Genomic DNA, 115,343 nt, shown 5'->3' with positions numbered 1-115,343 from the left:
GGCCAATATGGTTGATCGGCCGGATCTTATCCGTATCCGTGTAGATGCCAGTCTCTTTATTGAAGACAAGCGCCTCGTCCTCCCAGCTGTCCCACAGCTTCGTCGCCACATCGATAAATTCCAGTGCCCGCTCGTATCCTTCCGCATGATGGATAGGATCTCCGCTGCTGTAGTTGGCAGTCGCCCGGGCATTCTCCGATGTCGTCACAATATTCCAGCCTGCCCGTCCATTGCTGAAATGGTCCAGGGTCGCGAACGACCGCGCCACATTGTACGGTTCGTGAAAGGTGGTGGAGAGCGTGCCGATCAATCCGATATGCTCGGTCACGGCTGCAAGCGCCGACAGCATCGTCAGCGGTTCGAAACGGACCGCAATCGACTGTGTCCCGATATGCGGATGAATCGCAACGTCGTCGGGCAGGAAAACGGCATGGAACTTCGCAGCCTCGGCGATCTTGGCCATGTTCGCATAATACGCAAAATCCGTCAGCTTTTCCGGATGCGCGACCGGATGCCGCCAGGACATTTCATGCACGCCGGTCGGACTTAGAAATAAGTTCAATATGATTTGTCGATTGTCACTCAACCGAATCTCCCCCTGTCTTGCTTATGTTAATTCCGATTGTTTTAATGGGATATATCATTATGATAACGCATCCTCTACAGGAAGTATAATTGTAAAATTTAATAATTGAATTTACGAAAAGTAAATTAATATAAGCTGTTACATTTCAAAAGTCTATATTTGGATAGAGAATTTATGAATTATAAATCAATATTCCGTTATCTATTGGAATCCGTTATAATTAATCCTATTAAAACAATATGAAAATAACCCTTATTAAGGAGAGTTCGATATGGAAATCAGAATGATCAAAACCTTTTTGGCAATCATGCAGCATGGCAGCTTTCTTAAAGCGGCCGAGGTGCTTCAATATTCGCAGCCTACAGTTACGATGCATATCAAGAAGCTGGAACAGGAAGTCGGCGTGGAGCTGCTGATCCGGGGCAAAACAATAAAGCTGACCGAGGCTGGCTATTTGTTTATGCCTAAAGCGAAGAAGCTGCTGCTTGAATATGAAAATCTTAATGACACCATCTCCGATTATTTGCATGGCGATGGTGGATACGTCCGTATCGGCGCATCCGAGCCGTCAGCCAGTCATTTGATTCCGGAAATCCTATCCCAGTACAAGCTGAAATTTCCTAACGTGCATGTAAGCATTTATATCGACAGCGCATCCAGATTGAAAGAGAAGCTCCGGGAGGATCAGATCGATTTTGCCGTTTGCAGCGAGACAGACCGGGAGAACGGCATTCAGTACGAGGCGCTGCTGCGGGAGCCGATGGCGGTGCTCATCCCTGACACCCATCCGCTTGCCAAGGAACCGTCCTTGACGGTCATGCAGCTTAAAGATGCGCATTTCCTCATGACGATGGGCACCTGCCCCATTCGGTTGAAAGTAGAATCCATAATTGCCAGCAACTTCGGTGATCAATTCATGGGACTTGAGATTGGCAGCATCACTTCTCTCAAATATTATGTACAGGCAGGTCTAGGGGTTGCACTCGCACCGATCGTCGCCATATCTCCGCCAATAAATGGCACTTTGGTCAAAAGAATCAACGATTTGAATACGGATCTGACAATCGGCATATTGAGCAAGCTGGATGAGCAGACTAATCGTATAACAACCACCCGGCTCATTAATGAAGCGCGGCGGGTGCTGCTATCCAAGAACGGCGGCTTGAGCGGACAAGAGGCGATCTAATCGCTTGATAAGTATAAATCGCCTGCGGACGTGGGTTTGATTCGCAGGAACGTCACAGAGGTAATACATCAGCAGATGCCGCTTTTAAAGAAAGTGTCTGTTTTATGATCAAAATTTGAACATTTTTTGAACGCAAACGCTTTATTGGTGTTATAATAAGAAGAAAGCATACTTGCAAACTAACTAAATTGGGGAAGTGAATTAATATGTCGACAAAAACGGCAGTTGCTGAACGGCAGACAGCACGGGAAGGAAAATCTTTGTTCTTCGCGATGCATGTCGCCTCTTGGGTAGCCCTTTGCGTAGGTGTTGTCTTATGTCTGATTGATATCGGTCATTTCAGCGACAATAACATGCTGCTGATGATGGGTATCGGGTTTCTGGTGGGCAGCGTGTTCACGTACACGATCGGTACGGCCATGAACCTTGTTCACAAACGGAAATCCGAGGCGGAGAATGATTTGTAGACAGAACGCCCCCTTACAGGCTGCTTCCATCAATGGAAGCAGCCTTTTTCCATTTCTTTTGGGTCCTGTCAGGATGAGATGACTATTATGCAGCCGTGTGCAGCGGTCCTTTTCGTACAGTTGGATTGAGGGTAAATTTTACATAAGTCTGAATTGCGTCGAAATGTTGAACGATTTATTACGGAAATTCGACGGTCTGATGACGCCTTTGTTAACAAGCGATACGCAGGAAAGAGAACATGTTATTATTTTCACAAGGGTTCAATTTTGTGATAATTATCCTGCCTGGGGGGAATCCTCGCTGATAGGATGGGTAAGATGGGAATGTAGGGAGATGAGAAAAAGATGAACGTAGCGAAAGGTATTCGGCATCTTGCCGTGGTCGGCCTGTTGACCGTAAGCACGGTCATGGCTTCCGGCTGTACCAACATGGTCGTATTCGACCCGAAAGGCCCGATTGGCGAACAGCAGCGGGATTTGATCTACTTCGCAATGCTGCTCTGCCTCGTCATCGCGGTTCCGGTAATCGCAATTACAGCGTGGATCGTATGGCGTTACAGGGATAGGCCCGAGAGCAAAGCGTCCTATCAGCCAAAATGGGAGCACAGTACGAAGCTGGAGATTATCTGGTGGGGAATTCCCATTCTCGCAATCGCCCTGCTGGCGGTAGTGACCAGCATCTATACGCACAGGCTGGATCCCGCCAAGCCGCTAAAGTCGGATGCTGCGCCCATAACGGTGCAGGTTACCTCGCTGGACTGGAAATGGCTGTTCCAGTATCCGGAGCAGGGAATCGCGACTGTTAATACATTGGTCATTCCCGAAGATACGCCCGTCAAGTTCGAGCTGACGTCCGATGGACCGATGAACTCATTCTGGGTGCCGCAGCTTGGCGGGATGATCTATACCATGTCCGGCATGCAGACGACGCTGCATTTGCAGGCGGATGAGCCAGGCGAATATCTTGGGACAGGCGCGAATTTCACCGGACGCGAGTTTGCCAAGATGGCCTTCACGACCAAGGCCGTCAAGCGCAGCGATTTCGATGTCTGGGTGACGGACGTCAAGGCAAAAGGCGGCGCGCTGACGGACGATTCGTACCAGCAGCTGGTTAAGCCGGGGACCTCCCCTATTCTTACGTATGCCTCCGTATCCGACGGTCTGTTCCAGCGCATCGTACATAACTACTCGATGTCGCGCGGCGCAGAGGGCGGCCTTGGCCGCAAGGCGACGACGCTCAGCGAGCTGCATGCGGAAGAGGACGAAGGCGGGCAGCTGGCGCCCGATCTGAACCCGCAGCCTGGAGCGAACGAAGGCATGGAGGACATGGATATGGATATGGGTATGAATATGGAGCACGAAGACGCCGATGCCGCAGGTACGGGTCATAACCACTAGAAAAGGGAGGCATCCACGCATATGTTCGAACAAATCAAAGACTTTCTGTCCTGGTTTTTCGTGACGGGCGATCCGCTTATATACGGAGCGGACGTCGCGATCGCCATGACGACCATCGCCATCGTGTTCGCATTAACGGTCTTTAAGAAATGGGGCTGGCTGTGGACTGAATGGCTCACTACCGTCGACCACAAGAAGGTCGGCATCATGTATATCATCGCCTCCCTGCTGATGCTGTTCCGCGGCGGCGTCGACGCGCTGATGATGCGGACGCAGCTCGCCTTTCCGGACATGAAATTCCTGACGCCGGAGCATTATAATCAGGTATTTACAACGCATGGCGTCATCATGATTCTTTTCATGGCAATGCCCCTTATGTTCGGTTTGTTCAACATTGCAGTGCCGCTGCAGATCGGAGCGCGCGACGTCGCCTTCCCGTTCCTGAACTCGCTCAGCTTCTGGCTGTTCTTCATCGGCGCAATGCTGTTCAATATGTCGTTTATCATCGGAGGCTCGCCGGACGCAGGCTGGCTGTCGTATCCACCGCTGTCGGAGATAACGGGAAGCCCCGGCGTCGGCCAGGACTTCTATATCTGGGGTATCCAGATTTCCGGTATCGGGTCGCTGATGACAGGCATAAACTTTGTCGTCACGATTATCAAAATGCGCGCTCCCGGCATGACCTGGTCAAAGGTGCCGATGTTTACGTGGTCCGTGCTAACGAGCAGCATCACGATCATCTTCGCCTTCCCGATTCTGACCATTACGCTGGCGCTGCTGTTTCTTGACCGCTTCCTCGGCGCCCACTTCTTCACCATGGACGGCGGCGGCAACGCCATGATGTATGTCAATCTGATTTGGATGTGGGGACATCCGGAGGTTTATATCGTTGTCCTCCCGGCCTTCGGCATATTCTCGGAGATTGTCTCGACATTCTCCAAAAAGCGGCTGTTCGGCTATAAATCCATGGTATTCGCCATGATGAGCATCAGCCTGCTGTCATTCTTCACATGGCTTCATCATTTCTTCACGATGGGCTCCGGCGCGAACGTCAATACGTTCTTCGCCATCTCGACTATGATTATCGCGATTCCTACAGGTGTAAAAATCTTCAACTGGCTGTTTACGATGTACCGCGGCCGTCTCAGCTTCTCGACGCCGATGCTATGGACAATCGCCTTCATACCGTGCTTCGTCATCGGCGGAATGACCGGGGTGCTCTTGTCAGTCGCTCCGGCGGACTTTCAATTCCATAACAGCTACTTCCTGATCGCCCATTTCCATCAGGTGCTGATCGGCGGCGTCGCCTTCGGTTACTTCGCGGGCCTGTATTACTGGTGGCCAAAAATGTTCGGCTTCAAGCTGAACGAGAAGCTTGGCAAATGGGCCTTCTGGATCTGGAATATCGGCTTCTACGTCTGCTTCATCCCGCAGTACTTCGTCGGTCTGGACGGCATGACGCGGCGCGTCAGCTCCTATGGCTGGGATACCGGCTGGTGGGGACTCAACTTCACATCGACAATCGGAGGCTTCCTGATGGGACTTGGCTTCCTGTTCCAGGTGTGGCAGATTGCCCACAGCATCAAGTTCATGGAGAAGGATACGACGGGCGATCCGTGGAACGGCCGCACGCTGGAATGGTCGATTCCTTCACCGGCGCCGCTGTACAACTTCGCGGTGATCCCGGTCGTCACGGACCGCGAGCCCTGGTGGGAAGAGAAGGAGCGTCTGGCTGCCGGTCATGCGCCTCTTCCCAAACCGCCGCTCGAGCCGATCCATTATCCCAAGAACTCGGCGATTCCGTTCATCCAGGCCGCCTGTTGGTTTCTTGTCGGCTTCGGCCTCGTGTTTCATTGGCTGTGGATCGCTATCCCTGGCTTCATCGGCGTCGTAGCTACGATGCTGGCACACTCGTTCAACTACAACACCGAGTATAATATTCCGGTAGACGAAATCAAACGCACAGAAGCTGCGGCTAGGAGGTCTTCCTGATGGCACACGCCGGCAATCATACTCAAGCACAGGTCCACTCGCATGCGGACGGCCATGACGGACACGTCAATCAGGAGGAGCTTCGCCAGTTCGGCTTCTGGATCTTCCTGATCACCGACTGCGTTCTGTTCGCTACGCTGTTTGCAACATATGTGGTGCTGCACGGCAATCACGCGGGTGGTCCCGGTCCGAAGGAAATATTCGAAATGCCAGGCATTATCGCCGAAACCTTTATCCTGCTGACCAGCAGCTTCACCAGCGGTCTGGCGGTGCTCGCAATGAACGCCGGCAGCCGCAAAGGTCTGATCGGCTGGCTGATCGTCACCGTGCTGCTGGGCGCAACTTTTATCGGACTTGAAGTGACCGAGTTTCTGAAGCTCATTCATGAAGGCCATACGATCAGCTCCAGCGCATTCTTCTCCAGCTTCTTCGTACTGGTCGGCACGCACGGCATTCACGTTACAGTCGGCATCGTCTGGATTACAGGCATCATGATTCAGCTCGCCCGCTACGGCATCACACCTGTAACGCGGCGCAAGGTGAACATTACGAGCCTGTACTGGCATTTTCTCGATGTCGTCTGGATATTCGTCTTCACGATCGTTTATCTGATGGGGGTGATGTGACATGGCACAGCACAGCGGAGGCGCACACGACGCGCATGGCAGTCACGGACACGAAGGCGGTCATGGCTCGCTGAAGTCCTATACGATCGGCTTCCTCCTCTCCATCGTTCTGACGATCATCCCGCTTATGGTCGTGCTGAACGGATGGCTTGAAGGCACATCGGCACGGGTTCTGCTGATCGGAACAGCCATCCTGCAGTTTGCGGTCCAGCTCCTCTTCTTCATGCATCTGCGCGATGAGAAAGGGCCGCGCTACAACCTGATGACCCTGATCTTCGGCCTCGTCATTGTCATTACGATCGTTGCCGGTTCGGTCTGGATCATGACTAACAATAAAATGTATTGATCTATGGCATGCAAATCCTCCCTGGACACGTTCCGCTTCGCGGCGTGTGTCCGGGGCTTTTTTTTGGCGGAACGTTTGATTCTAAATAGGTTGTCCCAATTTGCCCCTCCCGAAATCCTCCAAAACACTCCGGTCAAAGGGCACGGCCTCTCCCCTTTCGTTTATTAAATGTAAGTTCAAATCTGCAGCGAACTATGGTACATTTGAAAAACAGCTTCAGAAAATGAACCGGGAGGAAGTACTCATGATTAATCCGGCATGCTCCGGCTCCATAGAACCCATCCTGAAGATCCTGGAAGGCAAATGGACGCTTCTCATTCTGCACGATTTATTTAACGGCATTAAACGATTCGGGGAATTGCGGCGTTCGCTGCAGCCGATTAGTCCGAAAACGCTGACCGATCGATTGCGTCTGCTGGAGGAACAAGGAATCGTTACGCGCACCCTCTACCCTGGTGTGCCTTTGCATGTCGAATATGAGCTTACTGAACGCGGGCGGCGTCTCCAACCTATTTTCGCTGCCATGTGGGAGTGGTCGCAGTTGGAAAATTCGTGCCCTGCAGAAGAGTTAAGCGGCAGCAGCATAACATAATCCCCGTCTGCGGTCAGACGGGGAGGACTGGTCAGATAACTTCTTCTACTTGCCTGATATGGTGCTTATCATGCCCATGCATATCAGCAAGAAACGGATTCAAAATAAAAGGAGCTCCATCGGCATCCGCAACTTGCAAATTCAATATCCGCATACTTCCATCTCATTAAAAAAAAGCCGCGATGTAGTACGCGACTTTTAATCAGCTTCTGATTTTTCGGCAGCTTCTTACTTATAACTTTGCGCGATGGTCTCCAGGTATTCCTCGATCGGCACTGAGTTTCGAAGCGCCATCAGCCCGCTGCCCGCGTCACCGATCAGGGTGCGGAATTTCTTGCTCTCCCCCGTTGCCTGGGCAGCAATGGCGTCAACGATAACCTGAGGGTTGTCCAGCTGGCTGCTGTCCGCATTCTCCATTAAATTCTCGACCTTGGTCATCAAATCATCGTAAGCCGTAATGCTGGCATCTTTATTCCAGGTTATATTTTCTTTGAAATTATTTCCTTCTGAGCCGCCCTGCTCAATCAGTCTAAGCTCGATATTCAGCGGCTTCAGCTCGTAATACAGACCTTCCGTTAAGCCTTCCAGGGCAAACTTGGACATATTGTAAAGCGATCCGAGCGGTACGGCTGTCGTCACTCCCATGAAGGAGCTGATGTTGATAAACATGCCGCCGCCATTAGCCCTGAAATGAGGTAAAAATTTACGGATTACATTAATCGTTCCGCGCGTATTAACGGCAAATTGCCAGTCGATTGCATCCTCTTTGGCCAATTCCAGCGGGCCATAAGTACCCATGCCGGCGTTATTTACAACGACATCAATTTTTCCGAAGGCGGCAACCGCCTGTTCGACGGAAGCTGCAACCTGTTCAAGGTTTGTAACATCAAGCTTGAAGATTTTTATGTTGTCATATTGGGTAAGTTCCGTTTCTTTCTCCGGTGTTCTCATTGTAGCTGCGACGTTCCAGCCCAGCTTGGCAAAATGAATGGCTGTTAATTTACCCAGGCCTGAACTTGTTCCCGTAATAAAGATTGTTTTATTCATTATTATTCCTCCAAATTGTTTTTTTGATCCGACCTTAAATCGAACATTCATTCTAATCATGCTTCAAAATGTCCCTTGATGCATAACCAGCTGCCCGCCAACAACTGAACGTTCGTTCTAATCATATAGCATCACAAATAAAACGTCAATCCATTACGCTCAACTCACAATGGTTACCAATGGAGTATAGGAATTACCTTGTAAAAAAAGCCAAACCCCGTTTGATTCCAAGGCTTGGCTGTAAGCATGACATTTAAACAAGAAGTGCGTCATGGCCGATGATGGCCTTCGGCTCCAAATATTCTTCGATGCCGAAAATGCCATGCTCCCTGCCGATTCCGGATTGCTTGAACCCGCCGAAGGGCGCTTTGGGCTCGTCATGCAGGCCATTGACAGATATTCGTCCCGCGACGATCTGTTCGGCCACACGGTTTGCCCGCTCCAGACTGCCCGAGCTGACAAAGGCTTGCAGGCCGTATGAGGTGTCATTCGCGATCTCAACCGCCTCCTCTTCGGTCTTGTAGGTCAGGATGACCAGAACCGGCCCGAACACTTCTTCCCGGGCAATGGCCATGTCGTTCGTTACATTGGCGAACACCGTCGGCTTGACGAAATATCCCCCTTCAAGCCCTTCCGGGCTTCCTTCCCCACCGGCTACCAATTCGGCTCCGGCTTCGATGGCCTGCCGGATATAACGCTGCACCGTGTCAAACTGCTTCTGATTTACCATTGGACCAATCAGAGACGTCTTGTCCGACAGATTGCCTACTTTTACGGCGTCGATCGCCGTTTTGATCAGCCGCTTCACTTCTTCCAGACGGGATTCCGGGACGATCAGGCGAGTGCCGGCCAGACAGGCCTGGCCGCTGTTGATGAATCCGGCGCTTACCGCGAGCGGAATCGCTTTGGTAAAATCGGCATCGTCTAAAATGACGTTAGGCGATTTGCCGCCCAGCTCCAGCGTCACTCTTTTCAATTGTTCCGCCGCACCCATGGCGATCATTTTCCCGACCCGTGTAGAGCCTGTAAAGGCCATGACCGCTATATCCGGATTATGCGTCATTTCTTCGCCCACGACTTCTCCCCTGCCGTTCACAATGTTGATGACACCGGCCGGAATGCCGGCTTCATGAATGCATTCTGCGAATAATTGCGTCTGAATGGCGCTGAGCTCGCTTGGCTTCAAAACCACTGTACAGCCTGCCGCAAGGGCAGGGGCGAGCTTATTGGCAATATGAGTCGAATTCGCATTCCAGGGCGTAATCGCACCTACGACTCCAAGCGGCTCCATGTGTACCTTGGCTTTGCCCGCGATTCTTGTAAATTCATATTCCTCGGCAACCTCTTTCGTGTGCAGAAAGGCATCAGCCGCGAGCTTGGTCAACATCGTGGCAACGGAAACCGGTGCGCCATATTCCTCGATAGTTGCCTGCGTCAGCTGGTCGAATTTGTTCATCAATGCATCATGCAGCCGCTGCAGCATGTCGGTACGCTGTTTTACGGTTGTTTTGGAATAGGTTTTAAACGCCGCTTTGGCTGCCGCAATCGCGAGCCGGGTATCCTGGGCATTTCCCAAAACGACCCTGCCTATCACCTGCTTGTTAGCGGGATTAATGAGCTCCAGCTCCTCCGTACCCAGCGGTTTCACAAATTGGCCGTTGATATAGATCTGATCGATGATTTTCACGTCAAGATTCCTCCCGGGAATATTATTTTGAAATATGCCGCCGATAACTTATCGATTATCTTCGGCACAAGCACAGCATAAACCTTAAAGTTAACTTTAAGTCAAGCAGTTAATTATTACCCTGTGCAATCAGTCGGGTAGGAGGATCTTGACAAACCACCGGATAATGCAGCAAATCAATCTATATAGCTTGCTCGTTCATGATTCATCTCATGCGGAAGCAGCCCCGCCTGCCGCCTGCAGAAGGCGCGCTTTTTTCCAGCCCCCGTATCTGTAGTACAGGGCGGTCAACACCGTGGCGATGGCGAAGCTGATCGGGAAGCTCCACCACATCGCATCGAATCCATAGTGGCTGCCGAGGAAGGAAGCAAGCGGAATACGGACGATCAAGAGGGCGATGAAGGACACGATCAACGGCACGACTACCGAACCCGATGACCGGATAACCCCGGCCATGACGTTGAATACGCCGAATATTATAAAGGACCATAGTGTAATATTGTTGATGTGCACACCAAGATCGATGGCCTTGCCCTCCTGCGGCAAGAACAGGCCGAGCGCTTCGCGGTTGAACAAATGCAGGCATAGGACGAGCACTCCTGTCAGCAGAACGTTGAAGCCGACGCCTGACCACGTAATGCGTGAAACGCGGTCCCACCGTCCGGCCCCGATATTTTGCGAAGCCATCGAGGTGACCGCGCCTCCCACAGCCAGTGCAGGCATCTGGACATAGCTTGAGATCTGGTTGGCGATGCCGAAGGCCGCCGTCGCCTCGGAGCCGTAAGCGTTGACATAATGAATAAGAATCAGGTTGCTGAGCGACACCACCACCATGTTCAGTCCCATCGGCAGCCCCTTCTGGATAAGGGTTTTGATGACCAGCCAGTCCATGCGGAGCAGATGCAGATCATTCCGGGTCAGCCGCAGGAAGTATTTCTTCCCATACAGATAGAGGACAAGCAGGACGAAGCTGATCGATTGGGCGATCAGCGTAGCCAGAGCCGAGCCCGCAATTCCGAGCTTGGGAAACGGGCCGAAGCCCTGGATCAGCAGCGGGTTAAGCGCGACATCAAGCACGGCGGACAGCAGCAGGAAATAAAAAGGCGTCTTGGAGTCGCCCGAGCCCCGCAGCACGGCCATGATGAGATTGAATCCGAACATGAACGGGACGCCGGCAAAAATAATGCGCGTATAGGATACCGCAAGCGTTTTGGCGTCCGCCGGAGTATTAAGCAGATCAAGAATGGCTGGCGAGAAAATCACGCCGATGGCTCCGATAATAATGGATAAGATCACAAAAAATACCGTGCTGGTGCCGACTACCTTCTTGGCGTCCTGAACCCGCTGGGCCCCCAGATTTTGTCCGACCAGGATGACTGCCGCCATGGAAATTCCGAATATGGCGCTGATCAGAAAAAACATGATGAGGTTGGCGTTGGACGTCGCGGCCAGTGCGGTTTCACCGAGAAACTTGCCGACCCAAATCGAATTGATGGAGCCGTTCAGCGCCTGAAGCACGTTGCCAAGTAAAATCGGCAGCGAAAAGACAAATAATGTTTTGGCGATTGGCCCTTCCGTCAGGCTGGGCCGGGCTGCTTTTTGCTGAGAGGATGTCATTGTGCGTTCGTCTCCTTATCCGTTCTTCTTGCGGCGCCAGGCGCCCTATTGGTTTATTGTACAACATTGGGCTGGACAAGTGGACATTAAGGTAAACAAAAAAAGCCGCAAATCTGCGACTTCTTAAGGATTCATGCCCCAGGACTTAGGAAAATTGGAGCGGGATATCTAAACACCCGCAAGCTTTTTCCGGTCTGGCGCGTGCGGAGGCTCCTCCATCCATCCCCGCTCAATCAGCAAATCCATGCCATCCTTGCCATATTTCAACACTTCCAACAGAAGCTTGGAATACTCTACGGTCAAATCCGTTCTCGTTGCGGTCGACAGCGAACGCCCCAGGAAGGAAACGGCCGCTGAATTGGTCAATGTGATGATCCCCAATATCAACCGCTCGGAAAATGGCGAAACGGTCGATGTTGTGACATCCGTATTAACCATATTGTTTCCCAGCAGATCATCCTGGATCAAGATTTCATTTAAAAATTCAATATGCTTGTTGGCCAGCTTTTTCCCGCGCAATAAGTATTGCTTGATCTGGTCGTCTCGAATGATTTGCGAAAATCCCGTCAGCAGTATTACGGCATAATTATTTCGCTCGAGATTGAAGAAGATGTCGGAAATCTCCAACACATTTAACGGCCGTTTCGGCTTGAACCATTCTGTGAGCATACCTGGTTTATCATTCATGAAGCTCACATGTTCGGGATACGGAATGAAGGCTGGGCGATCGTAAATGCCTTTGGAGAGCATCAGATCCGTCGCTTTATTGAACATCTCCAATGAAAATTGCATCCAGTCCGAGAATAACGCGCGGACATCTTCGCGTGCAGCGCTGGTCGTATAGGCAGAATACGAAATTAAATCCATCCGGCTGACCGAATAAACATAACTAAGCGGGAAAAGGCCGAAGAACAAGGAAGGCGCGGACAAGTCCACATCATCATCGTTGTACCCTCTGGGGACCGGGAATTTTTCTTCTGTAAATATATGCGTGATGTTCTTCAGATGGGCCTGGTATCTTTTTAACGATTCTTCAAGTAATGAGCGAGCCTCTTTATCCTCCAGATATTTCGAAAAATATTGGGACAGGCAGATCGCCATGCTGCAGCTGATATAAGCTGACCACAGGGCGGCAATTTCGGAAGCAGTTAATCCGACCTTCTGTTTCGTGCGCATAGAACACGCTCCTCGGCAAGTTTTTCTTAATATGTGCCTCCTGCCGCTGCAATATGTGATCATCCCCTGATCAAGCTCTTCCAGTTGCTGCAATCCCTGTCATTTAGGCCGCCATGTCTTCACGCGGCTTTGCGGTATTTATTTATGATTATAACGATTATCATGAAGTAAACGGGCAGGCTAACAACAAAAGTCGTTAATGGCCAATAAGCAAAGACCGGATTTAACTGCGGCTCCCTCGTTGCAAGCAGCTGTGATAGTTGAAATATAGCTAATGCGAGCGGAATGATGAGCAATTTTTCCTCTTTCAGCTTTAACAGCTGGGTCAATACCAAATTTAGCGAATAAATCGTTACTGTCGCTTTCATTATAGAACCGATCAGAAGAGCAATTCCAATAAACGCTTCGATTCTGGTGATGAAATCCTGGAAATTTACCAAACGGGCTAAAATATACAGGGGGTATTTAAATTCTTCAGACATCGGCCCGAGTGCCATGATTACACAGATGTTGACCAGGAATATGATCATCCAGCTTGCCGCAAAGGCAATGAATAGCGGTTTGGTGCGGATGTTCCTCTTTCTTTTATCTATATGAATAAAACAAAATAGCATGGCGACGGTCAATAAGTCTCCATAAGCTACTCCCGATCCGTAATAAGCACTATGCAGAATCGGCTTGAAGCCGTATGGCATAAAGGGCAGCAAATAATCGGGATGATATTGCGGGAAATTAAACAATAATACGAGAACGATAGAGCCTACCAGGATAGCGAGCAGCAATGTAAATAAACGGGAGATTACTTCAATTCCGGCATAAGCGGTCAGAGCGGAAACCAGAACATTGAGTCCGTTAAATACATAGGTGGGAGTTTCTCTCATCATGGTCGTGGAAAAGAAGCCGGAGACTGGAGAATAAATATAGGCTGCCAGCAGCAGAGCCTGTACTATAAAAGGGATGGCAAATATAATGGCAACTCCACGGCCCAGAAGCATTTCTGAACATTGATACAAGGTTTTGCCTGGAAACTGCACGGTAATGTAAAGAATGCAGCACAGATACAGGAAACCGAACAGCCCCGTGATCATCCAGGATAACCCTACACCGGACCTCGCCTCGGACAGAAGCGGTGCGGGAATAACCAAAGTAATGGCACCTGTCAGAAATACAAATAATAACCCCGCCATCTGCCAAGAGCTAATCTCTCTGTTCATCCATTCTTCACTCCAACTTCGGGCTAACCCGAATTATGTTTGACTTTCAGCAGGGTATCGATACGATTGCCCAGTTCGCCAAATACGGCTGTGGGGATGTCCTGAGCATTCGGCATGTGCCAGCCTGTAATAAATGCCACTGAAGTGTACGATGCGTAAAGCCATATAAAAGCAAAGGCGCCCCTCCCTTTGGGAGAAGCCTTGCGAAACGCATTCAAGCTTAATGCCAGGACCAGTAAATTCGCCAGAACGACCACGACAATTTTATCCATCCTCTTTATCTCCTATTATGGGCTTCGGCAGTAATTTTTGTCCTAGAGCATTGCTGAACTCGATGTTTACTTTCAAATCGACCTCAGCGGTCTGAAATCGTTGATCCCAGGTACCTTTCCATCCACGCCATTTAACGGGATCCTTTCGGTACACCTGATCACCGATATTCAATAAATCCAGCTTCTTGCGCTGCATATCCTTGACTGTAGCCGTCAGAGCTTCCTCGATGTGTCGATGAACCCGTTCCACTGCCTGTTTCTCTTGTAGCTCTGAATCGATAGGACTGCAGAAAAATTTGCCCAATGCGCCAACCAGCTGTACCCGGATTTTAAGCTTGACGGTTTGATGATTTGGAACAACTTCAATGGTTGTCTTCGTTTTCTGAATTTGAATACTTTCAACAGACGGAGAGCTCCCGCAATTTATTTCTTTCACTCCTGTATGATACTGATTTCGAAGTATAAAAATATTTTGCACCTCTCCCGGATTGAACTGTTCGGAGACCAGATATCCGTCTTTAAAGATGGCTAATCCAGAGATCGATTCCTGTTCCAATTTATCCTCCTGCTTATACAGCACGGGTAAAAGGGAAATGCCCGATTCATTTTTTAATTGAATGGCAAATTGAAGCAGCGTAGCCGTATGGGTTTTACCGGTTTTTTTCTCTGTCAACAATGCCATGCTCCGGAATTGCTGTCCGAGCGTGTTATTCATAAATGGCTTTGCCTTGACAAGATAATCCTGGGCCTTTCCTTTCGTGAGGGCAACAAGTGAGGTTTCCCTGGACTCCGGATCGCGCAGGAAATACTCTACGATTTCTTTGACTGATTTTTCTTTTATGTTCTGATCACTAATAAGAATGATGCTCATGTGACTCCATTGTGCCCGTTTTCCAAGATGTATAGAAATATCCTGGGCGGCTTCATCAAGCGATTTGGCCTTGGAGGTAATCGTTAAAGAGCCTGCTTCCTGTACATCCGAAGACATATCCCCGGTCCCCGGTTTATATAATTGCGTTGTCAAAATAAAATTTCCGCCTGCATCCTTATCAATCGCGACAGCATTAACAAACCCCCATTCATTCAATTCGTTTTTACTCCAGCAACCGGTCAATATAAGGAGCAGAAGCATCGGAATGACTAACCCTTTCATTAGTGGTCCTCTTTCCTTCTTGAGTTGAGTGCCCCCTTTGAGGTGTTATAGGCTCTTTTCCGGGGAGTCGTCAGCTGTTGAAGCGGAGCTCGGAGAATAACATTTTTTAGCAGTGTTTTGAAATGCAAAGGCGCGAGATCGGACAAGTAGGATTGGCTCAGTACCTTCAGACTGGTCAGGTGGAGCAGGATCAGATAGTATCCGATCATTAAGCCGTATCCGCCCAATGTACCAGCCAAAATCATTAACGGAAACCGCAGTGTCCGAAGAGCAGCGCCAAAATTAAACTGGGGCAATGAGAAAGATGCGATACCGGTTAACGAAACGACAATAAGCATAATAGGCGATGCAATCTTGGCTTGAATAGCTGCTTGTCCAATGATGATCGCCCCCACGATACTCACAGATGGAGCGATCGAGCGGGGAAGGCGGTTCAGCGCTTCGCGCATCATTTCGAAAAAAAATTCCATCAACAGGGCCTCAACCATAGAAGGAAAGGGAATACCTTCCCTGGCGTTCACAATAGGACCTAACATTGCAGTGGGAATAAGCTCCGGATGAAAAGTAGTGTAAGCAATATATAAGCTTGGGAGCGTGAGCGCGATGATGAACGCCGTTAATCGCATAAGCCTGATCAAAGAAGAATAGATGGTCCGTTGATAATAATCCTCACTGGTCGATAGCAGGTCAACAAAAAAACCGGGAGTAATCATAATTTGCGGAGAGCCTTCAAGGAGAGTAATGATTTTCCCTTCAAGCAATGCCGCGACGGTCATATCGGGCCGTTCTGTATAACGGACTTGCGGAAAAGGACTGTACTTCGATTCTGAGATCCACTCTTCCAGAAAGGTTACATCCAGAATTTCAGCATCGCGGGCTTCTTCGATTCGTGACTTGTATAATGCCAGATTTTCAGGGGTGACAGCGCCTTCCAGATATCCGTATATGATTTCTTTCCGAGTGTCGTTTCCCGCCGTAATCGATTCGAACTTTAATTTCGGGGTTTTGAGGAGACCCCGCACGAGAGCGAGATTGGTTTGAAGATCCTCTATTGTACCGTTATGCGGTCCGTAAGCTGCCGATTCCAATGAAGGATTGGTGATGGCTCTGGAGGGCGGCTTGGGAGCGGAATAAATCACGGCATGATCCCATCGATCGAAGAAGAGAACGACTTTGCCGTTTAATATTTCAGAAACCGTCGATGCAAATGAGCCGGTAACATCTGCGGTATGCTTTGAAATTCCATGATTTTCAAAATGATATTTAATTTTTTCCGGATCAAGCTCTTTGTCCTTGCCTTCCAACAGAGGCGAAATATCCTCCATGGTCGCGTTTATATAGGTTTCGCGGCTTTGGTTCAATGTTTCCAGGTAGACCGACAAGGCATTAAATTGCAAATTCGAACCATATGCCCACTGCTTGACCTTCAAATCGTGGCAATGACTGAACAGCAGTTCGATTCTTTCCTTGTTCTCGGACAGTTGACATGAGATTAGATCCTCTTCCTTCGCAGCTGATTCCGTATCCGTCATGTCATCTCTCCTCTCCGCCAATGGTCAATTAAACATTCAGCTATGAATAAGATTGGCGTTTTCGTTATAATGATTGATACCTGACGCTTTATTTCTCCAGAAAATCTCTTTTATTTTTTCATCATGCTCCTCACTGCACCGGACCATCATGATTACTTCCGTCGTTTTCGTTCTGCCGAATACATCAATTGCCGGTGTTCTCTTCATAACCATTAGCTTAATGCCAAAACCCAACACACCTCCGATAACAAGACCGTAAAGCGCCCATAAAATAGGGCCTTGCTCCAGAACAAATCCGTAGATTCCCCCTAATAGCATGAAAATGGACCCCAGAATGGTTGCCAAATCAACAAAGCTCACTCCGTCTGAATAGTGGGCGTTATCGAATATTTTTGTCTGTTCGTTTCGGACATTAAGGGGCAACGCCAGAATATCCGATTTTTTTACGCCGATTTCTTCTAAATCGGATAATGCGATTTCAACAGAAACCGAATGTTCAAACGAAGCTACGATATACATATTTTCTCCCTTTCCTTCCGGATTCAACGGTGTCCTGAACGATGGGCTTTGATATTGGGAACCCAGATACTGAGATTGGGACAGCTTATAATGTTTATTTATTTTGACTGCCTCGGAATAAGCATAATAGATATAGCCGCCGTATATGGAGGGGATGAAAAGATACCACTGAGGATCGACTACAGCCTTTGCTCTCATAAAATCACCCACAAATGAATAATACAATCCGACATAGAATCGGGAGTAATAAATGGTTATTCCCCATGTCACGATACTGAAGAAGAAAGAAAACAGATGATTTAAATATAAAGAACCCAGCCCCGGCATCGTCATTTCCCAAAATACAGCGGTGAGCGGGCTTACTTTATCCAATGTATTCACACTGAAAGAAGAAACGGAGCCCGTTTCCGTGGTTTTTGTTGTTCGGTAGGATAAAATGTAATTGTTATTCAAGTCTACGCATCTACGGTAGGCATCAAACATACAAAAAACATAGACGCCGATATACAGGAAGAAAAAGCGCAAATCCAATACTTTTACCGCGTTTGTTATGTCGCCGATCATGGAGAAATAAATGGCATGGTTCACCTTGGCCAGATTATTTACAGTGAACTCAAAAATAATGAGAGAATATCCAATTAGGGGGCTGTTCACCATGCAATGTCCGTATCCGGGAAAAGCTGCTGACCACCAGAGCGGGATCCATGGATTTAACGGTCGTATAATACTGGTGTTATAAGGGGCTTTAATCATCAAATGCGGATATCTTCTGTTATTTTGTTTGATCAATTTTCATACCCCATTGTTATTTTCTAATCAAGACTTCTAAATTATGGGCTTAATATTCCACTTTCATACACCTTGTGCACACTAACCGGAACCCGCAACAGCAGTAATTGACGCAACGAAATAAAGCCGTGATTTACACGGCTTCTAGTGTGTTCATGTTTATTGTCCATGTCTATTCTGCCTTCATAACGTCAACTCTTCCCCGTTCTCCCCATATACATTTTTGGAGCGCACGAACTTGCGTTTCTCCACGAAATTTCCGAGCCTTGCCATCAGCATCGTTACGATGACGGTGAAGATGACCATTCCGTAGAAGCCGGCGCCGATTCCGATTCCGACACCGCCGACGAACAATATCATGGCCGCAGAGGTCAGCCCCTTCACCTGCAGGCCATTTTTGAGAATGACGCCCGCGCCCAGGAATCCGAGACCGGACACAATCTGCGCGGCCAGACGCATGGGATCCATCATGGTCCGCAGATTGCCGGTGCTGTATTTCTCCACGCTGTATATGGATGTGAGCGTAATGAGCGTACTGGCGACGCAGACGTACATATAGGTTTTCAAGCCTGCCGGCTTGCTCTTCGACTCGCGGTCCCAGCCGATCAGAAATCCGAGCAGCGCGCTGAGCGACACCCGCACATACATCTCATAATGCTGAAACAGATGCATTTTGACGCTCACGAGCAAACTGTCCAACTAAAGCCCACTCCCTTCGTTTGCCGCATTATGTCGAAGCAGCCCTGCGCCGGCGTGTTCACCCCGAATTGCGGACAATATTCAGCGCAGGCACCGGATTGTTGCAGGTCATCAGCGTAGCGCCGCATTCCAGTGCATAACGGACCTGCTCCTCATCATCCGGGCAATAGCACCAGGCCAGCAGCCCCATTCCGCGGAATTGGCGCACAATATCCGGCGTCAACTGTTTCATGCTGATCCCTACCGCCCACATCTTGGAATAGGTTCCGCCGGGTCCGGCAACGAAATTGCTCATATTCTCACCCGGGAATCCCTGCGTTCTCAGTCCGTGACGATCATGGATATGAGCAATGACGTCCGCATCGAAGCTGGTGAATACGCAGCGTTCCAGGTATCCGTGCTTCCCGAGCTCAACAATCGCAGCATCGGCAACCTCCCGGCTGTCCGCGGCAGGCTTGATCTCCACGTTCAGCAAAACATCCGGGTACCGCATCAATAGCTCGCACAACGCGGTTAAAGTCGGAATCCGCAGTCCCGCGAATTCGCCGCCGAACCACCCTCCCGCATCCAGCCGGCCCAGCTCCGCCATCGTAAAGTCACGCACACTTCCGGAGCCGTCGGTCGTGCGGTCTACGGTCTCATCGTGGACGATGACGATTTCCCTGTCCCGGGAGAACCGCAAATCGAACTCCAGCATATCGGCGCCAAGCTCCAGCGCTTTCGTGAATGCCAGAAGCGTATTCTCCGGATAAGCGGATTTATAGCCGCGGTGTCCGGCAACGATAACCCTGGAATCATCCTGCAGACGTTCTATCATCCCGCATTCCTCCCTTATCTGCCAATTTTAAAAGTGATGCGGCGCGGCAAGCGTTATGCCGCCGCATCGGTTCCATTCCATCCGTTACTGGGCGAGAATCCGCTCTGTTTCTTTCTTGAAGGTGTCAAGCGTTGAAGGAATATCTTTGCTGTCGTACATAATGGCTTCGATTGCGGAGAAAAATTCATGCATGATTTCCGGCCAGGCGACATCCTTGTTCGTATCGACGGCATATTGAAGCTGATCGTATGCCACCTTGCGGTTCGGCTCCTTGGACCATAGATCCTGGATCTCCTGGGATTCCGCCATCTTCTTCGTGAAAGGCAGATATCCGGAATCGAGAATAAACTGCAGACCGCCGTCCGGGTCATCCATCAGGTAACGGATAAATTCCCATGCCGCATCCTTATGCTTGGAGCCGGACAGCATGGAGACGTTGGCGCCTCCCGTCGGGCTGGCATACTTTTGATCCTGCGGCAGGAAAGCGGTCACATAATCAAAGTCGACTGTTTCCTTGAGGCTTCCAATCGTCCCTGTGGACTGGAACATCATGCCGACCTTGCCCTCCAGAAACATCTGGTTTACGATATTTCCGGAATCCTGCGCAGGCGGATAATACAGGGCGCCGGTATTCTGGAGATCCTTTAAATATTGGAACACCTTGACGCCCACGCCATTGTCCATGAAACCAAGGGATGTGTTGTCATCATTGAAAAATTGGCCTTCCGCCTGAGAAATAAGGGCGATCGGGTACCAGGTGTCGTAGGGCATCGTCAGACCGTAGCGCTTATACTCGCCGTTCTCTTTGACGACCAGCGCATTGGCCGTCTTCTTCATTTCCTCCCATGTCGTGGGAATGGGCAGCCCCAGCTCGTCGAGCAGCGTTTTGTTGACATGCAGAATAGGGGTTGAACGGTTAAAGGGCAGCGACACAAGCTTGTCGTTGAACACGGAATGTCCCATTAAGCCCGGCGTGAAGTCGTCGGCGCTCATATTCGACTTATCCAGGTAAGGAGTCAGATCCTCCAGCACGTCCGAATCCGCGAACAGCTCCACATAGGCACGCTCAAGCATGCTTACATCCGGAGCGGTATCGGCCGAAACCGCCTGCTGCAGTTTGGTAACGGTTTCATCATAACCCCCCTGAAAGGTGCCGACCACTTCGATATCGTCATGGCTTGCGTTGAAGCGCTGGATCAATGCATCCAAATACTCGCCGTTCTTGCCGCCTACCGAATGCCAGAACTGTACGGTGGTCTTCTCACCTGAAGCGGCATCATCGGGAACAGTCGCGTTTGCCGCTGGCGCATTGGAATTCCCCGTGTCCGAGCCTGCTGCTTGATTCTCCGGATTTCCGCCGCTGCAAGCTGCCAGCAGGCTGGCAAATAAGGCAATGATGAGTGCAAGGCTTGCTGCTCTATTGCGCATTGCTAATCTCCTCCGTCATAAATGTTTTGGAAAAACGGACAACGAAGCCGGCTATTTGATCCCCGAATAAACAAACGCTTTCACAATCTGTCTCGAGCAGACCAGATAAACAAGCAGGATGGGGACAACCAGCACGACGTTGCCGGCCATAATGATATGCCAGTTGCTGATGCCTTCGGTTTCCCGGAGCATTGAAATACCGATCGTCAGCGGCCTGACAGCGGACGAATCCGTCATGACCAGCGGCCAGAAATAATCGTTCCAATGGCTGACGAAGCTGAACAGCGCAACCGTCGCAAGCGCCGGCAATGACATCGGTGTCATTATGTTCCACATGATTCTATACTCACTGGCATTATCCAGTCTTGCCGCTTCGATGATTTCCTCGGGAATCTGCATGAAGTATTGGCGCAGCAGGAAAATGCCAAAGGCGTTGGACATGAACGGTATGATTTGCGGCAGCAGTGTCTTGATGATCCCCCAATCCGCCAGCATCAGATAGACGGGAATGAAGGTCACCTGGCCCGGGATCATGAAGGCCAGCAGCACCATGCCGAACAGGACATTTTTTCCTCTGAATCTGTATTTGGCGAAAGCGTATGCAGCCGGAATCATCACAAGCAGCTGGAGCACGATGACCGACGCCGTAATCACGAGCGAATTCCGCGCATAGGTCAGGAACGGCCCGGCTTGCATCGCCTCGACGAAATTGCCCCACTGCGGCGACGACGGAATCCAGGTAGGCGGAAACGACAGCGTCTCCCGGAATGTCTGGAGCGAGGTCGAAATCATCCACAGGAACGGGAAAATAAATACCGCCAGCACGGCCGCCTTCAGCAGCGCGTTCAATGACATCCGCAAATGTCTGAATTCAAGCCTCAAGGCTTTGGACCCCCTTTCCCGAACTTGTCGGCCGTTTCATTGGTAATGGATCTTCCTGGACAACAGCCGGAAATACAGCAGCGTCAGCAGGGCGATTATAGCCATCAGCACGACTCCCGTGGCGGACGCATAACCGATATTCGTGGTCCTGAAGCCGTAAATATAGTAGACCAGCGTATTGGTGGCATCATTGGGGCCCCCGCCGGTCATGATCTTGACGGTGTCGAATACTTTGAAGGAACCGATCGTCATAATAATCAGTACGAAAAAGAGCTGAGGCGAAATAAGCGGCAATGTAATTCTGAAGAATACCTGGAGCTTGCTGGCGTTATCAAGCCTGGCCGCTTCGAAGAGCGGGGTTGGAATGCTTTGCAGCGCCGCCACCATGATCAGCGTGTAGTAGCCGATACCCTGCCATACCGACACGATGATGACGGACAGCATCGCTGTCCGGGAGCTCTGCAGCCACGGGGAGGCCGGCAGCCCGACCCCCTTCAGCACGTAATTGAGAAAGCCCAGATTCGGCTCCATCAGCCAGAGCCACACGAGCGATACCGATACAATGGAAATAATATGCGGAGTGAAGATGCCGGCCTGCACGACGGCATTCAGCCGGCCTTTCTTGCCGATCCATACGGCGATGAGCAGCGAAATCGCCATCGTCAGAACAACGACTCCTGCCGTGTACACCGCCGTATTGCCCAGCGCTTTGTAGAAATCTCCACGTGTGAAAATCTGGTCATAATTGTCGAAACCGATAAATTTGCTCTTCGCTTTGTTCATCAGATTGTATTTGAAAAAGCTCAAATATATCAGATAAATGACGGGGTACATGACGAACAGGCAGATGCCCGCCATGGCCGGACCGATCATGACATAGGGACGCAGCCCTTCCCATAGCCGTCTTCGACTCATTCCGATACCTTCTCCTCTTGCCTGCCGCTGTTTCATTCTATCGGCAATCCCGATGGGCGCCATTCACTTACCTCCTTCAATAAATAGCTGCCTGCCTTATCCCATAATGTGCCTGCCGTTAAACCGAATACACCGTCATGCCGAAATCCCGAAAAGGCTTGAGCTCCTCCTCCGAGGCTTCCGTCCCGGTAATGAGCGTATGAATGGCGCTGTTCGGAGCTACGGTATGAAGGGACAGCTTGCCGATTTTGCTGTCGTCCGTGACGACGATAATTTCCCGGGCCGCCTTGATCATCCCCTGCTTGGCGGGCACAAGCTGCGCTTCCGGATGCATAAGCCCATGAACGGGATGAATGGCGGGAATTCCGATGAAAGCCTTCTCGACATGAAGCGTTTCGAGCACATGATCGGTAAACATGCCGTTGAGCATGTAGCTTGACGGATACAGCTCTCCTCCGGTCAATATTACCTTGACACCGGAGGCATCACGCAGCTCGGCGGCGATATTGATATCATTCGTCACGACAATAATATTGGAGCGGTGAATCAGATTGCGGGCAATATGAAGCGTTGTCGTACCCGAATCGATAATAATATGTTCTCCATCCTCAACAAGCCCTGCCGCCATCTGGCCAATCCGCATCTTCTGCTCCAGCTGCTTGGACGAGCGTTCGCTGAACGGCGGCTCGTCATGCGTCCACTGCTCGGCGATCACGCCGCCATGCGTCCGTTTCAGCAGACCTTCCTGTTCGATCTCCATCAGGTCGCGCCTGATTGTCGCCTCATGGACATTGAACTGCTGCGCCAGTCCGGCAACCGTCGCAATCCGGCATTGTCTCACATGTTCCACAATTCGCATTTTTCGCTCTGCTGCTAACATATACATCCTCCACACCTGTTCATATTTACTCATATCTATTGTATGATTTTTGTATTTGTTTGCAAGTGCGCGCGTTTTGCTGATGCAAGCCGGGAACGATCGTGCAGCATGGAGATACATAGTAAGGCGGATATCGTTAAGGAAACTGCGGGCGTATCACACAGAAGACCTTCCTTGTGAGCAAACTGACCGGCTCGCACCGAGAAAGGTCGGGCAGTTATCTCCACCAGCCTCATGCTCGAAAATGTTCATTTACCAGCGGAAGTCGAGCATAACCTTTGTCCAGCTCCGATGAGCCTCCGCCTCTTTCATGGCACTATCGAAATCGCCGGCGGAAGCAATAACAGTGCGCTTCTCCGGCAGCAGTCTGCCGAGCGTGCGTTGACAATCCTGATTCTTCATCGCCGCCAGCACAGGATGGAAATCAGCTCTCGAGCTTCTGCTGCTTCCTCTCATCGTAATTCCTTTCTCCAGCACATCCCTTGTGTTGATCGGCACCCGGTCTTCCGTCACGCCCATCAGGATCAGCTGCCCGCCCGGCCTCAAAATATCGATGGCCTGATTGATTGCGCTTTCGGAAAACCGGCCGCCGGTGCATTCGACTGCAATATCGAAGGAGGGACCGGAAGAGAAATCATAATCCTGAACCAGACTTACCGTTGCAAAATCGAACTGGGCGAGCTTCTCGGGAATCGCCCCGAATACGAGCAGGCGGTCGCGGCCGACGCCATATACATGCCGCAGCACGGCTGCAGCCAGATAGCCGACCGGCCCGTCTCCGAAGACGGCGATCCTTGCGTTTGCCAGTCTATCCGCCACAGGGGAAAGCGCCTGATAGGAAACCGAACACAACTCAGCGAGGACGGCGATTTCGTCCGGCACCTCGTCCGGCACGGGAATCACGCATGGGGCGGGCATCACCAGCCGGTTTTGGGCCATTCCGTCCATGCCGCTTCCCAGAAACCGGCCGCGATGGCAATAGTTCTCGCCGCTGCCAGTGCGGCATGCCGGGCAGCATTGCTCCGGCGGAATGCCGTCCGACAGATATCCGGGAATATTCGGAACCACCACCACTCTCTGACCGGGCTTCAGCTCGGGCGCCCCGCTGGCAACGATCGTGCCAATACCTTCATGAATGAGCGCCATCGGCAGCTTACGCTCCAAAGCCTCCGGTCTTCTGTTCCCGCTGTAATAGCGCAAATCGGCGTGGCAAATGCTGCCCATCGACGGCTCGACCACGACCTGCCGGTCCGAAACCTCGTGCTCAATCGTCGCTTCGATGATTTGATGCGGCTTGATCAGCCTGTAAGCCTTGGATTTAACCTTCGTTATGCTGTCACTTGGTTGAATCAATCTCTAACCCTCCGCTCGTTATTGCGTTTTTATGATCATAAATGTTCATTTGTGCACATGGAGATAATACCGCCAAAATGGGCTATCGTCAACACTTTTTTGAGTGAATATGTTTATTTATATTTATATTCGCTCATATAAGACGGGTTTTTAATTCTAAAATGTTCATATATGCTCGTTTATGTCAATCGATTAAGCCATAGGAGTACTTATAAATGCTGTAAGGGTCCAAAAAAACCGGACTGGCAGCAGGACTCTTTCGGGGCGGTCCATTCCGCCTCCGGTCCAGTCCTACTGCCTATCCGGCTCTGCTGCCCTCCCCATTCAGAGGCGGGCGAATATTTCATGCCCCGATCTCTACAGCGCTTCCTCGTTCTTCTCCTCTGCCGTATTTTTGGCGCGGTTAAATACTCGTATCTCCAGATAACTTCCGAATTTTGCGATCAGCGCCGAAATAAAGACCGTAAAAATAACCATGCCGTAAAATCCGGCGCCGATCCCGATCCCCACACCCCCGACAAACAGTATCATCGACGCCGAGGTCAGCCCGCTAATCTTGAGGCCATTCTTCAGTATGACGCCTGCGCCGAGAAAACCGAGTCCCGATACGATCTGCGCGGTCAGACGCATCGGGTCCATCATTGTTCCGTCGCTGCCGGTGCTGAATTTTTCGACGCTGTATATGGAAATCAAGGTAATGAGCGTACTCGCCACGCAGACGTACATATAGGTTTTCAATCCGGCGGGCTTGCTCTTCGATTCGCGGTCCCAACCGATCAGGAATCCGAGAATAGCGCTCAGAGATACCCTCACATACATTTCATAATAGTCTTTCATATGCATCTTGGCGTCCATCAAAAGGCCATCCAGCATATGACCACCTCCTTTTTTACTATTTGGACAAAAAAGGTCGTCCGCCAAACAGCGGAACGGCCCATATATCCAAAAACCAGAAAGTATAAAAATTTGGCCTTGCCTTTTCTGATATTCCTGAGGGTAGAAACTTGCCGCGCAGCCAAAGGACGGCGGCAGCCGTTTCTTCTTGGCCGCGGGGGTATGCGGCCGGAGCTGGTGAAATAATCTTGAAGGCATTTCATGGATGAGTGCCGCACATCAAATGCTTGCCGGAACTGAAATCAAAAAATTCGTTTTATTATTTCTTCGATCGGCCCAGTCCCAATAATGAGCTCCAGTACGGCCAATAGCGCCAAATGGGCGGGATAGAAGCTTCTCCACAGCCATTTTGGCATGCGCCGCCGCTCCATCTGCCTGAATATCTCGGGCCAATAGGCGATAAACACAGTCGAGAAGATGCTGAAGAGCTCCAGCACCCAGCTCTTGAGAATAATAAACAGGATGTTCAGGCCAAAATGGCCGAGCACCATAAAATGGCTTGTCGTATAGGTGTAAATGAGCACCAGCAGCAGCCCGTAAGCGCCATAATCGAAGTCGAGCGCCTCCATGACGACGGCCGCTGCGATTGCGGCGGGAATCCAGATGCTTTTCCTCCAGTTCTCGATTCCGTACAGCACGACGAGGCAGACAAGCAGCGTTCCTGCCGCATTCACCCCAACGGTACCGAGAGCAAATGTGAAGGGCAGCTGGGAAATTAACGCAATCCAGAACAGACGCCGCATGTACAGCTTCATATTGCTCGTCCGCTTGTATCCCAGTACAATGCAGTAGGCGTAAATAGGGAACGCGATCCGGCCAATCACCCGCAGAATTGTCAGATCCTTGAAGAAGGTTACGCCAAGATGGTCGATGAGCATCGTCACCATGGCAATCAGCTGCATATGCTTTCCTCTTTTCCTTGTAATTGTGCCGATCGGCTCCATTCCTCTATATAATGCCATAAAGCTGCATATGTCCGCTACTTTCAAGGATACGCTGGGCTGGCCCGCTTCCTGCACCTCTGCCTCGTCCCGCCGGCGAGAGTAACATAAAAAATCCCGCCATCGCTTATTATTTATAAGCGAAAGACGGGATTGCCGTGCGGCCGGCTGTCAGGATTGCTGCGATTTCGCTTCCATCCTGCCGGACAGCAGAACGCTGCCCTCGTAAAGTACGATCATCGGCACGTAAACGAGCAGCATCGATACGGCATCGGGCGGTGTGATAACGCCTGCGACGATAACAAGCACGAAATATGCGTAACGGCGAAACTTGCGGAGCATGCGCGGCTTTAACAGCCGCAGCTTCGTCAGAAACAGCACAACGATGGGCAGCTCGAACATGAGCGCTATCGGAATCGTAATGTTGAACAGGAAGGAGAAATACTGCATAATGCCGTAAGTTTCGGTCAACTCGAGCCGATGCGCGACACTCGAAGTGAACATAATGGCCATTCTGAAGACGATAAAGTAACCGAAGGCGAGACCCGCCAGAAACAGAAGCAGCGCGGCGGGAATAAACATGAACGAGACCTTCCGCTCCTCCTCCATGAGCCCCGGCTTCAGAAACAGCCACAGCTGGTACATGGAGAACGGAAGCGATACGACGGCTCCGCTGATGAATCCAACATTCAAGTACAAGCGCAGCGCATCACCCGGCGAAAAAATGTTCCAGGCCAGCCGGTCTGCAGGCGGCATGCTCTTCATCCATTCGATCAGCGTCTGCGCCGCAATCAGCCCAGCCGCCACGCTGACAAGAAGCGCGGCCAGCGCGAATACGATTCTTCTGCGCAAGTCGGTCAAATGCCCGACAAGCGTCATCTCACCTTTACGCTCCCGGGTTCCCTGCCTGCCCGGAGAAATTCCGATCATGAATTGCGCGGCTCAGCCGCCTTGCTCCCCGCCTCATCCAAAGGCAGCTCCTTATCCGGTTCTCTGGAAGCCGACAGCGCTCCCGTTGTAGCGTCTTTGAATTCGCGGAACATTTTTCCGAAGCCCCGTCCAAGCTCAGGCAGTTTATTCGGCCCGAACAACAGAAGAGCCACCAAAGCGATTAAAATAATATGCCACGGCGACAGCATACCCATGATTTATCCCTCCCGCTATGTTTTTTGCGAAGTCATTATCATAGAGAATCATAGAAACGAATTCTTGTAGAAGATAGTCGCTTTCCGGCTGCCGGCCGCTCCCGACGCGAAGCCGAAGCTTAGACGGCCTGTGCTCTCGTCGTTCGGATTCGTCAAGCTAATGGCCATGCCTTCCGGCTCCCGATAGGCCAGCGACACACCGGCCTGGGTATGGAAGCGGTCCACCTGTGTGCCCGTATTGAGATCGACGGTGGTCAAATACGTATTGCCCGGCGACGGGTTCGAGGTGCTATAGGCGGTTCCATCCAGGAGGTACAAATATTTGCCGTATACGCAATAGCCTTGAAATACACCCAATGTCGCGGGCTGATAAACGCTCGCGATTGCGGTACGGCCGCCGGCTTTGAAAGCCTGCAAATTGTATACGTCAAAGCGGGGGTTGGTTGTCGCGTCCCGGTAGCGGACAATCAGATTGCCATGGTAATTATCGATATTGCAGGTGTAGCTGTAGTTGCCCGTGCCCGGCACCGTGTATTTGGTCAGAGACGGATTGGTATTATACAGCGTCGTGCCATTGGCAAACGGGAACCGGCATATTTTCGAGCCCCAGCTGTCCGCTCCATCGATGACGCCATCCGTCTCTGTCCACAGATAGGCCGAAGTGCCGGACGGCTCCACGCCGATCGATACGCCGTGGCCGAATCCCTTCAGTGCCATCTGGCCGAGAATCGTGCCTGTCATGCTCAGCTTCGTCACGGTCAGATCGCCAGAGGACGAGGGCGAGCCGTACGTAATCTGCACCGTATAAAGGGCATTGTTGACGCTGTCGAAGCCGAAGGACTGCATAACCGTTGCGCTGCCGAGCGACACGTCGCGGAACATTTCGCCGCCCGAGCCGCTCAGCGAGAAGCGCGGACTGTCCGGAAGAACCGCGGCAGCCGCTCTGCTTCTGCCGCCGCCAAGCGCGATGCCCGGGAACATTGCCGCTGCGGCGATCCCTCCGCTCAGCATCAGAAATTTCCGCCTGCTGAAGCTTTTGTCCGATAGTGAAGCCGACTCCTGCTCCGCCGAAATGTTTGCGTTTGCATCACTGGCTCTTTCTTCCTTCTCCTTGCCGGTCTCCATCATGATTACACCTCCGATATGAATGTTTGTTCGCCTTACATCGTCAGTTTATTGAAAATCACGGCAGCGGAATAGAGTAAAAAAACCGATATCGGCGGTAAAATATCAACTTTTTCGCTTAACTGCCAAATTATGATAGAGCCTTGCGAATGAGCGTTTGCCGGGACAGACGCAAGCAGCGCGCCGCGAATATCAGGGTATTATCTTGACAATACCAGCCAATCGTCAACTTGTTGCGATATATCCGTTGCGCCTGCCGGCAGGACATTTATAATGGACGGATAACGGGAAGCCGGAGCACGCGACGCGGAGCTTGCAGGAATTGCCTGGCCTGCAGCTAAATCCTGCCCGTATTGGGGCGGACGCTGCCTCATCATCGATATAATCAAACGGAGAAAGGAGCGGTACAATGTACAATCTGTTGATAGTCGACGACGAGCCGAGAATCGTAAGCGGCCTCTACGAACAATTTCTGGATTGGAAACCGGAAGAGCTGAACGTATACCGCGCGTATTCGCCCCTCGAAGCGCTGGCGATCCTGACAGGCTCCAAGATGGATATCGTCCTGACCGACATTCATATGCCCGGGATGAGCGGGATCGAGCTCCAGCAGAAAATTCATGAGCGCTGGCCGCGCTGCAAAGTCATTTTTCTGACGGGCTACAGCGATTTCGATTATATCCAGTCGGCCATGCGAAACGGCGGAATGGACTATATTCTGAAGGTTGAGGGCGACGAGCCGATACTTGCCGCCGTCGGCAGGGCGATCGAACGGCTGAGGGATGAGCGGGTGTCCGACAATCTGCTGCAGAGGGCAAGAGAGCAAATGCAGGCGGCAGGACCGATGCTGCGCAAGGAATATATATCCGGGCTGCTGCAGGGGGAGCTGAGTGCCAAGGCCGTCGACCGCGACCGCTTCGAGGAGCTGCAGATTCCGCTGTCGGCAGCGGAAAATGTATTGCTGGCGGTAGGCCGGGTCGACCAATGGCCGGACGATCTGCGTCCTTCGGACAAATCGCTGCTCATGTATGCCATACAAAATGTTTCCGGAGAATACATGAATACGCTTCGGGTGCTTTCGATCCCGGCCAATCCCTCCCGCCTCGTATGGCTCATTCAGCCTGCAGCGGGAGACGCCGGACCAGGGAGTGTTGCGGAAACCACGGGATGGGAGGCTTGCGCCGCCTTTGTTCACGGTACGATGTCCGATATTCAGGATGCGTGCCGGACGACGCTGAAGCTGCCGCTATCGATTGCCATCAGCTCGGTCTGCTGCCCGTGGCCCACCGCGGCTGCCCAATATATGCGGCTGGAGCAGCTGCTTCAGCGGGGGTTCGGTCAGGATATGGAGATGCTGCTGTCCGACGCGGTGCCGGCTCCCTCTTCCCTGTCCCCCGAGCCGGCCTGTCTCACGAAGCAGGATATCGCCCTTCGGCTGAAGGCGGTCAAACAGCTGGAAGCCCTGCTGCTGGGCGGCCAGAAGGATGAATTTTTCGTTTTGTACGAGGACATTGCGGAAACCGCCCGGACTCTGCAGATATTCCCCGCGTTCCAGCCGTTCCTTGTTGAGCTTGAGTACGCCTTCGCCTCCCTTTTTCTGTCTTACATGAACCAGTGGGGGCTGCTGGAGGCGGTAACGGTGTCCAGGGAGGCGGGAACGCTGCTTCACAGGGGAGCATTCGTATCGTGGGCGGAGACCGAGGAATATTACCGGGAACTCTCCTGCCGGTTGTTTGCGCTGAGGACGGGCGAGCAGCAGGACCGGACGCAGAAGATTTTGACGATGGTGAATCAATATATCGAGCAGCATCTCGCCGAGGACCTGTCGCTCGACAAGCTGGCCAACCATGTCTACCTGCATCCGACCTACCTGTCGCGCCTGTACAGGCAAATGACGGGTACCCGGCTGTCCGACCGGATCAAAGATCTGAGACTGAAAAAAGCCAAGGAGCTGCTGGCCGCTCCCCGGCTAAAAATTCATGAAGTATCGGCCAGCGTCGGATTCGAGTCAGCCCATTATTTCACCAAGGTGTTCAAGAAGGAGCTGCATATGACACCGCAGGAATACAGGGACCACTGCTGCACGGAACAGAGTTAGCTGTGCCGTGTACGGACCATTTTCTCAAGCGTGAAAGGACTTCCAGAACTCCCCTTCCGTGTCGATGATATCCCTGATCTGCGCGAAAGGAATCGTAAAGGTCGGGAACCCCGCGACGTATGGAGCGATCTCATAGGGCTCGAAATATAAATGGAGTGCATCATCAGTCACATAAAACGGCTGGTCCGGCCGTATGCCCGTATAGCTGCCCGGGAATACGTACGAATATTGCGGGTCCTCCCTGATTTGTTTGCCGACTATATCGCTTAGTACCTTCACATAGTCGCTGCCTGGCTTAAACAGGTCCTTTAGCGCATACATACGGCCATTGGTCAGATTCAGGATCGCATATGTTTTCGTTGGCATGCCGTGGGCGGCGCCAAATGGGAAATTATAGCCATTCAGTACTAGCTCCAGCAGCTTCTGTTTGTAAAACGCGACCTCGAAATCGCCGGAATATGAATAATCGAGTTTTTTGCTGGCGGGAACCGGCTTGACCTGGGACATTTCCTTCAGCCTGGCGTTAACGGTCCGCTGAGCGGCTTGATTCTCCATCCCTTCAACTTGCGGGTAATAGACGAGATAATCGGCATTTGGCTTATATTTCTCCTCTTTCACAAGATAAGGAGGCTGGAGCGGGATAACCTTATTTTGCTGCCAGACGACGCGTCCGGCACGGGTCAAATAAGACAGCCGCTGATCGACGAATGCCTTGATCAGGCCGTTCTCCTCCAGTGTAAGCGTACCGCTGCCCTCCACGCGCGGATAACCCGGCGCAGGCTTGCCGCTGCGATCGATAAAATACGTTTGCTTCGCGTCGTAGACCGAGGCCAGACCGTCCTTGAAATTGGAGACGTCATTATACAGGAAGTCCGACAGCCGTTGGCCGTTCCAGTCGGCGATGGCGAAGACCGAGCCGACGAAGGGCTGCTCGGGGTCGACCGCCCGGCCGAGCGCCAGCCGCTCATCTCCCAGATCCCGAATGTCGTTGTACTCAGGCTTGACAATGAAGGCTCCCTGCTTGTCGATGACACCATAGCTCGATTTGTAATCCTCTGCCGTATTGACAATGGCCCGGCCGTCATGGAATGCAAATGCCGACGAATAGGACGGCTGGATCACGACAGTCCCGCGCTCGTCGATATAGCCGTATTTGCCGGCGGATTCCTGTTGGAAGGCGAGCAGTCCGTCGCCGAGCGGTCCCACGTAAGCATACGGATAGGTGGCGAGTCTGCGTCCGTCCGGCCCAATGAGCGCATATTCATTATCCTTGATTTTTACAACTGCCTTGCCAGCGGCAAAATCATTCGCTTCCTCGAACTGCGCCGGAATCGCTTCGTTCCCCCGGGAATCCAGATAGCCGTAAAGACTGATGCTGCCATCGGCATCGCCGCTGCCGCCTTCTGTGACATAGAAGACCGCTCTCCCGTCCTGCATGTCCGCGATAAACGGGTACGCCCGCTTTGTCAGCACCGTTCCTGTCTCGTCGATCAGCCTGAACCCCTGGCTGTCGATTACCGCCGCCCGGTCTTCCGAGAACGGGCTGATCGAATCATAAACAGGCTTCACAACGTAATTCGCTGATGTGTCGATAACGCCGTAGCTCCCATTCTCGCTGACGATTGCGAGGCCATTCTGCTGAAAATCCCGCGCATCGTCGTATAGGGGGAGAATCGCCATCCTGCCGCTGCTGTCAATATAGCCCCATTTCATCCCGCCCACCGTTTTGAGCGATGCCGGGAACAATCCTGCCGCCCGCGGCATGTTCATCAGCTCCAGCATCTGCCTGATGTTCCACTCAAGCGCAAGCAGCGTCTCGCGGGAAGGATAGGGCTGGGCGAAGCCGAGCGCCCTTCGGACAGACACCAGCGCATCCTGCGGCATGCCGGCGCGGTACTGCGCATCGGCAAGGTAATACCAGTAAAACGGGTAATCCAGATGCTGCCGAATCATTCGCTCGTAGTAGCGGACGACCCCCGGGAAATAATAAAAATATACATCCGGCGCGGGCACGAGCTTCCCGATGTCCCACCTCAGCACCTCGATGCGGTATGCCTCCCCCGTGTCGTGGACCCAGAGCGCGATTTCCGCTTTGCCGTCACGCCCGTCAAGGCCCGGCATATCCATCACTTCCAGATAGCTGTAGGTCATATCGGCGGGAGCCGCATCCTTCAGCCCTTCCCGCGTCCACTCGTAGACCGACAGCTTCGACCAGATCGAGCCGATCTGCCAGCCGACGATCAGATTGTTCAGGCCTGGTCTCATGACGGGCGCCGCCGTCAGCAGCGTTACGCCGTACCCCTGCCCTTTCACATTCGCGGCAATCTCCCACTTGCGGTCCCGGTATTTCAGCACAAGCAGGTAAAGCTCCCCATTCAGACGGTAAACAGCTGCGATTTCCGGTACCCGATCCCCGGTTAAATCGGCAGCGTATACCGCCGCATGCGCAGCAGGCCCGTTGATCATCATCAGTTCCGCACCCGCCGGCAAATGGGCCATGGCGATCTGCGTCAGCTGCGGTTCGTTAACGGCCATGTCAGCATCCTCCCCTATTCCCGCATTCTTCGCCTAATGGTATGCAGTCTGCCGGCAGATATGCTTGCTTGCTGAGGAAACAGGATCAAATCCTTTTCGTTTCTGCGGCTGCTTGTAATCCTCTCTTCTAATGAAGCTGAAAAAACGTATCCCCGCACCGGATTCGGATCCGGTGCGGGGATATGTGAAATCTCTTTCTACATTAAAAAATGGAATCGTTTGTCACTGCTTCTGAAACAAACGATTGATGATCACAGCTGCCTGCGCTCTTGTGGAAGGCTCCTTCGGAGCGAATCTGCCGCCGCCCATCCCTTCAATAATCCCGGATTGCTGCATGGCGTCTACAGCCTCTGCCGCATAAGCCGATATCTTGGACCGGTCGGCAAATGCAGCGGCCACCGCTGAGGCTTGTAATTCTATTTGCTGCAATTCGGCTATTTTATAAACCATTACCGCCATATCCTGCCGCGAAACAGGGTCATTCACGCCAAAGCTGCCGTCTGTCCTGCCCTTGACGATTCCGAGCTTCTGCGCCGACGTGATGGAATCGGAGTACCAAAGCTTCTCCTTCACGTCCCGGAATGTGGATAGCTCGCCTGGCGCAGCAAGATCGAATGCGCTCATCAGCATGGTGATGAATTCCGCTCTTGTAACTGCCGCCCCCGGGTTGAAGTTTCCATTCCCGTCTCCGTTAATAATTCCTCTTGCCGCCAAAGTCTCAATAGCGTCAATTGCCCATTCGCTTTTCTTGAGGTCTCCGAATGAGATATCCGCATATCCGAGGGCGTATTTACTGAAATGCTCCGCTTTAAATTCAACACTGCCGGCTGCCGGATTATATTTGCCGGTTTTGATGATGGTCAAATCACCCTCATCATCGAGTAATACACGATGATCTTGTTGGGATTTTCCCCGGTCATCAGCTTGTAGGCAATAGCAATCTGCATCTCGTTCCCGTTAAATCCGGTTATAGGCTGCCCGTCCAGGGTCAAGCTGAAATCGTAGACCGCATGGTCGCCAATCCGCTCTTGTACCGCTGCAGGAAGACTGTCTTTGCCGACCTTGGCAACCGTGAGCTGCAGGCTCGAACCCGCCGTCCCTTCTTTGCCGGCAAACAGGCTGGTCAAGAAGGATAGAGTGGTGAACCCCATATCGACTTTGATCGTATCGATGGCATCATCTCCAGCCGCCAGTATGGGCTGATACGGGATATCCACCTTCACTTCCCTGGCATTATCCAAATTGGCGATCTCGATGGTGAGCGTCTGGACAGAGGAGTCGAGCATTGCAGCCTCCATGTCTGCCGCTCTCAATTGTATGACCGCATCACCGTTCGCATCGATGACAGGCTGCACCTTGATCATTCCTTTACCGACCGAATAGGCCGGCGCTGCTGCCCATGGTGAGGGGAAACCAGATGGCTCCTGTCCCTCGCTGCCATCGTCGTGATTATTGTTATTGTTATTGTCATCGTCACCGTCATCGTCATCATTGCCGTTGTTATCGTCACTGGCCTTTGCCGGTGTGCCGGTTATTGGAATACCGGCAGACCTGTTTCCAGTCAGATCGACCGTACTGAGCTTAAATGTGTAGCTGGTGCCGTTCGTCAGACCGGAAATAACGGCGTGTTCCGCTCCTTTGGCGGCATACACGGCATCGGCGACGGTCCCGTCCATCTGTTCAATGATAATCTTCTCCAAATCGCTGTCGCCCGGATCTGTCCAGGATAGCGCGAGCTGCCCGTCGCCCTCGGCGACAGCGGTACCCGTTACCTCTCCCGGAGGCGTCGTATCCGGCAGATCTCCGGTTTTGACAAGGGTAATGTTATCCAGATAACCCCAATAATCCGCGCTGGCCGATGCCGTAAAAGCAACGGTCACCGTCCCGTCCGTCACGCGGATTCCCGGAATGCTGAAGCCGCCCCAGATATTATGCCAATCGGCTCCGGTCTGGCCCTGATTGATAATGTTCGCTGAAGCCCCGCCGGATGGCGTTTCGACCCTGAGCTTCAATTCGGCAACGCCGGGATCGTTCGCCGCTCTGCCGGCATCGTCGATCACCATATTGCTTTTTCCTGCAGAATGCGCCGTCAAGGTATAAAACCCGTTCGGCAGTCCATTTACCTTCTGCGACAGCGTAAAAGCATACGCGTCCTTCGACCAGTAATCGAAGTAGCCGGTTCCGGCATAAACCTTGCCGTCCCCTATCTCGCGGATCGCGTCAAAAACGCTGGAGTCTTGGATGGAGCCTGCAGCAGCTCCCGTTAACGTCCACGCGCCGAGCTGGCCTTCCCGTTCAAATCCGCCATCCGGTATCAAGCCTTCCGCGCTGCCGTCCGTCTTCAAACTGAACGTGCTTGCCGGACTGTTCGTATAACCTGGCTTGGATGCCATCGCTTTCAATACCGTGTTGGCGGCAATCGCAACCGGCCCCGTATAAACAAGCGTCGTGCTGGTGTTGCTGGCATAACCCGGTTCGCTTCCGTCCGTCGTATAGTAGATCACGGCACCTTCCGTCCCGCTGGACAGCGTAACCTTCGAAGGAACAGGCAATGCTGCCTCCGCCGGGAGAGCCGCATCCCCGATAGAAGCTGTTACCGGCTGTGCCTGTGTCTGTGCATCTGTACTGGTCGGCAGGCCGAAATAAAAATCGTCGACATCTCCCCATGCTCCCGCAGCTCCATTGAGATTCACGCCGACCGTGACATGTCCGGAGGTAACCGGAACCTGCAGACTGTATGGTTTGAAATTGTTCCAGCCAGCCGGCACAGCGTCGATCTTCATCATCGCCGAAGGATCGCTTGCATCATACCCCACAGCGTACAGATAGGGAACCGCCGCGTCGCTCAGAGCATCCCCGTCCACCCATGCGGAGAAGGTATAGGTAGCATTAGCGACATTAAGGGTTTGCGACACCGTGGCGTCGTTAAAAGCCGAATCGCTCCAGTAATGGATCGCACTCGTGCCGGAACGCGGCGTCGAGCCTGCTCCTTGAGGCGCTCCGATGGAAGGACTGGATACCGTCCAACCGGCGGAGCCGCTCTCAAGTCCCGGATTCGTCAGCAGATTCGGCGGCTGCGCAGAATGCACCGTAATCACGGCCGAGGCTGCCCGCGTCTCGGAGCCGACCGTTCCATAAGCCGTGTAGACACCAGGTTCCGCCGTATTGACTGCTGATGTGTCCCATGCCGATACCGCAGCGGGTTTGTAATGACCATCGCTGTACTGCCCCTGTACGGAAGAAGGCAAACTCAGAACCCCGCCTGCCTCCATGGTTCCGTAATACGGGTCCGCAGCGACAAATACCGGCGCGGGAGCGGCAGCTGTCCCCCGAACGAGATTGAATACATCGATGGATGGCAGCGCTTTCCCCGTGTAATCGAACAATGCCTGATTTTCCCATCCGCTGCCCTGTCCGGCAATCCAGCCCGTGTCATTGCCTGGAAGCCAGTCTGCTCCCCAGTAGAACAGACCCAGCCCCTGATTGCCTGGCACATTTGCCAAATTGTTGATGACATCGCGGATGGCTGCCGCCTGGCCCTGCGGCGTAGGGGTGTAGCCTGCCGTATAAGCGCTGCTTTGATCAAAGTTATTGATCGTCTCGTCTCCCGGCTCAAGCGTCCAGGCATAAGCAGTCTCCGCCACGATGACCGGTTTGCCGTACCGGCTTGCCAACGTATTCATAATAACAGCATTCTGCTCCGTCGTTCCGTGCCAGAATGGATAATCGGAGATGCCGATCAGGTCAAAATCGACCGCTGTACCGCCGGTCGTCCAGGTGTCCAGATTCCACGTAAACGTGCCTGTGCTGCCGCTGGAATTCCCCGCGATGTGGATCATGATTTGAATGTCCGGATCAACCGCTCTCACCGCTGCGGATGCTTTCTGGAGAAAAGGCGCCGCTTTCTCTGCGGAATCGCCATCCGGCCAGAGCAGCCCTCCGTTGATCTCGTTGCCGATCTGCACCATTTCCGGGAGAACGCCTTCCGCTTCCATCGCAGTCAGTACATCGTATGTGTAGCGGTATACATCCTCCTGCAGCACGGTCCCGCTGTGATTGGCCCAGGCCTTCGGCTTATTTTGCTTGCCGGGATCAACCCAGAAGTCGCTGTAATGAAAATCCAGCAAAAGCTTGATACCGAGCGCCTTTGCCTGTTTGGCCATGGCGATATCCCGGGCCAGATCATTGTTCCCGCCGCCGATCGGCTGACCGAACGCATCAGTCGGATCGTTCCAGATCCGCAGTCGGATATAGTTGACGCCGTGCTTCTTCAGCACCTGCATGGCGCTCATTTCCGTACCATCGGTATCGTAAAACTTCCGGCCTGCTTTTTCGAGCTCATAGAGCTCGGAGACATCTGCTCCCATGATAAAATCGCTTCGCTGTCCGTTCTGCAGTCCCGGGACCGGGTCCACCGAGACGGTGCCTGAAGCCGGCTGTGCCGCGAAGCCCGTCATCGTTCCCACTGGATAACAAGAAAGAATAATGAAGAAAACGAGCCATTTTGCTGCCAGGGAACGATAAGATATTCTGCTTTTCATATACATTTTTCAGCTCCCGTCAGATTATTATTTAGTCACTTTTCACTCATTCGCTAAGTGCGTTCATGGAGGAGAGCCTCCGCCCCTCGTAATCGAACAACGTCAGATTGGACCAATTATTCGCATGTCCCACCGACCATTCTTCCTTCGACGGAATCCATGCCGGTTCCCACCAATAAAAACCGGCTCCCCGGCGGTTTGGCGTTTCTTTGATGAGGGCGATGATGTCCTTCAGATATTGGGCTTGACCCTCCACCGCCGCAGGATAACCATTGTGAAGCTGGTCTTCCTTGTCAACGATAAACGCCCGCCCTTCGGACGTATCGATCGTCCACGGATAGGCTGTTTCCACCACGTTAATATCCTTGTCGAAGCGGACCGCCAGTTCTGCCAGATTGCGCCGCAGCGATTCCAGCGTGCCGTGCCACCAGGGGTAGAAAGATAATCCGATCGTGTCGAATGTCACTTCATACTGCTCGAATTTCTCGAAGAACCTGAGACTCGCGTCCACATCGCCTCCCCGGTCGATATGAATCATGACGTTGATTGACGGGCTGACTGATTTGGCCGCCGCAATCCCGGATTTGACCAGCTCCGTAAATTTCCTCCACTGTTCATCCGTGTTGAAGTCCCCGTCAACCTTCCCGTCTGGCCAGAGCATGCCGGGTGTGATTTCATTGCCGATTTGCACCATATCCGGAAGCGTGTTCTGATTGTCCAGTTCAGTCAATACATGTTTCGTATACGCATAAATCGCTTCAGTCAGCTCCTCAAAGCTTGCATTCTCCCATGCCTGCGGCTTCCACTGCTGTGCCGGATCCGCCCACTTGTCCGAGTAGTGAAAGTCGAGCAGAAAATGCATATCCAGCGCTTTAATGCGCCTGGCCATAACAAGCGTACGCTCCAGATTGCAGAAGCCGCCTGCGGGATCGTTCCATATGCGCAGACGGACCGCGTTAACGCCGCTATTTTTCATAATGACCAGCACATCCTCTTGCATCCCGTTTACTTCGTAAGTTCCGCCCGCGCATTCGATTTCGTCTACAAAAGAGATGTCCATACCTTGAATAAATGGCATAGTCTTGCTGCTCCCTTCCTGATCAATCATGCTATTGCAAAGTCATACAGCAGACACCGTGATTCCGCCTACCTGCCGCTGCTTCGTTTCAATACCCGGGAAGCATACACAGGAAGCGTAAGCTTCATTAAGACGGGCTCTCCCGTCTCGGCATCGGTGTAGGCCTGATCCAATTCCAGCGTCCGCTCCTCTCCCGAGAAATTAAGCAGAAACACAAAATCATGCTCCCCGTCGGAACGGAGCTGTGCCGATACGCCTCCAGGCAGCTCGATATCCATCGCGCGTCTTACGCCCGCATCCGATACCAGCTTTCCATATAACCCGTCATAGAACGCCGGATCATTAACTCGCGCCGCCAGATAGTAAGCCTTGCCTTTGCCCAGCGCATTAACCGTTAATGCTGGCCGTCCGGCATAGAAATCTTCCTTATACTGACCAAGAATATCTGCGCCTTCGGAATGGATCAGCTCGCAGATTTCATGAACTTCGAAGGAACCGGCCAATCCGAGTGCGTTCCCGGGCGTCATGACGATGCCATTGCGGTCGTGATCATGCAGTCCTTCAACCTCCTCCGCCCAGATGCCGAGCGTCTTGCGCAGCGGACCGGGAAAACCGTTCAGGTGGCACAGGTCGTTCTCGTTCACAATGCCGGACCAGTAGGTGACGAGCAGCGTGCCGCCATCCAGAACGAAACGCTCCAGCAGCTCCCCCGTCTCCTCGCGGAGCAGATAGGCCATAGGCAGGACAAGCAGTTTATAAGCGGAGAAATTATCACCAGAGCCGATAATGTCCACCGGAATGCCTTGTCTCCACAACGCCCGATACTGCTGCATCACCGTCTCTTCATAATGGATGCCCTGATTTCGCGGCCCCTGGGCATCGTTGACCGCCCAGCGGTTATCCCAGTCGAACAGGATGGCCGCTTCCGCCGGAACATCCGTGCCGATCAATTCCGATAAATGCGACAGCGATTCTCCCAGCGAGGCAACGTCCTGGAACACGCGGGTATGCTCATGCCCGACATGATCCACGACCGCGCCGTGAAATTTTTCACTGGAGCCCCGGCTTTTGCGCCATTGAAAGTATTGAACCGTGTCCGCGCCGTGCGCAACGGCCTGCAGCGAAGACAGTCTGTGCATCCCGGGCCGCTTCAGCTTGCTGACAGGCTGCCAGTTCGTCTGGCTCGGCGTGCTTTCCATCAGCATGAACGGTTTTTGCTTCAAGGAACGGAATAAATCGTGATTGAAGGCAAACCATGAAGCAACATTGTCCTCTGCGGGCGACTCATGCCATGTCGGATATGCATCCCACGATATGACGTCCACCGCTTTCGCAAACTCGCGGTAATCCAGCCCGTCGAACAAATCCATCATGTTTGCCGTACAGGGCAGATCGGGATTGACCGCTTTCAGCGGATTGATTTCATGCAGGTAGAAATCGATCGTCTGATCGCTGACGAACCTTCGCCAATCGAGATTCTGCCCGTGCACCATGGTCTCGCCATGCGGTGCGGGCGATTCGATCTGCTGCCAGGATGTATACGTATGGCTCCAGAAGGTCGTCCACCACGCCTGATTCAGCGCTTCGAGAGAGCCATATTTCCGCTTCAGCCATTTCCGGAAAGCATCCTGGCAATAATCGCAGTGGCATTCGCCGCCGTACTCATTGGAGATATGCCAGCCAATAACCGCCGGATGTGCCGAATACCGCTCCGCCAGCCTGGCATTCATGATGCTCACCTTCTCGCGGAAGACCGGTGACGTGTAGCAATGGTTGTGCCGGCGCCCATGCAGATTTCTCCGGCGGTCCGCTCCGACGCGAAGCACCTCCGGATACTTCTCCGACATCCAGGCCGGCCTGGCGCCGCTTGGCGTCGCCAGCCAGGCGAATATGCCGTTATCGGCGAAAGCATCCAGCACGTTATCCAGCCAATCGAACAGGAATGTCCCCTCCTCCGGCTCCAGCATAGACCAGGAGAAAATGCCTACCGCCATGACATTGCATTGGGCCAGCTTCATTAGACGAATATCCTGCTCCAAAACATTCGGATCGTGCAGCCATTGGTCCGGGTTATAATCCGCACCGTGCATGAAGACCGGCAGCTTGCTGCTGATCGGTGGAAATTTCTTGTTCATCCTGTTTCATCTCCCAAGTCCTGTAGTCGTCAAAAAGAAGGAGAGGTCGGTTCCCACCTGCCTCTCCGTCTGCTTGCAAATATGATTACTGCTGCCCGGCAAGGAACGCGTCAATTTGACTTTGCAGCTCCTGCCGGATCTTGTCGATACCGGCTGCTTGCAGCTGCTTGATCAGGTCGGCCTGGCCTTTATCCAGATCCTTGATCAATCCGTATTCCAGCGGAATCGAGTAACGGAGCATAACGTTGCCTACGTTGGCCACTTCATTCTTCACCTTGGCATTATCGAATACGAAGGTCTCCAGCGGAAAGTGATACACCTTATCCTTCCAGCCGTTGGCGATATCCGTTGCTTCCTGAGGGAAGGTTGCACTCGTGCGGTTTAACGGCGAATTCCAGCCCCAGTTGGAGAAATTAGTATAATTGGCCGCATTCGGACCGGGCTGGAACTTGTCGTCGCCTACCGGATCGTAATGCTTGCCGGTAATGCCGTACATCGTCAGATCATGAATCTCCTTATCGTTCTGAAGGAGGTCGATCAGCATCAGTGCGCGCTCCGCATTCTTGGATGTGGCATGGACAGCCATCCCGTTCTGAGTCGAGATCGAGCCGATTTTCTTCTTATCCGGCGTCAAATCGGCAATAGCTACCTTAACTCCCTGCTCGTCCTGGCTTGCTTCCTCCACGTTGGCAGCCACTGTGCCCAGATTCTGCGCATAGGACGCCGTCTTGCCTGCTTTCATATCCTGCCATACGTCATTCTTGTTGCTGACCACATTCTTGGACCAGGCCTGATTATCGGCCAAATCTTTATAGTACGTCAGAAGCTGCTTGAATTCCGGCGTATCGTATACATTGAATACCTGGCCTTTGGCATCGTCCAGTTTATAAGCCAGCGGGATGTCGTAGTTGACCAGGTTCCAATCATTCTGCTGCTCCAGCAAAATTTGGTCGAGCTCATGCCATTTCCAGCCGTCAGCCGGTTTGGCGCCGTAAGCGTTGATGCCCTTCTCATTAGCTGCAATCGCTTTCAAATAAGCGGCAAATGTCTCCGGGCTGTTCACCGGTTCGAGGTTATATTTCTGGCGGAGATCGTCGCGTATGAGAACGACCTTGTCGGTCACTTCCTCGTTATTGTTTGGCACCATGTAAAGCTTGCCGTTTACTTTCGCCTGATCCCAGGAAACCTTGGGCATCGCCTCCCACGTCTTCGGCGCATACTTGGAAAGCATGTCATCCGTCAATTCCAGGAAACCGCCTTTTAAGGCCTGATCATTGTAGAACGCCCAGTTTGCGGTAAAGGCAATGTCGAAATCCTCGCGTGCCGCAAATTTCAGCGGGTACTTCTGCTGCCAGTCTGCCCAGTCCAGAAACTCGGCTTCGACCGTTGCGTTGATCCTGGTCTTCAGCAGCGTATTGAGCTGGCCAAATACCTCGTCATAATCCGCCGGCTTGGCCCCGATGAGAAGCAGCTTCAGCTTGACCTCGGAAGTTGTATCCGGCTGCCCGTCAGTTGCATTGGCTTGACCCGCTGCATCCCCGGCTGCGCTGTTTTCCGTAGCGTTTTCCTTATTGTTTTCCGCACCGCTTTGTTCCGTATTGCCTGTATTGCCTGTATTCGCTGTTTTCTGGTTGTCGCCTCCGCATGCGCTTAACACCACCGCCATTACAAGCATAACGGCGAGCAGAAGCATGACATGTTGTCCCTTTCGTTTCACGATTGAAGTCCCCCTTATTCATTATTCGTATATTGATAACCAGGTTTCCCTGAGGTCATCCTTTAACGGAGCCGACTGTAAGCCCTTGCACAAAATAACGCTGGATAAACGGATAGGCGAGTATAATTGGCCCTGTTGCGACGATGGTCATCGCCATCTTCAGGCTCTCCGTCGGCAGATTGATATTGATGGCCGCGCCGGATTCAAGCATGGCTCTGCGCATTCCGTCCATGTTCCCGAGCATCCGGTATAAATAGTACTGGAGCGGCATCAGGTCGGAATTGGAAATAAACAAGAGCGCGTTATACCAATCATTCCAGTAACCAAGCGCGATGAAAAGACCGATGGTGGCCAAAGCCGGCTTGGAGAGCGGAACGATGAGGCGCATGAAAATGAGGAAATCTCCCGCTCCATCGATTTTCGCGGATTCCGTGATGGCCTCCGGTATGCTGCTCATGAAGCTTTTCATGACAATGATATAAAAAACGTTAAGCAGCATCGGCAGAATGAGAACGATCAGCGTATCCTTCAACTGCAGGTAATTCACAATCATCAGATACCACGGAACGAGACCGCCGCTGAACAACGTTGTAAAGAAGAAGAAGAACGAGAATTGGGAACGCCACTTGAAATCCTTGCGGGAGAGCACATAGGACGTCATGGCGGTCAGGAACAAGCCGAGCAGCGTTCCAACCGCAGTAACAACGAGAGTTACACCATACGCCTTGAGCATTTCTGCCGGATACCGGAATAATATGCCGTATGCCTCAGTAGAAAAATCGCTGGGGAAAAACGAGTATCCGTTTTCAATAATTTTGCTTTCTTCGGTAAGTGACGAAGCAATGACCATGATAAATGGCAAAATGCAGAGCACCGCCAGCACAGCGAGCGCAGAATAGCCGATGATCGAAAGAAGCAAGCGGTCTGTACGCATGCCGCGCCTGACTCCTGCCGCAGGCTTCGGCTTTATGTTGTTCAGTAGGGTAGAACTCATCGCCTGACCTCCTTTATTTAGAATAGCGCGCGGTCTCCATCGTATTTGCGGACCGCATAGTTGGCCAGCATAATGGTCCCGAACCCGAGAACGGACTGATAAAACCCGGCGGCAGCCGACATGCCGATTTCATTCGAGGTTGTGAGCGACCGGAACACGAAGGTATCGATCACATCCGTCGAGGAGAACAGCAATCCGTTATTGCCGACCATGTTGTAGAACATTCCGAAGTCTCCGCGGAAAATATTCCCGATGGCCAGAAGCACGAGAATAATCAGAGTCGGATACAGGTTGGGAACGGTGATTTTCACGATTCGTTGAAAGATATTGGCGCCATCGATTTCCGCAGCTTCATACATTTCGGTATCGATGCTGGTGATGGCGGCCAAATACATCACGGATCCATATCCAAGCGTTTTCCAGGCGGATACGGCGACCAGAATAACCGGCCAGTAGGCGGAAGTGTTGTAAATGTCGACCGGCTCCATCCCGAGCCCCTTCAGCAGAACATTCACCGTGCCGACATCAAAGTTGAACAGGTTGTAGGCGATTGCTCCAACGACCACCCAGGAGATGAAGTAAGGCAGGAACAAGGCAGTTTGCATCAGCTTCCGAAACCACTTGCCTACTGCCTCGAATAGCAGGATGGCGGCGCATATTTGCAGGACATTGTTCACGAGAATGAATGCGATGTTGTAAAGCGCCGTATTTCTCGTGACCCGCCATGCATCGCCGGAATCGAAGAAGAATTTGAAATTATCGAGTCCATTCCACGGGCTTCCGAAGATACCGCCGTCGTAGTTGAATTGTTTGAAGGCGAGGACGATTCCCGCCATTGGCACGTAGGCGAACAGTATAAAGAACAATACAGCCGGCAACAGCATCAACAGCAGTGTCCTGTACTTGATGACATCGCCCCAGAAGGTCTGTCGGTTCATTCTTAATTCTCCTCTCGTTGTCTCTACTCTATTCATTATAACGGGACTGCGCCCGATGCAGGATTCAGCGGAGCAACTAAAGCTAATACAAAATCCACGATTGCTATGAAACTTATAATTCGACGAATAGTCATAAAAAATAGCCCGGAATCCGCCAAAGACCCGAGCCTCATCAAGCCAGTTCGTTATATCTTGTGTTTCTTCCGGTATTCTCCGGGAGTCATGCCCATGGATTGCTTGAACTGCCTGTTGAAGTAAATGATGTTCTTGTACCCCACCCGTTCCGCAATCTCGTAAATCTTGAGCGTCGGATCGGATAACAGCTCGCACACGCGGTTCGTCCGTCGTTCATTCAGATAATCGCTGAAATGGACGCCTGCCTCCAGCTTAAACAGATGTCCCAGGTAATTGGGCGTAAAATCAAAGTGAGCCGCCACCTCTTTCAGCGTAACCTTCTGCTCCAGCTTATCCTCGGCATACCGCATAATCTCGTCGATCAGTTTCCGTTTTTGTCTTTGCTTCTTCACATACAGCAGCTCGGACAATTCGAAGAAGCGTCGTCGCAGCCAGGACAGAATATCATGGACCGTTTCGGATTGAAACAGGATATCCGGCTGATGCGATTCCCATTTGAGGAGCTCGTACAGATTTTCGTTCATTTGCTGCATTTCGGCATGGAGCTTGGAGGTAATGCGGATGATCAGATCATACACGTCGTTCTTGTCGGCGAATTGTTTCCCTCTGCTGAACAGGTTCAGCAGGCAGTCATCGATGGCAACCAAATCGTAAATCATAATAGCCTGAAGCATCCGCTCGATCGTCTCATCCATACGCGAAGCCGGCTTGCCGTTGAATTCGGAAACCGTCACATCCCGGATCAGCCTGTTTTTGCCCAGAAGCCATTTGGCGCTCAGCGCAGCCTGCGCCTGCCTGTAGGATTCGTGCAGCTGCTCCTCGTCGTACGCATACGCGCCAACACCGATGGTTATCGTTAAATCCGCAGCCTGACGGATGGTTTGCAGCAGCTCTCCAAGGTATGTGAGAAATCGGTCCTCCTGACCGACAGCCAGCAGGACGAAACGGGTATTGTGGGAAACAATAAATAGGCCGAGCGCCTGCTCGCGGACCATATCCCGGATCAGACTGATCACCTGACCTGTTAGAAGCCGCCTGTTCTCTTCCCCCATATCGCGCGTTTTCCTCTCCAGATCGTCGATTTCGATCAAGGCGACGGCAGATCCGGCCTTCAGCAGCGGACTTAAGACGCCCCGGATATGCGTCTGCGCCTGACCCGGGGCGAGATCGTTGAACCAGCGCAGCAGCAGCTCTTCATTGACGAGTGAAAGCGTCTCCGTAAAAGAGCGGTTCCAATTCTGTTCCTGCTCCACCTTCTCGCAGAGAGAAAGGAGCATCTCGTAAAGCTCTTTATCCTTCACGGGCTTTAGCAAATAACCCGAAACATTCATCGCTATCGCTTCCTTGGCATAGCCGAAATCCTCATGACCGCTGATAAACACAATCTTGACCTGCGGATTGATCGCCTTGGCCTGCCTGGCAAATTCGATGCCCGACATAATCGGCATCCGGATATCCGAAAGAATGATATCCACCTGCTCCTGCTTCATTAATTTCAAGGCGCTGAAGCCATTATTGGCCGTACCTGCCACGTTCAGGTCCAATCCGCTGCCGAGCACTCTGCGCCGCAGCCACTCCAGATCAACCGATTCGTCGTCTACCAACAAGATGTTTAGACCCATAAGCCAGATTCCTCCTGCTGCTCTCGCAAAAATTAAACAGAAACGGATATACGATATTCCATTTATCATATCTTACCGCGCCGCAGTGCGAACACTGCGTTTTGCAATGATATACCATACAAAATCACGGCTGGGATGCCATGGACGCCTCCTGCTCCGCTTCTTCGTCCATCACGATATGGGCCGGAATCAATATGCGGACCGTCGTACCGGCCCCGTAGATGCTGGCCATCTGGATGCCATAGCCGCTGCCGTACCGCAGTTTGATCCGCTCGTTCACATTCTTGATGCCATAGCCGCCGGCCTGGCTCGGCCCCATCAGCAGCCGCCGGAGCTCGGTCGGCTTGATGCCGATCCCGTTATCGATTATCTTCAATTCGATTTGCTCTCCCATTCTTCTGCCCGTGATCCGGATCGCTATCGTATCCCCGAACCATGCGTGCTTGAATATGTTTTCCACGAATGGCTGTAAAATCAATTTGACAACCAGCACATCCCCTATCGCCGGTTCTATATCAAAGTATACATTAAAGGCGTTGGCATATTTGACTCTCTGAATATCGAGATAGGTGCTCACCTGCTCGATTTCATCGCGAAGCGGAATATAGACTTTCCCTTGATTCAGCGTAAGCCGGTAAAATCGGGAGAGGCCCTGGACCATATCCGTGACTTTCCCGACCTCTCCCAAATTAGCCAGGCTGCTGATGGTCGACAAGGTGTTATACAGAAAATGGGGATTGATCTGGGCCTGCAGCGCCTCAAGCTCCGCCTGCTTCTTCTGAATCCCTTGTTCATATACGCTGTGTATGAGTGTTTGGATATTGGTTCCCATAATATTAAAGGCATCGGCGATTTGAACGAATTCATCATTTCCGGAGAAGCGGATCCGCTTCTGAAAGTTCCCTTCCTGAAAGGATCGTACGAGTGTAACGATCCGCGACATCTTGCGTCCTGACAGCAGGGCGACAAGCAGACCGATACAAGCCATTGCCAGGAAGCTGATCGCGCATACCGCAAAAATAATTTTCTGCATCCTGCCCGCATCTTTGGTCAAATAAGAGGATGGAACCAGCGTTTCGATGACGTAATCCGATTCCGGAATGCTCTCATGCAGCGTAAGAAACGATCCGTCGTTCTCGTGCTCGCCGGCGCTTCCCTGCTGGTATATATTGCCTCCCGATGGCTCGTCGATAAGCCGCAGCGTAATCCCTTGATTAACGGGGAAGGCCGTGAAATTGCCAAGCAGATCATCCAGCGAAACCGTAATCCGGACATAGCCGATCACCGTATTATAATCGTTGTAGGACACCAGCCGGCGGATATGGGAGATATTGCCCAGCTGCCTGTCCGTATCGATTTGAAGCCAGATATTGTCCCTTCCGGAATCCTTGAAGGTGTGATACCATTCACTGTCCTTGATATCGTCGAACGAGAGGATATAATAATCGCTGTCCATGATGGGATCGGCCAGGTTGTCTCCTGAAACGATATTCAGATCGCTGTTCAGCGTGTACAGCATCAGGCGGATATGATTGCCGAATAATTGCAAAGGGGCTGTTATCTGGGGAACGATTTCATCCAGCATCGTGAGATAGATCTCAAGCGGCTCGCCCTTCTTCTGGAGCGCGCGCTGGAACGACAGGCTTCCGAAGAGGGTATCCGACATCCGCTGGATTTCGTCCATCTGATATCTGATGTTGTTTCTCGCCTGCTCCATGCCGGTCCGGATATTGGATTCCGCCATTTCCGTCCGTGACTGAATCAGCATGGAATACGAGATGTAACCGACAAGCACGTCCGTCAACAGAACGAGCAGAAGATAGGGAATCATAGTCTTGTAGGTGAACGGCATGTATCTTTTCATCAGGCATCCCCAAATTCCCATACAAGTAAAAAGGGGCAACCCGGAGTTGTCCCTTTCGTATGATTTAATCAACCAAATACAATTTTAATTTAACATAGAGAAAATTGTCTGTAAATCGTTTTCATTTCACCCTCATAATCCTGTACATCCTGACCATTCGTCCTACTGCATGTATAACGCCAAACATGGATGCAAGCATCAGCAAAATGAAAAAACTTGGCATAATCAGGAAAATCCGCTCCCCGTTCAGCACCCGTCCCCCAGCGATGAAAAACAGTATTTTCGGCAAACAGATGAACACAGCAAGCGGAACCAGGCGCAATAGGATATAGACCCAAGTTAACCATTTGGCGCGTTTTGTATATCTCTCCTCCCATTTTTTCATTCGAAAAAAGCTGTGAATTCCCAAACCAAGGGTCACGACCGTGAGCAAGCCAATCAGAATCTCAAGGGTCTGCCCGGAGAAGAAGGTTTCCTTGGGCTGCTGCCCGCCCAGAATATCGGATAACCCCGCTGTGAAGGAAGAATAATTAACAAGCATGTTGAGACCGCTATTGAATAAGACAACGATTCCATATCCGCTTTCGGGCATAAGCACTTGATCCGCATAGTAAGTCCATAATAACCCATTGTGATCGATTTTAGAGCCATCCTCGCTCCATCCCATTCCATACGTACTGTCCGTTCCGGCCGGGGCGGAATGCATGGTTTTGATCCCTTCACTGCTGAGAAGCCGGACCCCTTCATACTTGCCCCCGTTTAGCTGCAGGATGAGCCAATGCGCCATATCTTCCACCGTAGAAATATTTCCCGCCGCCCCCTCGACAAACCAATCGGGTTCTTTCTTCACAACCGGTTTGCCATATAAGAAAATATGCCCGCTTGAGAACTGCCCGTCGGCTTCAGAGAACTGTCTGGTGTTGGCGGCGTCTGCCGTATGATTCATTTGAAGAGGGTTAAAGATATGCTTCTGCAGATATCCGGAAAAGCTCTCGCGACTCACTACCTCGACGATCCGGGCTAATAACTGGTAGTTGGGATTATGATAATGAAACTGCTGTCCGGGATTGCTTGCGAGTTTGACGTTTTTGAATCGGGCGATCGATTCCTCCAGAGTGCCCGGCTGCTTGCGAAATGCCATTTCAGGAAAAACGGAGTCGGCCAGTCCGCTTGTTTGATTCAACAGCTGGCGCACGGTAATTTCCGGTCCGCGAGGATCATCCACCTTGAATGAAGGGATATAGTCCGTAATGGGTACATCCAGGCTGACTTTCCCTGCTTCCACCAGCTGCATCACGGCTAATGCGGTTATCGACTTGCTTAAAGAAGCAATGGCGAACGGGGTGTTGACTGTAACCGGCTTCCCATTCCCTGATTGTCCAAATCCCTTGGAATAGACGATCTGATCATCGTGGACGATCGCCACAGCAAGTCCCGGAATATTGTTTTTATCCATCCGGGACTGAATAAAGCGATCGATCCGTGCTGTTTCGATATTCGTTTCGGCATATGCCGAACCAGGCTGGAAACCAATTAATCCTCCCAGTATGGCGATCATGGCGATTACTTTCATAAAAGCCGCAAGCCCTAGTTTGTTTATCATTGTCTCTGCGTACCTCCTCTATGTAATATTTTCATTATCAGAGGCAATCCATAAGAAATGATAAAGCGAAACTTAAGAAAGGCTTAAGCTGTTATTTAGCCGTTCTTCTACAGGTATATATCAAAAAAAACCTCCCGTTGGGAGGCTCAATGATCACGATTTGTTTGTTAATGTCTTCTTCACGACCCCGGCCAGACGATCCAGGTTTTCTTCATTCGCTTGACCAACAATGTGTTTTAACTTGTTCAGCTCCTCCGCCGTCTCAAAACGCTGATTGAAGGTTATCCTTGTTTTACCGTTCAGGTTCTCGAAATCTGCGATTATCTGAAACCTGGGAGCGACATGTCGTAAAATAATGCGTTCGGGACTGCTGATCTCTAAAAAGATGCATTCATTGGGGTAGTTTTTTCCATCCGGGCCATGCATCATAAATTTCCAATGCCCACCCGGCCGGATATCGATTTCCTGAAATGTGTTCGTAAAGCCTTTAGGGCCCCACCACTCAGCCAGAAGCTCCGGCGTGGTCCAGGCGCTGAAAACATTTTCGCGCGGTGCATCGATGATGCGCGTATGCACCGATTCGTTTGTGCCTGCGTCCTTTTCTGCGCTTGCGCTATTATGAATATCTGACATGTTTGAACTCCTCCGCTTCCATATTTATAATCGTTCCGGAATCCCCTACTCGCTTCGGAGCACGTCGCCAAGCTTGTCCAGTAAGTCATGCGTGCCCTGCTCCCGCTGAGCCGGTGAATCATGGCCATCCAGGTAAACGCCTTGCTCGGTATAAATCAGCCGTGTGCCGGAACCGGCAGGTTCCACTTCGACAGTGACCACGGAGACTGATATTCTGGTCTCGTCCTGATCCAGAGAATAGGTATAGACAATTCGCTGCCCCGTTACGATTTCCTGATAACAGGCGTCGTAGCTATAAACCGGACCACCGGGCGGCCCTCCACGAGTGCTTTCCCGTCCTCCTACCCGAAAATCAAACTCGGCGGCGCTTTGAAACCACTGCGCTTTCGCCTCGGCATCTGCCCATGCGGCAAATACCCGCTCCGGCACAGCATCGTAAGTACGTTCAATAACGAAAGTCTCATGCTTGGCAGATCGTTCGTTCATCCGTTTATCCTCCTTTATTCGCGCTGACTATTGAGCGGTACCCTTACTATAAAACATGACGCTGCGTAAGGTGCAAGTGTTATTTGAAAGATATAAGCCACATAATCTTTGATGTCTCCGTAACCACGATTATAAAGGATAATTATATCATGGACAATTTTGTCCACAGCGCCGCATACCACCAATTGCAGCGATCCGCTATTGGTCGGCATTTGGCCGTGTAGGAGAATATAGGCCGGAATATCTCAATTAACGGCAAAAAACCGGGACATCCGCCCCGGGTGTTCCTTCATCAGATCTGCCATCAGAGATGGCTTGACTCCCCTCCGTCCACGACCAGAGATGCCCCTGTTATGAACGAAGCTTTGTCACTGGCCAAAAAAGCGACCGCTTCTCCAATTTCTGTCGCTTCGGCTATCCGTCCGAGCGGTATATTCCGGCTCATTTCCTTTTCCTTATCCGCCTTCTGCTCCGCCGTTAAACCGGCCAACCAACGGTGTGTGTGGGCATTGCACGTCAAGCCAGGCAGCACAGTATTGACCCGGATGCCGTAACCCGCGCATTCCAGCGCGATGGATCTCGCCAACGCCACAACTCCGCCCTTGGCGGCGGCATAGGCAGCATGAATCGGTCCTGTTTGCATAGCATGCACAGAGGAAATATTGACAATCGCTCCTCTGGTCGCCTGCTGCTTCATAATCGGCAGCACCTTCTGCACCGCGAGGAAATGGCTCCGAAGGTCCGCTGCCATTACGCGGTCCCATGCTTCAAGTGTTGTATCCCCAATGGATTTATAGAAATGGGTACCGACATTGTTTACCAGAATATCGACGGCGCCCCAGCGCTCCAGCGTCCGATCCACAACATTCTGAATATCGGCTTCCGCGCACACGTCGGTGCGGATAAACTGGACACGAGCGCTGTCATCTGCCAGTTCGGATACCGCTTGTTCTCCATGCTCCTGATCAATATCCGCAATCGTGACGCAGCAGCCTTCCCGGAGCAGCACCTCGACAATGCCTCTACCGATGCCGGCCGCACCTCCGGTGACAAGTGCCACCTTTCCTCTCATATTCTTACCTCCCCTTCCTGTCCTTACCAGTCGGCTACGGAGCCGTCGTCCGCGTGAAACCAGCGCGGAGTATCCCAATCGCCGGTATAAAGCTTGTCCTGGATGGCCTCTTCATCAATCTCGATTCCAAGTCCGGGAGCGGTCGGAGTCTCCAGATAACCGTCCTTGACGACAAACGGCTTCTTCAGATAACCTTCGCCGAGCTCGGCATGCTCTTGAGCCAGGAAATTTGGCACATTAGCCGACAATTGCAGGCTGGCTGCAAGATTGACCGGGCCAAGCGGATTGTGCGGGGCGAATCCCGCGTAATACGTTTCGGCCATCGCCGCAATTTTCTTGCCCTCCATAATGCCTCCGCAGTGAGCCAGATCCGGCTGCAGAATCGCAGCAGCCTGCTTCTCAAGCACCTCGCGGAACGCCCATTTGGTGAACAGCCGCTCACCCGTTGCAATCGGGATCGTCGTTGAACGGGCAATCGTCACAAGCGTATCCACATTCTCAGGCAAGCAGGGCTCCTCAATGAAAACAGGCTGGAATTTCTCCAATTCCTTGATCAGCCTGATCGCCAGTGCCGGACCGAGCCGTCCGTGGAAATCAATGCCAAGGTCGCAATCATTTCCAATAGCATCGCGGATAGCCTCGATCCGCTCCACTTCACGGTTGATCCAGCTGGGGTTCTCCATTACATGGGCTCTGCCGTCGATTCCGGTCTTGACCATCGTGAAGCCCTGCGCGCGCCACTTCTTCGCATTTTCGTAAGCCTCCTGAGAGGTCGATCCCCCAATTCCCTTGTACATGCGAATACGGTCGCGCACCGCTCCGCCGAGCAATTGATGCACGGGCACGCCGAGCGACTTGCCGAGAATATCCCACAGCGCCTGTTCGATGCCGCTAATCGCGCTGGTCAGAATCGGACCTCCCCGGTAGAACGTTCCCCGATACATGGCCTGCCATAAGTGCTCGATCCTACGGGGGTCCTGACCGATCAGATGCGGTTCCAGCTCCTTTACCGCCATCTCAACTGTCCGCGATCTGCCCTCGACAATTGCTTCTCCCCAGCCATCAATGCCCTCGTCAGTCGATATTTTCAGGAATGTAAATCTCGGGCGCAGATGAAACATCTTGATTCCACTGATTTTCATCACATAATCCTCCTTGGTATCTTCCTGTTCGCTTAACCAGAGTGGGAGAGATATCGCATACTGCAGCGATTTCAAACCGGTCCGTCATCGATTGGAGCACAGGCAAATGAATGACCTGGGCAACTTCACAAAAGTCCGATAATACCAAGCTCGACTTTTGTGCTCATGCCGAGCCTTCTTATCCTTTGACGCCGGAGAAGCTGACGCCTTTCTCGATATATTTCTGCGATGTCATGAACACGATCAGCAGCGGGATCATGGAGACGAACGAGCTGGCCATGATCATGTTCTGCTGTACGCCGCTCCTGTTCTGCAGATCGTTGAGCGCAACGGTAAAGGTCCAGTTGACCGGCAAATTATTGACGACAAGCGGCCATACGAATTCATTCCAGACGGGGATGAAGGTCATCACCGCCACGACGGTAAAGACGGGAATGGACATCGGAACGACAATTTGGGTGAAGGTCCGGAATTCTGAAGCGCCGTCCACCCGCGCCGCCTGAATAAGCTCTTTGGATACTTGGTCGAAAAAGCCTTTGAACAGGAAGATGACGATCCCCCATGCCGTATGCGGCAAAATAACGGCAAGCAGGCTGTTTACCAGACCCAGGTCCTTCATCAGCAAATAAAGCGGCAGGAGGAGCGAGATATCCGGGATCATGATCGTCGCCAGGAAGAACATGATCCAGAAAAACTGCCACCGTTTGCTTCTAAGCAATTGCGAGAGCGTGTAGCCTGCCAGGCCTCCCAGCAGGAGCTGGAGGGCTACGCTCGACACCGTAATAATGGCGCTGTTCAGAAAATATCGGAAAAAGCCAAGCGGGCCGGCCACATCCTGAGCCAGCTTATTCAAGGACAGATAGCTGTCGAACATCCGCAGCCAGTTGGAGTTTTCCTGTATTGACGCTACTTTGCCGGTAACGAATTTGGTGGATTGATAAAAGTGCTGAAATTCGGATGCTATCGGTTTATTCTCGAATCCACGCTCGGTCTCAGCACTCTCCCCTTCTGTTCCATACCAGTGGAACCGGGAAAACCCACGCTCCTGAATAATCGGCAGCTTCAGGTTCATCATCGCATCGTTGAACAGTGTGGAAGGCACAATAAGCGGCTGTCCAACATGGAATGACGACGATATTGTCCGGGCCTTATACAAAAGATTTCCGTCCCGAATGCCAGTCACAGTGACTTCCCCGATATCTTCCCTGAGGTTCTTCATCCAGGGATACCATGTTGCCTTCATCGCTTCCTTCTCATAGAACAGCGCATCCTTCTCTTCAAGACCGGTATAGTCGACAGTGACCTGAACGGATTGCGGGATGCTCGGCAGCCATTTAGGCGGATAAGCCTGAATATCCGTCTCGGTCTTCAGCGAGGACACAATCATCCAGAGAATGGGGATAATAGCGGATACGACGAAGAACAGAGTAACGATATAAGCCGTAATATTCATAGATCTCTGCCCTTTTTCCGCTATTCGCATCGTTTTCATACGCTTCAATCCTTTTCTGCGGAAATTTTATTTTGCAGGACCGTGAGCAGGGCGATAATCAGAAACATACACAGGGACATTGCCCCGGAAATGCCGAATTTGGATTGCTGAAAAGCCGTATTGACGATCAGCATGGACACCACCGTCGTGCTTCCGGCAGGTCCGCCCTGCGTCATGACATAAATATTGTCGTAGGCGAGCAGAACGCCTGACATAAAAGAGACAAAATTGATGATAACGATAAATCTGATATTGGGCAGGAGCATCGTCCACATTCTTCTCCACGGCCCGGCCCCGTCCATCTTGGCGGCCTCCAGAATATCGGCCGGAATCGATCGGATCGCCGAATAATACAACAAAAGCGATATGCCGGAGCCGGCAAAGAAGCTGGGAAGCACGATGGCAAGCTTCGTGATATGCAGATCGTTCAGCCACAGGTAGGGGCCCAGACCGATCTTCGACAGCCAGTAATTGAGCAGGCCAAAATCGGGATTGTACATCCACTTCCAGACCAGAATGCCCGCAACCAGAGGGACAATGGTCGGAAGCTGGTACAGAAACCGGAACAGGGCGTTTGCCCTGCGGATTTCCGTGAGCAGCAGCGCCTGGACAATGGGAAGCCAGAACGTCAGACCCAGATACAGTGCAAAGAAAATAAACGTATTCCGAACGGCCTGCCAGAAGGTTGCAGAATGCAGAATTTGCATATAATTGGCCAGCCCGATGAACGGTCCCGGCGGGTTCACGAGACTGTAATCGAAGAAGCTGATATAAATCATATTCAGCAGTGGATAATACTTGAACAGCAGGTAGCATGCGACGGATGGAAACAGAAAGAGAATCGGCATCCAGCGAATGTTAAGTTTTATTCTCATAGGCTTTTCCGCTCCATGACAGCTTCCGGGATTTCCCTGAAGGGGAGTTCCGAAAGCTGTCTTTTCTTTATTTTTTAAGATCGGCGTTGTACTTGTCTACGACTTCCTTCTGAGCCAAGTTCTGGGCTTTCTGAAGCTCCGTCTTCGGATCGGCTTTCTCATCAAGCAGGATAGTCTGGATCGGTTTGACGATATAGGGGCTGAGACTGGCCTTCAGGAAATATTCCAGATGTGTCTCTTTGGCGGCATTCTGGACTCCGGCTACGAGGTCTTCCGAGAGTCCTTCCACATATTTCGTCACTTCCACATCGGAGCGGACAGTCAGGAGATTCGGGAACAGTCCGTTGTCCTGGGCAAATTGGAGCTGCTGCTCAAGCACTTCCTTGGATGAGAAGAACGTCGCATACGTGAAGGCAGCCTGCTGCTTCTCCTTGGACGCTTTGGGGTTGATGATAAAGTAGTTGCCTCCGACCTGTGACGGCGACTTGCCCGACGGTCCGGCAGGCAGCGAGGCAAACCCGATATCGTTAATATCCATTCCTTTGGAAATCATGTTGCCGAACCAGTCGGAGGCCGCCACCGTGGAAGCCGCATGTCCCGTATAGAAATCCTTTTGGTTGTCGTCGAGGCTCTGGACCACATTTTTCTGAGTTGCTTTATACTTCCATTTCAAATCCTTGTAATACTGCAGCGCCTGGACCGCCGCATCGGAAGTAAAGGTAAGCTTGGCGGTGCCGTCTGCCTGCTGCTCCGTCAGATCGCCGCCAGCCTGCCAGACATAGTACTCGAAGAACCAGTCCGCCCAGTCCATGCCAAGAATGGCATTCCCGTACGTACTTTTAGCCGGATCGGTCAGCTTCTGGGCCGCTTCGGCGAACGATGTCCAGTCCTTAAGGGCGGCGGCCGGATCGATGCCCGCGTCCACGAACATTTTTTTGTTGTACATGAGTGCGGTTACATACATCGTGCTCGGAACGCCGTAGATTTTGCCGTCCTTCGTTGCGGCATCGAGCGAGGAGGGCAGGTATTTATCCTTCTCCGGAAATGCGTTCCACATGTCGGTAATATCCGCCGTGATGCCCTGGGCGATGTAGGGGGCCATATCCGGGTAGGCGTTCAGATAGGCGTCAGGCTGCTGACCGCCGGCGACGGCCGTCATGAACTGCTCCCGCTCCTTGCCTTTCGTTTGCTCCACATGAGTAACCTTGATGCTCGGATATTTGGTTTCAAAATCGGCGAACTGCTGCTCCTTGAGCGTTTTGTCCGCATCGTCCGCATGCGGTTTGTCCCATACCGTTATCTCGACCGGCGCCGCATCGGCTGCAGGCGCTGTCGATTCCTCCGTCGTTCCCGCCGCCTCATTGTCCGGCTGTGCGGATGGATCGGCTCCGTTTCCTGCGTTGTTTCCGCCTCCGCAGGCTGCAGAGAAGATGGCGAGCGCCAGCAAAACAATAGATACGGACGACCATTTTAAAGCGATTTTCATTCTTGTGTCCCCCTCGTTATTAATCCTTGCCTACTCCATTGTAGGCAATCTTCATTCGGCTTTTAAGCGAATTTCTTAACCCATCCCTATGAATATGTTAAGATATCTCCTGCTCTCTGTACTGCTTGGGAGTCATCCCGTAATGCTTGCGGAACACGCTGCCGAAATAGGCCGCATCCTCAAAGCCCACCCGCTCGGCAACCTGATGAACCAATAATTCGGTTCCGCGAAGCAGCGACTCCGCTTCCTTCATCCGGTAGGCGGTCAGAAGCTCGATAAAGCTGGTGCCGTTTTTCTCCTTGAACCGTCTTGAAAAGTAGTTGGGATGGATAAAAAACTTCTCCGAGATGGATTGAAGCGATAACGGCTCCCCGAAATGGGTTGCAATATATTGGCGGATGGCCTCCATCATATCTGTTTCCTGCATTTGGCCGCTCTTCGACAGAAATCCGGCGATGTTGGCGGTATAACGCTTCATCTGCTCCAGAACGTCCTCCCAGTGCCTGACTTGACTTAGCCATTGAAGGAGATCCTCCGTCTCGCCGATCGTCCATTCCGAATCCAACGAACGCGCCAGCAAATATTTATGGAACAGCAAATGAAGGTCCATGCAGAACCACTCCAGATGGACGTAGGTCGAATCGGGGTCCTGAGCAATAGCCCCCATGCGGCGCTCCGTCCACCGGTGGATTTTATCCGTTTCCCCCTGTTTCAGCATTTCAATAATGGTCGACTCGTCTTCTCCACTGATGATGGATTTGCGGTTGGGTCCCTTCTGCCTGGCCGCGTTAAATGAATAAATGCGGTTGCTGCCATGGATGACCGCATCGCGGAGCAGCAGCTTGGCCTCGCGGTAAGAATCCTGGACCCTGCCGAACTGATCGACGTATGGACCGATCGCTTCGGTCAGCTCCAGCTTCAGATACCTCCCGACGCTCTGAAGGATGTCCTGCAGCGCGATCTTGACGGAGGACTGCTGCGAAGCCGAACCGATTCCGAGAACATACACCAGCTCATACCGATGCAGGGTGTGCTGAATCAGCATCCCCCGGACTCCGCTCCGTTCGAATTGTTCCGTTATAATATTTTTGACCGCGTACCAGAGCAGGCTCTCCTCGTCCGCCGCAAAGGAAAGATGCGGAAGCTGAAACGGCTCGAAGGAAAAGACCGCAGCGGCGAAATGAGCGCACACCATTTCCAATTCCTTAAGCGCTTCATCGCCCGGTGCTTCATCGCCTTGCTGGATGAACTGCGTCATCGCCTGCTGCCTGACGGTTTCCCTGCTGGTCTCCTCCAGCAGCTTCAGCTCCATGTACGATTTCTCCCTCAGATGATCGGCTTCGAGCTTCTCCATGAGCCCGTTAATGGCTTCATACAGCTCCTCGTTCTCGACCGGCTTGAGCAAATAACGGCTGACCCCGTAACGGATAGCCTGCTTGGCGTAATCGAAATCGTCATAGCCGCTGAGAATAATAAATTCCAGCTTCGGATTGATCTCCTTCGCCAGCCGAATGAACTCCAATCCGTTCATCTCCGGCATCTGGATGTCCGTCAGGATGGCATCCGGTCGAGCTTCTCTCGTCATCTCCAGGCCCGCTACCCCGTTGCCCGCTTCACCAACGATCGTCAGCGGCAAGCCCGATGTCTGGATTTTATGTATAATTCCCTGCCGAATAATCGGCTCGTCGTCAAGGACGATGATCTTCATGTTCGCTACCTCCCACAGGCAAAGTTGACCGGATTGTCAGGAAGAAGGAGGTGCCCCGCATCCTGCTGCTCTCGAAAAGAATACCGTACGTATCGCCGTAGACCAGCCGGAGCCGATTCTGAACGTTCAATAAACCAATCGACGACCGCTCCAGGTAGGGGTCGTTCCCGCTGGCCCCAGGAGCAAGCAGCTGCCTGAGCCATTCCTGCCGCTCCGGCTCGATCGGCTCGCCTGTATTCCACACTTTGATTTGAATATCCTCCATGTCGTCTCTGGCAACCTCCACTCTGATCGTACCGCCTTCGATCGTTCGGCTGATGCCATGCAGCACGCCATTCTCCACCAGCGGCTGGAACAACAGCTTGGGGATAGGAATATCTTCGAGTCCCGGCTCCAGATAGATGGAATAATCGAGACGGCTGTCGAAGCGGATTTTCTGAATTGACAGATACAGCCGGATCTGCTGAATCTCCGCCCCCAGATTCGATATGTCATTGCCGCTTATATTATAGCGGAACATCTTGGCGAGCGACCTGCTGATTATGGATACGCGCTCGTTCCCGCCCATTGAGGACAAGCTGTCGATCACACCCAGCGTATTGTAGAGAAAATGCGGATTGATTTGCGATTGCAGCGATTTGATCTCCGCATTTTTCTTGACCAGCTCGGTCTCGTAGACCTTCATGATCAAGCGGTTGATCTCCCGGGCCATCCGGTTGAACGAAGAGCTGAGATAGCCCACCTCGTCAATGCTTCGAATGGGAAGGCTGACGGAGTAGTTGCCTACTTCGATCGCTTTCATTCCTTTGCTGAGCTCTTTGAGCGGCGTGATCGTCCGCGAAGAGAAGATGCTGGCAAGCAGCATGGAAACAAGCAGGCTCAAAGCTCCGATGACGATGGTCCGTTTGGTAAAATCGCTGACGGGCGCGAGCAGCACCTTGATCGGTGACAGCGATACCAGAATCCAGTCACTGTTGGCCAGCTTCTGATAGACGACAAGCAGGTTGCCCGATTTGCTCGCGGTATAGAAATGACCGCCCGTATGTCCCCGGATCTCTGCCAGTTCTTTCTTACTCAGCAGAATATGGTCATTCACATTCGCACTCAATCCGTTGATGACGCTTCCATCCTCCAATCGAATCACATAGGACCGGTTGGCACCGTTGCCCTCCACATTTCGCAGCCACTTCTGAAGCTCAGTGTAGGACATTCCGTACATCATGACTCCAATGATCGGACCCGGTGAAGTGGCGGTGATATTTTTGATCGCCTGAACGAATGTAATGGTCTTGACGCTGGACCGCGAAGGCCGGTCATAGGTCTGCGAGGATACCCATACGCCCTTGCCGTCATTCTCTTCGCCTATATCAATCAGTCTGGCCCTCTCTTCAGCGGACACGTCATTGGCAGAAGAGCCCGACTGGATGCTGAAGCCGTTCAATTGGGTGATAAATACGGAATCGATAATAGGATTGTCATTCACAAATTGGGAAAACTTGCTGCTGTAATAGCTGATGGAATCCGGATCCTTCCCCATTTCCTTGACAAAATGCTGGAAATTCGTATCTCCGAAGTAATTCCAGGAAAAGTTTTGGATATTGCTCATATAGGAGTTTAATGCCGCCGAGGATTGCTGAGTGAGGCGCTCGGTCGTCTCGATAGATTGACGCTTCAAATCTCCCGCGGTGCGAACGTAGAAGTCGATCACGAGAATCGACACGGTGAGCACGATAATGAAAAAGTAAGAAACCAGCATTTTACGGTACATGGATCGTTGAAAATATCGTATTACGGCCGCATATCTGGATGTATTCGCTTTCATATTTCTTCCTCCATACTCTGCAAAATCGTCTTGAACTAGATACATCATACAATAGAATTGTCGCATCAATGCAAGAGTATTTTCATTATACGGCGGATATCCGCTTGGATTGCAAGGATACACATTCAATTTACGCCCGGAGGAGGGCTAATCATTTAACTGCTTCCTATGAAAATCTTAACGGATAGGTTAATAATTTCCACAGATCACGTTAATATATTCCGTTACCCTCTTCGAACAGGTCGTTTATGATACTTGCGAAGCGCTTTCACAAAACATTGTCGGGAGGAATTCACATGTACTCAAAGAAATGGGCTCTATGCCTGCTTGCGGCATCTCTATTGATGCCGACCACATCATTTGCTGCGCCATCCGGCGGCAGCCGGCAGCCGGGCCACTCCGTCTCCATCACGGATTACGACGCTGTACCGAATGACGGGACTGATGATCTGGCGGCAATCAACCTGGCAGTCGCAGCCGCCAAGGCGAGCGGGAAATCCGTGTACATCCCGGAGGGAACGTTCATTTACAGCGACCTGCTCGTACTCGATGGCGTCAAGATGACCGGCTCAGGTGAAAAATCCGTGCTGAAGAGCACCAATCTCACTCATCAGGCTGTGGTTCTGGAAGGGACGGGAGCGGCCGTGAGCAAAGTTAAATTAACGACGGTTCAGCCCACTGTCAGGCTGTCGAACGACGAATCCGGCAGAATACTGGTAATGCCGGGAACCTCGGGATTCTCTATCGACAGCATGGAGATCGACGGCGCCTCGTCCGTGGGAGTCTTCTGCTTGGGGAGCAATGGCGTGATCAGCAACAACATGGTACGCAACACGCTGGCGGATGGCATCCATCTGACGGGCGCGACGGCCAATATCGAAGTGAGGAACAATGTGGTCCGGGATACGGGAGACGACCATATCGCCGTCGTATCCTACGAGAAATTCGGCACTTGGGTCCGTAATGTCAGCATCCGCGACAATGACGTAGCGGGCGGCCATGCCCGCGGCATCACGGTGTCAGGCGGCGAAAATATCACAATCCAGAACAACCGGATCGCCCGGACCGGCGGCTCCGGCATCTATATTGCCTCCGAAGGCAACTACAAGACCTATGCGGTCAAGAATCTGACCGTAAGCAAAAATACCATCGAAGGCGACAGCAGCAACCGGGCGGTTGCCGAGAGAGGCGGCATCCGCTTGCAGGCGACCAACAAGGAGCCCAGCATCCAGAACGCGGTATTTGAGAAAAACACAATCAAGAATTCCGGAGACAGCGGCATTCTTATCCTGGGCTCCGATACGATCGACGCCACCTTCCTGAAAAACGATATCGATAACCCGGCGTTATACGGGATCCGAATATTGAGTACGGTTAGCGGCAAGTTGAATTTCCTGAAGAATACGGTAAAGTCGGCCGGGAATGCCCCGTTCTCCAATGCTTCCACCATCGCCCGGGTGATCAGCGACATGCCGAATGATCCGAATGCCGGCGACGGCGGATCCGGGGAGGATTATGTCGCTGTCCAAGGATCGCCTGCCATCGACGGTGTGGTTGACAGCCTGTGGCAGAACTCCTCGCTGCTTCAGCTGAATACGGACGAGAACGGCACGACGGGGACAAGCCGAATCGCCTGGGATGACAGCGCGCTGTACTACCTGTTCCAGATACAAGACGCAACACCGAATGCGGTCAGTACCAATGAAAACAACGACTCGGTCGAAGTCTGGGTCGACGAAACCAATGCCAGGAACGGCGCCCCAACCGTAGGCGACTACCAGCTGCGGGTCGATCTGAACAACGCGTTATCGACAGTGGTGAACGGCCTGGATCTCTCTGGTGTGCGAAGCGCGGTTGCTCAGGGCGATGGAATCTATACAGTAGAGCTGGCTGTGCCTTATACGGCGCTTACTCCGAAAGCCGGGGATATTATCGGCTTCAACGCCAGCGCCAACGACGACGCGAACGGCGATGGCCGCCGCGATACTTACCTGAGCTGGGTCGACAAGAACCTTCCATATTGGGCGGATACAACGGCATATGGAGAAGTAACACTGATCGCCGCACCATAATCATCCGCAAAATACAGACCTCCGGTTTCACTACGCTGTGAAAAACTGGAGGTCTGTTTGTGATTGCAAGACAGAACCGGACATCTCGTTATTCCCCTGCTGCCTTGGGATACGTTCTTTGAGGGGATCTTCTCAAGGAAATCGCTTCGTGATGAGAACAAATTCAACGGCTTGGCTTCAGTAAAACGATTGATACAAGATATAATAAATCCCCACCCGGGGCTGCAGATCCAAGGGTGGGGATTTATTTGTAATTCGTCTTTCAGCGCTCTTTATTCCGGACTGTTGTCTATACCAACGTTGCCCTTCAGGACGGGAACTATAATCGTGCTCGCATTCTGATAATTGTCCAGTGCATTATTCTCCACCGTATTGAAATTGAACTGTGTCCGGCCTTCGCTGTCGCCGAAAGCTGTATTATCAATATGAATGCCCTGCGTTTCGCCATTTTCGATCGTATTCAACTCAATCCGGACATCTTTCATCGGGTTCACGTACAGCCAATAATGGAGTCCGGCATGATTATGCCCCGCATGGCCCGCTTTATTAATCGTGTTGCGCTGAAACTTCAAGCCGTTGATCGGATAAGAAATTTCATTTTTGGCCGGATCGGCAACCGGCTCCGTCGTAATGATCATGCCGGCGTTGAAGGAGCTGTCAAGTATATTGTCGCGGTATATCAGGCTGTCGCCGCCGACGTCAGACATCCCCCGACCCCAATAGTTGGCGGATATGGTGTTGAACTCGGCCACATTATGGTTCGCGACGGCGTTGAAGTTTTGCAGGTTCACCTGCGCTACTCCGTCGTCTCCCAGCCCGCGCATGAAATTGTTGCGAGCCAGGTTGCCGTTGTTGCCCCCGTCCCCCCAATGAATGCCGTCAAAATACGTGTTGCGGATACGCACGTTCTGGATGGTCGAATCAGACCAGTCGGTCCAGCCTTCCAAGCATCCGACATGCTCAACCCATAAATTTTGCAGCACATTCCGCTGTCCCGCGCCTGGATTCGTCAGTACGACGATTGCGTACTGATTATTCCGCTGCGTCTGCACCCCGCTGATCCGCAGATCGGAAATCGTCGTGTCGTTGTTGAGCGTAAATCCTACCGTTCCACCCCAAACATTGTTGGTCACGGTCGAATGCAGATGCGAATACCACATTCCGGCCCCGCGGATATCGACACCCGACGGAACCGCAATTTTCCCGCTTTGATTGTATGTGCCGGCCGGGAGCCACACGTTCTTGCCCTTCGAGGCCGCATCATTGACTGCGGCTTGTATTGCCGCCGTGTCGTCCTCAGCGCCATTACCTGCTGCATTATAAGGCGCAGCCTTCACAGAGAGATAGCCTGCCGGCATTGCAAGCGGAGCAGGCGCCGTCTCCAGCTCAATGAGATCGATGCCATACCATGGAAGTACGTCTCCTTCATCCCTTTGCAGCCGGATCGTGTCGCCGGCGTTGATCTGGACGGCAGCATCCTGATCGTCATACCGTCTTTTGTAGCTGCTGTCGTCTGTGTCGTAGTTATAGGTCGAGGCAAGCTCGAGACTCTGCCGTTTGACACCGTTTACATACAGACTCAGCGTACCGTTCGTATTCTGCGGTATGCTGTATCGAAGCATCAGTCTGTCGGCGTCTCGCACGTTGGTCCACTCGACATAATCACCCGTACGGTCGAGCTGCACGTAGCTTTTTCCTGACGATGCCACCTTAACATCGGCGTTCTCGTCTTTGACCGCGCCGCCTCCGGAAGTGCCCTCCTCCGCTTCATACGTCCTGAACGGCATCGTAGCCCCGCGGGTTTCGCTATTGGTGAATCGGAACCAGTTAAGCTTGGCCATTCCCGTACCCGACAAAACTTTGACATACAGATCATGGACACCGGTCGCGCCGGGGTCCACGCCCCAGACTTGCGTCTCGTATGCATAGTTCTTGTCGCTGCCGTCCTGCCAGGTTTCGGTGTTGGCTACGGTAAAGGTGCTGATGACCGGACCCGTCGGACCGTCCAGCCTGACCTCGAACGCATTGCCGGTAACGGGAGCCGATAAGCGGGCCTCCAATGTCTTGTACCCTCCGCCCAGATCGATGCGCTTGTAAACCATATAATCGCCGGCGTCCAATCCGGTAACGTCCTTGCCTCCTCCGGCGTCGCCGTCAGCGCTTGTCTGGACACCAGAACTTGAAGAATATTTTTCCGCCTGAATCGTTATTGCCGTGGTCAGTGTTATTTCGGGCGTCCACTTCGTTTCACCACGGCCATCGTTTCCCTCAGCCTCCGAGACAAAATAAAGGGCATCGCCGGCTTCGACATGAATATCCGATACACCGCTCGGCTTGACGGCAGATTTGGACGTTAACGTTTGATGCCATAGGGAAGCTTTGTTTTTCAAAACTTCCACTGTGATGTCGTCACCCTTCGAGTCCGTCTTATGAACAGTTCCCGAAATCTCGACGGTGCCCGCCTGCGGCGCGATCCATTTCTTCACAGCAGCGCTGCCGTCAATCGATTGAAACGTATCATCGCTTACGGAAGTCTGGCCGGAAGCGTCTTCCCACTTGGCAGGCTTCTTCTCCCCATAGCTGCTTAAATAGGCATAGGATCCGGCCGTCTTTTCCATGTAATACCAGCCATCTGTTCCCTGGACACTGCCGAAGGATGACTTTGCGCGAAAAGTGCTTTGCTCAATCGGCTTGTCCTTCGCCCCTTCCGCATTCGCGCTTGGCACCCATGGCGCCAGTCCGGTCAAGAGCAGTGCCGCAGCCATCGCTCCAGACTTCAGCTTACGTTTGTTACTTAGTTTTATCAAAATAAGCAGCCTCCTTTGAAGTTGTTCTCCGGGCAACGGTTTTGTTGCTGGATCGATTCGTCATTTGCCGTCCATTATCCTTTCAATCACCTCCTGATGTATGTGGTCATATCTGTGGCTGTTAGCCGCATCATAAGCATAGTCCTCCCTTTGCGGGAACGTAATAGAATATCTTAACGGTGTAACCATAAAAATTTAACTATGCTGCTGCCGAAATTGCCGCTTCATCCCCGGCAGCTTTCTAAATGTGTAATAACGAATCATTTTCTTGAAAGCAGGCCATTTTCCCTCCGGATACCGCAGACTACAATAATAGTGAGAACATACAATTGCGTTTGGAGGAAAATGTCATGCAGTTGACCTACCGGCAAAAATTGCAGTTGATCGAGAGCGGCTACACTGTCGTTCCCGGCGTTGTACCGAAAATAATGATTACGGAAGCTATGAAATCGATTAATCACTCCATTGGCAAGGGAATTCCGGCCAATCACACCGGAGCGAATTACTGCAGGGAGCTCGAGAAGCATCCCGCCATCACGGATTTGTATAATAAAAGTCCAGCCAGAACCTTGATTGACTCCCTTGTGGGACAAACCAATTATCCCCCGCTTCAAAGCGCGCAAATCGCCCTTCGCTTCCCCGATTATCAGGATCCGCCAAATCCGTACGCTGGTGCCCACCTTGACGGCATGCTGAAGCTGCGTGAAGGTATAGTAGAAAACTTCACCGCGCTCGTCGGAATTATGCTGAGCGACCAACCGGAAATCAATATGGGTAATTTTGTTGTATATCCTGGCACTCACCGTGACTATGAGCAATATTTCCGGGAAAAAGGACCGGAGGTCCTGCTGACAGAGGAGTCCTTCAGCAAGACAGCCCGTTCCCAGAATTTGAAGCTGCCGGATCCCGTTCAAATAACGGGAAAGGCCGGCGATCTTGTCATTTCCCACTATCAATTGGTTCATGCCGGAGGAATCAATACCTCTCACCTGATCCGGTATTCGTGCTATTACAGGATCCTGCATAACGGTATCCGGGAAGACTGGCGCACGCCTCTCACGGACATGTGGATGCATTGGCCCGGACTGCAGGATGTACTGGTGAGCAATCAGGAAACTATCTGATGGAATCGCACGCAAAAGCGTAAATATATGATGATAATATCCATATTAGCTGCCTAAAAGTGAACGGACTCCCAGGAAACCTGGAATATAGAGGCCAAAAAGAGGCTCCCCGTTAGTCACAGTTGGTGACTTATGGAGAGCCTTCTTTTATGCTCGGAGCAGCCTGTTCGGCCGCTACTCTTTTACAGAGCCAAGGGTCATCCCCTTCACAAAGTACTTCTGCAGGAAAGGATACGCCACAAGTACGGGGAGCGCTCCAATAAAGATCTGGGTAGCCCGCAGTGAACGCTCCGATAATCTTTTCACCTCTGTCGGATCAATACCGATTCTGGTATAATCCAGGCTTTTCACGAGCGATTGAATCATGGTGGCCAGAGGTTGAATATCCGCTTCCATATAGATCATGCCGTCAAACCAGGAATTCCAGTGACTCACGATGGAAAATAGCGAAAGCGTCGCAATGGATGGCATGGAAATGGGCAAATAAACGGTAAACAATATCCGGGCGTGGCTTGCGCCGTCAATCTGCGCCGCTTCGTCCAATTCCTTCGGGATCCCCCGGAAGAAATTCATCATCAGCACAACGTTAAAAACCGCAACTGCCCCCGGCAGAACCAATGCCCAGATCGTATTGCGCAGTCCTGTTTCATTTACAATAATATAAGTGGGGATCAAGCCCCCGTTGAACAAAATGGTGATGACAAAATACCACGCATAGACGGTTCTTCCTTTGAAAAAGCTGCCCTCTTTAGACATGGGATATGCCGCAAGAAGACATAGCAGCATGCTGAGCGCCGTTCCGAGCACCGTTCTATATACGCTGATCTGCAGAGCATGCAGAAAACTTGGACTGCCGAACGTTCTCTCATAGGAATCCAAATTGAATCCGATCGGCCAGAACGTAACCAGATTCGCGGTCGCCGCAGCATTCGAGCTTAGCGAAACAGCAAACACATGCACTAACGGCATGACGCAGACCAAGGAGAGAATCGATAGAAATACGATATTGAAGCCGTTGAATATCCGGTATAGAGGATCTTTACTGTACACGCTGCTTCCCTCCTTTAAAAGATGCGGTAATTGGCATATTTGGTGGCCATACGGTACGTTACCGCAATCAGAATAAAGGAAACGACTGATTTGAACAGTCCCACCGCTGTCGCAAGACTGAACGCTCCCTGCTGCAATCCAACCGCGTATACATACGTATCGATGATTTCTCCCTTATCCGCAACCAGAGGATTAATCATGTTAAATACCTGGTCAAAGCCTGCGTTCATGATGTTTCCGAGCGACAATGTCGCAATAATTATTCCCACAGGCATAATCGAAGGCAGTGTAACGTGAACGGTTTGCTTCCACCGGCTCGCACCGTCGATTTCCGCCGCTTCATAAAGAGAAGGATTGACGCCCGCAAGAGCGGCAAGATAAATTATGGTGCCGAATCCGAACTCCTTCCAGACATCGCTGAAAATCATGGTAAAGCGGAACCAGTCGCCATCCCCGAGGAAAAACACGGCTGGCAGTCCGATGCCGGATATGAACTGATTGATGAGCCCGGATTGGGAAAGCATATCGGTCAGTATCCCGGCTAGGATGACCCATGACATAAAGTGAGGAAGATATACCAACGACTGAATGGTTCTTTTGAAGAACATAATCTTGACTTCGTTTAATAGCAAGGCAAACACCAGCGGCGTAATCCAGCCTAAAATCATTTTACCGATTGCGATAAATAGTGTATTCCAAATAATCGTAATGATTTCTTCATTTGCGAACATGCTTTGAAAGTGCTCCAATCCCACCCAATCCGAATGAAAAAAACCTGTATACGCCTTGTAATCCTGAAAGGCAATCATAATTCCGCCCATCGGTATATAGCTGTACACAAAAAGCAGAATGACCGAGGGCAGCAGGAACAAATGAAGCTGCCAGGTGCGCGTCCAATTCATCCGCTGCGAAAGGGTTTGTCTTGCCGGGCTTTTCATTGTTGCAGGTACAACAGGCTCACTCATTGCGATCCGCTCCATCTTCGATTATCATTGTCCGCCCATAATTCATCGGACTTCTAAAAGCTTGAATGCTGGCGGATTGGGACAGAAGCGCCCCACCCACCGCATTCAAAGATCCGCAGCCTTCATTCTTTTACGGCTGGTACCACTCATTTACTTCTTCCGTAATTTTATCTCCGCCCTGCGCCTTCCAGTCTTCCACGAATTCGTCGAATGCGTTTGCGTCCGCTTTATTGTAAATAATTTTCAAAAACGTCTCTAATTCCATTTTTTTGAGCAGCGTCCACTTCTCACCCATCGTTTCCGTCGGAGCGCCGATAAATTGGTTTCGCCGGGCGATATTCGGCTGAGACAGAGCGGCTGTAAAGCCGTCCACCACCAATTTGCCCGTTCCGGCAGCCAATTTTTTCTCGTAGACGCTTTCGATCTGGCCTTTTGCCACACGTTCATAAATGCTCGGTCCTTGAATCATACCCGGCGGCGTATTCCCGGAACCCAACAATTGATAATTTCCGATCTCCGTAGTTGGTTTGTCCGGGAAATCCCACTGCGGCTTCCCGTCGACCATAATGTAATCGTAGCCTTCGGCATAGCCATTGGCGAACGGGCTGTTCGGATCCTCCAGTTGAACTCCCAGGCTGATATCCCAATAATGGAACGCGGCATCCATATATTCAAACCCTTTGCGGAATACGTAGGTGCCATAAGAAAGAGCGGAACCAGTGCGCCCGATCGTTCCATCGACGCCCGAAGGCAGCGGATACGGTTTCACTACCGCTCCAGGCACATTCACTTCCGTATCGGCCAGCGGCCAGCCTCCCATCCATCCAGGGCCGAAGAGCATACCGGCTTCACCTGATGTAAATAGAGAAGCAGCCTTCTGCTCGTCATGCGCTCCGAATTCCGGATGAATGTAGCCGCTTGCATAAAAGTCTTTTAATTTCAGCAGACCATCTTTTACAGTCGGTTGAACGGCGCCGTAACGCAGTTTCCCGTCTTCCCCTTTATCCCAGATATAGGGCTGGGTCTGACCGAACATGAAGTGCACGTCCCCCATATACCCGGCAAGACCGTTCTTTCCGGAGAAAGCCAGTGGCGTTTTGTCCGGATATTTCTGCTTGAACGCTGCGAGAGTCGCCTCTACTTCTTCCAGAGTCGTCGGCGCTTTCATGCCTACAGCATCCAGCCAGTCCTGCCGGACCCACATAATCGGGTCGCCGACGATGCCGTCGGAAATTTGCGGCAGGCCCCATTTCTTGCCGTCTTTTTCTACATAACGCCAAACCTCGGGGTTCTTCTCATAGGATTCTCTCATGCGGTTTGTAGCATATTTCTCATATGCCTCGTCAATCGGCTCCAGCCGTCCGGCATCGATCAACTCGTTCATCAATACCGTATCCGAAATATAAAGCACGTCGGGCAATTCTTCGCCGCTTGCAAGCGCCAAGCGGATCTTAGTCGCCAGGGCGTCATTCTGGTCCGTTAATAACCACTTGTATTTAAGTGTAACGCCCATATTGTCTCTCAACCAACGACTCATCGGATTATCCTCCGGCGTATCGCCTGGAAGGAGTGTATCGCTTTCGCGTAATGCTTGTGCCGATGTAATCGTCACCGGTGCTTCGTATTTTTTAAACATGTACGATTCCGTCCCGGTGGAATTCCCTTCAGCTGTGCCTTCGCCGTCAGAATTCCCGGTTGTTGTGCCGGTCCCGGATGGGGCAGGAGTCTCGCCGGTATCGATATCCTCTGCCTTATTGTCCCCGCCGGTGCACCCTGCAAGCAACACGATGACCATTGTAAACATCATCGTTAATGACAACCACTTGCGAATATTACTCATGCAAATCCTCCTTTGTTTTGAAATGGTGTACTCTTAAATTATGGAACAGTCCGTGGAGGAATAAAATGATGGGATGTTCAGAAAGATGAACGGCAATTCAGGAGATGATTTACGTTAGTCGGGCCGGCAGCGATAATTTTTGGGTGTGATGCCGTAATACTTTTTAAATTCCCGGATGAAATGCTGAACGCTTTGATAGCCGACTTTTTTGGTAATCTCGTAAATTTTCATATGACTTTCCTCCAATAATAGACGGGCCTTCTCCATTCGCTCCGCCAAGATAAAGTCGCTTATATTGATCCCCGTCGCTTCCTTGTATATTTTTGATAAATAGCCCGGATGAAAATAAACATGATCCGCAATTGCGGCAAGCGTAACATTATCTGCCAAGTGCTCTTTAATATACGAATGGATGCCCTCGACTATTTTGATATGGGAAGCGGACTGCTCGGTCGGTTGAATATGTTCCTTCAACAGGGAATAGATCAGCATCGACCATTCCTTTAAATGCTGCAGGCTGCGGAACAGGGCCGCACGCCCGGAAATGTTATGATTGCCCGTAATTTCCTCCAGCATCACGCCATTCTTGTGCGCCAGATGGACGAATCCGCCGATGATGTGAAAATAAGCTTCCGTTAAATGGGTGCGGGAGCATGGCCATTTTGTATCTATCTCCTTGAAAATAGATTCCAGTTTGTCGCCCACTCCGCTAATATGATTGGATTCTATGAGCTGCATAAGCGTGGGGGGCTGAATGACCGTTTTTAATGAATCCAGCTTCTGGGGGGGTGGCGAATTCACAGAACTGAAGCGGCTTCCGTTGACCGGCCTACCCTCTATCGGCTCGCCCGGAAACCCGGATTTCAGCAGCGGCAGATTCTGCCGGATCCATCTGTTTTTCTTTATCGAAACACTCGATTCTTCCAGTTGCTCGGTAATTTTTCCGATAACTCTGCAAATTTCTTCATCCCGGACCGGCTTGATCAAATAGTCGACCGCTCTTAGCTCAACTGCTTTCCTGGCGTATTCGAAATGGGCATAGCCCGTAAGCAGAACACATTGAATATGCGGCAGCAGCCGCTGCGCCCGTTCGATTAATTCCAGCCCGGACATTCCGGGCATGCGGATATCCGTCAGCAGAATGTGAATCTGCGTTGTCTTAATGATTTCGAAGGCCTCTACAGCGGAATAAGCCTTATGAATGCTCAGAATGTTCATGGCCTCCCAGTGTATAGTGGCGCACATACTATCGACAATATGCTTGTGATCATCGACGATTAGTATCGTATACATCCACTCTCACCTTCCTTCTCCTTAATCTGGCCGCTTCGTTGGGTCCAGGACAATTGTACCTTCAGACCCCCCAGCGAAGATGCGCCGATCTGCAGCCTGGACCCCTCGCCGAAATAATGAGATAGACGCTGCTGCACATTCCACATTCCCGTGCTCGTTCCTTGCTTCTCCGGCTGTATGACAGAATCGTTTAACCATGCAATTCCTTCTTCGTCAAGACCAACGCCGTCATCCTCCACGGTTATGATGTATTTGTCGTGAAGCCCGATTCCTGTGATCAGGATCGTCCCTTCTCCAAGTTTGGGTTCCAGGCCGTGAACAATCGCATTTTCCACAATCGGCTGAATGAGCAATCTCGGGATTATTAATTCGTTCATGGAAGGTTGCAGTTGAATATCGTATACAAACTTGGTTAACTGCAGGTTCATAATGTCAAGGTAAATGACAACGAACGCGATTTCCTCTCTGACACTGGTCACCAATTGTTCGTTATGGGTTACATACTTGTAATAATCCGCCAGACTGTGGCCCATCTCGACTACTGTTTCGGTTTTCTTAAGCTTAGCCATACTCACAATAAACGCGAAGCAATTATATAAAAAATGAGGATTGATCTGGGACTGAAGCTGCTTCATCATTGCTTCCCTGGATCGGATCTCCGCTACGTACACCTTCTCAATCAGACGCTGAATTTCAGACGCCATCCCGTTAAAGCTTTGAAACAACAGGCGAAAATCACTATTTGTTTCAATTGGCAAACGGGTGGAATATTTCCCGCTCTTGAATTGCTGAACGCCGTTTGTGAGCAGCCTGACGGGAACCTGAATGTGAAAATATAATAATAAAGCGGCGAATATACCCACCAGCATCAGAATCGCAACGGTGGAATAGAACAGATTCCTGCTCGTTGTTAAAGGTTCAATAATTTCCGCAAGCGGAATATAATCGATCAGAGTCCAGTCCATACGCGTGGATGCCATCATGTAGACGCGATATTTTTTACCTTCTACTTCCTGCACCACCGGTTCATTCACAGGAGTGGCATTGTCTAGCCTGCTCATGATTTCTTTGGTCACGTTCCGGTTTGAAGAGCTGTTAAGGACATACTGCTCGGGAGAATGATAGTAGAATGGATCATTGATGCCCTCGGTTTTAAACGTGTCCAGCAGCGCGGAGATATTCTCAAGAAACAAATTGATTTCAATTAAATATGGACTTGAAAATGCCTCATGCAATGAAGTATTGGGTTTTAAAAAAATACGGGTCAAAGAGCCTTTCTCGGCGCCGTTCACGGAAATTTTTTGATACGTCCATCCGTTGGCAAGCCTTTTTCCTATCTCATGCTCATCATACTTGACAACCGGTGAATACGAGGAAACGACCGTGCGGGAAGGAGGAAAATAAATGGTAATCCTGCTGTTCCACTTATTGGCGACCGCTCCGCTGAACAGTCCCAGCTTCTCTTCGATCGTTTTGAGGACGACATACCGATCGTACCCGCTATCAGCGGGATAGCGGGTTGCGAAATAGATCATATCAGGATCATTCATGAGGATGATGGAAAAAAAAGAAGCCTGGTCGACCGTGCTATCCAGCTGGTTCAGGTAATATGACAGCCTGTTTTTGTTGACAAGATCGACTTGCTCTCCGACGACGTTCGAGCTTTCCTGCTGCGAAAATGTATAAATCACAATAATCGGCAGCATCAGGACTAGAATGAAAAGGATCGCTTTCGTAATTAGATTCATCTTCTATATCTTGCCTCCAACCTATGCAAATAGCGCATGATACGGCCCACTGCTCCAGTCGTCATCATGCGCTTTTTATATAGCAGAGCTTTACGTACTTGCCCGTGTCCAGGATCAAGCAGGGAAGCGGTTTCGATGAGCTGTCTACCAGCCTGCGACCGCACCGTCGGAACGGGGATCGCATCCGCCGGCAAACACGCCCCCGGGCAGGCGCTGGATTATGTTCCCCCTGCCGAAGCCTCCGTTCAATGGAAGGCCAACGGACAACTGATGTCCTTTTTCAAGCAGGGCGCTCACTGTTTCAGGCGGAAGCGCGCCTTCCATGTGAAAGGTTCGCTCGCTCATCCACTGCCAACGGCTGGCATCGAGCGCCTGCTGCGGGTCCATGCCGAAATCAACCATATTCATCACCGTCTGAACATGTCCCTGCGGCTGCATAAAACCGCCAACGACGCCGAACGGTGCCAGCGGCTCGCCTCCCCGCGAAATGAATCCTGGAATGATGGTATGGAAGGTCCGTTTGCCAGGCCGCAGACAGTTGTCATGCGCCGGGTCCAGCGAGAAGTTATGGCCCCGGTTCTGCAGACTGATGCCCGTTCCGGGAATGACCACGCCAGATCCGAAGCCAATGTAATTGCTTTGGATGAGAGATACCATGCTGCCTTCCCTGTCCGCTGTGCAAAGATAAACCGTTCCTCCTTTCGGCGGGCGGCCCGGGGCCGGCAGGAGCGCCTTATCGCCAATCAGCTTCCGCCGCTCGTCTGCATAAGCGTCGGAGAGCAGGTCGCTGACGTTGACCTTCATATCACGCGGATCCGTGATAAAGGCCTTGCCATCGGTATAAGCCAATTTGATGGCCTCGAACTGCTTGTGCAGCGTATCCACGGTATACGGCCGATCGAATTCGAAGCCTTTCAGCAGGTTGAGCGCCATTAACGCGACAAGCCCTTGGCCGTTGGGCGGAATCTCCCATACCTCGCAGCCGCGGTACGAAACGGATATCGGTTCGACCCATTCCGGCGCGTAAGCCTCCAAATCGCATTTGTGCAAATATCCGCCATGCTCCTTCATGAACCGGTCGATCCGGTCCGCATAGTCGCCTTGATAAAAGGACTTCGCGCCGGTTTCCGCGATACTGCGCAGAGTGGTTCCCATGTCGCGGTAGCGAAACAAGCTGCCGGCTCCGGGCGCTTCCCCCCCGATCGTAAATGTGTCAAACCAGGTCCGCACTTCGGGAATGCCGGCTCTGCCGTACATAGCCGCAGCTTGCCGCCATGCAGCTGCCGTTAATGGAGAAACCGGAAAGCCGTTCTCGGCATAAGCGATTGCTGGAGCCATGCTCTCGGCAAGCGGCAAACGGCCGAATCTTCCCGAGAGCTCGGCCCAAGCCGCAGGCGCTCCGGGGACCGTTACCGGAACGACACCGAAAGCAGGCATCGTATTGTGGCCCTTGTTCGTCAGCTCTTCAAGCGAAATGGCCGCCGGTGCGGGCCCGCTGGAGTTGAGACCATGAAGCTTGCCGCCGGTCCACAGGAGCGCAAAGGTATCGCTTCCGATACCATTATTGTTCGGCTCCACCGCAACAAGCACGGTTGCCGCCGCAACCGCCGCATCGACCGCATTGCCGCCTTTCTTCAGCATCTCCAATCCCGCCTGCGCCGCAAGCGGGTTCGAGGTGGACACCATGCCTTCAGCTGCGTACATCGTACTGCGCCTTGACGGAAAATCGTATGGGGCATTTCGAGCTGTCACGTTAATCTCCCCTTTGTTCAAAGTAATCTACCCTTTAATGGAACCAATTAACAACCCTTTAGTGAAGAAACGCTGCAGCATCGGATAGACCAGCGCAATCGGCAGCACGGTAATTACCGTTACGGCCATCTTCAGCGTTTGAGGCGTCACCTGATTGGCGAACTCGTTCTGCATTTGCTGGTCGCTGCCCGATTGCGCCGAAACCGTCAGGTAAAGCAGATACTGAAGGGTATGGTTTTCAGGAGACATGGCGTTATAGATCTCCGTATCGATGAACGAATTCCACTGCTGCACGGCTGCGAACAGGGTAACCGCCGCCATGACCGGCGCGCATACCGGGAATATGATCCGCCAATACAGATACAGATCGTTGGCCCCGTCGATCAGAGCCGATTCCTCCAGCTCCCTGGGCAGGCTTTCGATATAGGTTTTAATAAGAATCATATAGAAAATGACAACCGCTTCGGGAAGGATATATACCCAAAAGCTGCCGGTCAAATGCAGCGTTTGGGCCAAAATATACATCGGAATAAGTCCGCTGCTGAAATACATGGTAAGTACAAAAAACTTGCGGAAAAACTTCACGCCTACAAGGTCCTGACGGGTCAACGCATAAGCGACCATGGAGGTTACGGCAACCATTACAAGCGGACCGATAACCGTTCGCAAGGCCGAAACAAGGATGCCATGCAGCATATCGGGATTCTCCAGTGCCGCGCGGTACGAGTCGGCTGAGAAGCCCGCCGGCCAAAACAACAGCCCTTCGGGAAGCCGGGAAGGCGTACTGAGCGAATAGCTGACAATATACAGAAAAGGGTAAAACATGATAAAAATAAGGGCGAGCATGAAGAGATAATTGGCCGCATCGAACAGGAGGCTGCTTTGCCATCGTTTCATGTTCATCCTCCTTTACATGATGGATTTGCCGGTCGTCTTTCTGGATAGTATGTTGACACCCACGACAATGAGAATGCTGACCAATGTCTTGATGATGCCTACCGCTGTCGCGTAAGAATAGTTCGTTAACTGCAGGCCATTTTTATAAATATACATATCCAGAACCTCCATCCTGGACCAGTTCGTCGGATTCGTAAACAAGAAGTAGAACTCGAAATTGGAATTCAGAATCCATCCGCTGTTAATGATGAGCAGAACGATCAGTGTGGGCAGCAGGTTGGGAATGGTAATATGCATGATTTTTTGAATCCGGGTCGCTCCGTCCATATCAGCGGCCTCGTATTGATCCGCATCAATCGACGCAATGGCTGCGATAAATATGACGCCATTATAGCCGAGCGTCTTCCACAGCATGATGCCGATTGCCAGCAGCCAGGCATATTGCGGGCTCCCAAGCAGATCCAGTCCTTCATTCAACACGCCGAGATTCACAAGGCTAAGATTGACGGCTCCGGTCGAGACAGCGAACAGCGAGTGCATGATGGCGTATACGATCACCCATGAGACAAAGAAAGGAAAGAATGACAGGGTCTGAACGAGCCGTGAAAACCATCCCGACCGGATCTCGTTGATAAGAACCGCAAACAGGAATGCGGCAATCAGATTTACCAGAAGCATGGATATATTCATCGCAAGCGTATTGCGCAGCAAATAGATATAATCGCTGCTTTGCATCAGAAATGACTTGAACTGATAGAATCCCGTCCATTCCGCTTTCCACAAATTGAGACCGACCCGGTAATCTTTGAACGCCATAATCCATCCTGCCAGCGTGAGGTAACTGAACGTGAAGACGACGATCAGGCCGGGGATCAGCATCAGAAAAAGGTACTTCTGCCGTCGAAGCTTTATGACCAGCCGGCGCGAAGAAGCGTATTGCGTTCCTGATTCGAGCAAAGTCGCTTTGGCCATTGGCGCCTCCTTAATAGGATCGACGGGTACCGGATTCGATACCCGCTGTCACCGTTATTCACTTTTACGTTACTGCTTGTACTTCTCCAGTTCCTTCATGCCGTCCGTGTACATCTGATTGTAAGAGTCGATAACCTCTTTCGGATTCAGTTTTTCATAGGCGGTTTTAATATTTTCAAGCATCTTATCAAATTCCGCATCGCTTTCGGTCATGATCAGCTGTGCCGTATTCTTAACCCGCTGATCGATCATTTTCTGCTCGGTCGCGCCAAGCGGGGTCGTAGGATCGATAACGATGCTTGGCGCCAGGCCGATCTTCACTTCCTTGCCGTTCTCGAACCACCAATCCTTCGACGTTTTCCAGCCCATCGCCCTGTATGCGTCCATAACGCCCTTCGGCAGCAGGTCATCTTTTACCGACTGGATGCTCAGCAGGGAGAAATGCTGGCCATCAGTCGGCGACCCGGCGTTGACCAATCCCAGCAGGGGCAGCATGCCGATACCTTGCTTGGCCGTATAAAGCGGGTCCTCCCTGACGCCTTCTCTGAAAGCTTCCGTCGGTACCCGTTTGCCATCCTCGATCGTGTAGTGAACACCTTCGATACCGCTTTGCAGCAGCAGCTGCCCTTCCGTCGAGCTTGCCCATTCAACCAGTTCAAAGATCCGCTCCGGATGCTTCGCGTTCTTGGTAATGCCCACCTGGTCGAAGGCTCTGGTCAAGCCCGACAGATAAATGCGCTCGTCGCCCCGTTCGATCTGCTTTGGCGATTTGATCGGCATATTGATATATTCATATTGCGGTGTCCCGGCATTCTCAAACGCAAGGTTGACCGATGTTGCCAGACCGGCTGAATACCAGACAGCCAGCGCGCGCCCATCCTGCATCTTGGCTACGACCTGATCCACTTTGTCGGTAAAGCTTTCCTTGTCGAAGGCGCCTTCCCGGTACAATTGATTAAAGAAACGGTAGCCGTCGATATTATACTCATTCAAAAACTGGTCGACGAACTTGTTATCGATCGCATCCCACAAGGCGGTCCGGCTGCCAACCTTGATGTATCTGCCGCCCTTTTCGGTCATCGCCGTAGAGATGCCCAGAATGCCGTATGACTCGCCGAATGCAGCAGCCAGGCCGATCGTTTTCTTGCCGTTCGTCTCGGGATGCTTCTTCATTGCGTCCGATATGAGCTTCACATAATCATCGGTGGACAGTATTTCCGGCCAGCCTGCTTCCTCGAGAATATCACGCCGGATCAAAATGTCGTTATTCTCGGGGTTAAGAGAAGCGTCAATGGGCAGCCCGTAGTTCCAGTTGTATACCTTGCCGTTTCCGGCTATTCGCCAAAAAGGGAGCGCATCCTTGTACAAATTGCTGAAGTTCGGCGCACTCCTGATGTAATCGTCAAGCGGGAGGAGCGCTCCGGCAGCAATGTATTTCTCGACAGTAGTCTGCCCCTCTATCCGGAGCAGTTCGGGATAATCGCCTCCGGCAAGCATAAGATTCAGCTTGTCGATGTAATTGCCGCTGAAAGGCACATACTCGAAGACGATATTAAACTTCTCCTTAATAATCTTGCCGACCGGCGTTTCATCACTGCGTTTTATGACCGATGCAGCCTGTGCGTTTCCGCTGTCGATGAAGATCTTGATGGTGTAGAGCTCTCGATCCGCTTCACCTCCTGCCGTCTGCGTTGTTCCTTCCCCGCCGCTCTCAGGCTGAGCGTTTGCTTCCGGCTTGTTCGGGCTCGACGTGCAGGCGGGGAGAAGCAGCACACAGAACGCGAGGAGCATGATCAGTCCGGGAACCTGCCCATGTTTTTTTGTCATGAATAATCCTCCTTTCGAGTTTACATACCGATTAAGCGATTTTCAGTTCTGCGACCTGCCTTCCCGGATGTGTTCAGTACCGGATATTGTGTTCAGTATGTTAAAAATAGTTTAATATGCTGTTTCATCTGATGAAAGAGACCATTCTGAAGAATAGATGTCCGATCTAAAGATGCTCCGGAGGGAGCGCGTGCTGCATCCGATATTGACCCGGAGCCACCCCTTCATGGCGCTTGAACACTTTGAAGAAATTGCGGGTGTTCTCAAACCCGACCATTCTACCGATTTCCGCTACTGTGAGCATTTCGCCGCATGTCAGAAGCTGAACTGCCATGTCCACCCGAATTCGCTGCAGATAGTGGAGAAAGGTTACTCCCCTTTCCTTTTTGAGCAGGTGGACCAGATAGTTGGGATGAACGCTGGCCGCTTCAGCCACCTGCTCCAGCGCAAGATCCTCCGTATAATGCTGGTTGATGTATGCCAGCGCTTTTTGCACGGCTCTGCCTGCCGGCATTTCTTCCCCCGCACTGACGGGCATCTCATCTGGACGCAGCCCGGATTGCGGTTTCGATTTCATTTCCCTTGCAGGATGAAGGTGATCATATACGTTCCGAAGAAGTCTGAAGAGTTCTTCCCTGTTTACGGGCTTGAGCAAATAATCTTCCACAGACAACCGAATTGCCTGCCGGGCGTATGCAAAATCGCTATAGCCTGTCAAAATGGCGAATCGCCCGCACTTGCCAAGCCGCTTGGCCTTGTCGATCAGCTCAAGTCCCGTCATTTCCGGCATATGAATATCCGTAACGAGCAGATCCGGCGAAACGGACCGCATTTTATCCAGCGCTTCGAAGCTATCCTCTGCTCCAATGACCGATGAGACTATTTCGATCTGACTGGCTATCATCCGCATCAGCGATTGCAGAATTTCCGGCTCATCCTCCACCACCATCACGATCACGAAGGCATCCCTCCTTTGCATATTCGAATCATGCAGACGGCACCATTATCTCCCCCGCTCTCGAGCAGGATGCCCGAGGAAAAACCGTAATAGCTTTGGATTCTCTGGTGTACATTCAGCAGGCCGATTCCATGGCCCGAGCTGTTGAAATCGGCCTCCATCATCCCGCTGTCCAACATTCGCCGCAGCTTGTTCAGCCTATCCGGAAGAATCCCCGCGCCGTTATCAGTGATCCTCACCCAATAACTGTCCTCGTCCTGTTGAATGGCGACAGTTACAATCCCCGGTCTCCGGCGGTTGGATATTCCGTGGCGGATGCTGTTTTCGACGAGAGGCTGCAGAATGTATTTCGGACAAGGAACAGACGGCACATCGGCAAAATCGGGCAGATTGTACGACAATCGGGGTCCAAACCTGATGCGCTGGATTTTCAGATAGTTCTCCACATTTCGGATTTCATCCGCAAGCGTGGCATCGGAGCGATTCGGGGAGATGCTGTAGCGAATGAGCTGCCCCAGCGTGCAGGACATATCTTCAATGTCAGCATCTCCATTGGCTTCGGCGCGCGATCTGATCGTCTCGAGCGTGTTAAAGATAAAGTGCGGCTGTATTTGAGCCTGCAAAGCGAGAAACGCCGCTTCCTTTTGTTTGATTTCGGCATTGGCCACCGATTGCACGAGTTCGTGAATACGGCCGATCATCGAATTAAAAGAGGCCGCTAGAAGGCCGATTTCATCCGTGTATATCTTTCCGTCATATAGAGCGGGAATCCGCAAGGGGGTTATCCTCATGTGGCGTGCAAGCTTCAATATCCGGCGGCTTACGGACAATGAAAACAAATAATAGGCGAAGGACAGAATCAGCAGGAGCAGAAAGACGATTCCCAGCATCCCATAACGATATCCGGACTTCAGCCCATACGCATTCTCAACGGGGGTGATAATAATCGCAGACAATTCAAACTCTCGAAGCGGAACTTTGGTGGCGAGCATACCCCTGCCTTCGGAACGAAAAAACCTATAACCGCCTTCCTTTCCAGACAAAACAGCGATCTCACCGCGGATGATGTCCTCGTGCGGACTATTCCGGCTCTGCTCATAAACGGCCTTGCCGGAGGAATCGACCAGGTACAGGCCTCCACCTGTTCCCGGTTTGATCCCTTCGAACGGCTCCAGAATCGAAGGGCCTTTCAGCTGCACCTCGATCAAACCGACCTTGCCGGAAAAATTGTTATCATATAATTTCCGGTAATAATACCAACTGATCTCGCTGCTGCTGTCAATCTGGTAATACCATTTACCACGGTCCAGCGGCAAATTGTCATTCGCTTGAAGAGCCGCACGGATATCCCGTTCCGATTCCTTCAATGAGATAATCTCAGGCCGGAACGAGAGCAAGCTCTCATCTTCCTTATAAACGGTAATCGAATTGACAATTGAATTTCCCAATGCCGCGTATGAAAGCAATGGACGAATATGGCGGATAAAACGATTGAGCTGCTCCTTCTCTGAACGGATGTCTCCCGACAGGAATTCGATCAGCTCGCGGTTGAACTGAAGCAAAAAGTACAAGGACTGCACCTGCGCCAGCTTCACATCCACATTCGCCGCCACCTGTGCGGCAACTTCCTGCTGATTCATCGCATAACTGTTCTTGATATTCCGGTACATCTGCTGATAGAAGATCCACCCGACGGACAACGTCGGAATGAGGATAACGATGACGTACCCGGTAATCATCTTGCGCAGCAGACTTTGTTTCATCGTCCAGCCTCCCCATTTTGTTTGGCTTCTTCCTTCCCGATATCCGTAAGGAAAAAAACAGGACCTCCGTGAAGGTCCTGTTCCATGGTTTAATCAAAATCAACTGCTCACCCTCTCCCCACGATCGGGGGAACGAAAACAGCCTCATCTTTTGTAAGCGGGCGCAGAAAGTCCAGGTCGCAGCCTTCGTGCGCCTGCAGGACATGATCGGCGAACAGGCGCAGATATCCGCGTGCGTGGACTCGCGATGGCATCCACTTAAGGAGCCGCTCGCGGATTTCCGCATCAGGAACGTCAAGATGCAGCGTTCCCCGCTCCAGATCGACTTCGATCCAATCGCCATTCCGGACGGCTGCCAGCGGACCCCCAACCTGCGATTCCGGGGACACGTGGAGGATAACCGTTCCATAACTCGTTCCGCTCATTCGGGCATCGCTGATGCGAACCATATCCCTGATACCGGATTGCAGCAGCTTGCGGGGAATGGGCAGCGCTCCCCATTCCGGCATTCCGGCACCCGAAGGGCCGCAATTGCGCAGAACCAGCACGGAGTCCCGGTCGACCTCCAGATCCTCGTGGTCCATTTCATCCAGCATCCGTTCATAATCATCAAATACAATGGCTCTCCCTCTATGTCGGGCCTTGCAGAGAGAGCTCGCGGAGCGTTTGAGCACCGCTCCGTCCGGTGCCAGATTCCCTTTCAATATCTGCAAGCCCGCGTTGTCTTTGAACGGCTCATCCAATGTGGAAATAACATCCGGAAGCTCAGATCGAGCCGGGTATGCATCGCGGATCGGGGTCCCGAGCGCAGTCAGGCATGATGTATCGAGTAAGGGCAGCAAGCTGTGAATAACTGCGGCCAGACCGCCGGCATGAAAGAAGTCATCCATCCCGTAAGCGCCGCTAGGCTGCAGATTGACGATAAGCGGAATGTTCCGGGAGAGCTGTTCATAGCGCTCGAGAGGGATGGTAATGCCAAGCCGTCCGGCAATCGCTGTCAGGTGGAGCACCGCATTGGTGGAGCCTCCGATCGCCGCCATCAGCCGGATGGCGTTGTCGAAGGCCGCTTCTGTCATCAGCCGGGACGGCGTCAGATTCTCGCGCACCATATCTACGATCCGCTTGCCCGTCTCCTCGGCAGCGGTCTTTCGCCTTGCATGTACGGCCGGTATGCCCGATGTGCCCGGAAGCATCATACCCAGCATCTCCGAGATGCTCTTCATCGTGGAGGCTGTCCCCATTACGGGACACCCTCCCTGCGTGCAAGAAATACATTTCTCGAGCTGGCTCAATTCCTCCTCGCTCAGCAGTCCGGCTTTATAATCGTCCATATACTTCCAAAGGTCGGTTCCATAGTTGACTGTTTTGCCCCTGAATACCCCTGAGGCGCGGTGTCCCGCCGCAAGCTGCAATGTCGGTAAATCACAGCTGGCAGCACCCATCAGCTGGGCGGGGGTCGTCTTATCGCATTCGCACAGCAGTACGACTCCGTCGAAAGGCTGCGAGCGGATCGTTTCCTCAACATCCATCGCCATCAGGTTCCGATAGGGCAAATCGGAGGGCTTCATGAAATCGGAAGGCGTCGTAATGGTATGAACCTCGATCGGATAGCCTCCGTTCATGAGCACCCCCCGTTTTACGAATTCCACCAGTTCCTTATGGGGAGCGTTGCAGCTGTTCAGATCACTCCATGAATTAAATATCCCGATAATCGGTTTGCCCAGGAATGATTCAGGCGCATGCCCATTGGCGCGCATCGCCGACAAATGCTGGAATCGGGTTTCCACGGATTGATGGTTGAACCATTCTCCGCTGCGCAAATTCATCGTGGCATCCGCTCCTCGACCATAATTTTGGCTGCCGCTGTAACGCTTTCCCCCGGATGCAGAACGCGAAAGCCCGTCAGCTCGGGAGGCAGAGACAGGTTTGGCGCATTGGTAATCCATGTATAGGGCTCAGGACAGAGATAGCCCTGGTTGGCGTCGTCATTGTAAACAACCCAGTGCTTGAAATAGCTGTCGCATCGGTATACGATGCGGATTCCGGAGCTGTCGTCGGTCAGTACCGCCTCGTTGTTTCCGGATCCGGCCGCCATGAATGCGTCGTCAAGCGCGTGACCGATCAGGGTTTTCCCCTGCATCAGCTCGTCTGCATAAGAGATGTTCTGCAGTTCTCCGGTAGGCAGAAAACGCCCGTCAAGCACCCACTGCTTGACGGCGTTCAGTGAGAACCGGCATTGCGCGATATCTCCATCCAGTGCAGCCGGAAAGTTGAAGGTCGTGTGATACCCAAGCCCCCAGGGGAACGGACTGGCGTCACGGTTCGTAACGGTAGTCTCCATGGTCAATATGTTCCGTTCAACAATGTAGCGGACGCGAATCGTGAACAGATGGGGAAACTGCGACAGGATTTCATCGTTCCCGTCTGAGCGGATTTCCGTTTCCAGTATGAGCCGTCCCTCCTCCTCTTCGGCTCTAACCAGCTCCCACCGCTTGTCGAACACAAGCCCGTGGGAATGGTTGTGCTCCGCCGGCTCGTTGATTTCAAATTGATAGGTTCTGCCGTTGAACTCGAAGCATCCATCTGCGATCCGATTGGGAGGGAACAGGATCGGAATGCCGTAGAGCACGGGAACCGCTTCATACTCCCCGCGGCTCCCTGGAACCCTGAGCAGCTCAAGCTGCCTGCTTTTAAGCTGCATGGAGACCAGATTGCTGCCCCATCCCGGCACCAGAACAACGGATATGTGCCCGTTTTGCGCTTTGACTGCCGGTTCTCCGTGGAACATGATAGATTCAATGGAATTCACGTAGGCGGTGTCTCCTTTCTACAGAACGCCGTACTTCTCGTAAACGTCCCTTAAATATTTCCCGGCAAGCAGCTCTTCCCGGGTATGATTCTCCCGCGTTGCCTTATCCAGAGCACCGGTCACCACCTCAAGCGCAATGTCTTTGGGAATAATGACCACGCCATCCCTGTCGGCAAATACGACATCGTTCGGATGGACAATGACTCCTCCGCAATCGACAGGGCAGTCATAATCGATGACCAGCCCCCGGCCCCTGGAGTCAACGGGCTTGGTTCCTGTACAGTAAACGGGAAAATCCAGCTCGACAATCATTTTCGAATCACGGATCAAGCCGTCAATGATGGCGCCCGTCGCCCCCCTTACCTTGGAGGCCGTAGACAGCAGTTCGCCCCACAGGCCGTTCTGCGTTGACCGGTTTGTGCAGGCGATGACGACCTCATCCGGCAAAATGCTGTCCACAGCGGCGATTTCCTTCTCATACGGATTGCCGCTGACATGGTAGACATCCACCGCCAGAATCGTTTTGGCCCGGCCGACAACGACCCATTCCTGGTTAAGCGGACGGATGGTTTCCCGCATCGCCTGATTGCGATAGCCCAGGTCATCGAGCGTGTCGCAAATCACTCCGGTATACAGCGACTCGCGCATCCGGCGGAACATTTCCTGATCATTCATTTCGTAAGCCTCCATTCTCTTCTACAGCCCATAATGCTTTCTCATATTGTCCAAATACGGCAGCGACAGCATATCATCGATCAATTCTCTGGCCTGGGCCTCCGAGCGCGTCCACGGGTCCATCATTATGAGTGCGAGCAGGTCATCGATCTTCCCGCTCCGGTAGGCGCAGAGCTCCTGCTCCACCGGGGCGACGCGATCGCGGAGCGCATAATGGATCACCGGCTGCGGCAGCCCTTTCGTCTTGATCCCCTCGACTCCGATTGCGCTTACGTAGCAGGGAACCTCCACCTGGAAATCCAGGGGAATGCCGGGAACGAAATTCCCGTCGTTCAAAATATTAAGGATCATAATTCTCGGCACATCGCAGGCGATTGCCTCGATGAACGGAATCATCGGCTCCGTTGAATGCTTCGGCGGAAATGCGTCCGTTACTCTGCGGTCCAGATTATCCGACACATCCTTGATTAGCTTGACGTCGTCGATACCGTGGCGGAAATAGCCCTGATACCACTCTTCCGGATCTTCTCGGTACCGCTTCTCCGTCTCATCGTCGGCATGATGCCAGAATGGCCACGCCCCTCCGCCCGGATTGCCAGTATCGCCGATCGGAAATACGCCGAACTTCTTGTATAAATCAATGGCCTTCGGCCCCATTCCGTCGCTGATTCGGCATGTCTTGAAATACGCCTCCGACTGCTCCTCGATCCACTTGTCGAGAATCGGGAAGGCATCCTGCCCTTTATACCGGAACTCGGTCAGCCAGATGAAATGGTTAACGCCCGGCACTTCAAAGGTAATGTGCTGCGGATCGAGGCCAAGCGTCCGTGCCACATATCTCACGCCGTTCGAGCCGTGACAGAAGCCGGCAATCCTGGTCTGCGGGTACTTGCGGCGGAGATAGGTTACGCCGGCCATGACCGGATTGGCCACCAGCATATACCAGGCATCCGGACTGATTTCCAGAATGTCGTTCAGGATGTCCTCCATCAGCTCCAGCTGGCAGTGGTTGATCCAGAATCCTTCATCATGCATCACATGCAGGCTGCCGCCGAAGCGGTACCCGTGCTTGCGGGCGACAGCCCAGCCGTCCTTCAGCCGCCGATGCCCGCCCACAAGCGCAGCATTGATAACGAAGTCCGCTCCCCGGATCGATTCCCGGCGGTCCAGCGTCTTTTCCAGCTTCAGCTTGATTCCCGACTCCTCGGCATAACGCAGAGCCAAGGCATAGGCACTCTCGAGACGTCCCTCGTCAATGTCCATAAAGCTGATCGTACTTCCTTCAAGATTGGGCGTCAGGCAAATATCGCGGATCAGACTTAACGAGAACATAGCTGTCCCGGCGCCGATAATACTTATTTTTGCCATGAAATAATCTCCTCCGAGGTTAATAATGAAATAATGGCTTGAAAGTTAAATCGAGGCGGAAGATGCCCCGTCGACATAAAGACAGGAGCCGGTAACAGCGGATGCCTCATCCGAAGCGAGGAACAGTACCGCATATCCCACCTCGCGTGTCGTTGCCATGCGGCCAAGCGGCTGCTGCTGTTTAATGACCGGATACAGCTTATCCATGCCGCCCATGCTTTCCGCCAGCTTCACATTCATGTCCGTCTCCACCCAGCCCGGACAGATTGCATTGCAGCGGATTCCGCGTTCGGCATAAGAGACGGCAATTTCCTTCGTAAGTCCGATAATTCCGGCTTTGGAAGCCGTATAGGCGCCATGGCCGGGCTCGGTCAGCGAGGCCATCACGGAGGAGGTGTTAATAATCGAGCCCTTGCCCCGTTTGAGCAGCTCCGGAATCGCCTTCTTGCACATCAGAAACATCGACTTCAAATTAACACTCATCACATCGTCCCAGGTTTCCTCCGGATAATCGACAATATCTCCGATCGGCATGATGCCGGCATTGTTGAATACAATGTCAAGGCCTCCGAACGCACTCACGGCAGCGCTCACAGCCCGTTCGGCCGTTAGCGACGAGGAGACGTCGCCGGCTATGACAATGCATTCCCCTCCCAGCGCTTTAATCTCTTCCGCGGTTTCCAGCAGCTTTTCCTCATTACGGTCAACCAATGCCAGGCGGCAGCCCTCTTCCGCAAAAAGCAGAGCTGTGCCTTTACCAATTCCGGATGCGGCTCCGGTTATGATCGCGGCCTTCCCTTCCAGTCTTCCTTGCCGGTTTGTCATTTTTCTTGCTAACCTCCTCTTACGAATTCACGTCAGTCATTTAATCGCACCGATAACGAGCCCTTTGCGGATGTAGCCCTGCAGCAGGATGTAGATCAGCACCGGCGGCAGCGCTGTCATCAGGAGCCCTGTCAGCAGCAGCGGATAATCGGAGCTGAATCTCCCCAGAATGGTGGCGACCGCAACTGTCATCGTCTTCATCTCATCGGACTGCAGATATACAAGCGGTGTGAGCAAATCATTCCACCAGGCCGTGGCGTTGAAGATGGACACCGTCGCCAGGCCCGGCAGGCTCAAAGGAACGACCACCCTTAGAAGGACCTGCAAATAGCCGGCGCCATCGATCCTGACCGCCTCCAGAATTTCATTGGGCAAGCTGTGCAGCAGCGCCCTGAGCAGGAATACATTTCCCGGGATTGAGGTAACTCCCCAGATCACAATGACAGAAGCAAAATGATTAACCCATCCGAGCCGCGACATGAGCAGGAAATTCGGCAAGATAAAGGTAATGCCCGGCACGGTCATCATCCCGATCATGGTCATATAGAGCGAATTCTTGAACCGGAAACGCAGCTTGGCGAACGCAAAGGCTGCAGGCACGGACAGCACAAGCGACAGGATCAATGCGCCCCCCACGCTGACGAGCGTATTGCCGAATAATCTTAACAATGAAAAACGGTAATACAGCGCCTGAAAATTATCGAAATAGAACGTTTTTGGCCAAGCGATCGGATTCCGGATAAATTCAATCGACGTTTTCATACTGCTCAGCAGCATATAGGCGAGGGGATAAACGGCCACTACAGCAACCAGCGTCAGGATAACAACCAGGATGAAGCGGACGAAACGATTGGACGTACGGTTCATGTTAATCCCCCCTCAATTGCTCACCCTGTCAGAGATTTTAAGCTGCACCCAGGTGATCAGCACGACGATTACGAAGAGAAACAGCGAAAGCGCGCTGGCATAGCCCATATTGCCGCTTTGGAAAGCCTGCAAATAAATCATAAATTCGATAGGAGTCGTTTCATAGCCAGGTCCGCCTCCCGTGATGGAATAGACAAGTCCGAACATTCCTACGAATACATAGATGACGTTGATGCATGTAAAATAAAATAAGGTGGGGTACAAGAGCGGGATCGTGATCTTGAACAGTCTCTGCCGGAAGCTCGCGCCGTCCATGATGACCGCTTCATATATCTCCCCGGATATGGTGGACATGCCGGACAGAAAAATCAGCGTTCCCTGTCCCAGCGTCTGCCAATAAAAGCAGAAAATCAATATCATAAACTCGGTCGGAACGTAATTCAGCCAATCGACAACCAGATGACCGAGCCCGATATCTTCAAGCAGTGAATTGACAATACCTTTGCTGGCAAACATCGATTTGATCAGAAAACCGATAACGACAGACGATAGAATAGTCGGCAGGTAATATACGGAGCGAAAGAACCTCCACCCTGGAACCTCTTCGAACAGCAGAACCGAAACGATGAGCGACAGAATCAGAATGCCCGGGACGGACAGCAGGAAGATAAGATTATTCCGGAGCATCAGAAGCAAGTCACCGCTGTGAATGATCCGGAGAAAATTATCCCACCCGACAAAGCGGGAGCTGACACCGTCCCATTCCGTGAAGCTGTGATAGAATGTGTTGAGAGTCGGGTAGCCGATAAATACGGCCAGCAGTATAAAAGCAGGCAGCAGGGACAAATAGCCATGCAGGCTTTCCCTTCTCAAGCCCATATTATTCCTCCTTCCGCTGGGCAATGCTCCCTCCCTCCGGACAAACGGAGGAAGCACTCCCTTCGATTGCTTACCGGCTGCTTTTCAGCAGCTCATCGCGCTTTTGGTCGATCTTGCCCATGAACTCCTCGGCCGTCATTTTGCCTGTCATCGCGAGCGACTGCAAGGAAGAGATTTCGCTGGTCAGCTCAGCGGGGTATACATTATCCGGCCAGAAAATGGTGCTCGGCTCATTGGCCCACTCCTGCTGCTCGAGAATCAGCGGCTCGGATGCCATCTGCGAAACATCGACATCCTTGACTACGGATAAGCCCGCTTCACCGCTCTCGATTTTGTTGACCTGCTCTTCTTTGCTCATCAGAAACTTGATAAAGTCGACGGCCTCCTGCTTTTTCTTCGAATAATTGGTTACAACGAATGTAGCGCCGACTCCGCCAACCCCGCCGTCATGAATGAGGACCTGATCGTTGAAATCGGGAACCTTCATCATACCCAGATCATCCCCCAGCGCTTTGCGGGCATTGGCGATAGCACCGTTGCCTCCGGCTACCATGGCAACCTGCCCCTGGTAGAACAGCTGCAGGGACTGGTCAGACTGGTCGGAAATAACCAGGTCCTTCGCATACATGTCGTTCCACGCTTTGATGATTGGAACGAGCTGCGGGTCGGAGAAATTTTTCTTGCCGCTGACCAGATCCTCAAGACCAGCTGAGCCTACCGTCTGGGCAATCCAGTAATTAGGGATATGATAGAACGTATCCGGATCCTTCAGGCCGAGCGGAGTCACTCCTTTGCTCTTGATCTTGAGAAGCATCTCCTCGAAGTCATTAAAATTCTTCAATGGGTGTGCCTCGAGGTCGACGCCTGCATCGGCTAATATTTTCTTGTTGTACAGGAGCCCGAAGGTCCCGTCTGTCGAGAATGGCACGCCGTATACCTCGCCGCCCTCCTTGAAGCCTTCGGTTCCCGCGTCCCAGCCGACAATCCTGCTTTTCTCCTCCGGGGTAAAATAGCCGCTGAGCGGTTCAAGAAACTGCTTGAATCTCAGCATGTAGGTTCCCGACCAGATGACGGTCATATCGGGACCGTTCTTGGCAATGCCGGCAGTCTGAAACTTGGTGAACAGCTCATCTCCGGAGGGCACATCCTGCACTTCGATGGACACCTCCGGGTGCGCGGTCTCATAGCGCTTGATCGCCTGATAGATGTAGAAGTCCTCTTTCTTCTTGGACTTGTTATTCTCGTCCACGGTCGGATATCCCGTATTCCAGAAGACGATGTTTACCTTCTGCTTGGACGAATCGCCATTTGCGCCGGAGCCTTCCTTCGTACCGGAAGACCCTGAACAGGCAGCCAGCGCCAATACAATGACTGAGGAAACGGCTGCTGTCAGAATGGTTTTAAACCTCATGAAATGCTCCCCCTCTTTGAGCGAATATTCAAGATGCTGATGGCACTATCACCGGAGCAGGCGTAAGGTATCCTGCCACCGGCCACAGATCAACAGCCCCTTGAAGTTATCTTCATTGTAAAGGGCTGCCATCCGGATTAGAATGACAGCATCGGTGTAAGGGCTTATCACATTTCACAGGTTCTTCATGGTACTTGACCATTTTTGCGCGAAGCTTGACATTTTTTACAGCGATTGCGATCCTGTGTAATAAGACGGAGCCACGCCTCTTGCTTTCTTGAACATCCGGGTAAATGAACTGGGATTCAGATAACCGAGCTTATCGGCGATATCGGTCAAGGACATGCCGCTTTGCATCATTCTTTCGGCCTGCTCCACCTTGGCGGCCAGCACCGCTTCACTGAAATTCAATCCCTTTTCTTCCTTATACAGACGGCTCAGCTGGGCGGGACTCATATTAAATAGAGCGGAGACGCCGTTCAGGCTGATTTCCTCGAAGCTGTGCTCGTCCAGGTACATCTCCACAGCTTCGATCACATATTTACGATGATTGCCCCTCCCACCCCACTTTCCGGCATTTCTGATGCTGCTGCGGATGGCTTCGACGCATGCCGATAACGTACAGCAGTCTGACAGGACAGCACCGGCTCCCTCCCCTTCTTCCTGATCCGTTCGAATCCCCATCCTCTCGCGGATGCGGTTCAGCTGAAACATCACATCAGCGAGCAGATTAAGCAGCAGCGCCGGTCTGGGATACGGCTGCAATTCAGGCAGCATATCCAGCATCCGTTCAGCATCCTCCCACTGAAAACAGCTCAGCTGCCGGACGATGTCCCTCTTCCAGGCAAGCAGTGACAAGGGGAGCGCCGGTTCCGGAAGCTTCTCCCGGAAGAGATTTTGTTCCTCATTGTAAAAGGACAGACTGAGCATCTCACGGGCATCTGCGTCGCGCTTGCCCCAGTCCTGCCAGCTTTCGAAGGGTTCACTCGCGGCAATGGTCACGGATAATCCCAGATAACGCTGAATGGAATCGATCAGCATTCCGGCATCGGGCAGCTCCGATTGCCCGGAGGCATGAAGCAGCAGATGCCATCTTCGTTCATGGACATATTCGACGAGGCCAACCACATGGCCGCGGTAAAGCTCTCCCGCGATCGTTTCAACAGCTCGGCCGATCTGGACCAGATCAGCCGGCAGCAGCGGGCTGCCTTGACGGGCTGCCGTATTCATCCGGATAACCCACGCTTGACATCTGCCTGACGTCAGCATCAATCCGCATTCCTCCAGCTTTTCCCGGAAGCCGGTCCCGCTGCTGTAAACACCCTCAAGCCATTCCCTCAGCATCGACATTTTTCTGATCTGTCTCAGCTGCAGCAGCTCCGTCTCGTCTTCCCGGACGAGCGGCTGCTTGTTCCGGAGCAAGTCCGACAACCCCAGCAGCATCGTCTGCAGCTCCTCGATCTCCATCGTCGACTTGACAAAAAAATCGCGGACGCCAAGGCGCAGCGCCCTTCTGACCAGCTCGAAATCCTGGTTGCAGGTCAAAATAATAAACTCGCCGTCCGGCCTCAAGTGTTTGACCCGCTCGATAAATTCCAGGCCGTCCATCCTGGGCAGACCGATGTCTACCAAGGCAATATCCGGCAAATGCACGGAAAAAAGCTCCAGCGCCTCCGCACCATCCCTTGCCTCGCACACAACCTCCATCCCGAGCTCCGCCCAGGCAATCATCGACTTGATGCCCAACCGGACCAGAAGATCATCTTCCACAATCATGACTTTCATGCGGATTCACCTCTTTCGCAGATTACGTACGGTATAGTCAGCACTACCGACGTGCCTTGACCTGGCAGGCTGTCAATCCGAATATCGAAGCGGTCGTTGTATTCAAGCCGAAGCCTCTGCTGTATATTCATGAGGCCGATACCTGATCCCGAGCTCTGCCCCTTGACGGGATCACCCCTGATCAGCTTCTTGACCGACAAAGCGTCCATTCCAACGCCGTTATCCGTGACTGTTACGGTGACATACTCGCCATGTCTGACACATGTCAGCGATATCCGGAAGCTTCCGCTGCCGGCGAAACCGTGAAGGATGGCATTCTCCACGATAGGCTGCAGGGTCAGCTTGGGAATTATCGTATGCAGGACTTCGGATTCTGCACTAATATCGGTTTCGATGGGCTGAAGCATCCTGTTCTCCTGAAAAGCAATGTAGTTTCGTACGTAAGCCAATTCTTCGCCAAGGGTGCTTCTCACCGACAATGCTTTGTCCAGACAGTAGTGCAGCATGCCGGAGAGATTGACGAGCGCCTGGGCGATCGACTTCTCTCCTTTCATCACAGCCATCCAACGTATGGAATTAATCGCATTATGCATGAAATGAGGATTGATTTGAGATTGGAGCAGCGTTAATTTGAGATTCATTTTCTCCTGCTCGTCGGTTTTAATTTTTTCCATCTGCTCGCCTATGCGGCCCAGCATGTGCTGGAAGCCGGAGAAGAGGATTTCGATTTCGTCGATGCCCCGGTAGCGAAAATTCTTCTGCTCCTCAGCCAGCTTCTCGGGATCGTTGAACCGGAGCTTCCTGACTCTTTTCGACAGATTCAGAATGGGCAGCATGACCTTTCGTGTCAGCAGCTGCAATATCAGCAGAATCAGGACAATTGAGAAAGCCGTTACCGCAAGTGTGTACATCCAGAGCGCCTTGGCTTGCCCGACAAGCATATTCATTGGAGTCATCGAAACCAGATACCATGAGAGGAAGGGGATGTTGTGGGTAGAGCAAAGATAAGTTCGGTGGTTCAAATCCATATGGAAGCTGCTGTACTCTCCGCCATTTGCCTGCGCCTGGACAATAGCCTGGCGGTAAACATTCCTGGCGTCCTGACCTGTATCGGCGTTTTCACCGGCTACCAGTACATCGCCTGACGAGTTCCCGATAAAGACCAGCGTGGAATTATTGAGCTGCAGCTGATTAAGCAGGCCTTGAATGAGCGATTCTCTCATCGCCACAACAAGCAGACCCAGTGGCTTGGTGCCGCTGACTATATTTTTGGTGAAGTAGAGGGAGTGGTCGTTCGTCAAATCATGAAAGTCATCGGCGACATCGTTATACATTACATCATTATCGTAAGGAATATTGTCGCCATACCATGGAAAACTGCTCACAATCCGCTTGAGGCTTTCGCTCTCCGTATCATGCAGGGGAACACTTCCGTATACACGGCCCGAGCTGCTGATAATCTGCACATCCAGCGGAACTCTCAGACGATACATTTTGGTAAATGAATTGACCCGGTCGCGGATCGCCCTGATCTGTTTGTCCTGGCTGGCATACTGCTTCTGCATGATCTGGTACAGCTGTTCGTCCTGTGAAAGAATGCGGATATAATCGTTGATGTGGTTGATATAAAAGTCCAAATTAAGAGAAAGCGATTCCATGTTCTTGGACAGAGACTGATCGTAGATCGTTTCCGTCCGATGCACGGCGTTCTTGCCGAGAACATATCCCTGCAGAAGCACAGGAATCAGAATGCAGAGCAGCAGTATGGTGAGAGCAGCCATATTCAATCTGCGCTTTTTTTTGAGCATGACGAATCTCTCCTTTTACGTTAACGTAATACCGACCGGACCATTAAGTGCTTCGGAGGAGATGATGTTCTCTATATTAAAATAAATCTTATATGCTGACTATATCTCGAGCTAAAATCGATGTCAAGTTAACTGACATTTATGATGTAAACCCTGATAAATACCAATAATACGCATTTTTATGAATAGATGATTCGGATAACGCTTCATATTTACAACTTTACTATACTGACTTTAATTCAGTATAATGAATAATAATCTGAATGGCAATTGAAAAAGGAGCTCAATTATGGAAAAAAGTACGAAAAAGGATTATTCAGTCCCCGCCCTGGACAAAGCGGTACTCATCCTGCACGCCTTGGCGGAGCAGGGCTGGTTGTCGGCGCTGGAGCTTCACGCTCAACTGAATATTCCCAAATCAACCGTTTTTGTATTGCTTAATTCATTATCCAGGAGCCGGATGGTCGAACGGCATGCCGACGGAAGATACGGACTCGGGCATGCGACATTTTTACTGGGAATGAGCTATTTCCGTGATCTCGACATCCGCCGGATGGCGAGACCCCATTTGGAAAGCCTTGTCAGCCAAACGCCTTACACGGCTCATCTTGCCGTTCTCGCCGGACAGCAGCCTGTTTATATCGACAAGGTGGAAGGCAGCGGCTTCGTCCGCTTTGCCACCTTCATCGGGCAGTCGCTGCCCCTGCATTTGTCGGGAGTGGGCAAAGCTCTGGCCGCCGGAATGAGCCGGGAACAGGTTGCCAATGCTTTAGAGGAGTTTCCGGATATGCGGGACGCGGAGAAATCCGCTCAGCAGCTCCTTGAGGACGTTCAATTTATCCGTCAGCACGGATTTTCCATTGAAGATGAGCAGATGGAAGAAGGCATCCGGTGTATTGGATCCCCCGTTTACGATTTATCAGGCAATATTGTTGCCTCTATCAGCATAACCTCGTTGTCACAGGATTTGCCCGCCATCAAATTCAACTCGATGGGCCAAAAAGTACGCGAAGCGGCGATTCATATTTCTCAGGAATTGGGCTTCAAGGAATAGCTCCGACTCCTTCGATCAATGACTTTCCTTAATTGAAGCACTGGCAAAGTTCGGCCCAAACGCAAACAGGCTCCCGGTTTTAATCCGGCAGCCTGTTTGCGTTTATACTGTTTGCAGCTGATTACCATCGCTCTAATTAATTCTTTTTTGCCGGCAGGTCATCCGGCTGCTCGCCCAGAAACTCGCCGAGCCGGTCGAAGCTGCGCTCGAGGTTCATTTTCCGCTCGGCAAAAAACTTCTCATGACTTTTTTTCATGAGCTGCAGCAGTTTTGTAAATTCTTCAACAGAGATAGATTCTTTCGTACGCATCAAGCCAAGCACGTATTCCAATTCTCCCAGAAGCTTTTGCTGAATGAGAATATGATCGTGAATACGCTTAATCTGCTGGGACACAACCTCGATGGGACTATAATGCTGTCCGAGCAGCACCGATTTTATTTCTTCCAACGACAAATCCAGTTCCTTGAGCGCCAGAATTTGATGCAGGCGGGATATATCCTCTTCGTTATAAAGCCTGTGCCCGGATGCAGAAAATCCCGATGGGGAAAACAGGTTTATCTGATCGTAATAACGCAGCGTCCGGATCGTCAACCCGGTTAGCTTCGCAAGCTCTCCGACCTTCCAAGTTTTGTTCATTATCCTCTCCTTTATTCGCGCTGGACATTTACCGGTATCCTTACTATAAAACATAACGCAGCGTAAGGCACAAGGATTATAATATTTTAGGTAACAGGATCGGACAGCCTCTTTATTGCTTTTTTGCGGTATCCATTTTTTTCATTTAACAGCCTTGCCATTCCTGTACTGCTGGCGACTGTTGAGTTGTTGTGTTCACTGACACTATAGTTGTTACCTGCAAAATCCAGTATTATCAAGCTATTTCGGGTTTTTGATAAACTTTACGGGCCACACTTAAAAGTCAATAATTTCCTCTGTATCCTGGAATGCTAGTTCTTGGGGGCATGTGCTGACCTCGCTGGTATCCAACGCCCTATCGGTTCTCGTCATCATTCTCGTAGCGCTCGTTATGGGCTTCGTTCGCCGGCTGGGATATTGTCATGGCTTGCAGTAGTCGGCATACTCGTGCTATTTACGCTGGCATTAACTTGGGTCGCAGCAATTGCCGGACTGACCGCCAAAACGGTGGATGCGCAAGCGCCTTTTTCTACCCGATTATCTTCCTGCCGTTTATCAGCTCGGCGTTTGTGCCGACCGAGTCGATGCCGTCGGTCGTTCGCGCCTTAGCCGAAAACCCCAGCCGGTGACCTCGATCGTGGAGGTTATTCGTGCGCTACTGTCAGGGCAACCGGTGGGCAATGATTTATGGGTCGCTCTTGCGTGGTGCGTCGGGATTTTGCTTGTAGCCTATTTCTTTGCTATGAGGGTGTATAAAACGAGAGTTTAATATTGCCAGGGAAATGTTCTTTATGGTGGCTGGCCGATTTCAGTGGACCCGGTTTCGGCTATCATCATCAGGCGGTTTAGACATTTATGATGGTACTTTGCCGGTGTATCTCCCTTGGGGGTGATGTAAAAAATAAATAATCAAAAAAAAGCAGCCCCTTCTGCCGCAATAGCGGTGAAAGGGGCTTTCCCTCTTGTCGGGAAGCTCCGAACTTGAAGCAAAATCTTGTAGTAGTGATCTGGAGATTAGGAGGTTTTTCAACCTTTATTATCATGATGTAGGCTTAGCCAAAAATGTCTTCCACCATGAAGCCAGAAAGTACGACCTGAAAGAAAATCCAGATCATATAGCTCCATACGGTCATCTCAAATGCTCAAGCTTTTATTGGTGGTGCCTAGCTTATCCTGAGCCAGTTCGATAATCAAAATTTAATCAATATCGAGAAGTTCGAGAATGACACCCAAATCGTCTGTGCTTTCCACATAAGCATATTTATCGCCATTTTGAATAAGCGGGAAGCCGAATTCCTCCAGCTTAGCTGCCGTTTCAAGCATTCTGTTCTTCGCCTTAAATGCGATGTGATGGACTCCAGGGCCTTTTGTATCAAGAAATTCCTTCCATGTAGTAGGGTCCTCTGTTGGTTCAATGAACTCTACAACCAGATTCTCCATGTGAAAGAAAGATAGCCTTACCCTTCCTTTCGTGGGCTGCCCCATATAGGTAACCGTATCACTGCCATCTTCATTAGCCATTATAATAGAAGGGGCGGGAACGCCTAATAGCTCGGCAAATCGGCCGGTAGCCTTTTCTACATCACGAACGATCATTGCAATCTGACAAACAAGGGTCGTGCCAAGAATAGTGTTTTCCATTTTTCTTCTCCTATCTATTTTTTAATCTAAACAATTGTAAAGTTGCTCTAACTTCTCTTTACCAGACATGGTAAACGTCATGAACCTGTTCCCCTGCAAGAATTTTGCGTGCACGATCAATGTTCCACTGAATGTGATCTTTCAGATCTTCATCCCCTTCAAAGGATAATCCGAATACAATTTCCATCTTGCTTGCATTATAATAGGATCGTTTACGTTCTTCATCCGCATTCGAAATAATAATTTTACTGGAAGAACCGGTCAAATCGATTGCAAGCTGTGCAATTTCTGCCCAGGAAACAAATTTTTTACCCAGCGCCATAAAGGTTTCGTTATTGAAGTCGCTTTCTAGCAGTTTTACGTAAAGTTCTGCAATCTGTCTACCGGAAAGGAACTGAGTGCCATCGAATTTGTTAAAAGTGAGGTCTTCATTCTGAAGAACAGCCTTTGCAAGGTTTAAGAAACGAACATCAGACTGGGATGCGCCGCCTTCATAAGCCGGATTCGAGAAAATATAGCCAGGACGAATAACATTTCTTGCTATTTTGGTTTTGGTTCCGTTAACGCCCTGGCCATTGTAATACCTATTAAAGCCCATCAGATACATTTCGGATGCAGCTTTGGTTGCACCATACAGGTTGCCCGGAAGCAGCTGGGCAGTTTCGTCCATGCCGTCGCGCAGATCACCCATTGCAGCAGTAGAACTGGTGTAAATAAATTTATGCAGGCCAGCTCTTTCGGCGGCGTCTGCTAGGAACAGCGTAACTTTGGTATCATGTTCAAGCATTTCAACCGGGTCGTTGCCCCAACCGAGCGCGACATGTATAACAGCGTCACAGCCCTGAAGCGCCTTTTCCATTACGTCCAGCTCAAGGATATTACCCTGTACAAGGGTTATGTTCGGAAGGGTTTGATAATAAGGAATCCGGTCCGGAGTACGGGTAAGCAGTACAATTTCATGACCTGCTGCAAGCAATGCTTTAGTAACGTTTTGTCCGATATTGCCGGTACCGCCAGTGACAAAAATTTTCATAAAAATTCCTCCGCTATATTTGATGTTATCGGGAATATAATCATCGGTGCGCAAGGAGGTCTCTCTATTCCTTCAGCTTGTAGCTGACAAAAGCCAGCTTCCTGCTGTCGGGTGACCAAGAATTGACGTTAATGGTGCCCTGTCCGCCAAACAGCTTGACCAACGTACGGAACTCTCCGCCTGCGCTTCCTATTAAGCGAATTTCTACATTTTTGTTTGCGGGATGGGAGCCAGGAGCAACATCGCCCTTGTGATAACTAATATAAACCACCAATTCTCCGTCAGGGGATACATGCGGGAACCAGTTATTGCTCTCATCGAACGTGATCTGCGTTTGCTCGCTGGAATCGACATTCATGCGCCACACCTGCATAAGGCCAGTTCGTACCGAGTTGAACCATATGTGCTTGCCGTCCGGTGAATATTCGGGGCCGTCATTCAATCCGGATGAATCCGTTAACTGCGTTTCTATGCCACCGTTTATAGGGATGGTGTAGATGTCGTACTCGCCGTTTCGCTCTGCGCAGTATGCCAGCGTGTTTCCGTCCGGTGACCAACCGTGCAGATAGCTGGGGGCCATTGGCGTGATGAGTACCGGGTTGCCTCCCTGCAAGGGGAAAATATAAATACGGGACCGGCCATCCTCGCAGGTATGATGGCTAACCGCGACATGCGAGTTATCGGGCGAAAGCACATGGTCGTTATTGCACCGAATCGCATAACCGGATTCGATCGCTGTACTCTCCCCTGTAGCGAGGTCAAAAGTGTAAAGACGGCCAAAGCTGTTATATACGAGATGCTTGCCGTCGCGGGTCCAATTGGGTGCCTCAATGAGAAAATCGAATTCGGCCAGGACGCTGCGTTCGCCGCTATAAACATCCACCGTTTCCAGGATACTGATCACATTTTTTCCTTCTGTCTTGTGGGGTTCTTTCACTGTATTCATCGTTTAATCTCCCTAGATAAGAAATAGGCTACGCCCGGGGCTTGATGTTCAAATTAACGCCCAATTCGTCCTCGCTGTCGACAATGGTCCAGCTGCTGCCGGGATAATAACCGATCGTTCGCATCTCATATCCCATCTCTTCCAGCTCACCGATAATTGCGTCACGCTTGTCGCCAACCTGGAAGCCCAGATGATGCACGCCGTTTCCATGCTTATCCAGGAACTCGCGGAATGTACTGTCGTGCTCGTCCGGTTCATGCAGTTCAATGACGAAATTGCCAACCCGTATATTCGCGAGCTTGAGTCCGTAAAAAGCGGGTTTTCCGCGATACGTCAAATCAGGGTTGCTGGCAGGAGGATTATTGCGGATCTCAGGCACGGGAATATTAAAAAATCTTGCCCAGGTCTTAGCAGCCTTTTGGATATCTTTAACTACGATTGCGATCTGAATAAAGCCGTCAAAGCTGATGTTGTTCTCCATGAAAATACCTTCCCCATTTCGTAAATTAAGTTATAACGCTTTCATGACGTTCCACATGCCGATCCAGGTAATGTGCGGGACTAAAAATTCTTTTACAACTCCAATGTGCTCAAGTATCGGATATGCTTCTTCATATACTCATCAGCCTTGAAAGCAAACCCAAAGGTATTCTTGATTTGCGAGATATCTATGGGTATGCCCTCAGGCTCGGGACGGCCCTTGTCCTCAAGAAGGATTTGACTTTTGGAACCAAGGAGATTTACCGCCATTTGCGCGATCTGAGCCCATGTACGGAATTCAGTGCTCACAGCGGTAAAGCAGCCGCGGTCCAATTCATCGGAATGGAGCAAAGCTGAATATACTTTTGCAAGGTCGCCCGCCCAGATGAATTGCGTACCGTCATTCTTGATAAAGGACATGGGCTCGTTCGCAAGGGCGCTTTTGACCATATTTGCAATTTTTCGATCGGGATAGAGAGGCCCGCCCTCCACGCAGGGATTGCCAAAGGTATAACCCGGCCGCACGATATTTGCCTGAAGCTGATACTGAGAGGCAATAGCCAAGAGATAAGCCTCTGTCGCGGCCTTGGTGGCGCCGTAATAAGTCTTTGGCTTTATAAAGCCCCTATCATTGTTGGGCGCCGTGCCAAAGCTTGCGATGGAAGAGGTATAAATGATTTTGTTTACTCCCGCTTCCGCAGCTCTCTGGAACAGGCGAACAGAGGGCATCGTTTCGTTTACTAACATTTCCTCCGCTGACCCGCCCTGCTCCGGCCACGAAAGCGCGATATGGACGCATGCATCTTGTCCCGCAAGCCCTTTGGCGATGGCATTCGCATCGTCCATTTGTCCTGTAACGAAACGGATATGCTCATGACCCACAAAACCTGGGACCTTGTTCGCATTTCTGGCAAGGAGTGTGACCTCATGACCATGCAAAAGCAGTTCCTTGACGACATACGAACCGATAAACCCGGTACCGCCAGTAACAAATACTTTCAATTTTTCGCTCCTTCCTGCATCATTCCTTTACGCTGCCCATCACAAGCCCGGTTGTGAAATACTTTTGCAGGTACGGGTAGATACATAGAATTGGTATCATCGCTAAGAACATTTGCGCTGCGCCTGTGGTGCGGGCGCTAACCATAGACAGATATTTGGATAAATTGCCGCTGAGATCGGTGTTGTTGCGCATAAATTCCTGCGGATTCACGACAACCGTTTGCAAGTATGTCTGCAACGGATAGTTTTCAATATGGTTCATGTAGATCATGCCGTCGAACCAACTGTTCCAATGATCTACAACCGAAAACAGAGTAACTGTCGCGATCGTGGGAATCGAGACCGGCAAAACAACTCTAATCAGCGTCTGCACATGACCCGCACCGTCGATGTATGCCGCTTCCAACAATTCCTTTGGCAGGCTGCGCATGTAGTTCATCACGACCAGCATGCTGAAAACGGGAAGCGCGCCAGGCAAAACAAGAGACCATATGGAATCGATCAATCCGGTATTCCTCACCACCATATACGTAGGAATCAAACCGGCGTTGAAGAGTATGGTCACAACAAAGAACCATGAGAACATACTCCGGGCCCTGAAATCCGCTGTTGATTTCGAGAGAGGATAAGCTGTCAGGATGATCAACAGCAGATTGATCGGCACGCCAATCGCCGTCCGCTGGAGTGAGACCAGAAGAGACATGAAAAACTTCGAGGTGTTCATAATAAATTGATACGAGATTGTAGTAAAGCCAACCGGAAAAAAAGTAACCTCTCCCGCATCGACTGCAACTTTGTCGGAGAAAGATACCGCCAGCAGGTTGATAAACGGCGCTATGCATACAAATGCAACAATTAGCAAGAAAACGGTATTGCAAACCAGGAATATTTTACGTGGTATGGAAGCTTTTATTCTCATAGTCCTACCCTCCACTAGAAGACTCTATATCCTGTGAATTTGTCAGCCAAGTAATAAGACATAATGATAAAAATCATAGATACACCTGACTTAAACAGGCCTGCAGCCGTGGAGAGCGAGTATTGAGCCTGCTCAATGCCCAGTCTGAACACGAATGTATCCAAAATATCGCCGGTGGAATAGACCACAGGGCTGTACATATTATAGATCTGATCGAAACCGCCGTTGAGGATATTGGCAAGACCGAGCACGGTCATCAGCACGATAATAGATGAAATGCCGGGCAGGGTAATGTGCAATGTCTGCCGCCAACGGTTTGCGCCGTCGATAACTGCGGCTTCATAAAGCGCAGGGTTTATGCCTGTAAGGGCAGCCAGGTAAATGACCGATCCGAATCCAAAAGCCTTCCACATATCGGTCACTACCATCGTGCCGGGAAACATGTTCGGATTGCCAAGGAAATAGATCGGTTCAATTCCGAGCTTGGATAGAAGTATATTTACAAAACCCGCGCTCGGCGACAAAAGATTAATAAGGATACCGGATAATATGACCCATGACAGGAAATGCGGCAAATAGACCAGCGTCTGGAAAACGCGCTTGGTAAAAATATTCCTGACTTCGTTGAGCAGCAGCGCAAACACGACCGGAACAATGATGCCTGCAATCATTTTACACAATGCAATAATGACCGTATTTCGTATGACCGGCCATATATTCGGCATTGAAAACAAGGTATTGAAATTTTGAAAACCTACCCACTGTTGGTGTCCGAACATACCTTTTGCCGGAATAAATTTCTGGAACGCGATCACAACGCCGGCCATGGAGCCATAGCTGAAGACAGCCACCAAAACGATCGCGGGGAGCAGCATCAAATACAAGGGAAGCTCTCTTAACAGCTTGTCTTTACGTTTCAGATTTACAAACATCTTTTGTCCACCACCTGTAAATGATTTGGGCCAAGGCCAGCTGCTTCCTGCGGTTCGGATAGACACAGCGCTGGATAGCGGCAAACCTTTTTTAATTAACTGAGGCGGGAATTATCCCGCCGAAGTCCTTAAATGAGAATGACTTATTTTGCCGGATACATTTTGTCAAGCTCGTCGAGAGTCTGCTGACCGCCCGCCTTCAGCCACTGCTGTACAAAGGTATCGAAATAATCGACAGGCTTAGCGCCAGTTATGATATTGGTAAAGGCTGTGATCGTGAGCGTATCCAGTGAAGCAACATTCGTCAACCACTCATCGGGCCTTTGAATTCCCAGGATGCTCTGGACGATCGCCTTATCGGGAATATACTTGTTCAATACAATCGGCAGAGAGCCTGACCTCGACATCTGGCCCCAGGTACCAAAGGCATTGTCGTCTTTTGCGAGAGATCCATTTTCAAAGCCAGCGATATAATCATATAAGGGCTTTGCGGCGGGGGGCAGGCCGTCAGAGGAGCCTTTGTCGAAGGCTTCCAGCAAATCAGCTGCGTAAACCTCGCCCGGTTGATCGATAAAGACTGGGGAGAGCCTGTACTGCTCATCCGCCCAGTATTTGAGGTAGTCCTCCTTCGTGGAGTAATTGACAGTCTGATCGTACAGATTGAGTATATTGATGGCCGCTTCGGGATGCTTGAAGTCCGCGCTGACCATCGTCATCTGGCCGACAGCGTTGCTCTCGATACCAATCTTATAATCGTAACCGGACTCCGTGGGAATGGAATACGGATGTACGATAACGCCATCCTTTTTGTAAACATTATTGTAAGGATACCAGGTGCCCCAGTTGCTGCCGTAAGCCATACCGATTTTGCCGCTGGTAATATCTTCAACCAGCGCGGATTCATCTTTGCTGGTAAATTCCTTGTTGATCAGGCCTTTCTTATACATATCTGCCAACAGGGAAAGCGCTGCTTTCATGTTCGGCTGGATCCAGGCAAAAGTCATCTTGGCATTCTCGTCGCGGTAGAACATACTTTCATCGCGTCCGGGAACGCCAAACGCAGAGACCAAACCAAGAATACTGCCGTGGTTTTGTCTGATCAGATCCTTGTTGAGGGCAAGTCCATACGTGTCGCCATTTATTCCGTTACCGTCCGGATCGCCGGTAGCGAACTTCTCTGCAAGAGCGACCATTTCTTCGATGGTCTTCGGAGGCTGAGAATTGGTGTTCTTCAGCCAGTCCTCACGAATCCATAGGAACGGCGCCTCGTGGAAGTTGTCGTTCATGCGCGGTATGGCGTACAGCTTGCCGTTTACCGTAGCGCCCTTAAACGAATCAGGAAATCTTTTCTGATATTCCTTGAGCGAATCAGAAGCGTATTTGTTATAGACATCGGTGAGATCGGCCAGCTGTCCATTCTGTGCCAACTGCAGAAAAACATTAGCATCCTGCGTTTTGAATATGTCCGGCAGGTCGCCGGAAGCAATGACGGCATTCAGCTTGTTTTTGTAGGCGTCGGTGCTGCTGTCGGCAGAGAAGGCAACCTGGAGATCGATATTGAGCTTGTCTTTGATTAAGCGGCTCCAGCGGTTATCTTCCCAGGTTTCGTTATCAAGGAGCTTTGAAGCTGCCGCCGTTTGAACGGCCCATGTCATTGTCACTGGTTTCTGATATTTCCCGTTAGTGTCAATTTCGGGGGTATTGCTGGTACTGGCTGCATTTTCATTGGTGCTTGGATTGGATCCCGTGGAGGCGCTTTCACAAGCTGAAAAGGTAAGCACCATGAGCGCAGCCACCAGAACGAGCGGTAGAACTCTTCTGGGTTTCATCGTTTTCACGTATAATTCCTCCTTTAATTTGCACATAGAAATTACGTAAATGTAATCTAGTAATAATTAACTTATTGCCTTTTGACGGCTTTGTGTGATCTGTCTTGCGAGGCCAGATCAGCGTGAATCCCCATTAAATGCAGTCGTTGATTACACTCAGGTATCTTCGCAAACAGTAGACGCCAACTACTACGACATCACCCCTCTCATAAGCTGCATCTTCGTAAATGAGTGTTAATTTTTTGAGATAAGAAACCTGAAAACCCCCTAAAAAGAAATATTTTGAACACGTGTTTATTTCGGAATAAAAAATCTTAGATTTTTCTTTACAAGTTTCTGAAAACCAGACTGCCCGACCAATCGTGATCTCTTTAAAACCCGTTCGATGCTTTAGCTTATCGTTGAAATCAGCGAGGCGCCGAATGTCCCTTTGCCCTTTTTATTGCAGCCGTATTCTTGGTTTATCCGGGCTATCTCCTCGTTTTTGATCTTTGCGTTTTTCAATGATGTCAAAGATGTCAGCCTCTTTCGTGAACACGTGTTTATGTACTCATAATACATAGCCTATTAAAGCGCTGTCAATCCTTAATTTATAAAAAAAGGAAACAAACACTATTTATCGGGTCTAATATTTTTTATAGCATTAACACGTGTTTATGATATAATTGCACAAAATAGAATATTCCGACAATTATAAAGCTGGTATCTGCGTTGGAAATGATATCCTCTTGTAACGTGTTAAGGGAGGAGAAGGAATTACAATTCGATTCAATGAAACGGCACTATGTATCGGGATGATGATCATTGACCGAGCTGAGATTAATGGTAAATAATACATACACTAGGAGGCATCATGTATAAAAACAACGCAGCGTTCATTCCAATCTTTGACGATAAAACACTCGCGGGTTGGCATTTCGTCCCTCGCTTGCCTATTCCCCGCGCCCCCGGCGAACCTGGACCGGATACGACGACCGAGGAATACCGACGCGCCGCGCAAACATCGGGAAAATGGACTGTTGAGGATGGTGCAATCACGGGACGGCAGGATCCGCCCGGATGCGGTTACGGCGGTTATCTCCTCAGCGATGGGGTATACGGCGATTTCGAGTTGGTCTTCGAGGCACATCCCGACTGGCCGGCGGATACCGGCATTCTGGTGCGTGCATCTGCTCTCGGTTCTCAAGGGTTCCAAATCCTTCTGGATCACCGCCGTTCGGGAAATATAGGTGGTATTTACGGCAATGGCATCGGCGGCTTCCATGGCATCAGGAAGCACCCCTTGTATAACGCCGCGGCGGTCCGGGATCTGCTCAGTCCGAAAGGACACATCGCCTTCGAAATCCATGATAACGATCCTGGCATGGGCGAAGCGCGCTGGGCGCCGAATGCGGCTTGCAGGTGGCGCAATATACGGATTTGCGAGTTTTAGATGACCGCAGAGCGTGATATGTTTCTTGGTGAGAGCGGCCGATCATATCGACGGTGCGCGCTCCCTTCTGACGGGCACCGCGGCTAACAAGTCGATCCGTACAGGGCAGGCAGTTAAGGTGGATCAGTTGGTCAAATTTTATAACTAGAGTTACAATCGTTTGAATCATGAATAGAGAAGAATAAAGCTGCTTGCAGAATTTTCTGCAGCAGCCATATTTTTCGCCTATTGTATGCGGTATATTTGATTCCTTTCAAATAATCCCCAGACTTTATCATGTTTTCCATTATATCCAGTTTGGTGCTTGTAGTGGCTCTCTCAATCGAAGCTTTGCCGCGATTTATGCGGCCGTTCAAGCGAAAATGAATACCCCGGAGAATTCTCTCATACATTGGAACATATGAACTGCGGGAGTTGAACGCCATGCCGGATCATGAAGCGCAATTCGAGCATCAATTTTGGCTGCAAATTTTGGGGGATCATTCGCGGTTTATTCATAACACCCTATACCCTGTCGAACACAAGGATATCGAAGCATCGGGACAATTCATTCGCCAGTTCGATTTGCTGCTTGAACGATCCCGGGGGCCGCTTGACGCTTCGCAGCTTTCGGAATTGAACCATTCTGCCCATCGTGCAGCAGTCAGCCTGCGCAGCTATAAATTGAATTTGCTGGAACGATCCCTGCTTGGCGCCGTCAAAATCAACATTACGCCTTCCTTTCTGAATCATATGGTAAACGAGATAGAAGAATATATTCGCATCCTTGACGAACTGCTTGCAGGCAAATCCGTACCGCATTACCCTCCCCTTCATCATGATCTGTTATGGCTCTCGGATGCCGCTTTTCATTCTTCAGCCATCGCAAGCAACCTGGACCTGGTCGAGAGGCAGCTGTTTGCCAAGAGCAAAATGTTCGAACAGCATTTTAGCGATTTTTATTTGAAAGCCATTGAACTGGCCGGTTATTTGCGGACGATGAGAAAGCAGTATCCTTCGTTTGTGCGGTTCCATCGGGACATTAATTTGGAAATGGCCATGTTTATGGCCTTTTTGAAGGAATTGGAGCAGCTTGATTTGAGCGAGGAGCTGCTAGGCAGCTTGAATCCGCTTCTTCCGGATCATATGTACCGGGAAGAATGCTATTATTTGAGAAAGCTCGCACAATCCGGGGAAATATCCGTGCCGGACTGCGATCCGACCACGCCTCGGGTAGAAAGCTGAAATCTGCGCTCTGTTCTTTAGTCCATAAACATGCTCCAAACAGGAACGGCAGTTCAAGCCCGGGCGGGTTTAGCTGCCGTTTTTGTTTTGGTAAGGGTTGATCAACGATTCAGGCATGTCACTTCGAATAAAAGTCCGTCAATTGCATTGAAATAAAGGCTGTAACCATCCCTGATTTTTCTTGGCCCATGATCAGGCCCGATATTTGCCGCTGCAAGCCGGTCATAGAAGCGGTCCACCTCTTCCGCAGTATCGACATAGAATCCAATATGAAAGTCTTTAGGATAGGTTGATGATTCACCTCCGAATGCCCGTGTATTGCTCAGTACGAGGGTGAAGCTTTCCCTGTCACTCACGATGGCAACGGCATCTCCCTTCCGCTCCAGCAGATGAAAGTCAAAAATTTTCTGAAAAAAATCACTTGCCTCTGTAATGTCATGGACACATAAGTTCAAATGGTTAAGCTTCATGCGAATCTCTCCTTGGCTATTCTAATTATATTAGATTAATCTAACATAATTAGAATAGGATACGCTGCAGCAGTTGTCAAATAGATTTTCCGACTAATCAGGCAGATGGACGTTGGCGAGTCTCCTTCTGTATAAATTTGTTTCAACGGCAAATAATACCAAGTGTTCAACAGAATTGATCATTGGAACGGGGGCAGGATGACATGAAACAAAACGAAATGATAAGCCCTTCTCAAATGGCCATGCTGCTGCTTGCGTTTACACTAGGCTCTTCGATTGTCTTTATCCCGACTCCTGTCATCAGTGCAGCCGGCAATGGAGCCTGGATGTCCATAATCCTGGCTGCAGCCGCAGGAGTTCCCGGACTTCTTAGTGTCCTGTATCTGCATCGCATCTTCCCGGACAAGTCCTCCATTCAGTATCTTGGCGATGTATTCGGCAGATGGATCGGATCAGTCTTTACGATAATCATTTTGTTTGTAATGGTGTTAATGATCGCCAACATTACTGTTGGCGCAGGTGTCTTCTTTACCACCACAATGATGCTTGACACCCCTTTGTATATATTTCATTCCCTGATTCTCTTCGTTTCCGCGCTTACGGCGCTGGCGGGCATCGAAGTGGCCGCACGGATGTTCTCTCTGTCCCTTCTGATTATGCTGGCTACGATCATGATCATTTTGGTCTTTGATTTGGGGAAATACCATCCAACCCATTTACTGCCTCTGTTCACGGGCGGCGCCTTACCTGTTCTGCATGGTGCGATTCTCATCCATGGTTTTCCTTATTCAGAGATATTTGTATTTTCTCTGCTCCTTTTTTATGTGCGCCCCGCCAGGAATGAGCCGCTGGGCAGAATGCTTATTTCCGCATACGCTGTCAATATGATTATCTTTCTTGCTGTAGTCCTATGCGCCAGCATGATCTTTGGCCAAGCGGCAGGCCAGCGTAATTTCGCCTTGTATGAGATGGCCCGCGTGCTCGAGATACCCGGTTTTGCCGTAAGGATCGAAGCGATTTCCGGTATTACGCTGATTGCAGGCTCTTATATCAAATCGACCATCGCATTGATAGCGCTCAGTTCGGGAATCGCCCGTATTCTGAAGCTGAAGGACAGCCGCTCCGTCATACTTCCGCTAACACTCCTGTTGTTGTTTATGTCGTTGACGATGTTCTCGACACAAATGGAATCCAGGATCTCCTGGTCCGTCATCGTGCCGGCCGTCAACGTCCTTGCTACCACCCCCATAGTCCTGGGAGCGGTTATAACCCTGATAAAGCGCAGCTTCGGCAAGAACGGGAAATCGAAAGCATAAAAAGCAATGCTCGCGGCATTGGTCCTATCATCTTCCTTCCCAGGCGTAGTGCCAATCTCCTGATTTTCTTTATGTTCAGTTTATGGACAGATAAATATAGTAAAATAGATGGTGTGTAAGAAAGAGATTCTTAAAATAGGAAAGGAAGATCATGCTTTGAACAAAGACTCGACAGGCAGTGATTACCGTCCCAGAGCCACACGCACGAGGAAGAACAAAACCACCCTGATGATCCTGCTTGCAGCAGCGGCCTTGCTCATTATCATTTCCGGAATATTGTATAGTGTTTTTACAGCACCAACCGGCTCCGGACAAAAGCAGACCGCAGCAGGGAATGATCCGGCTGCCAATGAATCGGCAGAAAATAATACTTCATCTCAAAATGAAACAACAGGGAATGAACCAGCTCAGAACGACAGCTCTGGCAACGATACGCTGACCGGGGATGTACCGGCTGAGAATAATGCTTCCTCAAACAGCGAGCCGGACGGCAATCAGGAATCCGGCAATTCGGACACATCCGGGACAACGCCCGATCCAGGCGAAGTCCCTGCCGATAATGCCGGGACTGAGAAACCGGCCGAAGCAGGCCAAGGAGCACCAGCTGTCCCGGACGACAGTCAAGAGGAAATACCCGCCGGGAAGCCGGTTAATAGTGGCGGCAAGGACACAGCACCCTCTGTTCCGGAGACGAAGCTTCCTGCTACATATGTCGTCAGAAAAGGGGATACGCTGTCCACGATATCCATGAAGTTTTATCATTCGAAGCAGCATGTCGATCTCTTGGCAGAGCACAACCATATCGTATTTATTAATGATATGAAGGTTGGAGACACCATCAAGATCCCGTCCCTATCTTCAGATGCCGGTTCAACACCCGGGAAGGAGCAGGATATCGACTACACCAAGGTCACCTTGCCGGTAACCTATATGGTCCGCGCCGGAGATACCCTGTATAAAATCTCCATGCTATTCTATCAATCGAAGGATTATGTGGATCTGATTGCGAAGAATAACAAGCTGGAGAAGACCGAGGAATTGAAAGCGGGAAGCTCATTGATCATCCCCGCCCTTGCGGTAAAGACTCCGACTGGCGCCGATAACAGCAAGGACGAGGCCGCAAAAGAACATATCGTTCAGAAAGGAGACACTCTTTCAAACATTGCCAGGAAATACTACGGTTCCGACAAATACATAAAGCTCATTGCGGAATACAATCAGTTGGCGGATAACGATGACGTCAAGGTCGGCGATGTATTGAAAATCCCCCCTGCCCCTACTCCATAATAAGCAGGAGTTCGGAACGCCATAGCGAGGTTTCGCCTATCATAAAAGCTCCAACCACGAATTTCTTCGCGGTTGGAGCTTTTAACGTTCAGGCGTGCAAGAGAGTCATACTCAACAGATCACACCCTCTACGGATATGATCAGCCACCTTCAAATAAAACAGCAATTTTTGGTAGATATTCAGCAATGAAGCACCTTTTTTCTTCCTGCTGCTGAATATACAATAAAGGAAGAAGCGCAATAAATTTGGGGAGGAATTATTGATGGAACTGCACGGTCTGACAGTGGAACAAAAACTGAGCTGGGAGCGGGACGGTTATTTGGTGCTTGAAGACTTCCTGGCCCCGGAAGAGGTATCCTTTCATAACGAGCGGCTTGATCATGCATTCGAAGTCTGGGAATCCAAAGGAGGGCACAACCCCGCCTCCGGTCAATTGAATCACGTCCAGCAGGTATGCGGGATCATTGAGTATGATGACGCGTTTCTTGAACTGATGGAGCATCCCCGGATGATGTCGATCATGAGAGACCTTCTTGGCCATTCATTTGTCATGATCGATAACGATGGCTTGATCAAGCCGCCGCAAAAGGAAAGCCACACCGGTTGGCACCGGGATACCGGGAATCTTCTTTATATCAATGAGAAAAAGATTCCCTTCATGGCGAAAGTGTTTTATTTTCTGTCAGACGTAAAATATGATGGCGGATGCCTCGCTTTTCTTCCTGGCAGTGTCCATATGCCAAACGAAATCCTGCCCAAAGTGGCAAAGCAGGAAGACATGCCCGGGCATGTCCGGATGAGTGTCAAAAGAGGTACAGCCGTCATTTTCAACGGTTACACGTACCATTCCGCGCTGAATAATTTTACAGAGGAGACCAGGCGGTCGGTCATCTACAACTATGCGCCGTCGTTTCTGCGCACTTGGCCCGGATATGAGCCTTCTGATACACTTAAGACCAAAGCCCATACGAACCTGCGAAAAATGCTGCTTGGCATGCTCCCGTGGACTGACGATCCCCAGGCTTTCCAGGAACCTGCAGCTGTACCTGCGGAAACAGGGAAATACTAATAGCTAACAGATGCCTTCAGGATTTATTCCTGTGGGCATTTGTGTTTTCATATGTTACATTTGCATGAATACGACTCTTATAAAGGATGCTGATCATGAAGTTTGAATGGCTTTCCACACCGAGCCCTTTTGCCAGGTCCACTCTCTACTATCCGATAATCGGGGGATTTGATCCTAATTCCCAAGACTTTTTCTTCGAGCGCGATTATTATCCGGCTTACGAAATATTACTGATTACACAAGGCAAGGGTTCGTTCCGTCACGGGGAAACCTGGATCGGGCTTGGCGAAGGGGACTGTTTGCTGCATGATATGCGTCATCCCCATGCCTACCGCGCAGATCCGGCCGCTCCCTATCAAATGAGGTATCTTGTGTTTGACGGTTTGGACCTTGAGTCGTTATGGGCCCGGTTATTCCATGGTCCGATATTACTGATTTCTTCGCAGCCCGCCGACTGCCCGATTGACCTGACACTCCGGACCATTATCGGCGGGATGCAGGATAACGATCCGCAGAACGAATGGAAGCAGTCCGCCTTGATTTATCAGCTTCTCATGCATTGTGCCCGATTTTCAAATTACGACCGCTCGGTTTTTCAGAAACCGGACAACGTCGAACAGGCCAGACGGTACATCGACTTGCATTATTTGACTATCGCAAGCATGAAAGAAGCAGCTGAAGCAGCCAACCTTAGTTTATATCATTTTATCAGGCAGTTTAAAAAATATTACGGGTATACGCCCAAGGAATATGTTTTGTTTAAACAGATCAATCATGCCAAGCGGCTTCTTATGCAGACCGACGCATCCGTAGGCGAGGTGTCGGAACAAACCGGCTTTGAGAGCTATAATGCGTTTTTACATGCTTTTCAAAAATCAGAGCAGAGCTCGCCGTCGATGTTCCGCAAAAATTGGAAAAGGACCTGAAGATTCCGGTAAATCCCCGGCTCCTTCAGGTCCTGTTCATTACTTTTTCGAAATGATCTCGTTGACCTGCTCATCCAGCTGCTTCAATCCTTCTTCCACTGACAATTTGTTGTTGAATATCTGGTCAGTGATCGGGGATATCGCTTTATCCTGAGCCTCGCGCCAGTTGAGATGATAAATGTCTCCGATCATGCCGTAATTCATCCAGTCGAAACGGGCCTTCTCATAGCCTTCTGGTGCCCATTGCGGAAGTTCCGCGTTCTCCAGGGAAGGCTTGTGCACCGGAATCCAGGACTGCTGCCCGGCGAGAGTTTCCTGGTTTTCAGTCATTGTCCATTTGATAAACTCCCAGGCTTCTTCCGGATGCTTCGATTTTTCTGTCATGGCATAGCCGCCCACCCAGTAAGGAACAACACGATTGCCATCCCACTTCGGAATCGGGGCCATATCAAAGTGAAGGTCCTTCGCCTCCTTCAGCGAGCCCAAATCCCAGTCTCCTCCGACATACATCGCGATTTTGCCCGTCAGGAAATCTCCTCCCAGTGCGCTCGCCTTCGCTGCGTCCGGGGCAACGCCGTATTTAAAAATCAGATCCTGCAAGAACTGCAGCGCATTCCTCGTCTGCGGAGTGTTAAACGTCAATTTTTCCGGATCATGAATATTGTCCGTCAAGGCACCGCCCTGCTCCTGGCTGAGCGCCATCCACCCCCACCAGGCCCCTAAAGAATTGGTCGTGCCGAATTGAACGGTTTTGTCGCCATCCTTGACGGTCAGCTTCTCCGCCGCATTCAGGAAATCCGTCCACTCCCAGTCCGCGGTCGGATATGGCACACTGCCCTTATCGAACAAATCTTTATTGTAATACAAGACCAGCGTCTGGTAGTTCTCCGGGGCAACATACATGCTGCTGCCGTCGAATTGGAAAGGCTTGAAGAGTTCCGCATCATAATCGGCCATGTTTAAATCCCGGTCAAAATAGGGCTGGAGGTTTTTCATGAGTCCTTTTTTATACCAGGCATAAGCGGGAACATCCCAGTAAAACAGGTCAACCGGCGAGTTGGAGGCCAGCGTCATTTCGATTTTCTTAAACGTTTCGTCCCATGGAAGAAGCGTCATATTGACATGAATATTCGGATGAGAATCGTTAAACCGCTTGATTTTATCCTTTTCTTCTTCATCCAGTGCCGGTCCATTCGACCAGCGGATAAAATTCAGTTCGACTTTTTCTTTCGCCCCGTCCGAGGCGCCATTTTCCGTTCCTCCACCGGAACAGCCGTACAGGATAAACAAAATCATGACCATAACCGATACGAAAGCCACCCTGCTTTTTCGCTTCATACCCAATCCCTCTTTTCGCCAATTAGTAAACTAACCTTTGACACCCGTAAATACCATCCCTTTCACAAAAACCTTCTGGCTCAGGAAGTACAGCACCACGCATGGGGTAATCGCATACAATGTCGCCGCCATCAATAGATGAAGATCCGGTGAAGAGCGGGCCGAGCCCTGAAAGTAGGATAGCCCGAGGGCAAGCGTCCTTTTATTTTCATCTGTCAAATAAATCAGAGGCCCCATGAAGTCGTTCCAGGTCCCCATGAACGTAAAAACGGCGACCGTTACAAGTACAGGCTTGCTCAGGGGAACCATGATTCTCAGCCAGATCCCGTAAGCGCTGCACCCGTCAATGCGCGCCGAATCCTCCAGCTCGAAGGGAATACCCATATAAAACTGCCGCATCATAAAGATGAAGAATGCACTGCCGAACCAAGCCGGTACGATCAAAGGCAGAAACGTGTCAATCCAGCCCAGGCTGTTGAAAAAAAGGTATAAAGGAACCATTGTAACTGCGCCGGGCAGCATCATGGTTGAGAGCAGCACGATGAAGATCAGGTTCCGCCCCGGCGCATTCAGCCGCGAGAAGCCATACGCGGAAAACGAACAGGACAAAAGCGTTCCAAGGAGAACGAAAACAACGATAATAGCGGAATTAAGCGTATACAATGGAAATGGAAACGTGGTCAAAGCGTCCTTGTAATTGTGCCACTGTATCGGGGATGGAATCCATTTGGGAGGAAAGATATACACGTCCGTTTTGAGCTTGAGCGAGGTGGAGATCATCCATGCGAACGGCACCAGAATAATCAGCGACCCAAGGCCCAGCAGCAAGTAGCTGAAGGCGTTCCGCCATTTTTCCGACTGCCGCCTGGAGATCATTCTACGGGCAGGGACGCCGGCAGCAGCTGTCTTGTTCGTTATCGTTTTCATTTGCCAGACCTCCTGTTCCCTTCGTAAAAGACCCACATCGATGATGATTTAAACACAAGCAAAGTGAAAACCAGAATGATGAGGAAGAGCACCCACGCAAGCGCGGAGGCATACCCCATTTGCAAATAATC

General features: G+C 51.3%; 94 protein-coding genes and 1 pseudogene (2 of these 95 cut by a window edge). 18 read left to right on the top strand and 77 right to left on the bottom strand.

Going from position 1 to position 115,343, the window contains the following annotated elements:
- Positions 1-586, bottom strand: partial view of an LLM class flavin-dependent oxidoreductase gene (locus ACFOLF_RS36090; RefSeq protein WP_210040172.1) — the 5' portion only. It extends 740 nt beyond the left edge of the window; only the first 586 of its 1,326 coding nucleotides appear in the window; it begins with the start codon at positions 584-586; its stop codon lies off the left edge, out of view.
- 271 nt (positions 587-857) lie between these two features.
- Between ACFOLF_RS36090 and ACFOLF_RS36085 the strand changes: the two genes are divergently transcribed.
- The 7 genes from ACFOLF_RS36085 (at position 858) to ACFOLF_RS36055 (ending at position 7,193) form a co-directional block, all read left to right on the top strand.
- Positions 858-1,772, top strand: a complete 915-nt coding sequence (locus ACFOLF_RS36085) for a LysR family transcriptional regulator (protein WP_210040173.1) — start codon at positions 858-860, stop codon at positions 1,770-1,772.
- 206 nt (positions 1,773-1,978) lie between these two features.
- Entirely contained in the window at positions 1,979-2,239 is a 261-nt protein-coding gene (locus ACFOLF_RS36080; RefSeq protein ID WP_210040174.1) for a hypothetical protein, read from the top strand.
- A 345-nt stretch (positions 2,240-2,584) separates the two neighbouring features.
- Positions 2,585-3,637 (top strand): ubiquinol oxidase subunit II, encoded by a 1,053-nt coding sequence (cyoA, locus tag ACFOLF_RS36075; RefSeq protein WP_210040175.1) that lies wholly within the window; start codon positions 2,585-2,587, stop codon positions 3,635-3,637.
- A 21-nt stretch (positions 3,638-3,658) separates the two neighbouring features.
- A complete protein-coding gene (locus ACFOLF_RS36070; RefSeq protein ID WP_210040176.1) occupies positions 3,659-5,629 on the top strand; it encodes a cbb3-type cytochrome c oxidase subunit I in 1,971 nt (656 codons plus the stop codon).
- A complete protein-coding gene (gene cyoC, locus ACFOLF_RS36065; protein ID WP_210040177.1) occupies positions 5,629-6,255 on the top strand; it encodes a cytochrome o ubiquinol oxidase subunit III in 627 nt (208 codons plus the stop codon). The genes ACFOLF_RS36070 and cyoC overlap by 1 nt, the downstream gene beginning before the upstream one ends.
- Position 6,256: 1 nt before the next feature.
- Positions 6,257-6,601, top strand: coding sequence for a cytochrome o ubiquinol oxidase subunit IV (gene cyoD, locus ACFOLF_RS36060; RefSeq protein WP_210040178.1), 345 nt, complete (start codon positions 6,257-6,259; stop codon positions 6,599-6,601).
- A gap of 244 nt (positions 6,602-6,845) precedes the next feature.
- The gene (locus tag ACFOLF_RS36055; protein WP_210040179.1) at positions 6,846-7,193 is read left to right on the top strand and encodes a winged helix-turn-helix transcriptional regulator; all 348 of its coding nucleotides are present in this window, start codon (positions 6,846-6,848) and stop codon (positions 7,191-7,193) included.
- A gap of 228 nt (positions 7,194-7,421) precedes the next feature.
- Here the strand turns inward: ACFOLF_RS36055 and ACFOLF_RS36050 are convergent, their stop codons facing one another.
- From ACFOLF_RS36050 to ACFOLF_RS35950, 21 genes are all read right to left on the bottom strand, one after another.
- A complete protein-coding gene (locus tag ACFOLF_RS36050) occupies positions 7,422-8,240 on the bottom strand; it encodes an SDR family oxidoreductase (RefSeq protein ID WP_210040180.1) in 819 nt (272 codons plus the stop codon).
- A 253-nt stretch (positions 8,241-8,493) separates the two neighbouring features.
- Positions 8,494-9,927, bottom strand: coding sequence for an aldehyde dehydrogenase family protein (locus ACFOLF_RS36045; protein WP_210040181.1), 1,434 nt, complete (start codon positions 9,925-9,927; stop codon positions 8,494-8,496).
- Positions 9,928-10,137: 210 nt separating this feature from the next.
- The gene (locus ACFOLF_RS36040; RefSeq protein ID WP_210040182.1) at positions 10,138-11,544 is read right to left on the bottom strand and encodes an MATE family efflux transporter; all 1,407 of its coding nucleotides are present in this window, start codon (positions 11,542-11,544) and stop codon (positions 10,138-10,140) included.
- Between the two features lie 168 nt (positions 11,545-11,712).
- Complete coding sequence (locus ACFOLF_RS36035; RefSeq protein ID WP_210040183.1) at positions 11,713-12,720, bottom strand: DUF3231 family protein; 1,008 nt, start codon at positions 12,718-12,720, stop codon at positions 11,713-11,715.
- A gap of 119 nt (positions 12,721-12,839) precedes the next feature.
- Positions 12,840-13,934: a GerAB/ArcD/ProY family transporter gene (locus tag ACFOLF_RS36030; RefSeq protein WP_210040184.1), complete on the bottom strand. Its 1,095-nt coding sequence runs from the start codon at positions 13,932-13,934 to the stop codon at positions 12,840-12,842.
- A 23-nt stretch (positions 13,935-13,957) separates the two neighbouring features.
- A complete protein-coding gene (locus ACFOLF_RS36025; protein WP_210040185.1) occupies positions 13,958-14,206 on the bottom strand; it encodes a hypothetical protein in 249 nt (82 codons plus the stop codon).
- Positions 14,199-15,359, bottom strand: coding sequence for a Ger(x)C family spore germination protein (locus ACFOLF_RS36020; RefSeq protein WP_210040186.1), 1,161 nt, complete (start codon positions 15,357-15,359; stop codon positions 14,199-14,201). Before ACFOLF_RS36020 ends, ACFOLF_RS36025 begins: the two co-directional genes overlap by 8 nt.
- Positions 15,359-16,891, bottom strand: coding sequence for a spore germination protein (locus ACFOLF_RS36015; protein WP_210040187.1), 1,533 nt, complete (start codon positions 16,889-16,891; stop codon positions 15,359-15,361). The genes ACFOLF_RS36020 and ACFOLF_RS36015 overlap by 1 nt, the downstream gene beginning before the upstream one ends.
- 36 nt (positions 16,892-16,927) lie before the next feature.
- Positions 16,928-18,199: a hypothetical protein gene (locus ACFOLF_RS36010; RefSeq protein WP_210040188.1), complete on the bottom strand. Its 1,272-nt coding sequence runs from the start codon at positions 18,197-18,199 to the stop codon at positions 16,928-16,930.
- Between the two features lie 183 nt (positions 18,200-18,382).
- On the bottom strand, positions 18,383-18,871 hold the full coding sequence (locus ACFOLF_RS36005; RefSeq protein WP_210040326.1) for an MgtC/SapB family protein: 489 nt from the start codon (positions 18,869-18,871) through the stop codon (positions 18,383-18,385).
- An 85-nt stretch (positions 18,872-18,956) separates the two neighbouring features.
- A complete protein-coding gene (locus tag ACFOLF_RS36000; RefSeq protein ID WP_210040189.1) occupies positions 18,957-19,715 on the bottom strand; it encodes a glycerophosphodiester phosphodiesterase family protein in 759 nt (252 codons plus the stop codon).
- Between the two features lie 84 nt (positions 19,716-19,799).
- Entirely contained in the window at positions 19,800-21,143 is a 1,344-nt protein-coding gene (locus ACFOLF_RS35995) for an ABC transporter substrate-binding protein (protein ID WP_210040190.1), read from the bottom strand.
- Between the two features lie 51 nt (positions 21,144-21,194).
- On the bottom strand, positions 21,195-21,998 hold the full coding sequence (locus tag ACFOLF_RS35990) for a carbohydrate ABC transporter permease (protein ID WP_210040328.1): 804 nt from the start codon (positions 21,996-21,998) through the stop codon (positions 21,195-21,197).
- Between the two features lie 63 nt (positions 21,999-22,061).
- On the bottom strand, positions 22,062-22,940 hold the full coding sequence (locus tag ACFOLF_RS35985; RefSeq protein WP_210040331.1) for a carbohydrate ABC transporter permease: 879 nt from the start codon (positions 22,938-22,940) through the stop codon (positions 22,062-22,064).
- Between the two features lie 118 nt (positions 22,941-23,058).
- Complete coding sequence (locus tag ACFOLF_RS35980; protein ID WP_210040191.1) at positions 23,059-23,820, bottom strand: DeoR/GlpR family DNA-binding transcription regulator; 762 nt, start codon at positions 23,818-23,820, stop codon at positions 23,059-23,061.
- A 252-nt stretch (positions 23,821-24,072) separates the two neighbouring features.
- Entirely contained in the window at positions 24,073-25,173 is a 1,101-nt protein-coding gene (locus ACFOLF_RS35975) for an alcohol dehydrogenase catalytic domain-containing protein (protein WP_379113190.1), read from the bottom strand.
- A 357-nt stretch (positions 25,174-25,530) separates the two neighbouring features.
- Positions 25,531-26,046 carry an MgtC/SapB family protein gene (locus tag ACFOLF_RS35970; RefSeq protein WP_379113192.1) on the bottom strand — a complete coding sequence of 172 codons (516 nt, stop codon included), beginning with the start codon at positions 26,044-26,046 and terminating at the stop codon, positions 25,531-25,533.
- A gap of 263 nt (positions 26,047-26,309) precedes the next feature.
- Complete coding sequence (locus tag ACFOLF_RS35965) at positions 26,310-26,969, bottom strand: TraX family protein (RefSeq protein WP_210040192.1); 660 nt, start codon at positions 26,967-26,969, stop codon at positions 26,310-26,312.
- A gap of 210 nt (positions 26,970-27,179) precedes the next feature.
- A complete protein-coding gene (gene tatC, locus ACFOLF_RS35960) occupies positions 27,180-27,938 on the bottom strand; it encodes a twin-arginine translocase subunit TatC (protein ID WP_210040193.1) in 759 nt (252 codons plus the stop codon).
- Positions 27,935-28,153 (bottom strand): twin-arginine translocase TatA/TatE family subunit, encoded by a 219-nt coding sequence (gene tatA, locus ACFOLF_RS35955; protein WP_379113194.1) that lies wholly within the window; start codon positions 28,151-28,153, stop codon positions 27,935-27,937. The genes tatC and tatA overlap by 4 nt, the downstream gene beginning before the upstream one ends.
- 48 nt (positions 28,154-28,201) lie before the next feature.
- Positions 28,202-29,281 carry a phage baseplate protein gene (locus tag ACFOLF_RS35950; RefSeq protein ID WP_210040194.1) on the bottom strand — a complete coding sequence of 360 codons (1,080 nt, stop codon included), beginning with the start codon at positions 29,279-29,281 and terminating at the stop codon, positions 28,202-28,204.
- Positions 29,282-29,687: 406 nt separating this feature from the next.
- Between ACFOLF_RS35950 and ACFOLF_RS35945 the strand changes: the two genes are divergently transcribed.
- A complete protein-coding gene (locus ACFOLF_RS35945; protein WP_210040195.1) occupies positions 29,688-31,376 on the top strand; it encodes a response regulator in 1,689 nt (562 codons plus the stop codon).
- Positions 31,377-31,400: 24 nt separating this feature from the next.
- On the opposite strand, the gene ACFOLF_RS35940 is transcribed toward ACFOLF_RS35945, so the two are convergent.
- The 20 genes from ACFOLF_RS35940 to ACFOLF_RS35845 form a co-directional block, all read right to left on the bottom strand.
- A complete protein-coding gene (locus ACFOLF_RS35940) occupies positions 31,401-33,911 on the bottom strand; it encodes a WG repeat-containing protein (RefSeq protein WP_210040196.1) in 2,511 nt (836 codons plus the stop codon).
- A 222-nt stretch (positions 33,912-34,133) separates the two neighbouring features.
- Positions 34,134-34,775, bottom strand: a complete 642-nt coding sequence (locus ACFOLF_RS35935; protein ID WP_210040197.1) for an S-layer homology domain-containing protein — start codon at positions 34,773-34,775, stop codon at positions 34,134-34,136.
- Positions 34,772-38,452 (bottom strand): glycosyl hydrolase 53 family protein, encoded by a 3,681-nt coding sequence (locus tag ACFOLF_RS35930; RefSeq protein WP_210040198.1) that lies wholly within the window; start codon positions 38,450-38,452, stop codon positions 34,772-34,774. Before ACFOLF_RS35930 ends, ACFOLF_RS35935 begins: the two co-directional genes overlap by 4 nt.
- A 46-nt stretch (positions 38,453-38,498) precedes the next feature.
- A complete protein-coding gene (locus ACFOLF_RS35925) occupies positions 38,499-39,530 on the bottom strand; it encodes a glycoside hydrolase family 53 protein (RefSeq protein WP_210040199.1) in 1,032 nt (343 codons plus the stop codon).
- Between the two features lie 68 nt (positions 39,531-39,598).
- Positions 39,599-41,665: a beta-galactosidase gene (locus ACFOLF_RS35920; RefSeq protein WP_210040200.1), complete on the bottom strand. Its 2,067-nt coding sequence runs from the start codon at positions 41,663-41,665 to the stop codon at positions 39,599-39,601.
- Between the two features lie 85 nt (positions 41,666-41,750).
- Positions 41,751-43,382, bottom strand: coding sequence for an ABC transporter substrate-binding protein (locus ACFOLF_RS35915; protein ID WP_379113196.1), 1,632 nt, complete (start codon positions 43,380-43,382; stop codon positions 41,751-41,753).
- Between the two features lie 55 nt (positions 43,383-43,437).
- Positions 43,438-44,376 carry a carbohydrate ABC transporter permease gene (locus ACFOLF_RS35910; RefSeq protein ID WP_210040201.1) on the bottom strand — a complete coding sequence of 313 codons (939 nt, stop codon included), beginning with the start codon at positions 44,374-44,376 and terminating at the stop codon, positions 43,438-43,440.
- Between the two features lie 17 nt (positions 44,377-44,393).
- Entirely contained in the window at positions 44,394-45,314 is a 921-nt protein-coding gene (locus ACFOLF_RS35905) for an ABC transporter permease (protein WP_210040202.1), read from the bottom strand.
- 185 nt (positions 45,315-45,499) lie between these two features.
- On the bottom strand, positions 45,500-47,071 hold the full coding sequence (locus ACFOLF_RS35900) for a response regulator (protein WP_210040203.1): 1,572 nt from the start codon (positions 47,069-47,071) through the stop codon (positions 45,500-45,502).
- A gap of 124 nt (positions 47,072-47,195) precedes the next feature.
- Positions 47,196-48,935 carry a sensor histidine kinase gene (locus tag ACFOLF_RS35895; RefSeq protein WP_210040204.1) on the bottom strand — a complete coding sequence of 580 codons (1,740 nt, stop codon included), beginning with the start codon at positions 48,933-48,935 and terminating at the stop codon, positions 47,196-47,198.
- Between the two features lie 121 nt (positions 48,936-49,056).
- Positions 49,057-50,538: a serine hydrolase domain-containing protein gene (locus ACFOLF_RS35890; protein ID WP_210040205.1), complete on the bottom strand. Its 1,482-nt coding sequence runs from the start codon at positions 50,536-50,538 to the stop codon at positions 49,057-49,059.
- A gap of 153 nt (positions 50,539-50,691) precedes the next feature.
- Positions 50,692-51,171, bottom strand: a complete 480-nt coding sequence (locus ACFOLF_RS35885; protein WP_210040206.1) for an SRPBCC family protein — start codon at positions 51,169-51,171, stop codon at positions 50,692-50,694.
- A 45-nt stretch (positions 51,172-51,216) separates the two neighbouring features.
- A complete protein-coding gene (locus ACFOLF_RS35880) occupies positions 51,217-51,657 on the bottom strand; it encodes an SRPBCC domain-containing protein (RefSeq protein ID WP_210040207.1) in 441 nt (146 codons plus the stop codon).
- A gap of 304 nt (positions 51,658-51,961) precedes the next feature.
- Positions 51,962-52,729, bottom strand: coding sequence for an SDR family NAD(P)-dependent oxidoreductase (locus tag ACFOLF_RS35875; RefSeq protein ID WP_210040208.1), 768 nt, complete (start codon positions 52,727-52,729; stop codon positions 51,962-51,964).
- A gap of 23 nt (positions 52,730-52,752) precedes the next feature.
- Positions 52,753-53,871 carry a galactonate dehydratase gene (gene dgoD, locus ACFOLF_RS35870; protein ID WP_210040209.1) on the bottom strand — a complete coding sequence of 373 codons (1,119 nt, stop codon included), beginning with the start codon at positions 53,869-53,871 and terminating at the stop codon, positions 52,753-52,755.
- 178 nt (positions 53,872-54,049) lie between these two features.
- Complete coding sequence (locus ACFOLF_RS35865) at positions 54,050-55,363, bottom strand: carbohydrate ABC transporter permease (RefSeq protein ID WP_210040210.1); 1,314 nt, start codon at positions 55,361-55,363, stop codon at positions 54,050-54,052.
- Positions 55,364-55,368: 5 nt separating this feature from the next.
- Positions 55,369-56,238: a carbohydrate ABC transporter permease gene (locus ACFOLF_RS35860; protein ID WP_210040211.1), complete on the bottom strand. Its 870-nt coding sequence runs from the start codon at positions 56,236-56,238 to the stop codon at positions 55,369-55,371.
- A gap of 67 nt (positions 56,239-56,305) precedes the next feature.
- Positions 56,306-57,724, bottom strand: a complete 1,419-nt coding sequence (locus ACFOLF_RS35855; RefSeq protein WP_210040212.1) for an extracellular solute-binding protein — start codon at positions 57,722-57,724, stop codon at positions 56,306-56,308.
- A gap of 97 nt (positions 57,725-57,821) precedes the next feature.
- Entirely contained in the window at positions 57,822-59,432 is a 1,611-nt protein-coding gene (locus ACFOLF_RS35850; RefSeq protein WP_210040213.1) for a response regulator, read from the bottom strand.
- A complete protein-coding gene (locus ACFOLF_RS35845) occupies positions 59,413-61,254 on the bottom strand; it encodes a cache domain-containing sensor histidine kinase (RefSeq protein ID WP_210040214.1) in 1,842 nt (613 codons plus the stop codon). The genes ACFOLF_RS35850 and ACFOLF_RS35845 overlap by 20 nt, the downstream gene beginning before the upstream one ends.
- Before the next feature lie 296 nt (positions 61,255-61,550).
- Between ACFOLF_RS35845 and ACFOLF_RS35840 the strand changes: the two genes are divergently transcribed.
- The gene (locus ACFOLF_RS35840) at positions 61,551-63,326 is read left to right on the top strand and encodes a sugar-binding protein (protein ID WP_210040215.1); all 1,776 of its coding nucleotides are present in this window, start codon (positions 61,551-61,553) and stop codon (positions 63,324-63,326) included.
- Between the two features lie 272 nt (positions 63,327-63,598).
- Here the strand turns inward: ACFOLF_RS35840 and ACFOLF_RS35835 are convergent, their stop codons facing one another.
- Positions 63,599-66,133, bottom strand: coding sequence for a carbohydrate-binding protein (locus ACFOLF_RS35835; RefSeq protein WP_210040216.1), 2,535 nt, complete (start codon positions 66,131-66,133; stop codon positions 63,599-63,601).
- Positions 66,134-66,483: 350 nt separating this feature from the next.
- Between ACFOLF_RS35835 and ACFOLF_RS35830 the strand changes: the two genes are divergently transcribed.
- On the top strand, positions 66,484-67,257 hold the full coding sequence (locus ACFOLF_RS35830) for a phytanoyl-CoA dioxygenase family protein (RefSeq protein ID WP_210040217.1): 774 nt from the start codon (positions 66,484-66,486) through the stop codon (positions 67,255-67,257).
- 174 nt (positions 67,258-67,431) lie between these two features.
- On the opposite strand, the gene ACFOLF_RS35825 is transcribed toward ACFOLF_RS35830, so the two are convergent.
- The 21 genes from ACFOLF_RS35825 to ACFOLF_RS35725 all read right to left on the bottom strand — a co-directional run bounded on the left by ACFOLF_RS35825 (position 67,432) and on the right by ACFOLF_RS35725 (position 94,749).
- Positions 67,432-68,307, bottom strand: a complete 876-nt coding sequence (locus ACFOLF_RS35825) for a carbohydrate ABC transporter permease (protein ID WP_210040218.1) — start codon at positions 68,305-68,307, stop codon at positions 67,432-67,434.
- Positions 68,308-68,321: 14 nt separating this feature from the next.
- Complete coding sequence (locus ACFOLF_RS35820) at positions 68,322-69,272, bottom strand: ABC transporter permease (protein ID WP_210040219.1); 951 nt, start codon at positions 69,270-69,272, stop codon at positions 68,322-68,324.
- A gap of 130 nt (positions 69,273-69,402) precedes the next feature.
- Positions 69,403-71,112 carry an extracellular solute-binding protein gene (locus tag ACFOLF_RS35815; protein ID WP_210040220.1) on the bottom strand — a complete coding sequence of 570 codons (1,710 nt, stop codon included), beginning with the start codon at positions 71,110-71,112 and terminating at the stop codon, positions 69,403-69,405.
- A gap of 114 nt (positions 71,113-71,226) precedes the next feature.
- Positions 71,227-72,405: a response regulator gene (locus tag ACFOLF_RS35810; protein ID WP_210040221.1), complete on the bottom strand. Its 1,179-nt coding sequence runs from the start codon at positions 72,403-72,405 to the stop codon at positions 71,227-71,229.
- Complete coding sequence (locus tag ACFOLF_RS35805; RefSeq protein ID WP_210040222.1) at positions 72,390-74,153, bottom strand: sensor histidine kinase; 1,764 nt, start codon at positions 74,151-74,153, stop codon at positions 72,390-72,392. The genes ACFOLF_RS35810 and ACFOLF_RS35805 overlap by 16 nt, the downstream gene beginning before the upstream one ends.
- A 144-nt stretch (positions 74,154-74,297) precedes the next feature.
- Complete coding sequence (locus ACFOLF_RS35800) at positions 74,298-75,905, bottom strand: gamma-glutamyltransferase family protein (RefSeq protein ID WP_379113199.1); 1,608 nt, start codon at positions 75,903-75,905, stop codon at positions 74,298-74,300.
- A gap of 27 nt (positions 75,906-75,932) precedes the next feature.
- Positions 75,933-76,802, bottom strand: a complete 870-nt coding sequence (locus ACFOLF_RS35795; RefSeq protein WP_210040223.1) for a carbohydrate ABC transporter permease — start codon at positions 76,800-76,802, stop codon at positions 75,933-75,935.
- Positions 76,803-76,814: 12 nt separating this feature from the next.
- Entirely contained in the window at positions 76,815-77,774 is a 960-nt protein-coding gene (locus tag ACFOLF_RS35790; protein ID WP_210040224.1) for an ABC transporter permease, read from the bottom strand.
- Between the two features lie 69 nt (positions 77,775-77,843).
- The gene (locus ACFOLF_RS35785; RefSeq protein ID WP_210040225.1) at positions 77,844-79,601 is read right to left on the bottom strand and encodes an extracellular solute-binding protein; all 1,758 of its coding nucleotides are present in this window, start codon (positions 79,599-79,601) and stop codon (positions 77,844-77,846) included.
- A 166-nt stretch (positions 79,602-79,767) separates the two neighbouring features.
- Positions 79,768-80,550: a response regulator transcription factor gene (locus ACFOLF_RS35780; protein ID WP_379113267.1), complete on the bottom strand. Its 783-nt coding sequence runs from the start codon at positions 80,548-80,550 to the stop codon at positions 79,768-79,770.
- A 5-nt stretch (positions 80,551-80,555) separates the two neighbouring features.
- Entirely contained in the window at positions 80,556-82,322 is a 1,767-nt protein-coding gene (locus ACFOLF_RS35775) for a sensor histidine kinase (RefSeq protein ID WP_210040227.1), read from the bottom strand.
- 107 nt (positions 82,323-82,429) lie between these two features.
- A complete protein-coding gene (locus tag ACFOLF_RS35770; protein WP_210040228.1) occupies positions 82,430-84,148 on the bottom strand; it encodes a dihydroxy-acid dehydratase in 1,719 nt (572 codons plus the stop codon).
- Positions 84,145-85,131, bottom strand: coding sequence for an aldose 1-epimerase (locus ACFOLF_RS35765; RefSeq protein WP_210040229.1), 987 nt, complete (start codon positions 85,129-85,131; stop codon positions 84,145-84,147). Before ACFOLF_RS35765 ends, ACFOLF_RS35770 begins: the two co-directional genes overlap by 4 nt.
- A gap of 18 nt (positions 85,132-85,149) precedes the next feature.
- Positions 85,150-85,806, bottom strand: coding sequence for an RraA family protein (locus tag ACFOLF_RS35760; protein WP_210040230.1), 657 nt, complete (start codon positions 85,804-85,806; stop codon positions 85,150-85,152).
- 21 nt (positions 85,807-85,827) lie between these two features.
- Positions 85,828-87,174: a family 4 glycosyl hydrolase gene (locus ACFOLF_RS35755; RefSeq protein WP_210040231.1), complete on the bottom strand. Its 1,347-nt coding sequence runs from the start codon at positions 87,172-87,174 to the stop codon at positions 85,828-85,830.
- Between the two features lie 45 nt (positions 87,175-87,219).
- Entirely contained in the window at positions 87,220-87,999 is a 780-nt protein-coding gene (locus ACFOLF_RS35750) for an SDR family NAD(P)-dependent oxidoreductase (protein WP_210040232.1), read from the bottom strand.
- A gap of 36 nt (positions 88,000-88,035) precedes the next feature.
- Positions 88,036-88,866: a carbohydrate ABC transporter permease gene (locus ACFOLF_RS35745; RefSeq protein ID WP_210040233.1), complete on the bottom strand. Its 831-nt coding sequence runs from the start codon at positions 88,864-88,866 to the stop codon at positions 88,036-88,038.
- A gap of 12 nt (positions 88,867-88,878) precedes the next feature.
- Positions 88,879-89,745: a carbohydrate ABC transporter permease gene (locus ACFOLF_RS35740; RefSeq protein ID WP_210040234.1), complete on the bottom strand. Its 867-nt coding sequence runs from the start codon at positions 89,743-89,745 to the stop codon at positions 88,879-88,881.
- A 70-nt stretch (positions 89,746-89,815) separates the two neighbouring features.
- Positions 89,816-91,156: an ABC transporter substrate-binding protein gene (locus tag ACFOLF_RS35735; protein WP_210040235.1), complete on the bottom strand. Its 1,341-nt coding sequence runs from the start codon at positions 91,154-91,156 to the stop codon at positions 89,816-89,818.
- 225 nt (positions 91,157-91,381) lie between these two features.
- The gene (locus ACFOLF_RS35730; RefSeq protein WP_210040236.1) at positions 91,382-92,941 is read right to left on the bottom strand and encodes a response regulator transcription factor; all 1,560 of its coding nucleotides are present in this window, start codon (positions 92,939-92,941) and stop codon (positions 91,382-91,384) included.
- Positions 92,938-94,749 carry a sensor histidine kinase gene (locus ACFOLF_RS35725; RefSeq protein ID WP_210040237.1) on the bottom strand — a complete coding sequence of 604 codons (1,812 nt, stop codon included), beginning with the start codon at positions 94,747-94,749 and terminating at the stop codon, positions 92,938-92,940. Before ACFOLF_RS35725 ends, ACFOLF_RS35730 begins: the two co-directional genes overlap by 4 nt.
- 289 nt (positions 94,750-95,038) lie before the next feature.
- On the opposite strand from ACFOLF_RS35725, the gene ACFOLF_RS35720 reads away from it, so the two are divergent.
- Positions 95,039-95,803 (top strand): IclR family transcriptional regulator, encoded by a 765-nt coding sequence (locus ACFOLF_RS35720; protein WP_210040238.1) that lies wholly within the window; start codon positions 95,039-95,041, stop codon positions 95,801-95,803.
- Between the two features lie 136 nt (positions 95,804-95,939).
- Here the strand turns inward: ACFOLF_RS35720 and ACFOLF_RS35715 are convergent, their stop codons facing one another.
- The gene (locus tag ACFOLF_RS35715) at positions 95,940-96,440 is read right to left on the bottom strand and encodes a MerR family transcriptional regulator (protein ID WP_210040239.1); all 501 of its coding nucleotides are present in this window, start codon (positions 96,438-96,440) and stop codon (positions 95,940-95,942) included.
- A gap of 319 nt (positions 96,441-96,759) precedes the next feature.
- Here ACFOLF_RS35715 and ACFOLF_RS35710 point away from each other — a divergent pair.
- Positions 96,760-97,209: pseudogene (locus ACFOLF_RS35710) on the top strand (ABC transporter permease); the annotation flags it as partial.
- Between the two features lie 428 nt (positions 97,210-97,637).
- Here the strand turns inward: ACFOLF_RS35710 and ACFOLF_RS35705 are convergent.
- The 8 genes from ACFOLF_RS35705 to ACFOLF_RS35670 all read right to left on the bottom strand — a co-directional run bounded on the left by ACFOLF_RS35705 (position 97,638) and on the right by ACFOLF_RS35670 (position 105,222).
- The gene (locus ACFOLF_RS35705; RefSeq protein WP_210040240.1) at positions 97,638-98,081 is read right to left on the bottom strand and encodes a VOC family protein; all 444 of its coding nucleotides are present in this window, start codon (positions 98,079-98,081) and stop codon (positions 97,638-97,640) included.
- Between the two features lie 58 nt (positions 98,082-98,139).
- Positions 98,140-99,114, bottom strand: coding sequence for an NAD-dependent epimerase/dehydratase family protein (locus tag ACFOLF_RS35700; protein ID WP_210040241.1), 975 nt, complete (start codon positions 99,112-99,114; stop codon positions 98,140-98,142).
- Between the two features lie 64 nt (positions 99,115-99,178).
- Entirely contained in the window at positions 99,179-100,060 is an 882-nt protein-coding gene (locus ACFOLF_RS35695; RefSeq protein ID WP_210040242.1) for a TolB family protein, read from the bottom strand.
- A gap of 28 nt (positions 100,061-100,088) precedes the next feature.
- Entirely contained in the window at positions 100,089-100,541 is a 453-nt protein-coding gene (locus tag ACFOLF_RS35690) for a VOC family protein (RefSeq protein ID WP_210040243.1), read from the bottom strand.
- 92 nt (positions 100,542-100,633) lie between these two features.
- The gene (locus ACFOLF_RS35685; protein ID WP_210040244.1) at positions 100,634-101,542 is read right to left on the bottom strand and encodes an NAD-dependent epimerase/dehydratase family protein; all 909 of its coding nucleotides are present in this window, start codon (positions 101,540-101,542) and stop codon (positions 100,634-100,636) included.
- A 19-nt stretch (positions 101,543-101,561) separates the two neighbouring features.
- Positions 101,562-102,461 carry a carbohydrate ABC transporter permease gene (locus tag ACFOLF_RS35680; protein ID WP_210040245.1) on the bottom strand — a complete coding sequence of 300 codons (900 nt, stop codon included), beginning with the start codon at positions 102,459-102,461 and terminating at the stop codon, positions 101,562-101,564.
- A gap of 14 nt (positions 102,462-102,475) precedes the next feature.
- On the bottom strand, positions 102,476-103,393 hold the full coding sequence (locus tag ACFOLF_RS35675; protein ID WP_210040246.1) for an ABC transporter permease: 918 nt from the start codon (positions 103,391-103,393) through the stop codon (positions 102,476-102,478).
- 143 nt (positions 103,394-103,536) lie between these two features.
- The gene (locus ACFOLF_RS35670; RefSeq protein ID WP_379113269.1) at positions 103,537-105,222 is read right to left on the bottom strand and encodes an extracellular solute-binding protein; all 1,686 of its coding nucleotides are present in this window, start codon (positions 105,220-105,222) and stop codon (positions 103,537-103,539) included.
- A gap of 853 nt (positions 105,223-106,075) precedes the next feature.
- Between ACFOLF_RS35670 and ACFOLF_RS35665 the strand changes: the two genes are divergently transcribed.
- On the top strand, positions 106,076-106,654 hold the full coding sequence (locus ACFOLF_RS35665) for a family 16 glycoside hydrolase (RefSeq protein WP_210040248.1): 579 nt from the start codon (positions 106,076-106,078) through the stop codon (positions 106,652-106,654).
- 423 nt (positions 106,655-107,077) lie between these two features.
- Entirely contained in the window at positions 107,078-107,878 is an 801-nt protein-coding gene (locus ACFOLF_RS35660) for a DUF2935 domain-containing protein (RefSeq protein WP_210040249.1), read from the top strand.
- A 101-nt stretch (positions 107,879-107,979) separates the two neighbouring features.
- Here the strand turns inward: ACFOLF_RS35660 and ACFOLF_RS35655 are convergent, their stop codons facing one another.
- On the bottom strand, positions 107,980-108,348 hold the full coding sequence (locus ACFOLF_RS35655; protein WP_210040250.1) for a VOC family protein: 369 nt from the start codon (positions 108,346-108,348) through the stop codon (positions 107,980-107,982).
- Between the two features lie 203 nt (positions 108,349-108,551).
- On the opposite strand from ACFOLF_RS35655, the gene ACFOLF_RS35650 reads away from it, so the two are divergent.
- From ACFOLF_RS35650 to ACFOLF_RS35635, 4 genes are all read left to right on the top strand, one after another.
- Positions 108,552-109,664, top strand: coding sequence for a GerAB/ArcD/ProY family transporter (locus ACFOLF_RS35650; RefSeq protein ID WP_210040251.1), 1,113 nt, complete (start codon positions 108,552-108,554; stop codon positions 109,662-109,664).
- Positions 109,665-109,820: 156 nt separating this feature from the next.
- Entirely contained in the window at positions 109,821-110,951 is a 1,131-nt protein-coding gene (locus ACFOLF_RS35645) for a LysM peptidoglycan-binding domain-containing protein (protein WP_210040252.1), read from the top strand.
- A 263-nt stretch (positions 110,952-111,214) separates the two neighbouring features.
- The gene (locus ACFOLF_RS35640) at positions 111,215-112,021 is read left to right on the top strand and encodes a phytanoyl-CoA dioxygenase family protein (protein WP_210040253.1); all 807 of its coding nucleotides are present in this window, start codon (positions 111,215-111,217) and stop codon (positions 112,019-112,021) included.
- A gap of 95 nt (positions 112,022-112,116) precedes the next feature.
- A complete protein-coding gene (locus tag ACFOLF_RS35635) occupies positions 112,117-112,947 on the top strand; it encodes a helix-turn-helix domain-containing protein (protein WP_210040254.1) in 831 nt (276 codons plus the stop codon).
- Positions 112,948-112,986: 39 nt separating this feature from the next.
- Here the strand turns inward: ACFOLF_RS35635 and ACFOLF_RS35630 are convergent, their stop codons facing one another.
- The 3 genes in view from ACFOLF_RS35630 to ACFOLF_RS35620 are tightly spaced (at most 30 nt apart) and all read right to left on the bottom strand, a layout consistent with a single transcriptional unit that may run on beyond the window.
- The gene (locus ACFOLF_RS35630) at positions 112,987-114,285 is read right to left on the bottom strand and encodes an ABC transporter substrate-binding protein (protein WP_210040255.1); all 1,299 of its coding nucleotides are present in this window, start codon (positions 114,283-114,285) and stop codon (positions 112,987-112,989) included.
- A gap of 30 nt (positions 114,286-114,315) precedes the next feature.
- The gene (locus ACFOLF_RS35625; RefSeq protein WP_379113201.1) at positions 114,316-115,212 is read right to left on the bottom strand and encodes a carbohydrate ABC transporter permease; all 897 of its coding nucleotides are present in this window, start codon (positions 115,210-115,212) and stop codon (positions 114,316-114,318) included.
- Positions 115,209-115,343, bottom strand: partial view of a carbohydrate ABC transporter permease gene (locus ACFOLF_RS35620; RefSeq protein ID WP_379113203.1) — the end only. 780 nt of this gene lie beyond the right edge of the window; 135 of the gene's 915 nt are visible here — the last part of the coding sequence; its start codon lies off the right edge, out of view — the gene reads right to left on this strand; the stop codon is at positions 115,209-115,211. The genes ACFOLF_RS35625 and ACFOLF_RS35620 overlap by 4 nt, the downstream gene beginning before the upstream one ends.

Origin of the sequence: Paenibacillus sepulcri, from assembly GCF_042647105.1 — a bacterium.
Taxonomy (GTDB): domain Bacteria; phylum Bacillota; class Bacilli; order Paenibacillales; family Paenibacillaceae; genus Paenibacillus_Z; species Paenibacillus_Z sepulcri.
Note: the sequence above shows the minus strand (reverse complement) of the source record. Positions and strands in the feature narration are given on the sequence as shown.

Excerpts from the sequence above, each read along its gene's own strand:
- ACFOLF_RS36085 (WP_210040173.1), top strand. The coding sequence starts at position 858 with ATGGAAATCAGAATGATCAAAACCTTTTTGGCAATCATGCAGCATGGC.
- ACFOLF_RS36080 (WP_210040174.1), top strand. The coding sequence starts at position 1,979 with ATGTCGACAAAAACGGCAGTTGCTGAACGGCAGACAGCACGGGAAGGA.
- cyoA (WP_210040175.1), top strand. The coding sequence starts at position 2,585 with ATGAACGTAGCGAAAGGTATTCGGCATCTTGCCGTGGTCGGCCTGTTG.
- ACFOLF_RS36070 (WP_210040176.1), top strand. The coding sequence starts at position 3,659 with ATGTTCGAACAAATCAAAGACTTTCTGTCCTGGTTTTTCGTGACGGGC.
- cyoC (WP_210040177.1), top strand. The coding sequence starts at position 5,629 with ATGGCACACGCCGGCAATCATACTCAAGCACAGGTCCACTCGCATGCG.
- cyoD (WP_210040178.1), top strand. The coding sequence starts at position 6,257 with ATGGCACAGCACAGCGGAGGCGCACACGACGCGCATGGCAGTCACGGA.
- ACFOLF_RS36055 (WP_210040179.1), top strand. The coding sequence starts at position 6,846 with ATGATTAATCCGGCATGCTCCGGCTCCATAGAACCCATCCTGAAGATC.
- ACFOLF_RS36050 (WP_210040180.1), bottom strand. The coding sequence starts at position 8,240 with ATGAATAAAACAATCTTTATTACGGGAACAAGTTCAGGCCTGGGTAAA.
- ACFOLF_RS36040 (WP_210040182.1), bottom strand. The coding sequence starts at position 11,544 with ATGACATCCTCTCAGCAAAAAGCAGCCCGGCCCAGCCTGACGGAAGGG.
- ACFOLF_RS36035 (WP_210040183.1), bottom strand. The coding sequence starts at position 12,720 with ATGCGCACGAAACAGAAGGTCGGATTAACTGCTTCCGAAATTGCCGCC.
- ACFOLF_RS36030 (WP_210040184.1), bottom strand. The coding sequence starts at position 13,934 with ATGAACAGAGAGATTAGCTCTTGGCAGATGGCGGGGTTATTATTTGTA.
- ACFOLF_RS36025 (WP_210040185.1), bottom strand. The coding sequence starts at position 14,206 with ATGGATAAAATTGTCGTGGTCGTTCTGGCGAATTTACTGGTCCTGGCA.
- ACFOLF_RS36020 (WP_210040186.1), bottom strand. The coding sequence starts at position 15,359 with ATGAAAGGGTTAGTCATTCCGATGCTTCTGCTCCTTATATTGACCGGT.
- ACFOLF_RS36015 (WP_210040187.1), bottom strand. The coding sequence starts at position 16,891 with ATGACGGATACGGAATCAGCTGCGAAGGAAGAGGATCTAATCTCATGT.
- ACFOLF_RS36005 (WP_210040326.1), bottom strand. The coding sequence starts at position 18,871 with ATGCATCTGTTTCAGCATTATGAGATGTATGTGCGGGTGTCGCTCAGC.
- ACFOLF_RS36000 (WP_210040189.1), bottom strand. The coding sequence starts at position 19,715 with ATGATAGAACGTCTGCAGGATGATTCCAGGGTTATCGTTGCCGGACAC.
- ACFOLF_RS35995 (WP_210040190.1), bottom strand. The coding sequence starts at position 21,143 with ATGCGCAATAGAGCAGCAAGCCTTGCACTCATCATTGCCTTATTTGCC.
- ACFOLF_RS35990 (WP_210040328.1), bottom strand. The coding sequence starts at position 21,998 with ATGTCATTGAACGCGCTGCTGAAGGCGGCCGTGCTGGCGGTATTTATT.
- ACFOLF_RS35985 (WP_210040331.1), bottom strand. The coding sequence starts at position 22,940 with ATGAGTCGAAGACGGCTATGGGAAGGGCTGCGTCCCTATGTCATGATC.
- ACFOLF_RS35980 (WP_210040191.1), bottom strand. The coding sequence starts at position 23,820 with ATGTTAGCAGCAGAGCGAAAAATGCGAATTGTGGAACATGTGAGACAA.
- ACFOLF_RS35970 (WP_379113192.1), bottom strand. The coding sequence starts at position 26,046 with ATGCTGGATGGCCTTTTGATGGACGCCAAGATGCATATGAAAGACTAT.
- ACFOLF_RS35965 (WP_210040192.1), bottom strand. The coding sequence starts at position 26,969 with ATGCAGCTGATTGCCATGGTGACGATGCTCATCGACCATCTTGGCGTA.
- tatC (WP_210040193.1), bottom strand. The coding sequence starts at position 27,938 with ATGATCGGAATTTCTCCGGGCAGGCAGGGAACCCGGGAGCGTAAAGGT.
- tatA (WP_379113194.1), bottom strand. The coding sequence starts at position 28,153 with ATGGGTATGCTGTCGCCGTGGCATATTATTTTAATCGCTTTGGTGGCT.
- ACFOLF_RS35950 (WP_210040194.1), bottom strand. The coding sequence starts at position 29,281 with ATGATGGAGACCGGCAAGGAGAAGGAAGAAAGAGCCAGTGATGCAAAC.
- ACFOLF_RS35945 (WP_210040195.1), top strand. The coding sequence starts at position 29,688 with ATGTACAATCTGTTGATAGTCGACGACGAGCCGAGAATCGTAAGCGGC.
- ACFOLF_RS35940 (WP_210040196.1), bottom strand. The coding sequence starts at position 33,911 with ATGGCCGTTAACGAACCGCAGCTGACGCAGATCGCCATGGCCCATTTG.
- ACFOLF_RS35930 (WP_210040198.1), bottom strand. The coding sequence starts at position 38,452 with ATGAAAAGCAGAATATCTTATCGTTCCCTGGCAGCAAAATGGCTCGTT.
- ACFOLF_RS35925 (WP_210040199.1), bottom strand. The coding sequence starts at position 39,530 with ATGCCATTTATTCAAGGTATGGACATCTCTTTTGTAGACGAAATCGAA.
- ACFOLF_RS35920 (WP_210040200.1), bottom strand. The coding sequence starts at position 41,665 with ATGAACAAGAAATTTCCACCGATCAGCAGCAAGCTGCCGGTCTTCATG.
- ACFOLF_RS35910 (WP_210040201.1), bottom strand. The coding sequence starts at position 44,376 with ATGAGTTCTACCCTACTGAACAACATAAAGCCGAAGCCTGCGGCAGGA.
- ACFOLF_RS35905 (WP_210040202.1), bottom strand. The coding sequence starts at position 45,314 with ATGAACCGACAGACCTTCTGGGGCGATGTCATCAAGTACAGGACACTG.
- ACFOLF_RS35900 (WP_210040203.1), bottom strand. The coding sequence starts at position 47,071 with ATGGGTCTAAACATCTTGTTGGTAGACGACGAATCGGTTGATCTGGAG.
- ACFOLF_RS35895 (WP_210040204.1), bottom strand. The coding sequence starts at position 48,935 with ATGAAAAGATACATGCCGTTCACCTACAAGACTATGATTCCCTATCTT.
- ACFOLF_RS35890 (WP_210040205.1), bottom strand. The coding sequence starts at position 50,538 with ATGATAAACAAACTAGGGCTTGCGGCTTTTATGAAAGTAATCGCCATG.
- ACFOLF_RS35885 (WP_210040206.1), bottom strand. The coding sequence starts at position 51,171 with ATGTCAGATATTCATAATAGCGCAAGCGCAGAAAAGGACGCAGGCACA.
- ACFOLF_RS35880 (WP_210040207.1), bottom strand. The coding sequence starts at position 51,657 with ATGAACGAACGATCTGCCAAGCATGAGACTTTCGTTATTGAACGTACT.
- ACFOLF_RS35875 (WP_210040208.1), bottom strand. The coding sequence starts at position 52,729 with ATGAGAGGAAAGGTGGCACTTGTCACCGGAGGTGCGGCCGGCATCGGT.
- dgoD (WP_210040209.1), bottom strand. The coding sequence starts at position 53,871 with ATGAAAATCAGTGGAATCAAGATGTTTCATCTGCGCCCGAGATTTACA.
- ACFOLF_RS35865 (WP_210040210.1), bottom strand. The coding sequence starts at position 55,363 with ATGAAAACGATGCGAATAGCGGAAAAAGGGCAGAGATCTATGAATATT.
- ACFOLF_RS35860 (WP_210040211.1), bottom strand. The coding sequence starts at position 56,238 with ATGAGAATAAAACTTAACATTCGCTGGATGCCGATTCTCTTTCTGTTT.
- ACFOLF_RS35855 (WP_210040212.1), bottom strand. The coding sequence starts at position 57,724 with ATGAAAATCGCTTTAAAATGGTCGTCCGTATCTATTGTTTTGCTGGCG.
- ACFOLF_RS35850 (WP_210040213.1), bottom strand. The coding sequence starts at position 59,432 with ATGAAGATCATCGTCCTTGACGACGAGCCGATTATTCGGCAGGGAATT.
- ACFOLF_RS35845 (WP_210040214.1), bottom strand. The coding sequence starts at position 61,254 with ATGAAAGCGAATACATCCAGATATGCGGCCGTAATACGATATTTTCAA.
- ACFOLF_RS35840 (WP_210040215.1), top strand. The coding sequence starts at position 61,551 with ATGTACTCAAAGAAATGGGCTCTATGCCTGCTTGCGGCATCTCTATTG.
- ACFOLF_RS35830 (WP_210040217.1), top strand. The coding sequence starts at position 66,484 with ATGCAGTTGACCTACCGGCAAAAATTGCAGTTGATCGAGAGCGGCTAC.
- ACFOLF_RS35820 (WP_210040219.1), bottom strand. The coding sequence starts at position 69,272 with ATGAGTGAGCCTGTTGTACCTGCAACAATGAAAAGCCCGGCAAGACAA.
- ACFOLF_RS35815 (WP_210040220.1), bottom strand. The coding sequence starts at position 71,112 with ATGAGTAATATTCGCAAGTGGTTGTCATTAACGATGATGTTTACAATG.
- ACFOLF_RS35810 (WP_210040221.1), bottom strand. The coding sequence starts at position 72,405 with ATGTATACGATACTAATCGTCGATGATCACAAGCATATTGTCGATAGT.
- ACFOLF_RS35805 (WP_210040222.1), bottom strand. The coding sequence starts at position 74,153 with ATGAATCTAATTACGAAAGCGATCCTTTTCATTCTAGTCCTGATGCTG.
- ACFOLF_RS35795 (WP_210040223.1), bottom strand. The coding sequence starts at position 76,802 with ATGAAACGATGGCAAAGCAGCCTCCTGTTCGATGCGGCCAATTATCTC.
- ACFOLF_RS35790 (WP_210040224.1), bottom strand. The coding sequence starts at position 77,774 with ATGGCCAAAGCGACTTTGCTCGAATCAGGAACGCAATACGCTTCTTCG.
- ACFOLF_RS35785 (WP_210040225.1), bottom strand. The coding sequence starts at position 79,601 with ATGACAAAAAAACATGGGCAGGTTCCCGGACTGATCATGCTCCTCGCG.
- ACFOLF_RS35780 (WP_379113267.1), bottom strand. The coding sequence starts at position 80,550 with ATGGTGGTGGAGGATGAGCCGGAAATTCTGCAATCGCTGATGCGGATG.
- ACFOLF_RS35775 (WP_210040227.1), bottom strand. The coding sequence starts at position 82,322 with ATGAAACAAAGTCTGCTGCGCAAGATGATTACCGGGTACGTCATCGTT.
- ACFOLF_RS35770 (WP_210040228.1), bottom strand. The coding sequence starts at position 84,148 with ATGAATTTGCGCAGCGGAGAATGGTTCAACCATCAATCCGTGGAAACC.
- ACFOLF_RS35760 (WP_210040230.1), bottom strand. The coding sequence starts at position 85,806 with ATGAATGATCAGGAAATGTTCCGCCGGATGCGCGAGTCGCTGTATACC.
- ACFOLF_RS35755 (WP_210040231.1), bottom strand. The coding sequence starts at position 87,174 with ATGGCAAAAATAAGTATTATCGGCGCCGGGACAGCTATGTTCTCGTTA.
- ACFOLF_RS35750 (WP_210040232.1), bottom strand. The coding sequence starts at position 87,999 with ATGACAAACCGGCAAGGAAGACTGGAAGGGAAGGCCGCGATCATAACC.
- ACFOLF_RS35745 (WP_210040233.1), bottom strand. The coding sequence starts at position 88,866 with ATGAACCGTACGTCCAATCGTTTCGTCCGCTTCATCCTGGTTGTTATC.
- ACFOLF_RS35740 (WP_210040234.1), bottom strand. The coding sequence starts at position 89,745 with ATGGGCTTGAGAAGGGAAAGCCTGCATGGCTATTTGTCCCTGCTGCCT.
- ACFOLF_RS35735 (WP_210040235.1), bottom strand. The coding sequence starts at position 91,156 with ATGAGGTTTAAAACCATTCTGACAGCAGCCGTTTCCTCAGTCATTGTA.
- ACFOLF_RS35730 (WP_210040236.1), bottom strand. The coding sequence starts at position 92,941 with ATGAAAGTCATGATTGTGGAAGATGATCTTCTGGTCCGGTTGGGCATC.
- ACFOLF_RS35725 (WP_210040237.1), bottom strand. The coding sequence starts at position 94,749 with ATGCTCAAAAAAAAGCGCAGATTGAATATGGCTGCTCTCACCATACTG.
- ACFOLF_RS35720 (WP_210040238.1), top strand. The coding sequence starts at position 95,039 with ATGGAAAAAAGTACGAAAAAGGATTATTCAGTCCCCGCCCTGGACAAA.
- ACFOLF_RS35715 (WP_210040239.1), bottom strand. The coding sequence starts at position 96,440 with ATGAACAAAACTTGGAAGGTCGGAGAGCTTGCGAAGCTAACCGGGTTG.
- ACFOLF_RS35705 (WP_210040240.1), bottom strand. The coding sequence starts at position 98,081 with ATGGAAAACACTATTCTTGGCACGACCCTTGTTTGTCAGATTGCAATG.
- ACFOLF_RS35700 (WP_210040241.1), bottom strand. The coding sequence starts at position 99,114 with ATGAAAATTTTTGTCACTGGCGGTACCGGCAATATCGGACAAAACGTT.
- ACFOLF_RS35695 (WP_210040242.1), bottom strand. The coding sequence starts at position 100,060 with ATGAATACAGTGAAAGAACCCCACAAGACAGAAGGAAAAAATGTGATC.
- ACFOLF_RS35690 (WP_210040243.1), bottom strand. The coding sequence starts at position 100,541 with ATGGAGAACAACATCAGCTTTGACGGCTTTATTCAGATCGCAATCGTA.
- ACFOLF_RS35680 (WP_210040245.1), bottom strand. The coding sequence starts at position 102,461 with ATGAGAATAAAAGCTTCCATACCACGTAAAATATTCCTGGTTTGCAAT.
- ACFOLF_RS35675 (WP_210040246.1), bottom strand. The coding sequence starts at position 103,393 with ATGTTTGTAAATCTGAAACGTAAAGACAAGCTGTTAAGAGAGCTTCCC.
- ACFOLF_RS35670 (WP_379113269.1), bottom strand. The coding sequence starts at position 105,222 with ATGAAACCCAGAAGAGTTCTACCGCTCGTTCTGGTGGCTGCGCTCATG.
- ACFOLF_RS35665 (WP_210040248.1), top strand. The coding sequence starts at position 106,076 with ATGTATAAAAACAACGCAGCGTTCATTCCAATCTTTGACGATAAAACA.
- ACFOLF_RS35660 (WP_210040249.1), top strand. The coding sequence starts at position 107,078 with ATGCCGGATCATGAAGCGCAATTCGAGCATCAATTTTGGCTGCAAATT.
- ACFOLF_RS35655 (WP_210040250.1), bottom strand. The coding sequence starts at position 108,348 with ATGAAGCTTAACCATTTGAACTTATGTGTCCATGACATTACAGAGGCA.
- ACFOLF_RS35650 (WP_210040251.1), top strand. The coding sequence starts at position 108,552 with ATGAAACAAAACGAAATGATAAGCCCTTCTCAAATGGCCATGCTGCTG.
- ACFOLF_RS35640 (WP_210040253.1), top strand. The coding sequence starts at position 111,215 with ATGGAACTGCACGGTCTGACAGTGGAACAAAAACTGAGCTGGGAGCGG.
- ACFOLF_RS35635 (WP_210040254.1), top strand. The coding sequence starts at position 112,117 with ATGAAGTTTGAATGGCTTTCCACACCGAGCCCTTTTGCCAGGTCCACT.
- ACFOLF_RS35630 (WP_210040255.1), bottom strand. The coding sequence starts at position 114,285 with ATGAAGCGAAAAAGCAGGGTGGCTTTCGTATCGGTTATGGTCATGATT.
- ACFOLF_RS35625 (WP_379113201.1), bottom strand. The coding sequence starts at position 115,212 with ATGAAAACGATAACGAACAAGACAGCTGCTGCCGGCGTCCCTGCCCGT.